Raw genomic sequence first — 111,522 nt, 5'->3', positions numbered from 1 at the left:
TCGATTGTGGCTTCGCAAACAAAAACGTTCGGATTTGAAATGAATTGCCGCCGTCCCGTCTCAGGTGCGCGGAAGCGGGACAAAAAGCAGCCCGACTGAACGGGCTGCTTCTTGGCTCCGGAGGCAAGGGGGGTAGCCTCCGGCACCGGGGGGAGGATTCCACCCAGCTATCAGCTGGGCTCGAAATCGTCGGCGGCGTTGTAGCCCTGATAGGTCCGCACGTTGCCGACATCGGACGGCGCGATCGCCGGCACGGTGTTGTCGAGCTGGAAGCGGGGAGCGGGCGAATTGTTCTCGTCGCTGGGGCCGAAGCCCTGCGCGGCGGAGAACCCAGCCCGGGTCTGGCCACCAATGCCGGAGGTCACGATCCGGTCGTCCGAGGACGGCTTGATCTGATGCTCCAGGTAGGAGTCCGGACCGCCGTTCTGATTGCTGACCTTGAAGTCCTGCGCCATGGCGCTGCCGCCCAGCAGGGCGAGGGCGGACGTGAGAAGAATTACCTTACGCATAATAGTCTCCAGTCTTGTCTTTGGCGAGGAGGGAGGTTCCTCGCTGCTCCACTTAAATGGACACTCAAATCCAAATTTCTAGCCATGACTGCTATCACAAATTAGTGAATTCCGGTAACCTTGCGTGAAGTGCGAGGTCGCCGGCTGCCGGAGCCGGCCGGCAACATCCCGCCGGCCGGGGCCAAGGAGCGTTACTCCGCCACTCTGGAAGAGCCAGGCCGGCAGCGTGACGCAGCGAGATCAGCCCAGAAAACGTCGCGTAAAGTTATTGGAATGGGTCTTCCGGCGTTCTGTCGAACGCCTTCGCCCAGGGGAGCGCGTCGCGCATCAGCGCGTCGGCCGGTCGGGCAATGTCCAGGGTAAGCGTGTGCGGCTCGCCCTGTGGCTCCTCCAGCGTGGCGAACTGGCTGTCGAGCAGGGAGACGGGCATGTAGTGGCCCGTCCGCTTTTCCATGCGCGACAGGATGAGGCCGCGCTCGCCCTTCAGGAAGATGAAGCCGAGCGGAATGCCGGCGCGGGTGCGCAGGCGCTGACGATAGGCGCGGCGCAGGGCCGAGCAGGCTGCGACGGCAAGGCCGGTTTCGCCGGCGGCCTTGCCGATCCCCTCGCCAAGGCGGTCGAGCCAGGGCCAGCGATCCTCATCCTCAAGGGCGATGCCGGCAGACATCTTGGCGATGTTTTCGGCCGGGTGAAACTGGTCGCCCTCCAGAAAGGGGCTGGCGAGGGCATCGGCGAGGAGCGCGCCGAGGGAGGATTTGCCGCTGCCGGCAACCCCCATGACCACGATCCCTCTCACCCTCATCGCCATCCTCGCCCTCTCAGATCGATGCGGTGATGCCGCCGTCGACATAAAGCGTGTGCCCGTTGATGAAGGACGAACCCTTGCCGGCGAGGAAGACCGCGGCGGCGACAAGTTCCTCCACCTCGCCCCAGCGGCCGGCGGGCGTGCGCTTCTCGAGCCATTCGGTGAAGGCGGGGTCGTCGACCAGGGCCTGATTGAGCGGCGTCTTGAAATAGCCCGGCGCAATGGCGTTGACCTGGATGTTGTGACGCGCCCAGTCCGTCGCCATACCCTTGGTCAGGTTGCGGATGGCGCCCTTGGTGGCGGTGTAGGGGGCGATGCCGGGCCGCGCCAGCTCGCTTTGCACCGAGGCGATGTTGATGATCTTGCCCGCACCACGCGCGATCATGCCGCGGGCAACGGCCTTTCCCACGAAATAGGCGCTGGTGACGTTGGTCTTCAGAAGCAGTTCCCACTTGTCGTCGGGAAAATCCTGAAGGGGCGTGCGGAACTGCATGCCGGCGTTGTTGACCAGGATATCGATAGGGCGCTGCGCCTCGATACCGGCGATGGCGGTGTTGACCGCCTCGGCATCGGTCACGTCGAAGCATGAGACGAGGACCTCCCCGCCCGATTCGCGGATGGCGCTGGCGGCGGCTTCGGCGCGCGCTTCCTCGCGCCCGTTGACGACGACGGCCGCGCCGTGGGCGGCAAGGCCCCTGGCGAGTGCGAAGCCGATGCCGAGGCTGGAGCCGGTGACAAGAGCCGTCCTGCCGGTAAGGTCGAACAATTCAAAATGCATGGGGCACGGCCCTCCCTGCTACGTGATCTTACTTGGGGTTCAGGCGGTTTTCAGCCGCTCGCCCACGTCGCCGCGATAGGTCTGAAGGTGGGTATGGATGGCGGACTGGCAGGCCGGGACGTCGCGCTCGACTGCGGCCTTCAGGATCGCAGCGTGCTCGGAGGTCGTTTCCGGGCGGAAGCCCGCATATTTCAGCTCTGCGACGACCTGCTGGCGGAACTGCTCGTAGATGTTGCGATGGGTGGCGCGCAGCACGTCGGACGGGCAGGCCGAAAGCAGGGTTTCGTGGAACTCCCAATCGATGCGCGTCCAGATCGGCACGAAGGGGGCGATGTCCGCGGCGGCCTTCATCTTCCGTTCGATGTGGACCAGCTTGTGATGGGCTGCCGTCAGCCGCGCCTCCCACTCCAGATCGCCGTTGAGGATCGCATCCTTCGCGCCCTCGCACTCAAGAAGAATGCGCAGATTCATCATGTCGGTGAGCTGCTTCTCACTGGCGAAGGGGACATGAAAGCCCCTCTGCTCCTCCTGCGTCAGCAGGTTTTCGTGGGCAAGGCGCAGGAAGATCTCGCGCATTGCGCTGGCGCTGATGCCGTAGGCCTCCTTGAGCATGTCGGGGCGCAGCTTCTCACCCGCCTTGAACTCGCCGGCCATGAGCCGCGCCTTGACGGCGCGGTAGATGGCTGACGGCCTCATGGCTGTTTCGGCATTCATCGGTGCTTCCCCCCAAGTGAGGGGCTCTCGGGTTGAGTCTTGCGCTCACTTTATTGCAAGTTTTGTAATCTGCAAGGAATTACAAAATTTTCTGTATTTTTAAAAGCTGGCTTGTATCGCATAGGACGGGTTGATAAGTTTCCCGACAGCCGTGGAGAGGAAGCGGCTTCACCTGGAGCGACGGGCCGAACAGAGGCCCGCGGAAAATGGGAGGAAGAATTTTATGAAACTTAAGAAGACGCTTTTTGCGACGACGGCGGCTGCGGTGCTTTTTGCCACCGGTGCGCTTGCCCAAACGACGACCCTGCGCATTCAGACGCACTACGCGCCGGAAACGATTTCCGGTACCAACGCCGCGCAGTTCGTCGATGACGTCCAGGCCATGTCCAATGGCGAGATTCAGATCGAGATGTTCTACTCGTCGTCGGTCGTCAAATCCGTGGAGACGTTCGATGCCGCGGCCACCGGCATTCTCGACTGCGACATGACGGGCGGCGCCTACCAGACCGGCAAGAACCCGGCCTTCCAGTTCGTCGGCGACATCATGGGCGGCTACGACACGCCGTATCAGCAGCTTTCCTGGCTCTATTACGGCGGCGGCCTTGAGGCGGCGCAGGAGCTTTACAACAAATACGACATGCAGCTGATCGGCTGGTGGGTCGTCGGACAGGAGTCGCTCGCCTCGACGAAGCAGATTGCCGGTGTCGACGATCTGAAGGACTGGAAGTTCCGCTCACCGCCCGGCCTGGAGACCGAGATCTTCGCCTCGCTGGGCGCCAAGCCCACGGTGATGGACTTCACCGAGGTCTTCACGGCGCTGGAGACGGGCATCATCGATGGTGCCGATGCCTCCATCCTGGCCAACAACAAGGGCATGGGCCTCTACGACATCGCCAAGCACGCCACCTATCCGGGCTTCCATTCGATGCCGTCCGACCATCTGGCCTGCAACAAGGCCAAGTGGGATGCCATGCCCGAGCACCATCGCCGCATCATGGAAGTGGCCATGGAGAAGCTGGCGCTGCGCCAGGCAATGGCCAGCGAAAAGGCCAACAACGAGGCCGTCGCCGAATTGAAGGCGGCCGGCGTTACGGTCCACAACTGGTCCGAGGAAGACCGCGCGGCTTTCCGCAAGGTCGCCCAGGATGCCTGGGAAGGGTGGGCTGAAAAGACCCCGGAGGCGCGCGCGCTGGTCGACAGCCACAAGGCCTACCTGAAGCAGCTCGGGCTGCTGTCCGAGTAAGCTGAACGACAGTGGAAGGCGGCTTCACGGCCGCCTTTCCTTTATCTGGGGCAGTTTTGCGTTTCTCCGAATCGCCAACCGCTCTAAGTTTTGTTTTATCGCGTTTCCTGGCGGCGGACCGGCTTCCGCTTTGCCGGGAAACGCTCCGCGCCGGAAACGGAGGGTGTCGTGGTCGAGCACGAGAAGACGGGCATCATCGACAAGGTCACCTGGTCCATAAGCCGGGTCAGCATGCTCCTGCCCGGCGCCATCGTGGTCATCATGTTCTACGAAGTGGTGCTACGGTACCTGTTCGCCAGACCCACGCTCTGGGCCAACGAGCTGTCGTTGTGGATCGCCGGGGCCGTCTATCTGCTGGCCGGCCTCTACGCCATGCAGCAGCGAAGCCACATCCGCATCACATTGCTTTATGACGCTTTCCCGCGTTGGGCCCGCAAGGCTTGCGACCTGGCGGCCCTTCTCTTCCTGCTGACTTTCGTCTTCGCGGTGATCTGGGGTGGGTTTGGAGAGGCCTGGGTCAAGCTCAACCGATGGGAGACGTTCGGCACGGCGTGGGATCCGCCGATCCCCGCGACGCTGAAGCCGCTCATCCTTGTCGTTCTCGTGCTCACCGCCATCCAGGGGATTTCCAATCTGGTCCACGACTGGAACCGGGACCCCGAGGAGCACACGCCGCTCGACGAGATCGGTATCGACGTCGAGGCGATCAAGGAAGAAGCGGACAAGCCGCGCGGCTGACGCACCATCTCAACCGTAGACACCAGATCACGATAACAGCGGGGACGGGGAACCATGGATATCGGCGTCATCTCCTTGACCGTGCTCTTGGGCATGCTCGGGCTTTTGGCCATCGGCATGCCGCTTGGCTTCGCCTCGGGTTTCCTGGCCGTCGTCGTGATGGTGATGAAGTTCGGGCCCGACCTGCTCTTTTCGAGTTTCGGCACCGGCCCGCTGAATATCCTGGCTCAGCGCATGTACGGGCTGTGCACGGACTATGTGCTGATCTCGGTGCCGCTGTTCATCCTGATGGCGACGCTTTTGGAGCGCTCGGGCATAGCACGGGATATGTATGACAGCCTCACCCGCTGGCTGAACCGTACGCGTGGCGGCATCGCCATCGTGACCTCGATCATGGCCGTGGTGATGGCGGCCATGTCCGGCATCATCGGCGGCGAGGTCGTGCTGCTTGGCCTGATCGCCCTGCCGCAGATGCTGCGCCTTGGCTACAACCAGAATCTTGCCATCGGCACGATCTGCGCTTCGGGTTCGCTTGGAACCATGATCCCGCCTTCGATCGTGCTCATCATGTACGGCCTGATCACGGAAACTTCGATCCAGGCTCTCTTCACCGGTGCCTTCGTGCCGGGGTTCATCCTGGCCTTTTGCTACATCGTCTACATCATCGTCCGCACGCGGCTGAACCCGTCCTTGGCGCCTTTGCCAGAGCCGGAGGCCGACGACCTGCCGCCGGCGGAGAAATACCGCGCCTTTGCCATCCTCATGGGCTGGTTCGTCGGGGTGTGGGGCGGCGGCGCGCTGGTGCATGCCGCGCTGATCGAGACCCAGAATGCTTTCGGCTTGCTGAGGCCCACCGACTACGCCCCCTACAGCGGCTCGCAATTGTTGTTCTACGGCGCGCTTGCGCTCGCCGGGCTCTTTGTTCCCACTTTGATGTTCGGGGCGGCGAGGGCAAGGAAAACATGGGCCATGTCGAAAGGCCTGGTCGCGCCGCTGGTTGTCGTTTTCGTGGTACTTGGCTCCATTTATGGCGGCGTGACCGGCATCACCGAGGCGGCCGGAATGGGCACGGTCGCGGTCCTGGCGCTCATCATCATCCGGAAAGAGTTTTCCCTTGCGCTGGTCCGCGACGCCCTGATGCGCACCTTCAGGTCGACCGGCACGATCATCTGGGTGACGTTCGGCGCGACGGCGCTGGCCGGCGCCTATACGATCGCCGGCGGGCCGACATACGTCGCCAACCTGATCGTCGGTGCGGAGATGCCGACACTCGGCATCCTGATGGTCATGATGGTCATCTTCCTGTTTCTCGGGGCATTCATGGACTGGGTCGGCATCGTGCTGCTCGTGATGCCGGTCTTCCTGCCTATCGTGCTGAAGCTGCCGCCGGAGGAGATCGGCCTGTTCGGCCCGCTTGCCGACGCGCGCTCCTATGTGCCGGTCTGGTTCGGTATCCTGTTCTGCGTGAACATGCAGGTGTCCTTCCTGTCGCCGCCTTTCGGGCCCGCTGCCTTCTACCTGAAATCCGTGGCGCCGCCCCACATCACGCTGCCCGACATTTTCCGAGGGTTCCTGCCCTTCATCGCTATCCAGCTTCTGATATTGATGCTGGTGCTGTTCTTTCCGGAATTGACCATGCTTTTCCGACAGTAGCGCCCGGAGAATCCCGCCCTTATGGCCGGCATAGCCGCACGCCCGATCGAAGACAGGCCGATGCTTGGCATCGTCCTGATGCTTTTCACCTATTTTCTCTTCTCCTGCGTGGATGTGTCGGCCAAATGGCTGGCGCTTGCGGGCCTGCCGGCGGCCCAGCTCGCCTTCATGCGCTATTTCTGGCATGTCGTGATCTCCGTCGGGCTGATCGCGCGGGAGGGCGTTTCGCTTTCCCGGTTCGGGACGGACCGGGTGGGGCTCGTCCTGTTGCGCTCGGTCCTTCTGGTGAGCTGCACCGTCCTCAACTTCATTGCTGTGCGCTACCTGCCGCTGACGCTCACATCGACCATCATGTTCTCCTCGCCGATCATCATCTGCGCGCTGTCCGGCCCTTTTCTGGGCGAGAGGGTGGGTGTGTGGCGGTGGTCGGCCATCGTCGCGGGCTTCGGCGGTATCCTGATCGCCATCCGGCCCTTCGACGCCGGTTTCCACTGGGCGGTGTTCCTGTCGCTCGGCAACGCGCTGGCCTTCGCCATCTATGCGCTCATCACGCGCAAGCTTTCGGGCAAAGTGTCCACGGACACGATGCAGCTTTACAGCGGGTTGGTGGGGGCGGCGCTGCTTGCACCCTTCGCGCTGGCCGCGTGGCAAAGCCCCGCCACACCGCTGGATTGGACGCTGATGGTTGGGCTCGGCGTTTTGGGGTGGCTCGGCCATGAGATGCTGACGCGCGCCCATGGCTTTGCCTCGGCCAGCGCGCTGACGCCGTTCTCCTATGTCTTCATCATCTATCTGGGGACCTGGAGCTATGTCGTCTTCGGCGATCTGCCGGACCGCTGGACCGTCCTCGGCGCACTCATCATCACCGCGGCCGGCATGACCATCTGGCTGCGCGAGCGCTGGTTGGTAAAAAGCGAGCCGGGCCGGCTGGTGCGGCACCCGGCTGCCGAGACCGGCCGTCCGGGCTGATGCTCTACCGGTAGCGGTTGCCCGAAAGAAAGGGCCGAGGCCCGCCGCGCCTCTTCATTGCTCCTGGGCGGCGAGGATCGCTTCAGAGCGGATTTCCTCGGTCAGCTGCGAGCGCAGGGCACTGAATTCCGGGCTCGACTTGATCGTATAGTGGCGCGGGTAGGGAAGATCGACCGGGACGATCGACTTCACCCGCCCCGGTCTTGCCGACATCGTCACCACGCGCGAGGCAACGAAGATCGCCTCTTCGATGTCGTGGGTGACGAACAGCACCATCTTGTGCTCGCGCTCCCAGATGCCGAGGAGCATCTCCTGCATCAGGCCGCGGGTCTGATTGTCGAGCGCACCGAAAGGTTCGTCGAGGAGCAGGATCTTCGGATTGTTGGCGAGCGCGCGGGCGATGGCGGTGCGCTGTTGCATGCCGCCGGAGAGCTGCTTCGGCCAGTGCCGCTCGAAGCCGTGCAGCCCCACGCGGTCGATATAGTCGGCGACGATCTCGCGCCTTTCGTTCTCCGGCACGCCCTTTTCGCGCAAGCCGAAGCCGATATTGTCCTCCACCGTCAGCCACGGGAAAAGCGTATAGGACTGGAATACCATTCCGCGGTCCGATCCGGGCCCCCTGATCTCCCGGCCGTCGAGCACCACCTTGCCGACGCTCGGATGGTCAAGCCCGGCGACGATGCGCAGCAGCGTCGACTTTCCGCAGCCGGAGGGGCCGAGGATGCTGACGAAGTCGTTTTCCGGCACGGTGAGGCTGGTCGGCTGCAGCGCGGTGGTCGGTTTGCCGCCCCGCACGCCGGGAAAGGTGCGGCCCACTCCGTCGATGACGAGCTCGCTCATGCGAGCCTCCACGAGAACAGCCACTGGTTGACCGCCTTGAAGAGAGCATCGGAGATCAGGCCGATGATGCCGATCACGATGATGCCGAAGATGATCTGGCCGGTCGCCATCAGCGCCTGCGAGTTGATGATCATGTAGCCGATGCCTGAGGAGGCGCCGATGAGTTCGGCGACGATCACATAGGTCCAGGCCCAGCCCAGGACCAGGCGAAGGCTCTCTGCGATGTCCGGTGCATTGGCCGGCATGAGCACGCGGCGGACGATGCCCCTGTCCGTGGCTCCGAGGGTGTAGGCGGCCTCGACGAGGTCCCGTCGTGTATTGCCGACCGAGCCGGCGACCATCAGGATGATCTGGAAGAAGGCGCCGATGAAGATGACGAGAAGCTTCTGTGTCTCGCCGATGCCCGCCCAAAGGATCAGCAGGGGTACGAAGGCCGAAGCGGGCAGGTATCGGGCGAAGGACACGAAAGGCTCGAGCATGGCCTCGATCGGCTTATAGGTGCCCATGGCGATGCCGATCGGCACGGCGATCAGGGCGGCAATCGCAAAGCCGCCGACGACCCGCCATACCGTCATGGCGATATCGTAGAGGAAGCCGCGCTGGCTGAGGAGATACCAGCCGTCTGCAACCATCGTCAGCGGGTCGGCCAGGAATGTCCGCGATACGAACCCTCCGAAGGTGGCAAGCGACCAGAAGGCGACGAAGAAGACGAAGAATCCTACTCCGAGCAGAACGCGGGTCCCGTAGCCGATGGGCTGGAAAGGACGAAACATGCGGGTGATGATCCTCGTTTGGGAGCGGCGGCGCGACCATGGCGCTGCCGCAAGGGGACGGATGCGCGGCCGCTCGAACACCTGCCGGCGGGAGGGCGGCGGGGAGGCCCAGGGCTTCCCCGCTGGAAAGCCGTTACTCGATGAAGCTGGTATCGACGATTGCCTTGATGTCGGGTTTGCTGCGGATCACGCCGATCTCGAGCAGCAGATCAGCCGCCGCCTCGGAAAAACTCCAGAACTCGTCGGAGAAGAAGGAATCGTTGGCCTCGCGGTCCTGCCAGCGCAAATATTGGGCGGAGGCGGCAAACTGCTCGGCCGTCTGGTTCACGTCGGCGCCCATCGTGGCGTAGGAGCCGTCCTGATCGGATTCGATCAGTTCCAGCGCCTCGAAATAGCTGTCTGCGAGCGCCTTGGCGGCCTCGGGATTTGCTTCGAGGAAGGCGGGCGTGCAGCCGAAGGTGTCCATGACGGCGGGATAATCCAGCGTCGTCGCCAGGATCTTGCCCGAATCGGGGGCCTCGCGGACCGTCGACAGATAGGGCTCATAGGTCATCGCCGCGTCGTTTTGGCCGGCGACGAAAGCTTGCGCGGCCGGCCCGGGTTCCATGTTGACGATGCTCACATCCGACATTGCCATGTCGTTCTCGTTCAGCATCCAGGCAAGCAGGAAATACGGCGACGTGCCAGGCGCCGAGGCGGCGACGGTTTTGCCCTTCAGGTCGGCGAAGCTTTCCACATCGCCGCGCACCGCGATCCCGTCGGCCCCAAAGGACTTGTCCATCTGGAATATCTGCTTGGTGTCGACGCCGTTGGCGTTCCAGACGATCCAGGTCTCGACCGTCGTGGCGGCGCACTGGATGTCACCCGAGGCGATCGCCAGATGGCGGCTTGCCTGCGGGATCTTCTCCAATGTGACATTGAGCCCGTTCTTCTCGAAGATGCCGGCTTCCTTTGCGAGCGTCAGGGGGGCAAATCCGGTCCACCCGGATAGACCGACGTTGACATCCGTCGTTTGAGAGAATGCTGGAGAAACACCGATAACCGCCGCCGCCAGAAACCCGACTTTTGCAATTCCACGCATGATCGTTCCCCGTTGCTGATTTTGTCTATACAAATCAACACAGCGTTGCTTGAAGCCTGTCAAGAGCGTTTTCGGCGGCTCGTTGCGGATTTTCCAGGCCTGCTCAATTTTTATGCAGGAACATTGCCGGGTTGTCGAAGCAGCGGGCACATCGTGGGGAGCCGGGGGGCGCCCGGCTTCACGTCTTACGCGCGCTTCCTCAGAGTTGCGTAGATAACGTTGCGGTTTGAGCCGAAGTGCACGGAAGCCTCGACGGTGTTGCGGTCGACACTCGCGTTGACGATGTTCCACATCTCGGCTTCCGAACGCAGCAGCAGCGCCCAGTTCATGAACGTTTCCATGTAGCCGTCGACGCTGATGTCATCGGCAAAATTGGCAAAGAGGAATGTGCCGTTCGGTTTCAGCATTCGCAGGCAAGCCTGCGTGAGCCGCACTGCGACCTTGTGGGAAAGGTAGTCGTAAAGTCCCGCCGCGTAGACGAAATCGAACCGGCCAAGATTGTAGGCATCGGCCAGCAGCCCCCGCACGGAGCCTTCGACGGCCTCCACTGATGTCGCCTCCCAGTCGCGGGCGATCGCGCCAACGCTCATCGGGTCCTGGTCGAGCGCCACCCAGCGATTGATACGCCCTTCCCGAAGGGAAGTTGAGTGCTCCGCCTCACGCAGGTGACCACAGGCGACCGCCAGGATCTCCGTTTCCTTGCCCCTGGCGGCTGCGATCTCGTCGACCTGTTTTGCCAGGAGGTCGCGACGTTCCCGCACGGCGACCGACGAGGAGGCGTTGTAGGTGTATCTATAGAGCGCCCGGCCAAGGGGAGAGGCCTTGGCGATCGCTCCGGCCACACTGGGATGGCCGTATATGAAGTCGAGCAACTGCGCGTCCCCGGAGTAGCCCCTCGGTTTTTCGAAGGACCAACGTGTAAACGGATCCTGCAGAAAGAACTCGGAGACAGGATGGCCCTGCACGATGGGGATCAGGGCTTGCCAAACCCCGTTTCGATAACTGCGGCGCATATGATGGAGTTCTATGGCCGTTCGATCGATCACCTGGGAGGGGTCTCGACCGTTTTCCAGCTGCTGCTTGGCGATGTTCAGCACCAGCGCCAGCCGCGCTTGCGCATGGGCAAACTGTTCGGCGGAAGGCTTGCCCACCGCCGAATCGACTTCGGTCGCAATCGCTTCGGGAGTGATGAGACTCTCCCCGTCGAAAGCCATCCCGCTCATATTTGGGCCCCCACTTGGTTAATGTGGATTAACCATACCGGTGGGTGAGGGCTTTTGCCAACCAAGGATGAGACAACCATGACGCGCGGCCGCTCATCTCACTTTTGTCAACCAGACCTCGATCATTTTAGGAAAAATCGAAGCTTCTCACCCAGAATTCCGTAAGCTGGCCGGGTTATTCTGTCTGTTCGGGCACGCGCAGAAGGCCCAATCGGTAGGGTGGGGGGTGTGGAATTTTCCGTATCTGAGCGTCATTTGATGGATGAGCGGGCGACCGATTCGCTCGACAAGCGCGCAGGGCAGCGGGAGAGCCTGCGCACGGGAGAACTGCGCGCGCTCTACCGAGAGCAAGATGAGAACGGGCGACGGGCGACGGCCAGGCATGGCCTCTGGCTGGGGGTCGGCGCCTACCTGCTTTATTCGATTACCGACATACTGCTCGTTCCCGATGTGGCGATCTACACGATCACTGGACGTGTTGCGGTTGCAGTCGTCGTGCTCGTCCTGATCGAAATCCTCGTTCGCGCGAAAGCCAGCCCCGATGCGCTTGACCTGGTCTGCGCCGCCGCCCTGCTAGCCGGCTATCTCGGGTGGCTTAGCCCTTCGATGATGACGGAGCATGTCCAAAGCTTTTCCCACTACATGGTGTTCGGCACCATCTTCATGATGGGAGCTAACCTGTTCTTCAGCTTCCGCTTCGTCCTTTCGGTGATCACCTCCGGTGCGATTCTCGCCGGCTCTTTGCTGGCCCTGACTCTGTTTCCGGCCGATGCCTCCTATCAGATTGCGCTCGGAACGTTTTACATTTCCTGCTTCATCTTCACGTCGTTCGTGAACTGGAAGCTCAACAAGGAGCGATACAACGTCTTCTTGAATGCCGTGGAAGCGAAGCTTCAGCACGAAGAGGCGACCGAACGGGGCGAGGCTCTCCTGCGGCTGTCGAGGACCGACCCCCTGACTGGTTTGGACAATCGCCGAGCCATCGAGGAGAAGCTGCGCCAACGCTGGTTTGAGTGGCGCGCCTTTGGGAGAGGATTTGCGGCAATCCTCATCGATATCGACTTCTTCAAGAAGTTCAACGACCACTACGGACATCAAGAAGGCGACCGCTGCCTGGCGGTGGTGGCGCAGGCTCTCGGCCGCACCGCAGCCCGACACAACGCCTCAATCGGACGATACGGCGGTGAAGAGTTCATCGTCCTGGCGGGCGTCGATGAACAAAAACAGGTCGTGCATCTTGCCGAGGAGATCCGTCGCACCGTCGAAACCTTGGCGTTGCCACATGAGAAAAGGCCGGACCGGCCCTTTGTCACCGCAAGCGTCGGCGCGTCCTTCACCAGAAACGGGGACGGCACGAAGCTGGAGAAGATCATCCACGAGGCCGACAGGGCTTTGTATCTGGCCAAAGGCAAGGGCCGCAACTGTGCCTGGCTGTTTGATCCGAACGATTCCGAGAGCGGCGAGGAAGGCGGAGACATAGCGGCTTTGCTGAAGGTCGCGATCGAACAGAACCTCATTTCACTCGTCTACCAACCCGTTCAGAACCTAGCGACCGGCCGAATCGAGGCTGTCGAGGCCCTCATGCGGCTTACAACCGTCGATGGGAAATCCGTTGCTCCGAGCTTGTTTATTCCCGTAGCGGAGCGGACCGGCGCCATTGCGAAACTCGGACAGTGGGCCATAAGCACTGCCTGCCGGAAACTCCTGGAGGAGCCTCAGGTACCGACCATCTGCATCAACGTCTCGCCGATCCAACTGAAAATGCCGGGCTTCGCCGCGTCCGTGGCGGCCATTCTCGAGGAGACCGGCGTGTCCGGCAGCAGGCTCACCTTCGAAATCACGGAAGGGGTGGAGATGGCGATCCACAACGATATCATCCGCTGCGTGAATGAGCTGAAGCGGCTGGGTATCCGGTTTTGGCTCGACGATTTCGGGACAGGTTTCGCGGGGCTTTCGTGGCTGCGGCTGATCGACTTCGATACGGTGAAAATCGATCGGTCGTTCCTTCACGATGCACGCGGGGAGGCAATGCTCCAGGATATCGCCGGCCTTGTTCGCAACCGCGGCTCAAGGGTGTTGGTGGAAGGCGTGGAAAGCGAGGACCAGTTGGCGCTCTTGCGCGCCTTGGGTATCGACCTTGCTCAGGGCTTCTATTTGGGGCGCCCGAGTTGCGAGATGCGCTACCGATCAAGCCCGGCGGTCACGTGGAAAGAGGCGCAGCCCTTCTTGCGTATCGTGTGAGCGAGGACCTCTCTGCGGCCGGCGCGCCGATGACGATCTGATCGGCCCCGATATCGTCGGCAACTTCGAGAATCTGTTCGTAGACCGTGCCGTGGCGGACGATCGTATCGACGGTCATGCCCTCGGGGTGTTCTCGCTGACGATCTGGTTCAGCCGAGGGGGGCGGCGCAGCTACGAGCGTCTGGATTCCATAAAAATTCCAGGATGTGAGTGTTCCTTTCAGCCGGTGCACCTAGTTTTGTAAACTGGGGGAGAAAGCGCTGATGCTCGATGACAACTGGCGCCGGCAATAAACCGCGGGCCGCTATGTCGGTCGGGGAGCCTCTTATACAAGCTCCCGCCGTCGATCCCGACCGGGCCGAATCCGGACAACGGCTGCGCCGTGAAGCCGGCGCAGCGCTGCAATTGCGCTGGGTTCGCGAATTTTGGAATGCGCGGTCCCTGGCCGTTCAGTTCCTGGTTGCGGGCGGGTTTGTTTCGGTTGCAGCCATGGTCATCATCGGCCTTCTTGTGACAAGTCTGATCCAGGACAGCGTCACCCGCAATTCTGCCGCGACAACCGCGCGTTACGTGGACAGCGTGATCGCCCCGCTGTTGCCGGACATGCAAAGGAACAAGGTGCTCGATGTCCCGGTCAAGCGTGCGCTCGACGAGACACTCGGACAGGGCGCGCTCGGCAATCGTCTTGCATCGTTCAACCTGTGGAGCCGCGACGGAACGATCCTTTATTCCAAGGACAAGACGCTTATCGGCAAGCGCTTCGAGCTCAGCGACGATCTCCAGGCCGCCTTCACGGGCAGGCTGGTCGCGGATTTCCATCGGCCCGCCGGCCTCACGGGCGAGACGGGGCCTGACGGCGGCAGCCCGCTGTTGGAGATCTACAATCCGGTGCTGCAGCCGTGGTCCGGCGATGTCGTCGCGGTTTCCGAATTCCAGGAGATCGCCACCGATTTCGAACGCGACCTGCGTCGGGCGCGCGCCTGGAGTTGGTTTGCCGTAGCTTCCGTCATATCGGGCTTCTTCCTCACGCTTTCAGCGATTGTCTTTCGAGGCAGCCGCCTGATCGACCGCCAAAGCAAGGCCCTCAGGGAGCGTGTTTCCGAGCTGTTGGATCTGCTTGCCCAGAACAAGGCACTCCGCTTGCGCGTCCAGCGCGCGTCACAGCGCACGGCCGCGCTCAACGAGCGCTATTTGAGGCGCATCGGCGCCGACCTGCACGATGGACCCTCGCAGCTCCTGGCGCTTGCAGCGCTCAAGCTGGACAGTGTAGCCCTGACCGACGCGTCCGCGGCAAGCGAGGCGCGCGAGCGCGAGGCCCTTGCCATCAAATCCGCTCTGGAAGAAGCCTTGCGCGAAATCAGAAGCATCTGCCACGGTCTCGTCCTGCCGCATGTCGAGGCGGCAGAGCTGCCGGAGATTCTCCGCCTGGCCGTCCGCACGCATGAACAGCGCACTGGCACGACCGCCGCGCTGTCGATGTCACAGACACCGTATTCCCTCTCGCCTTCGGAAAAGATTTGCATCTATCGATTTGTGCAGGAAGCGCTGAACAACAGCTACCGTCATGGCGGAGGCGTTGGGCAAGCGGTGAGGCAGACCGCGGACGCCGGCCGCATCGCCGTTGAGGTCTCCGACAGCGGCCCCGGTTTCGATCCAGCGAAGGTGCGCTCCGGGGGGCTCGGCCTTGCCGGCCTTCGCGAGCGGGTGGAAAGCCTTGGCGGCCGTTTCGAGGTTACCTCTTCCGGCAAGGGCACGAAGGTTCGGATGTCTCTCGATATAGAGGAAGTGGAGTCGTTGTGATGGCAGCAATTCGGATTGCGGTGATCGATGACCACCCGCTGTTCAGGGAGGGGGTGACACGCAGCCTGTCGGAAAGCGGCGGCTTTGAGATCGTCGGCGAAGGGGCCACGAAGGAGGACGCGTTGCGAATAACCGATGCGAAGCGTCCCGAAATCGTCTTGCTGGACATATCGATGCCCGGCGGAGGCTTGAACGCGATCGAGGCGATTCTCGCTCGCCACCCCGGCCAGAAGATCCTCCTGCTGACCGTCTCGGAAAGAACCGAGGATGTCGCAACGGCGTTGAACAGTGGCGCCAAGGGCTATGTGCTGAAAGGCGTCGGCTCTCGGGCGCTTGCAGAAATCCTGCGCGCGGTTGCGGCAGGCGAAAGTTATGTTTCGCCCAGTTTGTCGGCACGACTGCTCTCGGACCTCTCCGCGCGATCGGGTCTGCCGCCCATGACCAACCCGCTTGCCACCCTCACGATGCGGGAAAAGGAGATCCTGAGGCTGGTGGCAAGCGGGTTGAGCAATAAGCATGTCGCGCGACGGCTCGACCTTCAGGAAAAGACGGTCAAGCACCACATGACGCGCATTCTCGCCAAACTTGACGTGAGTAACCGTACCCAGGCCGCCATGGTGCTGCGCGATGCGATGGAAAGCGGCTATCCTCCGGCATGAACCGGAGCGCCGGAGGAGATCGGTTTCGCCATCATTTGCCCACGGCGCGCAGCCGCAGGTGATCGGATTGCGTTGCGGGGCGATTGATTATGATACGGCCATGCGCATCGGTCATCTCATAGCGGCCGTCCTGGATCTCCTCACGCATCCCGTTCGAATACTGCACTTCGAGGTTTACACCTTCAGTCGGCACATCGGCGGTTGTCCCGTCGGCGGGTTCCTGCTGGTCGGGCTCGACTTGTTCAGTGCCGTCGCTATCAACGGGCGCGGTGCTGTCAACGGGCGCGGTGCTGTCGATGGGCGCGGTGTTGTCCTGCTCCTCTTCGGGACTTTCTTGGGCAGCATCGCCCGCGTCCGCAGGGTCGCCGCTGCCGCCTGGCTCCTGGACGGTATCGCTTGGGCCGGGGGTTCCTTCGGTATCGGTTGCGCTGCCGGGCCCGTCGCTGCTCGGTGAATCCTCGCCCGAGCCGGAATCGCTCCCTTCGGAATCGTCCTGGGCGGCCGCCGTCTGCGGGAGAAGTCCTTTCGAGGGGCCGGTGAAGGTGAAGCGGTAGGGGGCCGCGACGAGTGCAGCCGCGAGGGACACACCGAGAAGTGCGGATGTGAGCTTTCTAGCTGAGAACATGGCTCCATTCCTCTACAGCCGCTTGGCGCTCTCACTCCACTCAAGAAGATAAGAATACCCGTGACTGTCGGCAACAATCGTGGAGACTTCATGCCAAGAAGCAGTCAGATCAGTGCCATCCTCATGAAGCGATGGTCTAATGGTCAGCCTGCCGAGACCGGCAGGCTGACCCACAGGCTTTGCGATGTAAGCGCGACGTGAACCGTCAGCCACACCGCCCCAAGGGACCCATTCTGTCGCAATCCTGCCCGTAGAGGATCAGTTGGTCTCCCTCGGCTCTCGCTCCAACGATCGAGGACACGCTCACGTTGTTGGCTTCGAGGGTCGCGCTGAGCGATCCATTCGATGCAATCGCGGCTTGCAGATTGGCGATGTCATCGGCGTGGATGCTGATGGCGTTCTCGATCGTGGTGTTGTTCTCGATATTGGTGATCGAGCCGATATTCACGACACTTACCGTCGCGCCTTCACCAACGTCATTGATCTGCGTGACGAACGTGTTGCTCGACTCTATCGCCGAAACGGCCTGGACGACCTCTTCGGACGAGGCGGTCGCGGTCGCGGTTACAGCGTCGGTTTCCTCAGGAGCCTCTGCCGTTGCGGCGGCTTCAGTGGTGCCGTCGTCCGGAACCTCGGCTTCCGCGTCAGCTTCCGGAGGCGTGGCGGCCATCTCTCCTTCGTCTTCCGCTCCGGTCAATGTGCCGGAAGCTTCAGCTTCCGCTTCCGTGCCGGCGGTGGCGGACGTGTCCGCTTCGGTCCCGTCGTCGCCGTTCAAGCTTCCCGAGGCCTCGGCGTCGGCTTCGGCTTCGGTGGACGCGCTGGCGCTGCCGGACAGATCACCGGAACCGTCCAGCGTTCCGGAGACGTCTGCCGTCCCGCTGGAAGTGGTGGAAGCGTCAGCCGTACCGGACACGCCCCCATCGTCGGCCGATACGCTGCTGGAGGCATCGGATGTGGAGGAAGCGCTGCTGGATGCGTCAACCGAGCTGCCGCCATCGTCGTCATCGTCGGCCAAGGCGGGGAAAGCCAGGATGGAGGTTGCCATCAAGGCAGCGGTCGTGAGTCCTAATACCCGTTTCATTGGTTTCTCCTCTTCGTAGGCGATTCACCGGCCGATGCCGCCGCTTCTCCGGCAGTGCAATGGCCGATGAATCTGCGCCTAAACGGGCCTTTCCCGGCGCTGTTCCGGGTATCGGACCTCTACGGCCGGCGGTTCGGACTTTAGACCGTGCCTGGTAAGACGGAAGTTTGCGGAAAGGCCTGACTTCCGGCGGTACCGGGCGTTCAAGAGGAGCATGCAGTGCTAGTGGCTGATCATCCACGGCCTTGCCGACGGAAAGGCCTTGGCGCCGTCTGGCTGGCTGACGGTTCTTGACGGACGTCTTCCCGCACAGCACGAGCACCCCGGCCCGTGTGCTTGGCCACCCCTGGTGCTCTTCGGGTTATGGGCGGAGCGCTCGTTGGTGGCGTGCGCGGCACGCATTCCCGGCTCCATGAGGGCAAAGTTGGGCGTGCGCAAGATGACACGCGGGGCGGACGCGCCGCATTCGGGGCAGTCGCAGGGCTCGGCCGCCTTGGCCATGGGGCGGAGCGCGGTGAAGACACCGCACTCCCCGCATTCGTAGTCGTAGAAGGGCATCGCAGAAGCCTCACAGATCCGGTGCGAGCGGTACGGAGACCGAGCCGTCGAGGTGCTTCACCGGCCCGGCGTTCCCCGGCATGATATCGAACTCGAAGATGTCGGTGGGCAGCCACAGCGTGGCGCAGGCGTTGGGGATGTCGACGACGCCGGAAATGTGCCCTTGCACCGGGGCGGTGCCGAGGATGGCGTAGGCCTGAGCCCTGGAGTAGCCGAACTTGGTGAGGTACTCGATGGCGTTGAGGCAGGCCTGGCGGTAGGCGATGTGCACATCGAGATAGTGCTGCTTGCCGGCCTCGTCGACCGAGATCCCCTCGAAGATCAGGTAGTCGTCGTATTTCGGCGTGATGGGGGAGGGGCGGAAGATCGGGTTCTTGATGCCGTACTTGGCCATGCCGCCTTTCAGGAGCGAAACCTTGATGTGCAGCCAGCCGGCCATCTCGATGGCGCCGCAGAAGGTGATTTCGCCGTCGCCCTGGGAGAAATGCAGGTCGCCCATGGAGAGGCCGGCGCCGTCCACATAGACGGGGAAGTAGATCTTCGAGCCGCGGCTCAGATCCTTAATGTCGCAGTTGCCGCCATGTTCGCGCGGCGGCACGGTGCGCGCGCCCTCTGCGGCTGCCTTGTCGCGCGCCTCGCCCTTGAGCATACCCATATGCGCCGTCTCGTCGCCGTTGGGGAGCGTGGCAAGCGCCGGCACGCGCTCCGGATCGGTATCGAACAGTGCCTGCTCGCGCGTGTTCCACATCTCCAGCATCTTCCTGTCCGGTAGGCAGCCGATGAGGCCCGGATGGATGAGGCCGGCATATTTCACCCCCGGCACGTGGCGGGAGGAGGTGAACATGCCGTGGAAATCCCAGATGGATTTCTGCGCCTCGGGGAAATGCTCGGTCAGGAAGCCGCCGCCGTTCTTCTTCGAAAAGAAGCCGTTGAAACCCCAGAGCGAATTGTCGAAGGCGCCGATGTCGAGGATGTCGACGACGAGGAGATCGCCCGGCTCGGCGCCCTTGACACCGATGGGGCCGGACAGGAAGTGCACCTGGTTCAGGTCGACATCGCGGACGTCTGCCGCATCGTCGTCGTTCTTGATCTGCCCGCCCGTCCAGTCATAGGTCTCGACCCGGAAATCGTCGCCCGGCTCTACCCAGCAGGCCATGGGGATGTCGGGATGCCAACGGTTGTGGATCTTCTCGTTCTCGTAGGGCGAGGTGGTGAGATCGACCTTGATCAGTGTGTCGGGCATGGATGGCTCCTCTTTGTGAATAGCTGGATTTGGTCAGACGGACAGGAAGGCGGCGACTTTCTTCTCGTCGATGCCTTCGCGCGGGCTCTCGTGGACGAATTCGCCGTTCTCGATGACGAGAACACGGTCGGCGATGTCGAGGGCGAAGCTTAAAACCTGCTCGGAGACGACGATGGAAAGGCCGCGCTCATCGCGGATGCGGCGGAGCGTGCGTGCCATCTCCTTGATGATGGAGGGCTGGATGCCCTCGGTCGGCTCGTCGAGCAGCAGCACCTTGGGCCGGGAGGCAAGCGCGCGGGCGATGGCGAGCTGCTGCTGCTGGCCGCCGGAAAGATTGCCGCCGCGCCGGCTCTTCATTTCGAGAAGCACGGGGAACAGCTCGTAGATGTCGCCCGGCACCGTGCTTTCGCCGGTCACGGTAAGGCCGGTCTCGATGTTCTCCTTCACCGTCATCGTGGAGAAGACCATCCGCCCCTGCGGCACATAGGCGAGGCCCTTTGCGACCCGCTCGTAGCTTTCCGAAGCTTCGATCGCATCGCCGTCGATGCTGATGCCGCCCGCCTGCGCCGGCAGCATGCCGATGAGCGACTTCATGAGCGTGGTCTTGCCCATGCCGTTGCGCCCCATGATGGCGACGATTTCACCGGGCTTCACGCCGAAGGAGACGGAGTGGATCACCTCGCTCTGGCCGTAGGAGACGCTGAGATTGTCGACGTTGAGCATGTCCGCCTCCTAGTGGCCCAGATAGACTTCGATGACCTTCGGGTCGTGCTGGACGTGGTCCATCGAGCCCTCGGAGAGGACCTTGCCCTGGTGCATCACGGTGACGCGGTGGGCGATGTCCTGGACGAATTTCATGTCGTGCTCGATCACGATCACCGAATGATCCTTGATGATCTGGTGCAGGAGTTCCGCCGTCTTCACGCGCTCCGACACGCTCATGCCGGCCACCGGCTCGTCGAGCATCAGGAGTTCCGGGCTCTGGATCAGGAGCATGCCGATCTCCAGCCACTGCTTCTGGCCGTGGCTCAGGATCGCCGCTTCCGTCTTGAGCTGGTCCCTGAGGAAGATCATCTCGGCGATCTCCTCGACGCGGTCGATCACTTCCTTGTCGCGCTTGAAGGCGAGCGCGCCGAAGACGCCGCGGCCGCGCGGGAAGGAGAGCTCGAGGTTCTCGAAGACGGTCAGATCCTCGTAGATCGACGGGTTCTGGAATTTCCGCCCCACGCCGGCGTGGACGATCTCGTGCTCCTTCATCCGCGTCAGCTCCTTGTCGCGGAAGCGGATCGAGCCTTCGGTTGCCGTCGTGCGTCCGCAGATCAAGTCGAGCACGGTGGTCTTGCCGGCGCCGTTCGGGCCGATGATGACGCGGATTTCGTTCTCGTCGACGTAGAAGGAAAGGTCGTTGACCGCCTTGAACCCGTCGAAGGAGACGGTGAGGCCTTCGACCGAGAGAAGGAAGTCCCTGGGTGTGGAGGCTGGATTGGCCTGTTGCATGGGTGAGCTTCCTATTCAGCGGCCAGTTTGACGGCTTCGGCCGGTGTGGCGTCGGGAGCGGGCGGCGGAGGCGACTTCCGCGTGAGCTTTGCCAAAAGCGGCTCCACATGGGAGCGGAAGAGCCCGGCTAGCCCGTTGGGGAAGGCCATCACGACGGCGATGAAAAGGCCGCCCATGGCGAACAGCCAGAGTTCCGGAAAGCTCTCGGAGAAGCTGGTCTTTGCCCAGTTGACGATGAGCGCGCCGTAGACCGCGCCGAAGAGCGACAAGCGTCCGCCGACGGCGGCGAAGATGACCATTTCGATGGACGGCACGATGCCAACGAAGGAGGGCGACATGAAGCCGACCTGGAGCGTGAACATCGCTCCGCCGATGGCGGAGAAGGCGGCCGCCAGGCAGAAGATGAAGATCTTGAAATCGGCCACGCTGTAGCCGGAGAAACGCACCCGGTCCTCCTTGTCGCGCATGGCGATCAAGAGCCGGCCGAACTTTGAGACCCGCACCGCCTGACCGAGGAGGAGCACTACGATGAGGAGGGCGGCGTTGACGAAGTAGAGGATGAACTTGGCACTGTCGGTGCGGATGTCCCAGCCGAGCAGGGTGCGCAGGTCGGTGATGCCGTTGACCCCGCCGGTGTAGCCCTGCTGACCGATGATGAGGATGGTGAGGATGGCGGCGATCGCCTGGGTGATAATGGCGAAATAGACGCCGCCTACCCGCCTTTTGAACATGGCCGCGCCGATGATGTAGGCGAAGACGACCGGCACGACGATGACGGCGGCGAGCGTGAAGGGGAAGGACTTGAAGGGGATCCACCAGAAGGGGAGTTCGGTCACCTGGTTCCAGTCCATGAAATCGGGAATGCCGGGCGTGGACTGGATGGCCGTGTTTTCCGGGCTGGAAGCCTCCAGCTTCAGGAACATGGCCATGCAGTAGCCGCCGAGGCCGAAGAAAATGCCCTGGCCGAGGCTAAGGATCCCCCCGTGCCCCCAGCACAGAACCAACCCCGCGGCAACGAAGGCATAGGTGAGATACTTGCCGACGAGGTTGAGGCGGAAGATGTCCATGGTGGCGGGGAAGACGATCAGGATGAGCGCGGCCAGGACGGCAAGGGCTATCCATTCGCGCCGGGTGTAGAGAGTAGCGTTCATCGCATGGTCCCCCTCAGCGGCGCATCTTGAGTGTGAAGAGGCCTTCGGGCCGCAGCATCAGGATGCCCACCACGGTCAGAAGCGTGAGCACCTTGGCCATCGAGCCCGACATGAAGAACTCCATGGTCGACTGGGCCTGGCTGATGGTGAAGGCGGAGGCGATGGTGCCGATGAGGCTGGCCGCGCCGCCGAAGACGACGACAAGGAAGGTGTCGACGATGTAGAGCTGCCCGGCCGTCGGCCCGGTGGAGCCGATCATGGTGAAGGCGGAGCCGGCAACGCCCGCCACCCCGCAGCCGAGGCCGAAGGTCACGCGGTCCACCTTCTTGGTGTTGATGCCGACGGCACCGGCCATCGCGCGGTTCTGCACAACCGCGCGCACGCGCCTGCCCCACGCGGAACGGAACATCAGGATGAAGACACCAAGGGAAATAAGCATCGTCAGCACCATGACGAAGATGCCGTTGATCGGCACCTCGATGATGTCGGTCAGCGCGATGGACCCCATCATCCAGTCGGGCAGGCTGACGCCGACTTCGCGTGCGCCGAAGACCGAGCGATAGAGCTGCTGCAGGATGAGGCTAAGGCCCCAGGTGGCGAGCAGCGTGTCGAGCGGGCGCTTGTAGAGATGCCGGATCATCGCCCATTCGACCAGCATGCCGAGCGCGCCCGAGGCGAGAAAGGCGAGCGCCATGGCGATGAAGAAGTAGATGGGAAACAACGCCGGCACATAGGCCGTCACGAAGTGCGAGCAGAGCCAGGTGACATAGGCGCCAAGGATCATGAACTCGCCATGGGCCATGTTGATGACGCCCATCTGGCCGAAGATGATGGCAAGCCCCAGGGCCATCAGCACGAAGACGGAGAAGAGGATAAGCCCGGCGAAACCCTGCATCGCCAGGATGGAGCTGAATTCGACAAGGGTGTAGTCGCCGATCATGGTTCGCCTCGTGCTGTTTGCGTTGACGCCGGCGCCCTTTCGCGCCGCGTCGTCATCCCGGAAGCCGGAGCCCGCAGGGCGGAGGCTGTCGGGGACCCATTCCGGAAGGTGGACGAGTCACGGAATGGATCCCGGCTCGCGGTCGCTTGCGCTCCCTTGGCCGGGATGACGCGTGGCGCGGGGAGCCTCCCCGGATGAGCGCCGGGGAGGCCGGAAGGCTTATTGGTAGCCTTCGGGGAAGGGGTCGGGCTCCACGAGATCCTCCGTCTCGAAGACCACCTCGTATTGCCCGTCGTCGAGCGCATGGCCGACGCGCGTCTTCGACCACAGATGGTGGTTCTCGTGGATACGGACGTAGCCTTCCGGCGCCTTGGTGAACTCGATTCCCGGCGAGGCCTCGCGCACCTTGTCGATGTCGAAACTGCCGGCCTTCTCCACCGCCATCTTCCACAGCCACGGCCCCAGATAGGCTGCCTGGGTGACATCGCCGATGACGATCTCGTCGCCCCACATCTCCTTGAAGGCTTTGACGAACTCGGCATTGTTGTCGTTCGGCAGGCTCTGGAAGTATTTCATGCAGGCATAGGCGCCGACGATGTTCTCGCCGCCGATGCCGAGGATCTCGTCCTCCGTCACCGAGATGGTGAGGAGCAGCGGCTTCTCCTTGGTCATGTCTATGCCGGCGGCCTTGAGCTGCTTGTAGAAGGCGACGTTGGAGCCGCCGACGACGATGGCGTAGATGACGTCGGGCTTCCTCAGCTTGATCTTGTTGATCACCGAGTTGAACTGGGTGTGGCCGAGTGGGTAGTACTCCTCGCCCACCACTTCCAGTCCCAGCTTATCGATGTGCTTGCGGGCGATCTTGTTGGAGGTGCGCGGCCAGATGTAATCGGAGCCCAGAAGATAGAAGCTCTTGGCGCCCTTGTTCTGCGCCACCCAGTCGATACCGGCGATGATCTGCTGTGTCGCTTCCTGGCCGGTGTAGATGACGTTCGGGCTCTCCTCGAGGCCTTCGTAGAAGGTCGGGTAGTAGAGCATGCCGTTATACTGCTCGAAGACCGGCAGCACCGCCTTGCGCGAGGCCGATGTCCAGCAGCCCATCACCGAGGCCACCTTGTCCTGCACGAGAAGCTTCTTGGCCTTCTCGGCGAAGGTCGGCCAGTCGGAGGCGCCGTCCTCCTGGATGAAGTCGATCTGCCTTCCGAGCACGCCGCCCATATCGTTGATCTGCTTGATGGCGAGCTTTTCCGCCTGTACCGAGCCGGTCTCCGAAATCGCCATGGTGCCGGTGACGGAGTGCAGGATGCCCACCGTCACCTTGTCGTCGGTGACGGCAAGCCCGGTGGTGTTCACCTCCGCCGTCGGATAGTCGGCCGCGTTCACTTTGCCGCCCAGCATGCCCATGAAGGGCAGTGCGCTGATGCCGGCAAGAACCTGCCGGCGCGTTGCGATGGGACTCTTCCGAGGGGTGTCGTCGCTCATGATGCTTGTGCCTCGCTTGCCTGATCTCAAACCTGCTGGCCTATCGCCAACTGCCGCAATTTTGGGCATTTAAGGCCGCTGCCTATCAACGGGGCATTTGACGTATTCCCGCGGTGCATTTTTCCCCCTAAGCTGCGGCAAATAACGAAGGGGAACTCCGCGCACCGGCTTCGGTACGGAAAATAACCCAGGCGCCGCAGTGTTGTGCTGCCGGCGCTCTAAGGAACGCGCGGGCGGGGCAGGGACGCTTGAGAGGGCATCGGTTGCGTGTGGAGTAGACCGATGCATGTGAAGCAAGTCGTTTGGGGGGCAAGGCGGACATGACCGCGGGTTTCAAGGTCACCCGCGTGCGCCGCACCTACAATGTCTGGGTGGCCAATCAGACGCTCGAAGACTTCGCCCTGCGCTTCACGGCCACCAGGGTCCGCCGCTGGCCGGCCTGGCGCATCGCCAACACGGCCATCGGCGCGGTTTCGTTCCTGGCGCTCGAGGCTATCGGCGGGACGCTCACCCTCAACTATGGGTTCGAGACGACCTTGTGGGCGGTTCTTTCGAGCTGCCTCGTCATGTTCCTCATGGGAATCCCGATCTGCTACAATTCGGCCAAATATGGCGTGGACATCGACCTTTTGACGCGCGGGGCTGGCTTCGGCTATCTCGGCTCCACCGTCACCTCGCTCATCTATGCGAGCTTCACCTTCATCTTCTTTTCCATCGAAGCGGCGATCATGGCGACGGCGCTGGAGCTATGCTTCGGCATCCCGCTCGCCGTGGGCTACCTCATCAGCGCACTCCTCGTCATCCCGCTGGTCATCCACGGCATCACCTTCATCAACCGCTTTCAGGCCTGGACGCAGCCCTTCTGGATCGTGCTGCAGCTCCTGCCCTTCCTCTATATCGCCACCCAAAGCGTGCCGGCGATGCGCGGGTGGACCGGGTACACGGGGCTTCGTGGGCCCGTGGACGGCACCTTCTCGCTTGCCATGTTCGGCGCCGCCTCGGCGGTCGTCTTCTCCGTTGTCGCGCAGATCGGCGAGCAGGTCGATTATCTCCGCTTCCTGCCGCGCAAGCTACACGCCAACCGTATCGCCTGGTGGAGTGCGCTCATCGCCGCCGGCCCCGGGTGGGTGGTGCTGGGCGCGATGAAGATGCTGGCCGGCTCCTTCCTCGCCTACTACGCGTTCCAGAGCGGCGTCGCCTTTTATGACGCGGCCGAGCCGACGCGCATGTACCTGTCGGTCTTCCAGCAGATGGTGGCGAGCCCCGAGCTCGCCCTGGGGCTGACGGGCATCTTCATTGTCCTGTGTCAGGTCAAGATCAACGTCACCAACACCTATGCTGGGTCCATCGCCTGGTCGAATTTCTTCTCCCGCCTCACCCACAGCCATCCCGGTCGCGTGGTCTGGGTGGTCTTCAACGTGGTGATCGGGCTGCTTCTCATGCAGTTCGGCATCTACAAGGCGCTGGAGCAGATCCTGGGCCTCTACGCGATGATCGCCGGCGCGTGGCTTGCCGCCATCGTCGCCGACCTCGCGGTCAACAAGCCGCTCGGCCTGTCGCCGCGCCACATCGAATTCAAGCGCGCTCACCTCTACGACATCAACCCCGTCGGCTTCGGCGCGGCCGCCATCGCCATCCTGCTGGCGTTGATGTCCTATCTCGGCCTGTTCGGCGCTGTCGCCGCAGCGCTTTACGCCCATGTCGCCATCGCCGCCGCTTTCCTGCTTGCGCCGGTCATCGCCATCGCCACGCGCGGGCGCTACTATCTGGCGCGCACCTCGCATCTGCCTTCCGGCCACGCCACTATCCAGTGCTGCATCTGCGAGCACAGCTTCGAGCCGGAGGACATGGCCGCTTGCCCAATCTACAGTGGCCCCATCTGCTCGCTGTGCTGTTCGCTCGATGCCCGCTGCGGCGACCGCTGCAAGGAGGGCGCAAGGCTGTCGGAGCAGATCGGCGGTTTCGCCCGCGCCGTCTTCCCGCCGCGTATCGCCGACCTCGTCGGCTCGCGCATCGGCAGCTATCTCGGCATCCTCACCATGGTCACGGCGCTGATCGCGCTGGTGCTCTCGGTGGTCTACTACCAGTCGACCGTGGGCGGCGGCCTGCCGCCCGACCTCGTCTTCCCCATGTTCCTGCGGCTTTTCGCCATCATCTTCGTCATTGCCGCGATCATGGTCTGGCTCTTCGTGCTCGCCCATGAAAGCCGGGTCTTCGCCGAGGACGAGGCACGGCGCCACACGACGCTCTTAATGGAGGAGATCGAGGCGCACGAGGAGACGGACCGGCAGCTTCAGAAGGCAAAGGAGGCGGCCGAATCGGCCAACCTTGCCAAGAGCAAATACATCGTGGGTCTGAGCCACGAGCTGCGCACGCCGCTCAACTCCATCCTCGGCTATGCGCAGCTCCTTGAGCGCCACGACCCCACGCCCCAGATCGTCGGCAACGCCGCCCGCACCATCAAGCGCTCCGGCGAGCATCTGGCGGGAATGATCGAGGGGCTTCTCGACATCTCCAAGATCGAGGCAGGCCGCCTGCAGATCTATCGGGACAAGACCGCACTTCGCCCCTATCTCGACCAGCTCGTCGACATGTTCTCGCTGCAGGCGCAGGAGAAGGGCATCGGCTTCGTCTTCGAGCCGGGATCCTACATTCCCGAATACGTCTACACGGACGAGAAGAGGTTGCGGCAGATCCTCATCAACCTCTTGTCCAACGCGGTGAAGTTCACCGAACGCGACAAGGTCTCCTTCCGCGTCACCTACCGCAGCCAGATCGCCACTTTCGAGATTGAGGATACGGGCGTCGGCATCGCGGCCGAAGACATCGACCGCATCTTCCTGCCCTTCGAGAGGATAGAGGGCACGGGCGGCGTCAGCCCGCCCGGTACCGGCCTCGGCCTCACGATCACCAAGCTTCTGGTGGAGATCATGGGCGGGGACCTAAGCGTGAAATCGGAACGGGGGCGGGGCACGACGTTCACCGTGCGGCTCATGCTCAGCGCCGCCACACGGCCCGACGAGCAGAAACCGCCGGCGGCGGCCATTGCCGGCATAAAGGGGAGGGCGCTCAAGGTGCTGATCGCTGACGACGATCCCGCCCAGCGCGCCCTCATCGGAGACGTCCTCGAGCCGCTAGGCTTTGCGGTCACCGCCGTGCCGGACGGCACCACCTGCCTTGCCGCGCTTGCCGAGGCGCGGCCGGACGTGCTCATTCTCGACGTCGCCATGCCCGGCGCCTCGGGTTGGCGGGTGGCGCAGGAGGTTCGCAGCCATCTCCATCCCAACCTGCCGATCATCATGATTTCCGCCGACGCGGGCAACGAGCGCAACCTGCCCGAATACCGCCGCGCGCATGACGGCTATCTCGTCAAGCCGTTCAGTGTCGACGACCTCATGGAACAGCTCGGCTCGGCGCTCGGCATCGAATGGACGTATCACGAGCGGCCGCTGGCCGAGAGCGGCGAGGGCATGTGATGGATGGAGACTTTCATGGCTATGCATATGCGAAGGGAGCAGCCGGAATGGGCGTGAACGCCGCCGCCTCGGCGCCACCTGTCGTGCTGGTGGTGGACGATTCGCCCGATGCGCTCGGCATGCTTACAGACGCGCTGGGGCTGGAGGGCATGAAGGTGGTGGTGGCGACAAGCGGGCGTGCGGCACTCAACATAGCCCAGGAGATCGGGCCGGACATCATCCTGATGGACGCCAAGATGCCCGGCATCGATGGCTTCGAGACCTGCCGCATCCTCAAGACGGAGATGGGCATGGCCGACATCCCCGTCATCTTCATGACCGGCTTCGGCGAAAGCGAGCACGTGGTCAACGCGCTCGCCTCCGGCGGGGTGGATTTCGTGGTCAAGCCGGTGCCGATCGTCGAGCTTCTGGCGCGCATGCGGGTGCATCTGGCGAATGCCCGCCGCGCCCGCTCCGCGCGCCAGGCGCTCGACAGCACCGGCCGGCGCATCGTCGTCACCGACAATCGGGGCACTGTCCTGTGGGCGACGCCGCAGGCTAGCGAGCTGCTCCTGAAATGCGGGGTCGCGGTGGAGGAGGGCGGCCGCCTGCCATGGGAGGTCACCGATTGGCTCCTCTCCCAGAAGCCGGGCCGGACCGAACCGTACATTCTCAGCCGCAACGGCAAAAAGGTGGAATGCCGCATCGTCGGCGGTGTCGGCGGGGCGGAACGCCTGATCCGCTTGATCGACCGCGAGGCAGGCACGGACGAGGAGCGGCTTGCGGCTGCCTTCGACCTGTCACTCCGCGCGGCCGAGGTGCTTCTGTGGATCACGCACGGAAAGTCGAACAAGGAGATCGCCGAGATCCTCGACCTCTCCCCGCGCACGGTGAACAAGCATCTGGAGCAGATCTTCAACAAGCTCGGCGTGGAAAACCGCACCGCGGCGGCCACCATGTCGGTACGCGTGCTATGGGACCGATAGGCGGGGCATGGCCCGCGCCGTTGCGGCCAGCCCGTCCCAGGCGGCCATGGCGCAAGCCGCGACGGAAAGCAGCGTCTCGTACGAGGCACCGTCACGCGCCTGGATCGACATGCCTTGCTGGACCGTTGCATAAAACGACGCGACGGCAAGGCAGTCCAAGCCTTCGGGCAATTCTCCCTCCCGCACGGCGCGCTCCAGCCGGTCGCGCAACGTCGCGACATTCGCCGCACGCTTGTCCCGCAGTTCCCGGCAGACATTCGCATTGGCGTCGGTTGCGTTGAGCGCACTGAGCACGATCAGGCAACCGGCGGGCTGTCCGGGCCGTGTGAAGGCTCTGGCGGTTGCGACAAGGAAGCGTTCGAATGCCTCGTACGCGGTCGAGGCCTCGGGGATCACGCTCCATATTTCGGTGCCTTCCGTCTCGAAGAGCGCGACAGCCTCCCGGAACAGAGCCTCCTTCGAACCGAAGGCGGCATAAAGGCTGGGCGAACCGATGCCCATCGCCGCCGTCAGATCGGACAGCGAGGCGCCGTCATAGCCTTTGGCCCAAAACACCTCCATGGCCTGCCGCAAGGCGGCGGCGCGGTCGAAGCTGCGTGGGCGACCTCTCTCGGCCATTAAACCTCTTTCTATGACGACCGATACATAAATCGCTTGACCGCGCTGCGCAAGATGGGCATCAAATATGTACCGATCGATACATAAAGGAGAAACAGTATGTCGCAACTTGAAGGCAAGGCAGCGCTGGTGACCGGCGGCAGCCGCGGCATCGGTGCCGCGATCGCACGGCGTCTTGCGAGCGAGGGCGCCGACGTCGCCGTCACCTATGCACGGTCGAGCGAGAAGGCGGAGGCGGTTGCGAACGAGATTCGGGCGCTGGGCAGCAAGGGCTTGGCGATCGCTGCCGACAACATGGACGCGGCCGCCGTCTCGGCCGCGGTGGACAAGGCAGCCGCAGACTTCGGGCGGCTCGACATCCTGGTCAACAATGCCGGTATCTTCACTTATGGGACGCTGGAGGAGATTTCGCTCGAGGACTTTGACGCGACAGTCGCCGTCAACACGCGCGCCGTCTTCGCCGCGTCAAAGGCGGCAGCCGGGCATATGAGGGAAGATGGCCGCATCATCTCCATCGGCAGCAATCTGGCTGAACGGGTTCCCTGGCCCGGCATCAGCCTCTACGCGCTCAGCAAGGCCGCCCTCATCGGATTGACCAAAGGCCTGGCGCGCGACCTTGGACCGCGCGGAATAACGGTCAACATCGTCCATCCTGGTTCCACCGAGACAGACATGAACCCCGCGGACGGCCCGCAGTCGGACCTGCAGCGTGGGGCGATGGCCATTTCCCGCTACGGGCGGCCGGAGGATGTCGCAAGCCTCGTTGCCTGGCTGACGGGGTCGGAAGCGCGCTCGGTAACCGGCGCGGCCTTGACGATCGACGGCGGTGCCAACGCATGAGAAACGTGCAAGGGCATCGGTGGTCATGCCGGCAACCGCTACATCACGGGCCAGCGCCACTTGGTCTTGATTTGTGACGGAGCGGATCTAGGTCTTGCCAACTTTGGAGGCTGAAACGGTGACCTGAACAAGGAGTTCCAGCCGATGACCGCTTATAAGTTCGATCAGCCCATTTCAGTATTCTTGGGCCTCGGTTTCCCCCGTGACGTCAATTCTGTGTTGGATGCCTACGACCTGCTCCTCGAATGGAACGGAATTCCCGACCTGGACTATCACGCTGCCGTGGATATCTGCAGCAAAGCCCTCAGTGGAGAGAGAACGGTTCAAGAAGCCCAGGAAGCGTTCAGGCGGTTTGCCAACAATCGGGGGATCCTGTCGGAGCGAGTCCTCGAGCGCACTGCCAAGAATGTCGCGCAGGATTGGTCGACGTTCCGCACCTGACGCAGAGCGGAGCGCCGGTTACCGGCTTTGCTCGCGGATCACCGCGCCAATCGGATCGATCGCCTCTGGCTGCGCGTTATAGGAAAGCGCGCTCGGTTGCGAGACAGTTTGCGGTGTGGGGGTAGCGGCGGCGGTCTGCTCGATCGGAGGAGGCGCCACCGGTTGCGTCACAAGGTGCCTGCTTCGCTTTTCGTAGAACGCGTTGCCGCCGGCAACGAGCACATAATGCATGTTCTTGTAGGGGAAGGTGAGCCCCGCGGTATGGAAGAACATGGATTTCTGCACTCCGGGATGCCGCTCACCCTTGAGCACCGCGTCGGCGGCACTTTGCACATCCGGCAGCGCCTTCGAATTCATCGGCCGGGAAAGCACGCCGGGCGCGAACTGGCCCTTCTGCCCGACGACGCCGCAGATCGTATCGGGATATTCGTCGGAATCGACCCGGTTCATGACCACTGTGCCGACAGCCACCAGCCCGTCACGGCTTGACCTGTTGGACTCGAAGAACATGGCGCGCTCCAAGCACTTCCTGTCCTTCTGCGTATAGGCGTGAGGCCTTGTGCCGACAGACGATGTGGCAGCGCCATCAATACTCTGCGCACACCCCGCAAGCACCAAGAGCGACGTGATAAGGCTTGGAACAAGCGCCTTCGATCCCCCGGCAATCATAAATTATATCTCATCGCTTCCCCGACGTCAGTTTGCGGCTGCGGCAAGAATGAGAAAATTAACGGCGAAAAGATGTCAACGAACGATCGCGTCTCTCCAAGACCGGAGAGGGATACCAATCAATAACGGCTACATTGGAGGGGAGGTGGAACAAAAAAGGGAGGGCCGAAGCCCTCCCCAAGTTCCACAATCGCCTGGGAGGAGGCGTGTTGGGTTCCTTCTTCTACATCACCGATTGGACGGAGACTGTGAGGATGTTCACACTTGCTGCGGTCATCTTGCCTCGCACGGCCCCTACTCCGCCGCCTGAGGAAGAGGGAGGGGCAGTGGATGCTGGACGTCTTCCTCGTCGGCGGGCGACAGAACGTCCGGTCGCCGAACCCGATAGAAGGCGGCATAGAGCGCTGGGACGAACAGGATCGTGAGCACCGTCGCCACCGCAAGCCCGCCCATGATGGCGAAGGCCATCGGCCCCCAGAACACGTTTTGCGACAGGGGCACCATGGCGAGAATTGCCGCGAGCGCAGTCAACACCACTGGCCGTGACCGCCGCACCGTCGCTTCGATGATGGCTTCCCACTCCGGCTTGCCTTCGTCGAGGTCGTGCTTGATCTGGTCGACGAGGATCACCGTGTTGCGCATGATCATGCCGGCGAGCGCGATGAGGCCGAGGAGCGCGACGAAGCCGAAGGGCTGGTTGAAGACCAGGAGGCCGAGGGTAGCGCCGATGAGGCCGAGCGGCGCGGTGGCGAAGACGAGCGCCAGTCGCGAGAAGCTCTGTAGCTGGATCATCAGGATCGTCAGCATGGCAAGCGCCATGAAGGGGAAGACCTCGAAGAGGGCCGCGTTCGCCTTGGCGCTTTCTTCGATGGAACCGCCCATCTCGATGCGATAGCCGACGGGCAACTCCTCGATCAACGGCTGCAGAGCCGGCCAGATCTCCGCCGAAACGTCGGGCGGCTGCACACCGGCCGGCACGTCGGCGCGCACGGTGATCAGCATGTCGCGGTTCTGCCGCCACAGGATCGGCTCCTCGTGGCCGTAGACGACGCGCGCAACTTGAGACAGCGGCACCGGCGCACCGCCGCGCGTGGCGATGGTGAGGTCGCCGAGATGTGCCACGTCGAGGCGTTCTTCCTCGACGGCGCGGGCAACCACGCCGACCACCTCGATACCGTCGCGCACCGATGTCACGGTGAAGCCGGAAAGCAGCGTCTGCAGTGTGCGGCCGATGTCCTGCCGCGTGAGGCCCAGCGCACGGGCACGGTCCTGGTCGACCTCCAGGCGGATCGACTTCGCCTGCTCGTTCCAGTCAAGATTGGGATCGAGCGCCCGCGGGTTCTCGGCTACGATGTCGCGCACCTGATAGGCGATGCGGCGCACCTCGAGCGGGTCCGGCCCGATGACACGGAACTGGACGGGGAAGCCCACCGGCGGGCCGAAAACGAGCTCGGTCACGCGCACGCGCGCTTGCGGCAGGCCGCCTTCGTCCACGAAGTTCTGCAGCCGCGCCTTCACCCGGTCGCGCGCTGCCGCATCCTCCGTATACATGACCAGGATCGCGTAGTTCGGCTTGGGCAGTTCAGGGTTCGAGGCGAGGAACCAGCGCGGCGCGCCGGCACCCGTATAGGAGGCGTAGGTCAGCACCTCCTCGTCCGTTGCGACAACCTTTTCCATCTCGCGCGCGGCGGCTTCCGTCGCCTTGAACGGGGCGCCCTCGGGCAGGCGGATCTCGACCATCAGCTCGGGCCGTGGCGAGGTTGGGAAGAACTGTTGCTGCACGAAGCCAAAGGCCCAGATCGAGGTGGCGAACAGGCCGATGACCGCGGCGATGACGAGCCAACGCCAGGAGATGCACCAGTCGATCATCGAGCGTAGCGCGTGATAGGGGCGCGTATCGTAGATGTCGTGATGCCCGCCTTCGCCGGCCGCCTTCACCTTGTGGAAGTTCGGCAGGAGCTTGACGCCGAGATAGGGCGTGAAGATCACCGCCACGAACCAGGACGCAACGAGCGCGATGGTCACCACCCAGAAGATGCCGCCGGCATATTCGCCGGCCGTCGACTGGGCAAAGCCGACCGGCAGGAAACCGGCAGCGGTTACCAGCGTGCCGGTGAGCATCGGGAAGGCCGTCGAGGTCCAAGCAAATGTCGCCGCCTTCAGCCGGTCGAACCCCTGCTCCATCTTCACCACCATCATCTCGACGGCGATGATGGCGTCGTCGACGAGCAGCCCGAGCGCGATGATGAGGGCGCCAAGCGTGATGCGCTCGAGGCTCATTCCAAGGAGATCGAGCGCGATCATGACGATCGCCAGCACCAGCGGCACGGTGAGCGCCACAACGATGCCCGTGCGCCAGCCGAGCGAAAGGAAGCTCACCGCCAGCACCACGGCGAGCGCTTCCATGAAGACCTTGACGAACTCGCCGACGGACTCCTCGACGACATGCGGCTGGTCCGCGACCAGCTCCACATCGAGCCCGACAGGCAGGTCGGTGCGCACCTCCTGCATTGCTTCCCTGAGGTTTTCGCCGAGCGTTAGGATATTGGCGCCTTCGGCCATGACGACACCGATGGCGATCGCCGGCTGGCCTTCGTGCCGCACCGTATAGGTCGGCGGGTCTTCATAGCCGCGCCGCACGTCGGCAATGTCGCCGAGCCGGAACACGGTGCCGCCCGCGGCGACGGGAACGGCCGCGACCGCCTCCACTCCCTTGAGCGCGCCTTCGACGCGCAGGAAGAGCCGGTCGGACGCCGTTTCGATCTCGCCGGCGGGTGTTACCGCGTTCTGCGCGGCGATGGAGTTGAAGATCGCCTGCGGGTCGATGCCGAGCGTGGCGAGCTTGGAATGGGAGAACTCGACGAAGATCCGTTCGTCCTGGTCGCCATAGAAGCGGACCTTCTCCACATCCGGCACCCGCAGGAGCCGCTGGCGGATTTCCTCCGCCGCATCCTTCAGGTCGCGCATCGAGGTGCCTTCGCCCGTGAGCATATAAAGGGCGCTGTCGACGTCGCCGAACTCGTCGTTGAAGAAGGGGCCGATGACATCGGAGGGAAGCGAGGAGCGGATGTCGCCCACGCGCTTCCTCACCTGGTACCAGATGTCAGCCACCTCGCCCGGTGGAGTGGTGTCTTTAAGCTGCACCTGCATGTAGGTGGAGCCGGGCTTGGAATAGGTGGTGACCTTGTCGAAATAGGGGATTTCCTGCAGCGTCTTCTCGATCGGGTCGGCGACCTGGCGCTGGATCTCGCCCGCCGTCGCGCCCGGCCACACGGCGGTGACCACCGCCACCTTGATGGTGAAGCTCGGGTCCTCCGCCCGCCCCAGACGAGCGTAGGAATAGACGCCGCCAAGCGATAGGACGATGATCAGGAAGAGGACCAGCGTCTGGTGGGTGACCGCCCACCGCGAAAGATTGAAGTTCTGCATCGTCCCTCTCCGTCACTCGGCGCTGGCGGTCCGGGTGCGCGCCACCCGCACGGTGGTGCCCTCTTCAAGCTTCTGCACACCGAGCGTGACGATCGCCTCGCCCTCCTCCAGCCCGTCGCTCACGATCGCCTCCTCCGACCTGTAGGCCTCGACGACGATCGGCCGGCGCTCGAGTTCGCTGGAGGTGGGGTCGACCACGAAGACCACCGGTCCCCGGCCGTCGTCGAGAAGGGCTGTCATGGGAACGCGCGCTATCGGAGCGGGATCGCCCTTGGTCAACGACAGTGTGGCCGTCATGCCGAGGCGCACGGTCTCGTCGGCATCGGGAATCGAAAAACGCGCGCGATAGGTGCGGCTTGTCGGGTCGGCCTCGGGCGCCACCTCACGCAGGCGCGCAGAAAAGCGCGCGCCGCCCGCCCACAGCTCGACCTCGGCAGTCGAGCCTTCGAGATTGGCAAGGCGGCTTTCGGGCAGCGCCACCTCAACCTCCTTCTCATCGAGGCGGGCGATGCTCACCACCGGCTGCCCCGCCGATATGACCTGGCCGGCCTCGACCGAGGTCGCGCTCACCGCGCCGTCGGCGGAGGCCTTCAGTTCCGCATATTCCATCTGGTTGGTCGCAAGCGAGACGGCGCGCTCGGCCTGTTCGAGGCGCGAACGCGCCTCATCCACGGCAAGCTGGCGGGCATCGAGCGCGGCCTGTGTGACATGGCCGCGCTTAAACAGCGCGCGGGCGCGCTCCGCATCGGCTTCAGCCGTGGCAAGGTTGGCGCGCGAGGCCCTTAGCTCCGCCTGCCGCTGCTCCAGTTGCAGGCCGAGATCGACCGTATCGAGACGCGCGAGCACTTGGCCAGCCTCCACGCGGTCGCCCACATCGACAAGCCGCGCGGCGACCTTGCCGCCGACCCGGAAAGCTTCGGCGACCTCGGTCCGCGGGACGATGGTGCCCGTGTAGCTGCGCGTTTCGGCGAGCGGCGCAAGCTCCACCGTGGCCACCCGCACCACCGGGTCTTGACGCTCCACCACCTCCGCCTCCTGGCACGAGGCGAGCGCCACCGTCGCCATCAGAACTGCAATCCACTTCGCCGCTGTCGGCCGCATGTCTCACCTCACTGGTGTGAATACTTACTAGTGATAACTCTCTACATTCATCAGCACTCGGGCGCGCAAAACCCTCGCGCCGGGCGGGCTTTGCTAGCCTGTCTTTCCGAGAGCCTTCAGGATGAAGCGGATCTGGTCACGCAGGTCCGCCTCGGTGTCTTCGCCGTGCCGGATGCAGTGTTCGATCAGGAGCGGATGGAAGAACGGGATGAACGAGATCTTGACCGCCCGCGCCGCTGCCGCCGGATCCTCGACCTGGAATTCACCCGCCTCGACGCCCTCGCGGATGATCGCTTCGAAGATCGTCGTCATCCGGTCGATATGCTCCTTGATGATCGGCCAATTCTCCTCCATGGCTACCGCGATCATGTCGTGGGTCTTCTTTTCCTTGATCAGCGTGGATTTGTTGTGCCGGTGGATCGCCGTCAGAAGCCGGTCGATCTTCTCGGAAGCCGTCGCCTTTGTCCGCGCGACGGCGAAAGCCAGGTCCACGATCTCCTGCGTGACGCGCCCGCAGATCGACTCGTTGATGGCGCCCTTGGAGGGAAAGAAACGGTAGATGTTGGCCGGGCTCATGCCGAGTTCGGCGGCGATGTCGGCCACCGACGTCTTCTGGTAGCCGATGCGGCGAAAGTGGTCCTCCGCCACTTCGAGAATGCGCACGCGCATCTCATCAGGATCGGTTCGCGTTCGGACCGGGCGACTCATCGGCATCTCCAAAAGAATGATGAATATTGATATTCGTCACAATTCATTTTGTCAAGCCCACCCGAAAGCTGCTTGCGTGTCGATGCCCACGCATGGGTCTTCGGGCTTGCCAAGGGCCGTCGGTCCTGGCCGCTGTGCAGGTGTGGCCGGCGAAGTGACGAGCGCTCCGCCGGCCATACCCTTAGGCGAATTCCCGGCTGATAATGAGATCTTCGACACGAACCGGGAAGCGCCGGACGCGCACGCCGGTTGCATGCCAGACCGCATTGGCGATTGCGCCCACCGTACCCGTGATGCCGATCTCGCCCACCCCCTTCACGCCGATCGGATTGACGTAAGGGTCGTCCTCCGGGATCAGGATCGCATCGAGCGAGGGCACGTCCGCGTTGACGGGAACATGATACTCGGCAAGGTCGGCATTCATGATCCGCCCTGTCCGGCGGTCGGCAATCGCTTCCTCGTGCAACGCGAAGGAGGCGCCCCAGATCATGCCGCCGAAATACTGGCTGCGTACGAGACGGGGATTGATGACCCGGCCGGCGGCAAAAGCTCCGACCAGCCGCGCCACCCGGATCTGGCCGAGGTCGGGATCTACCTTCACCTCGGCAAAGACCGCGCCGTGCGAATACATCGCGTGGGCCGACGCAACTGCCGGGTCGCGGGCGGCCTTGGCCGTGCCGACGACATCGCTGCGGCCGGCACGCGCCAGAATCTCCGCATAGCTCTCACTGCGGTTCTCGTCGTCGCGACGGTGAAGCCGGCCGGCGCGGGCGACAACGCCGATATTCCCGGCGCCGAAAAGCGGCGAGGCGGGATCGGTGGTGGCGAGCTCCGCGAGCCGGGCGATCGCATCCTCGCCGGCATTGTGCAGTGCCAGTCCTGCGCTGGCGGTATGGCCGGAGCCACCCGCGATGCCACCGTCGGGCAGGCTGGAGATGCCGGAATTGAGCTCGACCTGGTCGGGATCGAGGCCCAGCGCCTCTGCCGCGATCTGGGCAAGCGCCGTCCAGGCGCCTTGCCCCATATCGGCGCCTGCCGTTTCCACCAGCGCCGTGCCGTCGGCGCGCAAGGTGGCACGCGCCTCGGCCGGAAAGTGCGGACAATGGAAGACCGCCGTGCCCATGCCCCAGCCGACGAGAAAGCCGCTCTCGTCGCGCATCGTGCGCGGCTCATGCGGCCGTCCGGACCAGCCGAAGCGCTTGGCCCCCTCGGCATAGCACTCGCGCAATGCCTTGGAGGAAAAGGGCTTGCCGGTGGTCGGCTCCGTCTCGGCGTAGTTGGCAAGCCTGAAGTCGAGCGGGTCCATGCCGCAGGCTTCGGCCGCCTCGTCCATCGCGACTTCAAGCGCGGCTGAGCCGGACGCGAGGCCTGGCGCACGCATCGGCCCCGGCGTGCCGACATCGAGCCGCAGGCCTTCATGCTCAGCGAGAATGGCAGGGCTTGCATAGAGCGGCAGCGATGCGTTGGCCGCCGGCTCGAGGAATTCGTCGAAGCTGGAGGTGGTGCAAAGCGCCTGATGGTGAAGCGCGGTCAGGCGCCCCTCTTCATCCATGCCGAGGCGCAGCTTCTGCCAGGTGCGGCCGCGGTGGCCGACGGGGCCGTACATCTGCGCCCTAGTGAGCGCCAGCTTGACCGGGCGGTCGAGCATGCGCGCGGCAAGGATGGCGAGGATCTGCGGTCCGTTGAGGATCGCCTTCGAGCCGAAGCCTCCGCCGAGGAAGGGCGAACGGATCAGCACGTTCTCGGCCGGAATGCCGAAATAGGCCGCATGGGATGCGCAGCTCAGCGCCAGGGCCTGGTTCGGCATGTCGAGCGTCACGCGGTCGCCGTCCCACTGGGCGACGACCGCGTGCGGTTCCATCGCATTGTGATATTGCGGCGGAGTGACATAGTCGGCCTCCGTCACCCGGACGGCGGCGGCGAAACCCGCCTCGATGTCGCCATGGGCCGTGCGTGCCGGTGCGCCGATGCCGATCACTTCAGGATCGAAGCGCTCGCCGCTTTCCCGGCCCGTGCGCGCCGGCTCGACTTCATATTGGGGGTTGAGTAGCGCTGCACCTTCCGTCGCGGCCTCCGGTGTCTCGGCGATCACGATCGCGATCGGCTGGTTGACGTAGCGCACGGTATCGTCCTGCAGCACCTCCACGCGGAAGCCGAAGGGCGGCATCTTCTCGTCCGGGTCATGCGCCAGCGGCGGCCGGTTGGCCGGTGTGAGAACCTCGACGACGCCGGGATGCGCCTTGGCGGCCTCGACGTCGAGCGCGGTGACGCGCCCGCGCGCGATGCTGCTTACGGCCGTCACGGCGTAAAGCATGCCATCGGGGTGGTTATCGGCCGCATAGGTTGCGCGCCCGGTGACCTTGAGCACGCCGTCGCGGCGCGTCAGCGGCTGTCCGGCACTGGAACCGTGCCGGCGATGCTGGGGAAGGGGAGAAGTGGTCTCAAGCGGCATGGTTCGCTCCGGGAGTTGTCGAGAAGGGCGAGGCTGGCAGCGCAGGCATGGCTTCCGGCGTGCCGTCGAGCGCGAGGGTCAGGGCGCGCGCGACGATGCGGCGCGCCAGTTCGATTTTGAAGGCGTTGTCGCCGGAGGGGCGCGCCTCAGCGAGCGCCATTTCGGCTGCCTTGGCGAATGCCTCTGGGTTTGCCTCCGCGCCTTCCAGCGAAACCTCCGCCTCGCGTGCCCGCCAAGGCTTCGCCGCAATGCCGCCGAGCGCGATGCGCGCCTTGCGGATCGCGCCGGCCTCCATTTCCAGCGCGGCGGCCACCGATACGACGGCAAAGGCAAAGGAAGTGCGCTCGCGCAGTTTCAGGTAGCGCGCATTGCGTGCAAACGCTGCCGCTTCGGCTGGGATCCGGAGCGAAACGATCAGTTCGCCGGGCGCCAACGCCGTTTCCTGTTCCGGCGTGGCACCGGGCAGAACGTGCAGCGCGTCGACGGGAATCTCGCGGGCGCCATGCGCGCCTGCCACCTCGGCCACGGCATCGAGCGCTACAAGCGGCACGCAGAAATCGGAGGGGTGTGTGGCGATGCAGTGCTCGCTCCAGCCAAGCACGGCGTGGAGGCGATTTTCCCCTTCGCGGGCGTCGCAGCCCGATCCCGGCGCCCGCCGGTTGCAGGCGCTTGCCAGGTCGTGGAAATAGGCGCAGCGCGTGCGCTGCATCAGATTGCCGCCTACGGTCGCCGCATTGCGAAGCTGTGCCGAGGCTCCCGAAAGCAGCGCTTCGGCAACGGCCGGAAAGGTCCGCGCGAAGCGGTCGTCATAGGCAAGGTCCGAATTTCGAACCAGCGCACCGACCCGCACACTGCCGTCCGGCAGCCATTCGATGCGATCGAGACCGGGCAGCCGCGTGATGTCGATAACCCGCTCGGGCCGTGCTGCGCCGCCCTTCATCAGGTCGAGCAGGTTGGTGCCGGCTGCGAGATAGGTCGACCCTGGTACGGCCGCAGCTTCCACAGCCTCCGGCACGCTGGCCGGCCGGATATAGTCGAAGCGGTTCATGCCGCGTCCCTCCGGTTGCGCTCTGCGAGATCCTTCTGCGCCTCCAGCACCGCTTCGGTGATGCCCTGATAGGCACCGCAGCGGCAGATATTGCCGCTCATCAGTTCGCGGATGCGCTCGGGGTCGTCACCCGCGTTGCCCTCCGAGATGAGGCCGACGGCGCTCATGATCTGGCCCGGCGTGCAGTAGCCGCACTGGAAACCATCATGTGCGATGAAAGCGGCCTGGACCGGATGCAGGTCCTCGCCATCGGCAAGCCCCTCGATGGTGGTGATCTCCGCCCCGTCGAGGCTGGCAGCCAGCGAGAGACATGAGTTGATGCGCCGCCCATCGACCAGCACGGTGCAGGCGCCGCACTGGCCGCGGTCGCACCCCTTCTTGGTGCCTGTCAGGTGGAGCCGCTCGCGCAACAGGTCGAGCAGCGTCACGCGTGGGTCGTCCAGCGCGATCTCGCGCTTGAGACCATTGATCGTGAGTCTGATGGAGAGTGACATATGGTACCCCATTCAGTGATTGTGATGTATGGATCGGAGCCACCAAAGGGCGGCAGAGGATGCGGGCGCGGGAAGGAACTGACGCGAACGCCAGTCGGCCCTGGCCGGGAATGCGTGTTTTTGTGCGATCGCGCGGTGTGGAACTTATTTATACGGAGGATGCCTCCGTTTATCAAGAGGGAAAGAACCCTGTCTGGCGGAAATGAGACCTGAGAACGCAAAGACAAGGCGCAAGCCGCGCGCGGACTCGCTCCGCAACCGCGAGCGCCTGCTTGAGGCGGCGACGCAAATCTTCAGCGCCGGCGGCCCGCAGGCGAGCCTGGAAGCGGTCGCGCGCCAGGCCGGCGTCGGCATCGGCACGCTCTACCGGCATTTTCCGACGCGCGAGGCCTTGTTCGAGGCTGTCTACCGCCATGAAGTGGACCTCCTCGGCGAACTTGCCGAGGAACTTGCCCACGAAGACGACCCGGTGGAGGCGCTGCGAAAATGGCTGCAAGCCAACGTTCGCCTCGTGGCGACCAAGAAAGGCATGATCGAGGCGCTTCAACTCGTCGCGCACGGCTCTTCGGACCTGAAGGCCTATTCCTTCGAGCGGATGACCAATTCGATCGGCCTGCTGCTCGACCGCGCCGTCGCGGCGGGCGAAATCCGCTCCGACGTTCCGCCGGAAGATCTGCTGCGCACCCTCGTCGGCATCTTCTATTCCCAGGGCACGACCGATTGGCAGCCGACCGCCCTGCGCCTCGTCGACGTCTTCGTCGACGGGCTGCGCAAGCGCTAAGACCGATATGCGATCACGTTCGGCCTTTTTGCGTGAGCACGGGGGCACACTTCACAGTTGCTCCTGGATCAGGGTCTTGAACGCGCTGATTCGTTCCTCATCCCGCCTGTAGAAAATCCATTGCTTGATCCGTTTCGAACGCACGAGCCCTGCCTGGGAAAGCACCCGCATGTGCTCGCTGAGAGTGGCCGGGGAAATCCCCAGCTTCTCCGCTATCAGGACTGCGCAGACGCCATCCTCGACAAGGTCGCCATCGACCTGTGGCCGGAAATGGGACCGTGGCTCCTTGAGCCAGTCGAGAATCTGGAGCCGCCGCTCGTTGGCGATCGCCTTGATGACATCGACCTCTTGCATTTCGTTAATTTGCCAAGTTACTAATTGATGTCAATACTTTTGGAGCCTTTCATGACCATCGATACGTCCGTCACCCCAGAGCGCATCCGCGATGCAGAGGCGCTGATCCGTCCCCATGTCCGGCGCACGCCCGTCCTCCAGGCCGACATGGCGGATTTCGGCGGAACACCCATGCCGGTCGCGCTCAAGCTCGAGTGCCTGCAGCATACCGGATCGTTCAAGGTCCGTGGCGCCTTCACCAATCTTCTTGGGAAAGCCTTGCCCGACGCCGGGGTGGTTGCTGCTTCGGGCGGCAATCACGGGGCGGCGGTTGCCTATGCCGCAAGACGTGTGGGGGTGCCCGCAACAATCTACGTGCCAGGCGTTACCTCGCCCGCCAAGGCGGAGCGGATCAGCAGCTACGGCGCAAGGCTGGTGGTGGAGGGAGAGCGCTATGCCGACGCGCTCGTGGCAAGCGAGATCTTCAGCAGGGAGTCGGGCGCAATAGCGATCCACGCCTACGACCAGGCCGAGACACTGATCGGCCAGGGGACGCTCGGGCTTGAGATCGACGAGGACCTGCCGGCGTTCGACACCTTGCTTGTCGCAGTCGGCGGCGGGGGGTTGATCGGCGGCATCGCCGCCTGGTTCGCTGGTAGGAAGCGGATCGTCTCGGTCGAGCCGGAAGGCTCTCCGACGCTGCGCATGGCGCTGGATGCGGGCCAGCCTGTTGACGCGCCTGCTGAGGGAATTGCCGCCGACTCGCTTGCGCCCAGGCGGGTCGGCGAGTTGGTGTTCCCGATCGCACAAGCCTTTGTGGAGCGGTCTATCCTCGTCAGCGACGAGGAGATCAGGCTCGCGCAGGCCGCGCTGTGGGAAACAGCGCGGATTGTTGTGGAACCAGGTGGGGCGGCGGCATTTGCCGCTCTCCTCAGCGGAAGGTATGTGCCCGCCGCGGGCGAGCGCGTTGCGGTCCTGATCTGCGGCGCCAATACAATGGCGGTGCAGTTCCAGTGAAGTGTTCGAACGTCAGCAACTTCAGGCGAGGTGGAAGAGCAGGGGGGCGATTTCGTTACGCAAGACCGAGAGCTGCCATAAGTTCTCGCGCGGCGGCGGCGCCTGCCCGGTTCGCCCCAATGGTGGAGGCGGATGGGCCGTAGCCCACCAGATGCACCTCGGGGTTCTTCGCGACCTGTGTCGCCAGCCGCCCTGTCATGACGATGCCGTCGTCGGGCTCGCGCAGCATGAGTGGCGCGAGGTGATCGAGCGAGCTGCGGAAGCCGGTGCACCAGAGGATCACGTCGGTGCGAAGCGCGGTGCCGTCGGGCCAGCGCACTCCATCCTCGGTGACCTCGTTGAACATGGGGAACCGGTTCAACACGCCGCGTGCCCGCATCGCCTCGATGGCGGGCGTGAGCGGAATGCCGGTGACCGAGACGACGGACGCAGGCGGCAGGCCGCGGCGCACCCGGTCCTCCACCATCGCCACTGCCGCGCGGCCGGCCTGCTCGTCAAAAGGTCCCTGCCGGAACGCCGGCGGCCTTCGCGTCACCCAACTGGTGGAGGTGATGCGCGAGACCTCGTCGAGCAACTGGATCGCCGAGATGCCGCCCCCTACGACGACGACATGCTGTCCCCTGAACTCCTCGGCCGTATGGTAGTCCCTCGTGTGCAGTTGCCTGCCCTTGAACCGATCGCGCCCGGGGACATCGGGAATGTAGGGGCTCTCCCAAGTCCCCGTAGCGTTGATGAGCCCGCGTGCCGAGAACTGGATGCGGTCCGTTTCCACCCTGAAGCGGCCGTCCCTCTCGCAGACGATCTTCACCGCCACCGGGCGGTAGACCGGAAGCTCGAACCTCTTCTCGTATGCGGCGAAATACGCCGGCACGGCGGAATTGGCCGGCACCTCGGTGGCGCTGGTCTCGACCGCCTCGGAAAAGGGCATGCCCGGCAGATCGTGGATGCGGTTCACAGTGCTGAGCGTGAGCGAGGGCCAGCGATGTTGCCAGGCGCCGCCGGGCTCGTTCGATTGGTCGAGCACCACGAAACCCTTGTGCGGGGCCAAGCCCTGCCTCTTCAGGTGATATGCCGCCGAGAGACCCGCCTGGCCAGCCCCAATGACGACGATCTGCACCTTGACGGCGACACTCGGCGCCATGGGGCCTGGGTAGGTCTGAGACATCGAGGGCTATCCTCCGTATCGAGCCGCAGACCACGATCCGGGCTATCAAGCGGCGAGACCAAGGGAAAGCGCCTTTGGGCTGCCATTCACGCGCTCCGTTGACGTATGGTGGCCGGCGCGGATGCGCAACCCAGGTTCTACGGGCGTCCCGTCGCTGAAGCGATAAAGAAGGGACTTGTCGGCCGCCCTGCCTCAAAGCGCATTGGCGGGACGATGACATCGCGCTGCTGAGGACGGCGGCGGAAATCTTCGCAAACGCGATCGCGCGCGAGCGGGGCGAGGCCGAGCGCGAGGCGCTTCAGGCCCGCCTCAACCAGTCGCAGCGGCTTGAGGCGATCGGCACGCTCGCCGGCGGTATCGCGCATGAGTTCAACAACATCCTGGGCGCCATCCGCGGCTACAGCGAGATGGCGCTGGCCGTGCTCGTCAAGGAATCTCGCGCGCACGGCGTTATGTCGAGCAGATCATGAAAGCGGGCGAACGGGCGCAGGATGTCATCGAGCAGATCCTCGCCTTCGGACGCCGCCGCGAGCGGGAACTCCGGCCGGTCCGGGTGGAGCCGGTCGTCGCCGAAGCGGTCGATCTGGTCCGCGCTTCCCTTCCGGCAACGCTATCGGTGCACGGGCAACTCAAGGCGGGAAGTGCTTTTGTGCGGGGCGACCCAACCGAGATCCAGCAGGTGGTCATGAACCTGTGCACAAACGCGGCGCAGGCGATGGAGGGACGGGGCCTGCTGACGCTCTCGCTCGACGCGGTCGATACCGCCAAAGCCCTGAGGCTGTCGCACGGCAGCCTGCCCGCCGGCCGCTATCTGCGCTTCTGCGTCCGGGACACCGGCCCCGGGATCGACCGGGCGACGATGGAGCGCATCTTCGAACCCTTCTTCACGACCAAACCTGCCGGGCAGGGCACAGGGCTGGGGCTGTCCACCGTCCATGGGATCGTCGGTGGACACGGCGGTGCCCTCAACGTGCGGAACCGGCGGGGGAAAGGCGCCACCTTCGAGGTTTACCTCCCGCAAATGGAGGAGGTCGTCGCGGAGGAGAAGACCCTCGCGGCCGAAGAATGCAAAAGCGCCGAACTGCCGCGTCGGACCGGCCACGGCGAAACAGTCCTCATCGTCGACGACGAGAAGTCGCTCCTCCACCTCGGCGAGGAGATGCTCGCCGCCCTCGGCTGCGAACCGGTCGGCTTCGATGCGAGTGATGCCGCGTTTGCCGCGTTCCGCGCCGACCCGGAACGCTTCGACCTGGTGCTGACGGACGAGGTCATGCCACAGATGACGGGCACCGAGCTTGCCGGCGCCATGCATAAGGTGCGCCCGGACGTTCCGATCGTACTGATGACCGGCTACGCCCGCCCGCAGGAAAGCGTCGTCCCGCTGCCGCATCTGGACGGGCGCGAGGCGGCGTGAGAACGACGTTATGTCCAGCGGTCTTCAGATCAAATTCCGTCCCGACGGCTCGATCGATACCGAGCATCATGCCCGGCTCGCCCGCCAGCTTCGCAGCGAGAGCGTAAGGCGCGCACCTCGTTCCGAGGTTGCGCGCTACCGGCTTCGCCGCGATCCCTCACGAGGATCTGAGCAGCCCTTACCCGATGGTCGTTGGGGTGAGGTAGCCGGTGACGCCTGGTACCCGACCTACTCAAGAGACCGGCCGGGCTACTTGACGAGTGCGGGCGACATTCCCGAAGACCGATGGCTCGTGGGCGACTCTCTCGGATACAGCGGTCCGTGGGGTACGACCTATCCGACCAATCTCCGCCATCACCTCGGCACGATGGATGAGGACACATGGGTTGAACACGCGCGGACCCTAAAGACGCGCCCGCCTATGCCGTGGTTCAACTTGCGTGCCTTTTCCGAGGATGGACGCATTCCCGCATAGCCTGGAACCGGCAGGAGGAAACAATGTCCGACACATTCTCCCGCAAACACGGCGCCCGCAGCGCAATCTTTCTCGAAACGCGAAAGGTGAATGGCGCAGCCGGTGCCTTCTGTCGTCGGTCGTCCTATGGCTTTTTGGTCCCCGGTCGAATGATGACCGAGGAGGAGATTTGATGAGCGGCCGAAAACGGGCCTTGCGCTCGAATTTCGAGGTCGGAACGTCGCGTTGGGCGGTTCGGCGGGCGCAGTGGCGTGCTCTCGGCATCACCGACGAAGACATGCTCAAGCCGAAAATCGCGGTCGTGAACACGTCGTCGGATATAGCCATCTGTTTTTCTCATGTGGACGAAATCGCCAGGAGAGCGAAAGGATGGATTCGCGAGGCGGGCGGACTTCCTTTCGAGATACGCACCACGGCTCCGTCCGATTTCATCATTTCCGCTGGCCGTCGCGCCACCTTCATCCTGCCGAGCCGGGACCTGATCGCCAACGACATCGAGGTTCAGGTGGAAGGCCCGCAACTCGACGGGATGATCCTTCTGACCTCCTGCGACAAGACCGTGCCGGGGCAGTTGATGGCGGCTGCCCGGCTGAACATTCCCGCACTGGTCGTTATCTGCGGTTATCAGGCGAGTGGCGAGCTGGACGGCGAGCATGTGGATATCGAGGAGGTATTCCTGCATGCCGGCCACCATGCGCAGGGGGCGATCAGCCTCGAGCGGCTTACTGCGATGGCCGATGCCGCCATTCGCTCGCCGGGCGTGTGTTCCGGCATGGGAACGGCGAATTCGATGCATTCGGTGGTCGAGGCCTTGGGCATGGCGCTGCCGGGAAGCGCGCCTGTCGCGGCCAATTCGCCCCACATGTGGGAGATGGTGGAGCGCAGTTGCCGGCGGATTGTCGAGATGGTGTGGGAAGATCTCCTCCCAAGGCAGATCCTGACCGAAGGCGCCTTCCGCAATGCCGCGCGCGTGGTGCTGGCCGAGGCCGGTTCGATCAACTGCATCAAGCATCTGCAGGCCGTAGCGCTGGAGGCGGGCGTCGATATCGACATCTACGAGACCTTCGACAGGGAGTCGGATCGCACACCAGTGCTTGCCGCCGTGCGCCCCATCGGTGCCGACAGCATAGAAGCGTTCGAAGCGGCAGGCGGTGCCCGCGCCGTGATGAAGCGGCTGGAGCCGCTGCTCGATACGGATGTGCTGACGGCGACCGGCCGGAGCCTCGGCACCGAACTCGCGGACGTGGCGTTGGCCGGCGACACGGTCATCCGGCCGCTGGAGCAGCCCTGGTCGAAGGAGGCGGCGATCGTGCTCCTCAGCGGCAGCCTTGCGCCGGAAACAGCCATCGTGAAGGTCGGGCTGCGGACGCCGGACCGCAAGCTGGCATTTCGTGGTCGCGCCCGCATCTTCGAAGACGGCGCCAGTGCAGAGGCTGCCTTGTCGGCGGGGCGGATCGTGGCGGGCGATGTGGTCGTGCTGCGCGGGCAGGGGGTTCGCGGCGGGCCTGGCATGGGCGGCGCATCGCGGCTGGTCTTCGCGCTGGAAGGTGCTGGCCTGGGCGCCGAGGTGGCCGTGGTCACGGACGGGCAGCTTTCCGGCCTTGTGAACAAGGGGCTGGTGGTCGGCGAGGTGCAGCCGGAAGCCGCCGATGGCGGCCCGCTCGCGCTCGTTCGCGATGGAGACGTGATCGACATCGACGTGCGCGACAAGCGCATCGACCTCGAAGTGGATGCCGACGAACTCGCCACCCGCGCGGCAAGCTTCTCGCCCCCATCACCCCCGGACGACTCGGGCTGGCTGAAGATCTACCGGCAGAACGTCCAGCCGCTCCGCCGTGGGGGCTCACTCATCGAAACCGCCGTAAAGGAGAAGGAATGACCGCATCGCGTCCCATCAACCCGGAGACGACCATCGTCCGGTGGAACGGCGTCGATGAAAGCCGCGAGCTGGAGGTGGACCTGTGCGTCGTCGGGGCGGGAATCTCCGGCACCACCACCGCGCTGGAAGCGGCGCGGCTGGGCATGAAGGTCGCCATCGTCGATGCGTTCCCCGCGCTCGGCGGACAGGCGGTCAACTCGATCATCGGCACGTTCTGCGGGCTCTACAGCAACGGCACCCACGGCTACCGTTTCACTTATGGCGTGGTGGACGACATGCTTGCGGCGCTGGGGGCGGAGGGCGCGGTCCACTACCGGCATGGGCCGATGACGACGGTGGTGCACTATAACGAGATTGCCCTGTCGCGCTGGGTGGAGCGCTCCATCGATGCGGCCGGCATCACCCCCATCGTCGGTGCGACCCTGCGCACCGTGCATCGGGACGACCGACGTATCACCGGTCTCCACTTCATCACGCGATATGGCGATGTGACGATCCGCGCGCAAAGCTATGCCGATTGCTCGGGCGATGCGGCGCTGATGTATCGCGCGGGCTTCGCCTGCCGCGAGCCGGTGGAGAAGATCTATGGCAGCCAGCAGGCGGTGATCGAGGGCATCGGCGACGGCGAGCCGCCCTCGCGCGAGGAATTGGCGGCGCGCATCGAGAAGAAGGCGGGCGAATACGGCCTCATTCGCCACAACGGCCTGGTCTTCTATTTTCCGGGGAAGGATGTGGCCGTCCTCAACATGACGCATGTGGAGACGCCGCTCGACCCGATAGAAGCCTCCCGGACCGGCATCATCGGCAAGGATCAGGTGGACCGCGGCGTCCGGCTCTTGCGCGATGAGTTTCCCGATATCTTCGGTAATATCCGCGTGCGCAGCTACGGCTTTCCCGGCATTCGCCAGACCCGCTGGATCAAGGGCGTGCACCAGATCACGACGGAGGAGGTGAAATCGGGCCATCGCTATGCCGATGCCATCGCCCGCACCGCCTGGCCGATCGAACTGCACAACGCACCGGAAACCTTTGTGTGGGAAGTCTTCGGCGAGGACCACGTTCACTACGTTCCCCTGTCGGCGATGCTTTCGCCGGAAGCCGAAAACGTCGTCGCGGTCGGCCGCTGTATCGACGGCGATCCGGCTGCCCTTTCGTCGGTGCGGGTCATGGGCCCGTGCATGGCCATGGCCCGAGCCGCCGCAAACGCCCTCGATCTCGCGGGATCGGGAAGCGTGCACGACATCGATATCGCCGCACTGCAGAAGCGTGTGGCGGACAATCTCGAACGCTGCGACAGCGTGGCGCCGTGACAGGGAGGGAATAGACGCTGAGGTGAAGGAGAGGGGTGTTGGAATGCGTCTGAGCGACCGTGAGAAGGCGATGCTGGACGGGGCCGAAGGCCCAGCGCGCCAGCGCGCGATGGATTTGCTCGTCCGCTATGGCACCGCACTTGGGGCCGAGCGGCTGATCCCCGTCACCAATGTCGCGGGCACTTGGTCGTCGACCACCCCATGGGTGCAGGCGGACCTCGACGCGCCGGACGATTTCGACACGATCTTCTCCCGCTTCAACCTCGATTCCGACGACACGGTGGAGACGCCGCAGGCTGTAGTCTCCACCTGCCAGTTGATCCACGGCATCGACACGCGGAACCACGCGCTTCAGGGCTTCAGCCGGGAAAAGGCCGAGTTGCAGCGCAAATCGGAGGAGTTTTTCGGCCGCCGCGGCGTGCAATGGGCGTCCACCTGCACGCCCTATCAGGTGGGCAATGTCCCGGTGAAGGGGGAGCATCTTGCCTGGATGGAGAGTTCGGCGGTGGTCTATGCCAACGCCGTTCTCGGCGCGCGCACGAATGTCGAGGGGCGCGAATCCACCGGTGCTGCCTCCATCACCGGCCTCATCCCGGATTTCAGCCTCCACATCACGGAAAACAGGCTCGCGACGCATCGGGTCCGGGTCGAAGCGGCACCCGAGACCATGATGGATTGGGGCCTCTTGGGCTATGCCGCCGGCGAGATGGTGGTGGACGATATCCCCCTTCTCTCCGGGGCGATCCCGCAGCCGCGACCGATGCACCTGAAGCATTTCGGCGCCGCGGCGGCGAGCTCGGGCGGGGTGGAGATGTACCACATACCCGGTGTGACGGCGGAAGCCTCGAGCGAGGAAGAGGCGCTCGGCGGTCGCGCGCCGCGAGAGGAATTCGTCTATGACGAGGCGGCGCGGCGGCGGGCGTTCGAGCATATCAATGCCCAGGCGAGCAATCGCAGTGTCGATTTCGTCATGTTGGGCTGCCCGCACAATTCCATCGAGCAGATGTGGCAGATCGCGGCCTTGCTCGACGGGCGCCGGATCAGCTCCAATGTCGCTCTCTGGGTTCACACGCCGCGCCAGATCCGGGCCCTGTGCGACGATTGCGGCTACACGGCCGTCATCGAACGTGCCGGCGGCCACGTCATGTCCGACAGTTGCCCGGCGATCAACCGCGCCACCCCGCCCGGCACCGAAGTCATCGCCACCGATAGCTGCAAGCAGGCGCACTACCTGCCGGCCATCACCGGCAAAGAGACCTGGTTTGGCTCGCTCGAGCACTGCATCGACGCCGCCATGACCGGACGGTGGAGCGGGGAGCTGTGACCATGGCGGCGGAGACCGAAACAGTCGTGATCCGGGGGCGCTGCGTGGTGGGCGGTGTGGCCGAGGGTAGGGCCTTCGTGACCACCCAGACGATTTCCGGCTGGGGCGGTATCGATGCTGCAACCGGCGCCATCACCGAGATGCGGCATGAAAGGCGCGGCGAATCCTTTGCAGGGCGTGTGCTCGTCTTTCCCGGCGCCAAGGGGTCTTCCGGCTGGTCCCACTACTTCCACATGACCAGACGGCTCGGGACAGCGCCGGCGGCCATGCTGTTCACCATCATGACGACCAAGATCGCGCTCGGCGCGGTGGTGACCCGCGTGCCGGCGATGACCGATTTCGACCGCGATCCCTTCAAGGTGATTCGCGACGGAGACCTGGTTCGCGTGGATGCCGACGCGGGGAGGGTGGAGGTCACGCGCGTGCGGTTCTGATTTTCGAACGTCCGGGAGGGCGACGTGCTCAAGGAGGAGAAAGACATGAGATATCTTATAAAAGATACAAGACACCTGACTGGGGCGGCTGCAGCGGCAATCGCGCTCCAGCTCGCCGTCGCGAGCCCGCTCGCCGCGCAGGAACTTGTCTACGGTTCGTGGCTCGGGGCCAGCAACAACACCAACACGAAGGCCCTGGTGCCCTATTTCGACATGGTGCGGGAGGCGACGGGCGGCGAAGTCGATTGGAAGATGGTCGGCGGCGCGCAGCTCGCGACGGGTCCGGGCACGCCGGAGGCGGTGGGCAGCAACCTCATGGATGCCGGCCTCGTCATGGCGCCCTATCAGCCGCGCATGCTGCCAGCCACGAACCTGATCTTCAGCCAGTCCCTCATCGGCGACCATTATCTGGCCTCGGTCGGCGCCATGAACGAGGCACTGATGCTGGGCTGCGACGAGTGCCGCGAGGAGTTTGAAGCCAACAACGCAGTCGGCTTCGCGGGCTACGGCACATCGCCCTATCTCTTCATGTGCCGGGGCAAGCCTGAGGGCATAGAGGATTTGCAGGGCCTTGCCATCCGCAGCTCCGGCGGTGGGGTGAGCATCACCAATATCCTGGGCGGCACGCCGGTTTCCATGCCGCCGAGCGAGGCGACATCGGCGCTCGAGCGCGGCGCGCTCGACTGCGTGCTGGGCGCTGTCGCCTGGCTTACGAGCTACGGCTACATGGATGTCGTCAACACGGTGATCGACGCACCGATGGGCATGGGTGGCCCGCCGGTGATGATGTATGTCAACCGCGACATTTGGGAAGCCATGTCGCCCGAGGCGCGGAAGGCGCATATCGACCACGCGCCCGATCTGGTGACGATGACCACCTTCGATGCGCAAATCGCCGTGGACGAGAAGACGGAAGAGGAGGCGCGCTCGCGTGGCATCACCTTCATCGAGGGGGGAGAGCCCTTTGCCCAGGTGATGGAGAAGCGGGATGCGATCCAGTACGAGGAGAATGTCGCGGCCGCGCGCGATTCCGGTGTGAAGGATCCGGAAGCGATCCTCGATTTCTATCTCGCGGCCTTCGAGAAATGGAAGGGCATCATCGAGAACGAGGTCGGCGACGACCGCGAAGCCTTCCGCGAGGCGCTGTGGCGCGAGGTTTACGCGAAGGTGGATCCGGAAGCGCTTTGATGCCCGTTTTCTTGCGACTCCAAGGCAACGAGCCGGGGCCAACGGATGCCGCGTCGACCCCCACTCCGTCTCGGCCTTCGGCCGATCCACCTCTCCCCCGCTCGACGGGGGAGAGGAAGCGCCGGCCGGACCGCTTGGCGCCCTTCCTCTCCCCCGGCAGGGGGAGAGGTGGCTTGCGAAGCAAGACGGAGTGGGGGTGATTGGTGCCGCGTTAACCCGAGTTCGCGACGGGTCGCACCACCCTGCTGTCCGGCAGCCTTTTCCGGTCATGAGACAAGGAACTTGCCATGGCTCTGCTCGAGCGCCTTCTTTCCGGGCTCACCCGGTTCTTCGCCTGGGTTGCCGTCGCGGCAACCATCCTGATGATGCTCCACGTGACGGCGGACGCGATCGGCCGCACCTTCTTCAGCCGGCCGATCGCCGGGACGATCGAGATCGTTTCGGCCTACTACATGGCGGCTATCGTCTTCCTGCCGCTGGCACTGGTGACGCGCGAACGGGGCCACATCATCGTGGATCTGTTCACAGGCTGGATGAAGCCGCGCTCAAGGACGCTGCTCGATGGGCTCGTGGGTATCGTCACCCTTACCTATACCGCCACCTTTGCCTGGAAGGCCTTTGAGATCGCCGTAAGCAAGATGCGCATACGCGAGGCCCAGGAGACCGGCACCGGCGTCATCGAGATATGGCCCTCCCGCTGGACGGTGGTGGCGGGCTTCACGCTCATGGCGGTCTATCTCGCCATCTATCTCTTCCGCGATCTTCGCGCCGGCGTCACCGGACGCCTCGATCCCAATGCGGGCGCGGGCGGCTTCGGGAGCGAGAGCCCCCGGGATGGAGGTGCGAACCTATGAGCAACGAGCTTCTGGGCTTCGGCAGTCTCGGCCTCGTCCTCCTGCTGATCGCAATCCGCATCCCCATCGGCGTGGCGCTCGGCGTCGTCGCCTTTCTTGGCCTGACCCTTCTGCGCAATGAACGCGTCGCCTTCGCGGTGATGCAGAACACCCCTTTCGAAGTGGCCGCCAAGTGGGAGCTTTCGGCGGTGCCCATGTTCATCCTGATGGGAGCGGTGGCCCATGCGTCCGGCATCTCCACAGCGATCTTCAACGCCGCGCGCCTGTGGTTCAGTGCCTTGCCGGGCGGTCTCGCCGTGGCGACCAATTTCGCCTCGGCGGGCTTTGCCGCCGCTTCCGGCTCCTCGGTGGCCACGTCGGCGACCATGGGCCGGCTCGCCATTCCCGAGATGCTGAAGGCGGGCTATGCGCCAAGCCTGGCGGCCGGGGTGGTTGCATCCTCGGGCACGCTTGGCGCCCTGATCCCGCCGTCGATCCTCTTCGTCATCTATGGCGTTTTCGCCGAAGTCTCGATCACGCGGCTCCTCATCGCCGGCGTCATCCCCGGGCTGCTGACGGCCTTTATCTATGCCGCCATGATTATCGGCCGATGCTATTTCCAACCGGAGATCGCGCCCCGGCTCGACCATACGATGAAGGGACGCGCCTTGTGGCGTGCGCGCTGGGCCTCGCTCCTGCCGATCTGGCCGCTTCTGGTCCTCATCGTCGGCATCATCGGCGGCCTTTATGCGGGCGTCGTGACCCCCACGGAAGCCGGTGCGGCAGGCGCGTTCCTGGCCTGCGCGGTCGGTTTTATGCAGCGCCGGCTGACGATGGACATGCTGTTTTCGGCGGTCTTCGACACGATTAAGACCACGTCGCAACTGCTGTTCGTCGCTTTCGGCGCGGTGATGTATACGCGCTTCCTCGCGCTTGCCGGAGTGCCCGGCATGATGGCGGCGCTGATGGGCGACTGGGCGCTGGACCCGGTGCTGATGCTGGTCGCGGTGTCGATCATCTACATCATCCTCGGCATGTTTCTCGATCCGCTCGGCGTGCTCCTGCTCACACTGCCGATCGTGCAGCCGATGTTCGCCGCGCTTGGGCTCGACCCCATCTGGCTCGGCGTGATCGTCGTGAAATATATCGAGATCGGCCTCATTACGCCGCCCGTCGGGTTCAACGCCTATGTGGTGAAGAACGTTGTCGGCGACCGGATCTCCTTGGAGACGATCTTCCGTGGTATCGGCTGGTTCCTTGCCTGCGAGGCGGTCATCATGGTTCTGTTGCTGAGCTTTCCGGAACTGTCGCTGTTCCTTCCCAACATGATGCGCAATTGACCGTCATGCGGAAAAGCATTCATTCTTCATCCCTCAATTCCTGAGCGGGTGGACGTGAATGTTTCAGTTGGTCGATCTGGAGGCGTTTCTGGCTACGGCGCGCTTGGGAAGCTTTTCCGCTGCCGCGCGCGAGATGGGGACGGCCACATCGGTCGTCACCAAACGCGTTTCGCGGCTGGAAGATGTCGTCGGGACGAAGCTGTTCACGCGCTCCACGCGGAAGCTTGCCTTGACGCTCGACGGCGAGCGCCTGCGCCCGCGGTTGCAGGTGGTCCTCGCCGAGTTGCACGAAACCGTTCTCAACGGCGCAATCCGGGACAAATCCATCCGCGGCAGACTACGGGTCAAGTCTCCCACGACGGTCGGCACCATGTTTGTCGGCCAGTCGCTCGCGCGGTTCCAGAAGGCCAATCCGGGGGTCACGACCGAACTCTCGATGATGGACCGCTCGGTCAATCCCCTGGAAGAGAATTTCGACGTGGCGCTTGGCGCGCTGCCTTCCTCCTACAACAGCGTAGAGGACGTTCCTCTTTGCCAATATCACCGCGTGGTCGTGGCATCGCCGGATTTCATAAGACGCTACGGTGCGCCTCGCCGCCCGGCCGAGATCATCGGATACAATTGCCTCGCCTTCCTTCCTATCGGTATATCCTGGACCTTCAACAGTGAGGGAGGAACGCAGGTGGTGGATACCCGCTCGGTTTTCCTCGTCAACGACAGCCGCGTCCTGCTCACCGCCGCGCTTGAGGGGCTCGGCATCACGGTCCTGCCACGCTTTTTGGCGGATGCGGAAATCCAGGCCGGACGTCTTTGCCCGATCCTGGAGGATCATCCGATCACACCGCTGTGGTTCAAGGCGCTGGTGCCGCGAAACCGGCTGGAGCGTCCAGAGGTTGCCGCCTTGGTGCAGCACCTCAGGCAGGAATTCGTTTCTCTGCCTCCCTGCGGAAGCCATCCCACGGGGGAAGCGGCCGCGACGCAGTGACAAGGGCGTCGATGATCGCCTGGATCGTCGGGTTCGCCTGACGACCTTCGGGAACCAGAATCTTCATGTAGAGATCGGGCACGCGGAAGTCCGGGAAAATCTCGACCATCTCCCCGGCCTCCAGCGACGGCCGCGCCATGTATTCGGAGACGATCGCCACGCCCACGCCGCTTGCCGCCGCGTCGTGCAGAACGCGGCCGTCGGTCGCGCTGAATACGCTGTTGACCTCGACGGCCACCTCGCCGGAGGGGCCTTCGAAGGCCCACCGCGTTCCGCTCGCCGGAAAAGTGATGCAGTCATGGTGCGCCAGGTCGCGCGGATGCTGCGGGTTCCCGCGGCGCGAAAGGTAGGTGGGGGAAGCCACGATCACCCTGGGCAACGGGCAGAGGGGAATGTCGAACACATGCGGGAAGGTCGCCGGCAGCGCCCCGAGCGCAAGGTCGTAGCCTTCTTCCAGCGGGTTCACGGTTCGATCGACCATGGCGAGATCCATGCGCACGCCGGGATTGTCGATGCGGAACTGGATCAGCACATCGCTCAAATGCAGCGACGTGAGCGTGGACGGGCATTTGATGCGGACATGCTCCTGCGCTTTTGCAGCACCTTCCACGCCGTCGAGAGCCGCGTCGAGTTCGGCGAGGAGGGCGATGAAGCGCTGTTGATAGCCATGTCCCGCGGCGGTCAGCTCCAGGCCCCGGGTCGAGCGCATGAAGAGCTGCGTCTTCAATTGATACTCGAGCTGCGAGATGCGCTTGGAGACGACCGACGGGACCGTGTGCGATTCGCGCGCTGCGGCCGAGAAGCTGCCGGCCCGCGCGACGGTCAGGAATGCCCTTATGTTGGAGATGATATCCATTCGAGATTTCCGGCCTTGTTATCGGCCGCCTCTTCGGTTCGCTCCCCAAGGATCAGGTCCACGGCCCGCTCGGCGATCATGACGACCGGCGCGCAGGTGTTGCCGGAGGGGATGGTGGGCATGATCGAGGCGTCGACCACGCGCAGCCCCGCCATGCCGTGAACTTTCAGGCGGGCATCCACCACTGCCTCCGGCCCCGGCCCCATCTTGCAGGTGCCGACGGGATGGAAAGTGGTCGTGACGGTCCGGCGCGCATAGCCGAGGAGTTCGTCGCGGGTCCGAAGCCCGGCGCCGGGGGCGATCTCCTGCGGCTCGAAGCGCGCCATGGCGGGGGCGCAGGTGATCCGGCGGACGAGCTCGACCGAGCGCACAGCGATCTCGCAGTCATAGTCCGTGGCGAGGAAGTTGTGGAGGATTTCGGGCTGCGCCTTCGGCTCGGGGCCGGTGGCGTGGACGTGCCCCCGGCTTTCGGGGCGCAGAATGCAGACCGCCGACGTCATGCCGGGATAGTTGTGGATCGGCCCGCCCACGCGGTCGTAGCTGGCGGCCGAGGCGTGAATCTGCACGTCCGGGGCGGGTGCATCCTCCATCACTTTGGCGAAGACGGCAAGGAGTGCGGGCTGGGCGGATAGCGGTCCGCGCCGGCGCAGCACGTAATCCGCCCCCATGAGCGCCTTGCCGAACGGCGAGCTCACCCGGCTGTTGAGCGTCCTGGTATTGCGCACGCGGGTCTGCACGCGGATATGCCAGTGGTCCTGCAGGTTCTCGCCAACTCCCGGTAGCTCATGCACGGGGTCGACACCAAGCGCCTTTATCCGCTCGGCTGCACCGATGCCCGAACGCTCCAGGAGAATGGGCGTGCCGAATGCGCCCGCGCACAGGATCACCTCGCGCCGCGCCGTCGCAATGACCGTCTCTCCGTCCGCACGAAATGCCAACCCTGTGGCGCGTCTACCCTTACAGATAACCCGCTCGGCCATGGCGCCGGTGCGGACCGTCAGGTTCTCTCGGCCGGAGGCGGGGCGGAGGAACGCCTTTTCGGTGGATTGCCGGCGGCCGCGCATGACCTGCGCCTGGAAATACTGGACGCCCTCGTTTTCGCCGGAGTTGTAGTCGCGTGTCGCCGGGATGCCGATTTGCGTGGCGGCCTCGGCGTAGGCGTCGAGCACCGGCCAGCGCATTCCCGGATCGGTGATCTTCCACTCGCCCGTCTTGCCGCGCCCCTGCAGGTCCTCGCCGATGAAGTTTTCGGAGCGCATGAAGTAGGGCAGCACGTCGTCCCAGCTCCATCCCTCGTTCCCTTGTGCCGCCCAGTTGTCGTAGTCCCACCGGTGGCCGCGTACATAGACCATGCCGTTGATGCCGGACGAACCGCCCAGCATCCGGCCTCGCGGCAGGGGGATGGTGCGCCCGCCGCAGTGGGGCTCGGGCGCGCTTTTGTACATCCAGTCGAATTTTGGGTTGCCGAGAAGCTTCGGAAGCAACAGCGGCACCTCGATGTAAGGGTGCCGGCCGGAGCCGCCCGCTTCCACCATCAAAACGCGGATGTTCGGGTCCTTGCTGAGGCGGTTCGCAAGCAGGCAGCCGGCGGTGCCGCCGCCGGCGATGATGTAGTCATAGGTAAGGCCGCTCATCGATCCCTCTCAGTTCATCAACGCGGGCAGGAACAGCGCCAGCTGCGGAAAGGCGATCAGGAGCGTCACCACGATCAGGTCGCAGACCAGGAACCAGCCGACGCCGCGGAAGATGGTGGTCACCGGAATCTCACGGCCCGCGACGCCGCTGACCACGAAGACATTGAAGCCCAGCGGCGGGGTCAGCATGCCGATCTCGATGAACTTCACCACCAAGACGCCATACCAGACGAGGTCGAGGTCGAGCGCCGTCAGGAGCGGGATGAAGACCGGCATGGTGATCAGCATGATGCCGATCGGGTCGAGAAACATGCCGAGGACCAGGTAGACCGCCGTCATGGCGAGAACGACAGCCAAGGGATCGAGGCCGAGCGGGGCGACGAGGTCCGTCAGCATGGCCGAGGCGCCCGAGAAGCTCAAAAGGCGCGTGAACATCAACGCGCCCATGCCGACGAAGAAGATCTGCGCCGTCGTCATCACCGCCTCGCGCACAGCTTTCCAGAGCTTGGCAAGCGTCATGCGGCCTTGGACGACGGCGATGAAAAGTGCGAGGAGCGCGCCCGCCGCACCTGCCTCCGTCGGAGTGACGGTGCCGCTATAGAGCCCGCCGATCACGCCGAGAACGAGGACGAAGAGCGGCCAGATCTCGGCCAGCGCCCGCCAGCGCTCGCGGCTGAGGTTGCCGCCCGCGTGGGCGATACGCGGGGCAAGCGCAGGATTGCGCCAGCAGCGCAGGACGATCATGATCGTGTAGGCAATGGCGGTCATGAGGCCGGGGACGATACCGGCGATCAGGAGATTGACGATCGAGGTCTCGGCGAAGATGCCGTAAAGCACCATGAGGATCGAGGGCGGGATCAGCGCGGCGATGGTGCCGGCAGAGGCGACGACACCCGAGGCAAGGCCCTTGTCGTAGCCCGCCTTCAACATCTCGGGGATGGCGAGGCGCCCCATCGCGGCAGCGGCGGCGACCGACGAGCCGCAGCCCGCCGCAAACCCCGCGGAAGCGGCGTTGGCGGCGACGGCAAGGCCGCCGGGAAGGGCGGAGAGCCATAGGCGGGCGGCGTTGAAGAGTGCGGTGGCGATGCCCGAGACATAGACGATCGAGCCCATGAGCAGGAACATCGGGATCGCCGAAAGGTCCCAGTTGGCGGCGAAATAGTAGGGGATCTCGCGCAGCTGGCCGAGCGCGGCGTTGAAGTTGCGCAGCCACCAGAAGCCCGCGAAGCTGACGACGCCGAGCGCCACGCCGATCGGCGTGCGGACCGCAATCAGGGCCAGCACAGCGCCAAGGCAGACGAGGCTCAGGATCAGTCCATCCATCGGTTTCCGCTCATGCGTCGGGGATGCGGGCTTGATGGGGGCTCTCGCCGTCGTCCGGCAAGAGCAGGCGGGCGAGCCGCAGCGTCAGGCAGAGGAAGAGGCTCGCGCCCGCGATCGGCAAAAGCCAGCGCCCCGGCCAGACGATCATGTAACCGCCGGAGATCTCCAGCACTTCGCCTTGTTCCGTCCGTCGAGCGGCCGAAACCCAGCTCTCCCAGGTGAAGGCGAACATGTAGGCCATGCCGAGAAGCGTGGTGAAGATGGCGAGCGCGCGGCGCATCCACGGCCGCATGGCATCGGTGAACACACCGACCGAGATATGGTCGTCATACTTGCCAAGAAGGGCGATCGGCAGGAAGGCAACGGCGATCATGTAGTAGGCCGCGACCGTCTGGTTTGCCTGCCGCAGCGGCGCATTCAGCACCGTGCGCGCGAAGACGTCCACGCTGACATGGATCATCATCGTGAACCCGGCGAGGATCGCGAGCGCCAGAAGCGCCCGCGACCACAATTCCAGGAGCCGATCGATCCGGTCCAGCAATTAGAGGCTCCCCGGGTCGACCTTGGAGTAGACCTCTTCCCAGAGCGCCTTCTCGAAGGCCTCCACATCGGTCCCGATCTTGGCCGACAGGCCGCGCCACTTCACCAGCGCGGTGTCGTAGGCGTCGAGAAACGCTTCGGGGTGCTCGACGCCAAATCCCTTGGCAAAACCGATGGCGATGTTGCGCTGGTCCTTGATGAAATTGTCCATCAGCGCCTGCCATTCTTCGGGATTTTGCGGTTCGATCATCTTCACGCCGTTGTTGGCGATCTGGTCTTCCAGCACCTCGTTGGTGCGGATGATGAAATTGTTGATCGTGTGCGCCGCCGAAAGATGCACCACGGCCTTCAGGTGGGCGCGCTTCTGGTCCTCGGTGAAGCTGTCCCAAACGTCGTGGTTGATCATCAGGCCGATGATCGGGGCCGAAACGCCGAGCGAGAAGTCGGTCACGTTCTTGGCGAAATCGCCATAGCCGAAGGTCTTGAGCCAGTCGCCGATGCCTGTCGTACAGTCGATGCCGCCGCGCTGGAGCAGGGAGACCGTATCGATCAGCGAGACCTGGACCGTGTTGGCGCCTGCCATCTGCATGATGTTGAGCGGCGCGCCGGAGGAGCGCACCCGCAGGTTCTTAAGTTGGTCGACGGTTTCAATCGGATCGCGGCAGATCAGCATATAAGGCGCGCTGGCATAGCCCCCCATCGGCACCATGTTGAGCTTCTTGGTCTCCTCGATGCACGACGGGCAGTGCAGCATCACCACTTCGTTCGCCGCGCCAGCCGCCGCGACCGGGTCGTCGCCCGGTACGGCAAGTCCGTAGAGCGTGGCGGTGGAGGGGAGAAGGTTCGGGACGTAGTTGGTGGCCGCCACGCCGGCATCCATCAGCCCGTCCTGGATTGCGGCGAATGTCTCGACCCCTCCGGCGAGCTGGCCGCCGGCGATCAGGTTCCACTTGATCTCGCCGCCCGTATCCTCCTCGATCCGCCGGAAGACCTCCGGCAGGGCATCGGAATTTATATAGTCGGAGGCCGGGACCCAGGACCCGTAGGTGAATTCCGCCGCCGCCGCCGATGCCGTGGCCGTGGAAAGCGCCAGAGCAACGGTCGCGGTGAATACAGCCAGACGTCTCATCAAGTCTCTCCTCCCTTTGATGAGCAGTTCGTTCCGCGCCTTTGCCGCGCGGATTGGGATATTCCGGGATAGGGGGAAATGCTGCCTCGAACGGGGAGCGGTGCGAACGCGCCACCGCTTCGCCGGTAGCTGCACGCTGTGATATCGCTACCTTCCAGCTGCACTGGCATTCCTCCCGGTCAGGAGGCTATTCAATCGCGACTCGACAGGGAATGACTGATTTAGCGCTTACATCTTTCGCGAAACGCGAAGGCCGACCAGCAAACGATACCGGTATGCATCATTCCTTGGTGGAAGCATCCGCCCGCCTGGCGGCCGGCTCCGGAAGGTCCACCACCACATATTCGTCCTCGACCTCCACCGGCACGATGTCGGCAACGTAAGGCCCCTTGACGAGTTCCCCGCCGGCGACTGCCTCCACGGCATAGGCGCGGGTGCGGGTGGATTTCGGGTCACTCCAGGATTGCCCGGTACGCACGTCGTATTCCCAGCCGTGCCACGGGCATTTCAGCATCTCCGCTTTCCGGCACAGACGGTAGTCCCCCGGCCCGTCGCTCTCCACCGTTCCGGAGAGCCGGCCGCCCGACAGGCGGGCGCCGGCGTGCGGGCACCGATCGAGGAGGGCGAAGAACTCGTCGCCCACCCGTATCAGGCAGATTTCCCTGCCGGCGACCTCGATCCGGCGGATGCCCTTGTCCGGGAAGCCGTCCACACTTGCCACGACATGCCGGGTCATGCGTAGCCGTACAGCTTGCGAGCGTTGCCGCCGAGCACGCTCTCGCGCTGATGCGGCTCGACCGGGAAGCGGAAGATGCGGTAGGCGTCGTCGTAGTCCCAGTGTGGATAATCCGACGAATAGAGAATCCGGTCCCAGCCGATCCAGTCGATCACGTCGGCGATGTGGCGGCCGTTCTTCGGCTCTTCCATGGGCTGGGTCGCCCACCAGAAGTGCTCTTTCATATAGTCCGAAGGTTTGCGCTTCAGATGCGGAACCTCCTTGTGGAAGGTGTCGAAGTGCTTGTCCATTCGCCAGCCGAGCGCCGGCGCCCAGGAGAAGCCACCCTCGATGATCGCCACCTTCAGCTTTGGGAAGGCCTCCACAACACCCTCGATGATGAGACTGGTCACCAGTGCCTCGGAGCCTGGAACGAAGGTGTAGTGCTCCTGGAAATAGAAACTCGGCCAGCCGGTCCCGGTGGAGGGCTTGCCGGAGGAATAGCCGGCCGGATGCAGGCAGAGCGGCAAACCCGCCTCGGCCGCCGCCGCATAGATCGGCCAGTACTTGCGGGCGCCGAGCGTCTCGTTCGGGCGGGTGGACATGATCACCTGCGCGAACCGCCCGTCGCCGGCCCGCCGCTCGATCTCGGCGACGGCGGCTTCAGGGTTGTCCTGCGGCACCACGATCCCCGCCCTGAGACGCGGCTCGGGCTCCACCCATTCGGCAATCTGCCAGTCGTTCACCGCCCGGGCCATGGCCGCGGAGAGGTCGGGATTGCGTTCTTCCATGCCGCCGCGCCCCAACGCGATCAGGTGGCCCACCTCGATGTCGAGCAGGTCAAGATGCTGTTCGCGCAGCATCTCTAGGCTCGATCCGGGCGGTCCGTCCGCTGGACGCGCGTCCATGCGCATCCCGTTCGCGGTCATGCGTGGATAGGAGAGCTGTCCAACCAGTGCCTGGCGGATATGCGCGCCGAAGGTCTGCAAATGCTCGACCCAGCGCTTTTCCATATAGGGAAAGAGTGCCGCCGGCGATTTCTGGGTCGGATGGATATCGCAGTCGACGATGCGAAGCCGCGTCGTGCCCTCCGTTTCCACGAGCGGCCGGTTCATGTCGTCTCCTCCATGGCTTCGGCGGCCTGCCGCACCGCCGGATCGGCGGCAAGGCGCGGGTAGGCTTTGAGCGCGTTTCCGGCCAGGATGCCGGGAAGGGCTTCCTCGGGCAGGCCGGTCGGCAGGGGCTCGCCGCCGGTGAACTGCCTGTGCGGATAGTCGGTCGAATAAAGCAACATGTCGGTGCTGCCGATGTGCTTCAGGATCTGGCGGAGTTCCTCGGCACCCGGCGGATCGACCGGCTGCAGCGACAGGAACACACGTCCCGCCATGATCTCGGAGGGCTTGCGGTCCAGCCATGGTACCTCCTGGCGCACCCCGCGCCAGGTCTTGTCATTGCGCCAGATCGTCGTCGGCAGCCAGGCGAAGCCGCTTTCCAGGAAGACGACGCGCAGGTCGGGGAATTTCTGGAACACGCCTTCGCCGAGAAATCCCGTGAGGATGTTCTCGAAGGCCATGGACTGCATCACATAGTCCTCGAACTGGTAGGACGGCCAGCCGGACACGCTCGGCGGGATGCGATAGAGCCCGCCTGCATGGATCGCCAGCGTGAGGCCGTGTTTCTGGCAGGCCTCGTAGATCGGCCAGTAGTGGCGGTTTCCGTGATGGATCTCCTGCATGGCAAGCATCAGCACCTGCACGAACCGCCGGTCGCCCGAAAGCCGCTCGATCTCGGCGACCGAAGCCGCCGGGTCCTCGCCCGAGACGTAGATCGAGCCGCGCAGGCGCGGTTCGGCGTCGAGCCAGGCCGCCGCCACATAGTCGTTGACAGCGCTTAAGAGTGCCGCCCGCATGTCGGGATTGTGGAGCGCCACGACGCCGTGGAGCATCGAGGCAATCGCGATACCGGTCCCGAAGCGGTCGAGCGCCGCCGGCACGTCCAGCCCCTCGAAATCGGGATTGCGCGTAAGCGGCGCGTTCGCTGGATAGGAGGTCAGCCGGAACGGCATCGAGGGAAGTTCGCGGTCGACCACCTGCATTTGCCAGTATTCGTCGAGGAAGGGTAAAAGGTCGCCGACCTCCGCCTGCGGCAGATGAAAATCCGCATCGATGCGCAACGGTCTCCGTGACGGCACGTCGCTTCCTCCCGGCATTCGTCTCGAACGCGGATCATATTTCCAGCCTCTGCCTCGAGGAACTGAGCAATTCACGAAAGCACCTGTCGCGAAACGAGCGCCCCCGCGCGCGGGTTCATCGGCATGCTGTGGCCGCTCGCCCCGCGGGTTTTCGCGCTGGAGAAAAACAGGCGCGCCGAAATCCACTCTTCACGCGGGCCTCGGCACCCTGCAATAACGCACCCCAAGTCTCACGATCACGGCGTTTGCGGATGAGAGAAACGGCACACGGATAGGGCATGACAAGAACCGTCATCATCGGAGGAAGCCACGCGGCAGTCGCCGCGGCCAGCGCGCTGCGCCAATACGCGCCGGGGATGGAGATCGTCATCGTTTCCGAGGAAGAAGAGCTTCCCTACCAGCGGCCGCCCTTGTCGAAGGAGTATATGTCGGGCGCCATGAGCATCGAGCGGCTGCGGTTGCGCCCGCGCGAATGGTACGACGAACGGCGCATCGGCTTGCGCCTCGGCACTGCCGCGGCTTCGATAGACCGGCGCAAGAACGCGGTCCGGCTCGCCGACGGCGACACGCTCGCCTATGATGCGCTCTTGCTTGCCACGGGCGCCACCGCGCGCCGCCTGCCGGCTGAGATGGGCGGAGATCTTTCCAATGTGCGTGTCATGCGCACGCTGTCGGATGCCCGATGGCTGACGGCGGAAATGGCGGCCGGCAGGAAGGCGGTGGTGATCGGCGGCGGATATATCGGTCTGGAGGCGGCCGCGGAAGCGGCCAAGAAGGGGCTGAAGGTCACGGTGATCGAGGCCGCCGATCGGATCTTGAAGCGCGTGGCATGCAAGGAAACCGCCGCGGCCTTCCGCGCGCTGCACAAGGGGCACGGCGTCGATATTCTCGAGAATGCGCACGTCGAACGCATTCTCGAGAGGGACGGACTGGCCGGCGCGGTGCGGCTGAAGGATGGTCGGGAGCTGGCGCTCGACCTTGCAATTATCGGCATCGGCATCGACCCGAACGCGCAGTTGGCACAAGCGGCTGGGCTGGATGTGAGGGATGGGATCGTCGTCGACGACCATTGCCGCACAAGCGACCCAGCCATCTTCGCGGCCGGCGACTGCACCGTCTTGCCCTTTCAGGGGATGCCCACCCGCCTCGAATCCATGCAGAACGCACAGGACCAGGCCGCCATTGCCGCCGCCAACATCGCCGGGATGCCCACCGCCTACAAGCCGCATCCCTGGTTCTGGTCCGATCAGTATGATGTGAAGCTGCAGATCGCCGGGTTCAACCGGGGCTATGACGCCGTGCTTGCGCGGCCGGGCAAGCGCGGGGGCTCGGTCTCGTTCTTCTATTTCAGGCAAGGGCGGCTGATCGCGGTGGACAGCCTGAACGACGCGGCGACCTATGTCATGGCGCGCAAGCTCCTGGAAGCGGACGCGGTGATCACGCGCGCCGAGATCGCCGACGAAGCCTTCGATCTGCGGGAAAGGGTCAAGGCCCTTTCCATTGAACGTTCGGCCGCAGAGTAGGCAAAACGGATGGACGAAAAGATCCCACGAGTGAAGCTTCCCGAACTGCCGATCGAGGGGGGATGCCAGTGCGGCAACCTCGGCTATCGAATTATCGCGGCGCCACTCACCTACTACGTCTGCCACTGCACGGACTGTCAGAAGCAGTCCGGCAGTGCGTACGGCTCGTCTCTGATGGTTCCCGCGCAGGGCATCGAACTGCACGGCCCGTTCGAGACTTACGCCTGCAGGGGTGGCTCGGGCAGGATGTCGGACCGCGTCTTCTGCCCCACCTGTGGCGGACGCGTGACGCACCAAATCCAGGGTAGCGACGTCGTCGTGGTAAAGCCAGGCACGCTTGACGATACCTCCTGGCTGAAACCGGCCGGGCACATCTTCACCGCGAGCAAGCAACCCTGGGTCCCGTTGCCCGAAGCGGGTGCTCTCCTGTTCGATCACGGGCCGGACATGCAGGCGCTGCGGGATCGCTGGTGCCGGATGATCGGTGGAACAACGATATCATAGGGCTGGAGACCGCGTCGTATCAGCGCCGGGGTAAACCCTTGGGCCTGAGCGCCCGCTTCTGGGCCGCGATACGGAAAGGTGCGTTGGCTGCACCGTAGCCTTTGTAGTCGCCACGGCGCTCCACGATCTCAAAGAAGAAGCCTTCGGCGTAAGTAGTGCTGTAGAACTGGAGATACTCGCCCGTTTCGTCGCGATCATAGAGGATGTTGCCGGCACGAAGGCGGTCTGTCAGGCTGGGCTCGAGTCCGAACCGTGCTTCCAGATCCTCATAGTAGTTCGGTGAGATTTCGAGCGAGCGGAAACCGAGCGTTCGCATGCGTTCGGCCGTGGCGAAGATGTCAGCTGTCGCGAAAGCGAGATGCTGGACCGTGGAGCCGAAGCTCTCTGCCAGAAAATGACCGGCGAGCGTCTTGCGGTTTTCCGCTCCGTTGAGCGTCAGGCGCAGCGCTCCGTCTTCCCCCTCGATGACCTGGCTGCGGACCAGGCCGCCGGGATCCACGACGTCCACCATGGGCAGCTTCCGGGTCTTCAATATGGAGGTATAGAAAAGCACCCAGGTCAGCATTTCCTCGTAGTTCATGGTCTGCGCGATGTGGTCGATTGCCAGCAGACCGGCGTCCCCGATATCGGGAGATGGGAGCCACTCGAATTCGATGTCCCAAACTCTGGCCAGTTCGCCGCCGTCGATGAAATAGATAACGCCGCCGCCCACGCCGCGGATCGCCGGGATTGCGAGCTCGCCCGGCCCGTGCTTCTGCTCAAACGGTTCGGCGCCGAGCGCACGGGCGCGCGCCACGGTAGCGGCCGCATTCTCGACGCGGATGCCGATGGCGTAGGCGTTCGTCCCGTGAACGATGTAGGAGGTGTGTGCCAGGCCTTCGCGCTCGGTGTTGATGATGATGTTGATACCGCCGGCGTCCGGTCCCTGGCGCCACAGAACCACATCCTTGTTGCGATGCCGTGCGCGCGGCGTGAAGCCCATGGTGGAGAGCATCTCGCCGAGTTGCGACGCCTCTTCCTCGTTTGCGGCGAATTCGATGAACTCGACGCCCTCGACCCGCACGCGCTCCGGCATGGCCGGCACGGCGATGGAGATTCCGGGCTCTGCGTGGCGCACGTCGTCCATGAGGTTCACCAGCGAGCGGCGGCCATCCACCGCGATCGTCTTCGGTGAGCCGCCGCGGAACTGGTCGTTGAATATTTCCAGCGACAGCGGGCCGGCATATCCGGTCGCCGCCACGGCACGCATGAAATCGACGACGGGCAGGTCTCCTTCGCCGGGCATGTTGCGATAGTGGCGGCTCCACGAGAGCGTTTCCATCTCCATGCGCGGTGCGTCCGCTAGCTGGACAATGAAGATGCGGTCGCCGGGTATCGAACGGATCGTGTCGACGTCGATGCCACGCGCCAGCGTATGGAAGGAATCCAGGATCAGGCCGATATTGGGGTAGTCGGCCCGGCGCACGATCTCCCAGGCATCGCGATGATCGTTGATGTGGCGCCCCCAGGCGAGCGCCTCGTAGCCGACGCGCAAGCCGCGCCGCGCGGCGCGTTCCCCCAATTCGCGAAAGTCGGCGGCGGCCCGGTCGATGCCGCCCAATGCTGCTGGCGAAACGTTCGAGCAGACCAGCATGAGGTCCGTGCCGAGTTCCTGCATGAGATCGAACTTGCGCTCCGCCCGAGCGAAGGCACGGGCGCGCTGCGGCTCGGGCAGCCCTTCGAAATCCCGGAATGGCTGGAACAGCGTGATCTCCAGGCCATGGTCACGGATCATCTTGCCGACCTCGGCCGGGGTTCCGTCGAAGGCCAGGAAATCGTTCTCGAAGATCTCCACCCCGTCGAAACCGGCAGCGGCGATTGCCGCCAGTTTTTCCCGCAGATCTCCGCTTATGGAGACGGTGGCGATGGATGTCTTCATGCGTCCAGCTTTTCGAGCCCCACCGCGCCAAGTGCGTTGCGCAGTTCCGTGGCGTCGACCTCCTGCCCCGTGAAATGCCGAAAAGCGTCAATGCCTTGGTGAAAGAAAAGCTCGTAGCCGCTCATCACCGCGAGGCCGGCATCCAAGGCGAGGCGCAGAAAGCGCGTCTCAACGGGCGTATAGACCGCATCGAACGCCCAGGCCGCACCACGAAAGCTGTCGCCTTCCATCGCCGTTCCAGGATGGCCATCCATGCCCAGAGGTGTGCAGTTGACGAGCCCGTCCGCGCCGTTCGTCGCTGCCGATATCGAAGGCATGGACGCGACATTCATCGCCACTTGCGCCGCCACCAGCGCGCTTGCCAATTCATCGGCCTTTCTGGTGTCGGTGTCGAAGATGCGCAATTCGCGCGCGCCAAGGCGGGCCAGGGCAAAGGCAATGGCCTTACCGACGCCTCCCGCACCGGCCATGGCGACCACACCCGGTCCGGAATCGCCAAACGCCGCCCGGAAGGCGGAAACGAATCCCGTATAATCGGTATTATGCCCCTGCGGCTGCAGGCCATCGTAGAGAATGGTGTTGCAAGCGCCGATTTTCGCGGTCACCGGGTCCTGCATCGAAACCCGCGGCACAACCTCTTCCTTGTAGGGATAAGTGACGTTGATGCCGCGAAAGCCCGCGGACGCGCACCAATCGAACACAGCCTCGAATTCGAGCCCGAGATCGCGCGGTATCAGCCGCTCGTAAGTCACGTCGAGTCCACACAGCCTGCCAGCCTCGACATGAAGCCGGGGCGAACGTGAGCGAGCGATGTTGTCGCCGATAAGGCCGAGCCGTATGGCGGCCATGCACTGAACCTCTAGCTCTAGACCAGTTCATCGTTTCATAGAATCGATGAACTGGCCTAAGTTGTTGTTTTGTCGCAATTCCGGACGGAAAACCGGTTCTCACTTTTCCTGGAATTGCTCTAGGGCAGTTTGGAGGAGCTTATCCGGCGGACGCCGATTTTTCAACACACAATACGCATTTCGTATGGTGTTTTCTATTATCTCATATCTATGGTCTAGCGGATCGTGCCCGTCGCCAAGGCGTGTTCGACGCCGCCTTCGACATGTCGCACGAGCACCTCGCGCGCGCGCACCGAATCCCGCTCGAGCGCGCACTCGAGGAGAATTCTGTGCTCTTCGGCCGCTATGTCGCCTCGGAAGGAAAGGGCTATCATCTGGTAGCGGAGGTATTTATCGAACACGCCTGCGTGCGTATCCATCAGAACCGAGGAGCCGCAGGCCGAGATGAGCGCTTGATGGAATTCCCAGTCGTACCGCTTCCATAGCTCGGTCTCGCTGCGGTCTCCCTCACTCATGCGCCTCTCCAGTGTGGCGAGCTTGTGATGGGCGGCCACCACGCGCCCCTCCCATTCCATGTCTCCCGCCGCCAAGGACTGCTCAAGTGCGTGATTTTCGAGCAGCAGGCGCAGGGCGGCGATTTCGCGCAGGTTCTCCACCGAGACCGGCGCGACCTCGAAGCCGCGTTGGCCCTCCGCCAGGACAAGGCTCTCGGAGGCAAGCCTGTTCAGGATTTCGCGCAGCGTGCTGATGCTTGCGCCGTAGCTGTCCCGCAATTTCTCGAGCTTGAGCTTCTGGCGCGGTGCGAGCCGCCCGAACACGATATCCGCCCTTATCCGACGATAGGCGTTTTCTCCGACGGTCGGAATCTGACCGCTCTGACCCTGAGGCGCATCGTGTTTCATATGATTCTGATAATATCGGAGAGAAGGCCGTGCAACGGCATTCGCCAAATTATCCAGCGAGCAGGCCGGCACTGAGCGTATGCTCAACGCAGGAACGGATGTGGTGGCCTAGAACTTCCATTGCTGTGGCATGGTTGCGCTCGACCGCGCATGCGAGCAGTTGCCGGTGCTCATCGGATGCTGCCTGTCCCCGGTAGATCACGGCGATGATCTGATAGCGCAGATAGTGATCGAATATCTGTCTATGGGCCTCCATCAGCGCGCGGGAGCCGCAGGCGGATATCAGTGCGCCGTGAAACTCGCGGTCATAGCGCTTCCACAGTTCGGTCTCGCTGCGATCGCCCGCGCCCATGCGCGCTTCCATGCGCGCCAGCTTATGATGTGCGGCAACGACGCGCCCTTCCCATTCGACATCGCCACGCTCGAAAGACTCCTTCAATGCATGCCCTTCGAGAAGCTCGCGCATTACGGCCACCTCGCGGAAGTGCTGCTGCGAAACGGGCGCGACCTCAAAGCCCCGCTGCCCCTCGGCAACGACAAATCGCTCGGACGAAAGCCGGCTGAGAATCTCGCGCAGCGTGCTGATGCTCGCCAGATAGGCAGGTTTCAGCCCATCCAGGCGCAGTCGCGCGCCCGGCTGCAGCTTACCGAAAATGATGTCATGGCGAATCTGCCTGTAGGCATTCTCGCCTGCCGTATCAACGGCGGGAACCGACTTTGCCATATGCTGCCATCCTGATCTTCGAAGCTCATGGCAGGTTCGGCGGGGTTCGGCAAGATCGTGTCGGGATTTGAAATATGAATGATGTAAGCAATAATACCAGATATTATGAGAAATATATATTGATCGCCGATCTATCTAGTGGCGAGAGTCCGTTCTCGACGGTTTTCGGCTGCCGGCCACCGTCGCGAAATGGCCAGGGAGGAATGCCATGATCAATTTGACCAGACGAACGCTGGTGGCGGCAGGCGCTGCCCTGGCGCTTGCCGGCTTCGCCACCACGGCCGTGGCTCAGGACAAGATCCAGCTGCGGTTCTCGGCGGTCTTCTCCGAGCAGGACATCCGGGCGGAGATGATGAATAAATTCGCCGAGGCGATCGGTGACGAGTTCGACTACCAGGGCTACTACGGCGGCACGCTGTTCAAGCAGGGTACCGAACTGGTCGCGTTGCAGCGCGGCAATCTGGAGATGGGCAACATCGCGCCGCAGGATATCTCCAACCAGATTCCCGCATGGTCGGTGCTGACCTCGGCCTACCTCTTCCGCGATGCCGATCACCTGCGCACGTTTTTTGAAAGCGAGCCTGGCGCGGAAATGAAGCAGATGGTGGAAGATCAGCTTGGGGTGAAGATCCTCGGCCCCACCTATTTCGGCTCCCGCCAGGTCGGGCTCAATCTCGACAAGAAGATCGAAACGCCGGAGGACATGTCCGGGATCAAGTTGCGGATGCCCGGCGGCGATGCCTGGCAGTTTCTTGGCCGGGCGCTCGGCGCCAATCCGGTTCCGATGGCCTATGCGGAGGTCTATACCGGGTTGCAGACGGGAGCGATCGACGGGCAGGACAACCCGCTGCCGAACGTCCAGAACATGAAGTTCTACGAGGTGATGAAGCAGATCGTTCTGACGTCGCACCTCGTCGGCTACGACCTGCTTACCATCTCGCTGGACACATGGAATGAGCTGACGCCGGAGCAGCAGGAGAAGGTGCAGGCGGCCGCCGATTCCGCGATCGAGTGGAGCACCGAGGAGCACCTGAAGCAGGAGGACGAACTGGCAGCCTTCTTCCGCGAACAGGGATTGGATCTTTACAAGCCGGATGTTGATGCTTTCCGCGCCCACGCGCAGGAGATCTATCTGGGATCGGATCTCGCAAAGGACTGGCCGGAAGGCATGGTCGATCGCATCAACGCTCTTTGACTTCAGGGTTTGGAGGTGCCGTGGCCCGCCTTGCGGCGGGTCACATTATCTTGCCGCGCACGCGGCACGTTGGTCTTGCCTGGAGGTCTGCATGCGGCTGTCTAGCGTTGGACAATTCCTCTACCGGCGGGCGGAGAATATTCTCGCGCTGATGCTCGCCATCATGTTCCTGGCCTTTATCGCGCAGATCGTCTTTCGCTATCTCCTTAACCTGCCGATCGGCTGGGCTTCGGAACTTACGGTCATCATGTGGCTCTGGTTGGTGCTGTGGGGGGCGTCCCTGGTTCTGACGGAGGACGAGGAAATCCGCTTCGACCTCGTCTACGGAGGCGTCGGGCCGAGGGTGCGTCGCTTCATGACGGTCGCGGGATCGATCGCGCTGCTCGTCCTCTACTTGTTCTCGCTGCCGGCAGTCGTGGATTACGTGACCTTCATGAAGGTCCAGGCAACGGCCTATATGAAAATCCGCTTCGACTATCTCTTCTCCATCTATCTGATCTTCGTGAGCGCCGTCATCGTCCGCTACTGCTGGATTGTCTGGCGTGCGCTGCGTTGTAGCCCGAGCGCCGGTGAGACCGGGATCGCCATACGCCCCGGTTCCGGAACCTAGGCATGCCGGATCCCTTTCTGATCTGCATTCTCACGATCATTGCGCTCAGCCTGCTGGGGTTGCCGATCGGCCACGCCATGATCGCGGCGTCCATCCTCTATCTCTACCTCGCCGGGCTCGACATGGGCACCGCCGCCGAGCAGCTGCTGAACGGTATATACACCAGCTATATCCTGCTCGCCGTGCCGCTTTTCATCCTCTCGGCGGAGATCATGAACAGCGGCTCCATGACGGAAAGGCTGTTGCGCTTTTGCAATGCGCTGGTCGGGCGGTTCCGCGGCGGCCTGGCCCAGGTCAACGTGGTTCAGTCGATCATCTTCGCCGGAATGTCGGGATCGGCAATCGCCGACGCCGCCGGCATCGGCAAGATGATGCAGAAGATGATGACGGATGGGGGACGCTACCCCGCCAGTTTCGCCGCGGCCCTCACCGCCGCCACGGCCGTCATCGGCCCGATCATCCCGCCGTCGATCCCGATGGTGCTCTATGCGCTCGTCTCGGATGCCTCGATTGGGTACCTGTTTCTCGGCGGCATGATTCCGGGGCTGCTCATGGGCCTGCTGCAGATGACACTCGTCGTCTGGTCGGCCCGGCGACGCGATTTTCCGGTCGAGGAACCCGCCCCGCTGCGACAGATACCCCGTATCACGATCAGGGCGTTGCCCGCGCTTTTCATGCCGGTGGTGCTCCTCGGCGGCATCTATTCCGGGATCACGACACCGACGGAAGCGGCGGCGATCGCGGCGGCCTATGCATTCCTCATCTCGGCGCTGCTCTATCGGACCGTAACGCTGCGCGGCACCTACCAGACATTGCTGTCCAGCGCCCGCACCACGGCCTCGATCGGCATGCTCATCGCCGGTGCGTTGGTGTTCAACTATGTGGTGACCGTGGAGAACATCCCGCGCACGCTGACGGCGTTCATGCAGGGCCTCGATCTCTCCCCGACGGCATTTCTGATCATGGTCAACGTGCTGCTTCTTGCGCTGGGCTGTCTGCTGGAAGGCACGACCATCATCCTGATCGTCCTGCCGGTCCTCATCCCGACCGCCGAGGCGCTCGGCGTCGATCTGGTCCATTTCGGCGTCGTCTGCGTGGTGAACATCATGATCGGGCTGATCACGCCGCCGTACGGCCTGCTGCTCTTCATCATGACGAATATCGGCAAAGTCTCGTTGCGCGCGCTGGTGCGCAACATCCTTCCGTTCCTCTACGCGATGCTGGTGTCGCTGGCGCTGATCACCTTCTTCCCCGGTCTCGTCCTCTTTCTCCCGCGCCTTCTCGGCTATCAAGGATGACCCCATGACCGCGCCGATCTACGTCCTCAACGGCCCTAATCTCAATCGTCTCGGTAAGCGGGAGCCCGAGATTTACGGCCGAACAACGCTCGCCGAGGTTGAGGCAATGTGCAGGGAGGCGGCCGATGTGATCCAGCTGGAGTTCCGCCAGTCCAACCGCGAGTACGAGATCGTCGAGTGGGTGCATGAGGCAATTGACACACCGGCGGCGGGGATCATCATCAATCCGGCCGCCTTTACCTTCACCTCGATCGCCATTCTCGATGCGCTCAAGATGTTCCCCGGCCCGGTCATCGAGCTGCACATTTCCAACATCCACCGCCGCGAGGAAATCTATCACCGCTCGCTCGTGTCCAGGGTCGCCACCGCCGTGATCGCCGGTCTCGGCCCGAGCGGCTATCCAGCGGCAGTCAGGGCGATGAAGCAGTTGCTCTCCGAGCGCGCCCCGCCTCCATAGCGTGATATGCCGGCCGGCCGCTCGGGCTTCAGTCCTATCGGTACAGCACCACCGGTATCTTGCACGAGCGTATCATCTCGGTCGTCGTCGAACCGATGATGAGGTTGCGGATGCGGTTGTGCCCATAAGCGCCCATGATGAGCAAGTCGATGCCCTCCTCTTCAACGATCCCGCTGATGACCTTGTGAGGCTCACCCGGCAAAAGCCGGGACGTCACATCGTAGCCGCCGCCTTCGAGAAGGCGCCGGGCGTCATCGAGCTTCTTCGTGTTCTCGGGCGTGTCCGGACCGACGGTCACCAGATGGCAGTCGAGCCCCGCATAGAGCGGGCTGCGCGCTACATGGTCGAGCGCCATCATGCTGCTCGTCCCGCCATCGTAAGCGATCAGCAACTTCTGTATCGGTTTGAAGGCCCGTGAGGCGACGAAGACCTGCTTTTTCGCGGCGCGCACCACACGTTCAAGATTGGAGCCGAGATGCAGCTTGGCGAAGTCGGCCGCTTCGCCGCGCTTGCCGATGACCAGCATCTCCGACTGCGCCTCGAACTCGGTCGCTGTCTCGACCACGTCGCCGATGCGAAGCAGCAATGAAATGTCATCGACACCGGCCTCGACCAAACGCGCCTTCGCATCTTCGAGAATGGCCCGGCCACGCTTCTGCGCAAGCTTTGCGCGCGCTTCGTCGAGGGCGCTCAACTCTTCGAGAAGCGCCGAGCGCGCGCCGAGCGCAATGTTCCCGGAAAGGTTTGCCGGTTCGCTGGAGGTGTCGCGCCGGCCGATCACGTGAAGCAGCTCTATCCCGACTTGGGTACGGCCGGCGATCCAGGCTGCATGGTCACATACGCTCGATGCATAGACGGAGCCATCGATAAGGGCTGTGATTTTCGTCATGGTTTCCCCTCCTTGGCCTAGTGGCCCATCAGGCGTTCCATCGCGCCGGGCTTGTCATGGATCGCAAGCCGGTCGACGATGGTTTCGCTCGCTTCGTTGAGACCGATGATCTCGACATCCGCCCCCTCCCGGCGGAACTTGAGCACGATCATGTCGAGGGCCGCAACGCTGGAGATATCCCAGATATGCGCGCGACTGACGTCGATCGTGACCTTCTCCAGCGCCTCCTTGAAGTCGAAGGCAGCGGTGAAGTCCTCCGCCGAGGCGAAGAAGATTTGACCCTCGACGGTGTAGCGGCGCTCGCGGCCGTCTTCAAGGAGCGTGGAGGAGACGCGGAAGATCTGCGCGATCTTCCAGGCGAAGAAGAGACCGGACAGAAGCACGCCGGCGCCCACCCCGATCGCAAGGTTGTGCGTGACAACCACGCAGACGACGGTCGCCAGCATGACGATCGAGGACGATTTCGGGTGGGTCCGCAGGCTTTTGATCGACGACCAGGAGAAGGTGCCGATCGACACCATGATCATGATCGACACCAGCGCCGCCATGGGAATGGCACTCACGAGATCGCCGAGCACGACCACCATAAACAGCAGGAACGCGCCGGCGGCGAAGGCGGAGAGCCGCCCTCGGCCACCGGATTTCACGTTGATGATCGACTGGCCGATCATGGCACAACCGGCCATGCCGCCTATGAAGCCGGTGGCCGTATTGGCGATACCCTGACCGATGCATTCCTGGTTACGGTTCGACGGCGTATCGGTGAGGTCGTCGACGATCTGTGCCGTCATCAGCGATTCCAGAAGCCCGACAGCCGCGACCGCCGCCGAATAGGGCAGGATGATCATCAGCGTTTCGAGGTTGAGCGGGATGTCGGGGATCAGGAAGACCGGCAGCGTCGACGGCAGTTCGCCCATGTCGCCGACGGTACGCAGGTCGAAGCCGAAGATCATGGCGACGGATGTGAGCGCGATGATGCAGACAAGCGGCGAGGGGATCGCCTTGGTGAGATATGGAAAGAGGTAGATGATCGCCAGGCCCGCGGCGACCATGACATAGGTGAGCCATGGCACGCCGGTCAGTTCCGGGATTTGCGCCATGAAGATCAGGATCGCCAGGGCGTTGACGAAGCCGGTCATCACCGAGCGCGAGACGAAGCGCATGACATAGCCGAGCTTCAAGAGCCCGGCGGCAATCTGGAGAAGGCCGGCAAGCACCGTCGCGGCGAGAAGATATTCCAGACCGTAATCACGCACGAGCGTGACCATCAGCACGGCGGTTGCCGCGGTCGCCGCCGAAATCATGCCGGGCCGCCCGCCAACGAAGGCAATCAGGACGGCGATCGAAAAGGAGGCGTAAAGGCCGATCTTTGGATCGACGCCGGCGATAATGGAAAAGGCGATGGCCTCTGGAATGAGCGCGAGGGCGACGACGAGGCCGGAGAGCAGGTCTCCGCGCACATTGCCGAACCACTGCGCGCGATAGGCGGACAGAAAGGGCATGTCAGTGATGGTTCCGATCTTTGGAGGGTGCGCGGCCGAAGAGTGGGCCACACAGGGCAACGGCTTTGTTCAAACGGTAGTCCGGCGGATCGGCGGCCGGAAGAGCCACCCGGGATTTCACCGGGTCCTGATGGATGGCTACGCCATACTGAAGCGGTGCCGTTGCCGCAATGGCGCGTCTGCATGGCTGCTATGCGCCTGGCTTACGCGATTCATCTGGGCACTGTCGCCGTGTTGCGCTGCCCGCGTTTGAGCCAAGTCCGCGGCGGTTCGCCAATCATACGCCGAAACATGGTGATAAAGGCGGCGACGCTGTCATAGCCGAGATCGAGCGCGATGGTGGTGACCGGCTCACCATCGGCAAGGCGCGGCAGCGCGGCGAACAGGCATGCCTGCTGCCGCCACATGGAAAGGCTCAGCCCGGTTTCACGATGGAACGTGCGGGTGAAGCTGCGGCGGCTCATCCCCGCCGCCTTAGCCCATTCATCGATCGTGGTGTGCGGCGAGGGCGCCTCGAGGAAGCGCCGGCAGAGGAGGGCGAGCTGTCGGTTGGCGGGAAAGGGGAGTGCCAGCGGCCGCTCCGGCAGGTTCGGGATCTCGTGCAGGAGGAGATCCAGGATAAGTGTGCCGCGGCCGGCGGGCGGTTCCTCACGCGGCAGCGCCATCGCCTCGACGATGAGGTTCCGCATCAAACCGGTGATGGAGAATACGCGCAGGTCCTCCGGCAGTCCGGCGATCGCGCCCAGCCGCACGTAGACGGAGCGCATCTGGACGTCGCCCAGCATGTCCACCGCATGGTCGACGCCGGCCGGCAGCCAGATCGCGTGTTCCGGCGGCACCATCCAGCGCCCGTTGCCGGTGCTCACCATCACGACTCCGGAGAGCGCATAGAGAAGCTGCGATCGGTTGTGGCGGTGCGTTTCTACATGGTGCCCATCCGGATAGTCGGCCGGCAGTGCAACCACATTGGCTTCCGCTGCCTCAATCCATTGACGCCGCCACCGGTCGGCGCCGACCAGCGGCCCGTCGTCCGTCTCATGCGCGCGCAATTCCACCATTGCTTGGCCCACTTTCGAAACTTTTGGACCAAAACACGAAAGAAGAACACAAGCAATCGGCCTATGAGGAACCATCGCAACGTCATGGAACCGATCTTGAGCGACACGTCCGCAGTCACCGCCAGAAGCTCCGCCGAGACCACAGCCTTCGTTGTGATCGCTGCCGTCAGCGTCTGTCATCTCATCAACGATGTGATGCAGTCGCTGCTCGCGGCGATCTATCCGATGCTGAAGCAGGACTACGGGCTCGACTTCTGGCAGATCGGGCTGCTGACGATGACGTTCCAGGGAACGGCATCGCTGCTGCAGCCGATGATCGGGCTTTTCGCCGACAAGCGCCCGCTGCCCTATTCGTTGCCCGTCGGCATGGGCGCGACCTTCGTGGGACTGATGTTCCTCGCTTTCGCCGGCCAGTATGCCCTCCTCGTCCTCGGGGCTGCGCTGATCGGACTTGGCTCGGCGGTTTTCCATCCCGAATCATCACGCGTGGCGCGGCTTGCCTCCGGCGGGCGCTACGGGCTCGCGCAGTCCCTGTTCCAGGTGGGCGGCAATTTCGGCTCCGCCGTCGGGCCGCTGCTTGCCGCTTTCATCGTCGTGCCACGAGGCCAGGCCAGCGTTGCCTGGTTCTCCGTCGCCGCGCTCGTCGGGATGATGATCCTCTGGCAGGTCGGTAACTGGTACGCCCGCTATCAGGCCACCGCGGCACGGCGGCCCAAGGCTATCCCCACAGTAGCCGTTCCGCGGCGAAAGGTCGTGATCGCGCTTGTCGTGCTGACGATCCTCACTTTCTCGAAGAATATCTATGTCGCCAGCTTTTCAAGCTATTACACCTTCTATGTCATCGACAAGTTCGCCGTATCGGTACAGACCTCGCAGGTGCTCCTCTTCGTCTTTCTCGGGGCGGCCGCGGCCGGAACGATCCTCGGCGGGGCGGTCGGTGACCGTCTCGGCGCCAAGGTGGTGATCTGGGTTTCTATTCTGGGGGTGGTGCCGTTCACCCTCGCGCTGCCCTATGCCAACCTCGAATGGACCATCGTGCTCTCCGCCATTATCGGCTTGGTGCTCGCCTCGGCCTTCCCCGCCATCGTCGTGATGGCGCAGGAACTCGTTCCCGGGCGGGTTGGGATGGTGGCCGGTATTTTCTTCGGTTTCGCTTTCGGCATTGCCGGCGTCGCGGCGGCGCTGCTGGGCGTGGTGGCTGACGCGAAGGGTATCGGTTACGTGTATTGGCTCTGCTCGTTCCTGCCGCTGCTCGGGCTTCTGACCGTTCTGCTTCCGAACATCAGGCCGGCGGCGCGGGCCGAGGTCGCGGCGACTGCCGGCACGGATGTGTCGCGCACGTGACATAAAGGGGCGACATGGTCTGTCCTCTTGAGATGAGTGGAGGGCCTCCTTGCCTGTTTCCTACGATGCCGTCCTTGCCGACATGGTTTCCGCAGCCCGCGAGGCGGGGGCGCTGACGCTTGAGCATTTCGGACGGTTTCGTGATCTGGAAATCCAGGTCAAGGGACCGGCTGATTTCCTGTCCGAAGCGGATATGGAATCCGAGACGCTGATCCGCGAAAGGCTGCTCGGCAAATATCCCGAATGGAGCTTCACCGGCGAGGAATTCGCGGCAATCGAAGGCGCGGACACCCGCTATCGCTGGCTGGTCGATCCTATCGACGGCACCACCAATTTCATCAACGGCATGCATTACACCATTTCGATCGCCCTGCGCCGCGGGGACGAGACAGTATGCGGCGCGCTCTATAATCCGGTCGCCGACGAAATGTTTACCGCCATCAGGGGCGCCGGCGCCTATCTCAACGGGCGGCGTTTGTCGGTATCGCGGCAGGCGGATCCGCGCTTTTTTGCCGTGGGAACCGGACTGCCCACTAGCAACCTTGCCCTTTACCCGGGCGCCTATGAGCGGCTTGACCGAATTCGCAACCCCATCGGTGCGGTGCGGGTCGTGGGGTCGAGCGCCAACAGTTGCGCGCATGTGGCCTGTGGGCGTCTGAGCGGGTATTTCGAGGAGTCCGGCCTGCTCGACTGGGCCGTGGGCGTCCTACTGGTGCAGGAAGCAGGCGGGATCGTCACCGACTGGTGGGGACGCGGGCCGGAATTTTATGAAAAGACCGGCGCGGTGATCGTCGCCAACCCGGCTTGTCACGCCTATCTTCTCGAAAAACTCAAGGATGCCCCGCGCAGGGACCCGCGTTAGACCAGAACAGTTCATCGTTTCATGGAGGACGCCTCAAGGGCCATCGCGAGCCCCTCCGGATCGTCGGTGCTGATCTGGTCCGCCTTGAGCGCCAGCAGGCGCTCGGCTGCGGCGAGGCTCGTTGGGCTTGCGTCGGGAAGCGTCCAGGCATCGACGCGCCGGCCGCCATTATGGAAGGCGCCGATAAGGTCGAAGCCGGCTCGATCGGCCGCCAGCACCAGGCGGTAGTCGAGATAGATCATTTCCGCTTCGGGAGCAGCAGCGAGGGCTTCGGCGGCGAAGGCGGAGAAGTCACGCGAGGCTTCCAGGTGCTCGAAGATTGGGCCATAGCAGGGATCGTAGCCAACACGGAGCCCTTCTACGCCTTCGGCCAGCAGCCGGACGGCCTCCGCATCGCCCGAGGACAGGATCATGTGGTGGGCGACGGGCTTGACACTGGCCTTGAAGGCGGCAATGGCGGCAGCGTCCAGCGCCGCGGCATCTTCCTTGAAATCGAGCTGAAGCAGCGCATCGGGATGGATGGGGCCTTCGGTGAGCAGGGCGCCCAGATCCTCCAGCAACATCACGCGGTCCGGGATGGGCCGGCCGTCGTTACCGCGAAGATTGAGCGCGCGCAGGGTTTCGGCGCGGCAATCGGCGACGCGGCCGGCTCCTGTCGTCTCCCGCTCCAGCGTCAGGTCGTGCAGGATGGCATAGCCGCGGTCGGCGTGGATCACCAGGTCCACCTCGACGCTGGCGCCAAGGCGCATACCTTCGTGGATGCGGCGGCCGGTGAACACCGGATCGCTGGCCCGGCGCCGGCCGCGATGCCATTTGAGCCAGGTGCGGTGGCCATTGCGGATGATCACGCGAGGGTCAGCCATTGCTGCGGACCACGCGTCTTCCGGCGGGGCGCGATTGCTCCTCGACCTGGGCCCCGCGATAGATCAGCGCGTTGTCGCGGTAGGCAACGATGGTACCGACGTTGAAATCGACCGGTCGGCCTGCTGTCCAAGCTTCGCTCTGTGGCATCATGGATTTCACCCTGTATCCGTCGGGCAGTTCGACATCGATCATGACATGCGAACCATAATCGACTGCGCGATGAATCACACCCATCCCTTGTCCCCGGGCCGGCGAGAGGCCGAGAGCCTCGGGACGGACAGCAAGGGTCGCCGGGCCATCGGCAATGGGAATGCGGGCGGCAAGGCCGGGACATGCAAAGACCTGGGTGTCTACGACACCTTCGAGCAGGTTCATCTGGCCGATGAAGCCGGCGACGAACGGGGTAGCAGGTGCGCGATAGACCTCGGAGGGAGGACCCACCTGCTCGATGCGCCCGTCGCGCATCACCACGATCCGGTCAGCCATGGCCAGCGCTTCGTCCTGTCCGTGGGTGACAAACAAAGTGGTGATGCCTAGCCGTTGCTGGATATCGCGCACGTCCTCGCGCAGCCTTTCCCGCAGATGCTGGTCGAGGCTGGCGAAGGGTTCGTCAAGCAGCAGGATCTTGGGCTCCAGCACCAGCGAGCGGGCCAAGGCCACGCGCTGTTGCTGGCCGCCGGACAATTGGTGCGTGAGACGAGAGCCGTAGCCCGTAAGGCCGACCAGTTCGAGCACCGCTTCCACGCGGCGGCGGATTTCGTCGCGCGGAAGGTGGCGCAGCCTGAGCCCGAAGGCGATATTCTTGAAAACGTTCATATGGGTCCAGAGCGCGTGGCTCTGGAAGACCATGCCCGTGGGCCGCTTTTCGGGCGGCAGATGGATGATCTCCTCCCCGTCGATCCGTATCGAGCCGGCGGTGGGGCGCTCGAAGCCGCCCACCATGCGCAGAAGCGTCGATTTTCCCGATCCCGAGGGACCGAGCAGGCAGACGAGCTCACCGTTATCCACCTCAAGGGTGAAATCGGCGACGGCCGTCGTTGTATCGAACTGCTTGGAAACCCCTGTTATTTCCAAACGCGCCATGATCCGAACCTTCCCGTTCACGCTCCGAAGCCGCGCGCGAACGCGCTGCCACCTATGACCCTGCGGGCAAACATCAGGGCGATGAATGACGGCACCCAGAGCAGCACGGAGAGCACCGCTCCATATTGGATGACCATCTGGTTGTTGATGAAACTGATCATCAGTACCGGCATGGTGCGGATGCCGGGGGCGCCGATGAGCCATGCCCCCTCGGTCTCGTAGAAGGTGCCGACGAAGCTCAAAAGAAGCGCGGCGACGATAGTGGGGCCTGCCTGCGGCAAGGTGATGGACCAGAACACCCGCAAGGGACCGGCGCCCGCATCACGGGCTGCCTCCTCCATCCGCCGATCCACGCCCTGGAAGGTGGCGACCGGAATCCAGATCATGAACATCAGCGTGCCCACGAGCTGGATCAGAACCACGCCCCAGAACGTACCGATGAGGTTGAGCTGGAGGAAGATCGCCGCAATGGCGATGAGCAGACCGAATTTGGGGAAGGCGTGGCCGGCAAGGAACGAGAAGAACAAAATGTTGCGGCCGGGAAAGTTGAGGCGCGCGAAGGCATAGGCCGCCGGCAGGCAGATAAGCGCCGAGAGCAGCGTGACCACGGTGGAAAGCTGCAGGCTGAGCGTCAGCGCCCCCCATACGTCCGACCGGCTGAGCGTCTGGTTCCAGAACCGCAGCCCGAATTGCTGCGGCACCACGGCCGGATAGCGCCAGACCTCGGTGAAGGCCCATGTGCCCACCACCAAAAGCGGAAGGATGATTGCGGCCGACAGCAGCATGGCAAAGGCGATGCCGGGCCAGTCGATGCGCTGGCGGTCGGGGGAGAGCACCACCATGATCACCCACCCCGGTTGCGCGCGACCGAGCGCACGTAGAACAGGCCGAACACGATGCAGAAGCCGAAGGCGATCACCGCCTGGGTGATGGCGTTGAGCGGGTCGTTCACCTCGCGGAAGGTGCGCTGCATGAACGGGCCCATCATCTCCGGTGAGGCCGGGCCCAGAAGGTAAGGCAGAGTGAACGCGGAGAAGATGCCCAGAATGGAAAAGGAGAGCGCCACCAGAACGGAATTGGAGATGCGTGGCAGGATGATGTGCCAGAACACCTGCAGCCTGTTCGCGCCCACGTCGCGGGCCGCCTCGATCGACTGATTGGCGACGTTGCCGAGCCCCGCAAGGAGGATCAGCACGGTCAATGGGATATTGTCCCAGACGAGCCCGATGACCGGCCCCCAGGGCGTCAGGTAGGGCGTGCGGATCTTGGGCAGGCCCACCGCGTTGAACAAGATATCCACCATGCCATTCGGGCCGAGCACGCGGATGAAAGCGTAGGCCAGGATGATCGAGGGCACGAATAGAGGGAAGATCGCCAGGCCCTGCACATAGGCGGGCAGCCGGCCGCTGGAGAAGCGAAGATAAAGCGCGATGGGGAGGCAAATCACCAGAAGCAGCAAGGCGCACATGCCTGTGGTCCACAGCGTGATGGCGAGGTTGTTGAGGCTGTATTGGTCGGAAAAGAAGAAGACGTAGCTCGAAAGATTGAAGCCGTAATTGCCTTCGGCGTCGAGCCGCCAGACGGTGCGCGCGATGGCGCTGATGGTCGGCCAGATCACCAGCCACCCGACCAGGAACACCGGAACAGCAACGAGCAGGAGGCCCCACGGCCTCCTGTTGTGATTGGTATCGGTCAGCAGCCGGGAGGCGGCTGCCTGGGTCAGGTCGGTCACGAGTCGCGAGCGACGTTGGGTGCTACGTTCCGGTACCAGCCATCATTGATGGCCGCCTCCCACTGGCCACTCGGGAAGGTGGGGATGGTCGTGGGCACGATGTCTGAGAAGCGCTCGCGCAGCGCGGGCTCCACATAGTCCCAGGACACACCGGGGAAGCCGCCAAGCTCAGTGAGGATGGCGCTCTGGATGGCTTCGCTGAGGACGAAATCGGCCAGCTTGAGCGCGGCATCCTTGTTGGTGCCGTTCTCGATGATCACGGCGCGCGAGAAGTCGCCGCACAGCGCCAGGTCCTGAAGCTGCACGAGGCCGGTTTCCGGCGGCAGCACGCCTTGGTCGATTGCCTGGAGCACCTGATCGGACCACACCGGGGTCATGGTCACCACGCCCTGGGCGAGGAGCTGGATGGACTGGGTGTTGCCCGACGAATAGGCGCCGCTGTCATAGAGCGAGGGCGCGATGTCGGAAAGAATGGCCCAGGCCTTGCCGAGCGCCTCGTTGCCGAACTCCTCGGTGTAGTTGTCAACCGTGAACAGGGAGGGGTCGAGCCCATTGGCCTGATGGATGGCACGACGGACGAAATTGCCGCCCGATCCGCCCTTGTCGGGGCGGTTGTAGACGAACGCGCCTGGATTGGCCTTGATCCACTCGACCAGCGCATCCCAATCCTTGGGCGTATTGGCCGGGTCCAGCTTGGTGCTGTCATAGGCAAGCAGCACCTGCGAGCCGCGATATGGCAGGCTGTAGTCGCTGTCGATGGCCAGCGGATTGATCTTGGAATAGTTCGAAAGCCCGGCAGCCTTGACGTTGGTGTAGATGCCGGCCTCGATGGCACCCGCGGGCAGGCGCGGATTGGCGGTTTCGAAATAATCGGCCTGGGGATCGGTTCCGGTCTGCTTGGCGGCAATGGCGCGCTCGCCGATGGCGATGATGCCCGCGCCGTCGCCGGCGTCCACCAGATTGATGGTGATGCCCGGATTGGCCGCCTCGAAGGCAGGCTTCACGGTGTTGGCCCAGAAATCGTAGATGTTCGAGTCCGAGCTGGTGTACCAGTCGATGACCCCTTCGGCTGCCGAGGTCATGCGCGGCAGGATCAGCGTGCCTGCCGTGGCGGCCGTCGCAAGCATGAATTCACGTCTTTTCATGATTCCGTTCTCCCGTTTGCCTCGGCGCGATCGGCATCCCGCTGGTTCTTCGCCCGATGGATTGCACAGCAACACCCGCAGCCCGCCTGTCGGCAGGCAGCGAGATGTCAGACACCGTTCGAAGAGATCACTCTTTTGCAACAGTCGTATTACACTCGGCGGGCGGGAAAACTGGTGGGCACCCCATGCGCTGCACAGGCGTTTTGTCTCCGTCGTCGACTGCCGTCACGCATAGCATCGGCCGTTTCCCGGCTTGACTGGATCCCGAAGCGTAACGAGTATTCTCCTCAAAGGGCCGTCAAAGGCCCGGGAGGAAACGATGACCAGCTCCATTAAGCTGTTTGATGGCGCGTTCGGCCATGTCTCGATCCTGAACGTGGCGAACGACCTCGTGACCCACGCCCACGAGGAGGTTCACATCATCATCTGGCTGGCCGGCGCGGCTGGAGAGATGACGGTCGGCAACGAGCGCGTGCTGCCCGGCGAGCATGTCGCCGTGGGGGTCAATTCGCTGCAGCCGCATCGTCATGACTTTCCAGCCGGCGGCAAGGAAGGGCGATTTCTCGCCTTTTACATCGATCCGGACTGGATTGCCGGCCGCAGGGGCAGCCGTCGCGAGGAAAATGTCTTCGCCGCGAGCGCGATTTCCACCGACAAGCGCTTGAACGAATCCGCCTTCAGGCTCCTCGAAAGCCTGACGAGCGGCAACCTGCCTGCTCATCTGGTCGAATACGAGACCGAGCGCTTCATCGACTCGGTGTTCGACACCGCCGTCTCGCAGCAGCGGCGCAGGAGCGTGCGCGTCCGCGTGGCCGCGCGGGACCATCGCGTGCGCAAGGCTGCCGCGCTGATGAAAAGCCACGTCTGCGAACGGGCCTGCCTCGACCAGGTCGCGCGCAGTGTTGGCCTGTCACGTCCGCACTTCTTCGCGCTGTTCAAGGAGCAGATGGGGCTCACCCCCAACGTCTACTGGAACTCGATGCGCATGGCCGAGGCGGCGCGCCGGTTGCGGGCCTCGGAACAGTCGCTGATCGACATCGCCTGCGGGCTCGGTTTTTCAACACAGGGAAATTTCTCCCGCTTTTTCCGCGACCATTTCGGCGTGCCGCCAAACGCCTACCGTTCGGCCGCCCGCAGGCTTCGGCATTAGTGCGCGGCTCCGCTCCATTTTTTTCAGACTGTTTGATAGGCGTTCCAGACGCATTGATAAGCATCGTCCGCCTGGCTGGCTATGATCGCAGTGAGGGCTGGCAGCAAGGAGCGTTTTCTCATGGCGACCGTCACGGTCTCAAGCGTCATCGATGCACCTGCCTCCGATGTCTGGACGTGCATCCGTGACTTCAACGGCCTTCCTGACTGGCATCCGCGAATGGTCAAGAGTGAAATCGAGGGCGGCGGGCCATCGAGCGAGATCGGATGCGTGCGCAAGTTCGAGATCGCTAGCGGGGCGACGATCAGGGAGAAGCTGCTGGGCCTCTCCGATCGCGATTATAGCGTCACCTATTCCATTCTCGAGACGCCCCAGCCGATCTCGAACCATGTCGCTACGCTGAAGCTCATCCCGATCACCGACGGTGAGCGCACCTGCGCCATCTGGACGGCAAGTTTCGACGCGCCCGCCGAGGAAGCCGAAAAGATCGCCGAGGGGATGGGAGCGAATGTTTTCCAGGGCGGGTTCGACGCGCTGAAGAAGCGCTTCGCGGGAGGCTGAGCGGGAGGACCGGCGATGGGCATCAGCCTTCAGACCTTTTCAACTGCAAGCGAAGCGCAGGCGGCTCTTGGTGTGTCCGGCGCTCGTTATATGGGCGGCGGGACGCTCGTGGTCCGGGCTGTGAATGAAGGGGACCTCTTGTTTTCGACCATTGTCAGGACGACCGATCCTGCCCTGTCGGCGATTGGAACATCCGACGCCGGCGTGAGGATCGGTGCTTCCGTGACGATGAGCATGGTCCTCGCGCATCCCGGGCTGAGCTATCTCGCGCCGGCGGCGCGTGCGGTGGGCGGTCCCGCGGTTCGCAATATGGCGACGGTGGGCGGCAATCTGTTTGCGCCCGCGCCCTATGGGGATTTCACGGTCGCACTTCTCGCTCTCGACGCGAAAGTGTCCATCAGCGGCAGCGGCGAGATGGCGCTCGAAGCTTTCCTGCAGGAACGAGACAGCCTCGGCGCTTCAGCGCTCGTGACGTCCGTGACCTTCGCGGCGCCGACACCTGACAGCTTCCGGTTTCTGAAGGTCAGCCGGGTGCATCCCAAGGGTGCGGCCGTTCTCACGATCGCAGCCGATATCCGCGAAGAAGCCGGCTCGGTCGTTCAGGCAAGGATCGCCCTTGGCTGCATGGCTGACCGCGCAATCCGTGCGCACGCGGCCGAAGTGGCACTCGTTGGGCGTCCGCGCACGAAGGAAGGCATAGCGCCCGCGCTGACCGCTGCGCTCGAGGGCATCGCTCCGCCGACAGACGCGATCGCCAGCGCCTGGTACCGGCGCGAGGTCCTGCCCGTTCATCTGGGCAGACTGCTGCTCAGCTAGGGAGGCCTGGAAGAAGCCAGGCCACCACACCATCGACTGGGAGGAAGCGATGGCAAAGATTTCGGTTCAATTCACGCTGAACGGCAGCGAGCGGGCCGAGTTCGTGGAAAGCGGAACCACGCTGCTCGCCGCGCTGCGCGACAAGATGGACGACACCTCACCCAAGGGCGGGTGCCACCAAGGCGCCTGCGGCGCCTGCACCGTCATGATCGACGGGGAATTGCGACTGTCGTGTCTGACATTGGCGGAGACGTGCAACGGCGCGCAAATCCGAACCACGGCGGGGCTTGCAAACGGTGAGGTGCTACATCCTCTGCAGCGCGCTTTCGAGGACGCATTCGCGGCGCAATGCGGCTTCTGCACGCCGGGCATGATCATGGCCGCCGCGGCCTTGCTGGAACGCAATCCCAATCCGGACAGGGCCGATGTGGTGGAGGCGATCTCCGGCAACGTCTGCCGCTGCACGGGGTACGAGCCGATTATCCAGGCCGTGCTTCTTGCCGCACGCGCCAATTCCACGTCCGCTGCTTGAGGGAGACGGGAATGAAGCTGTCGAAAAACTATTTTGCCGACGAGCGCACAGACGATTTCACCGAGATCGGCCAGCCGCGCCCGCGTTCCGACATCAGGGGCCATGTCACCGGCAGGACCGCCTATTTCGCAGACCGCACCTTTCCGGGCCTCCTTCATCTGAAGATGGTGCGCAGCCCGCACCACCACGCACGCATCCGCGGCATCGACACGAGCGAGGCGGAGAAGCATCCGGGCGTCGCCAGGATCATTACGGCGAAGGACGTGCCGCAGAACCTCTACACCATACTGATCCTGATCCACGTGGGACCGGAGGACGAGCACGTGCTCGCCGAGGACAAGGTGCGCTGGAAGGGCGAGGCGGTGGTGGCCGTGCTCGCCGAGACCGCGCGCGCGGCGGAGGAGGCAGCCGCCAAGGTCAAGGTGGACTACGAGGTTCTGCCCGCCGTGCTCAGCATCGAGGACGCGCTGAAGCCCGATGCACCCATCGTCAACGAGCATCACGGCCGCAACTACTATCTCTACGACAGCGGCGAATGCCGGAAAGTCCGCTTCGGCGACGTCGAGAAAGGTTTTGCGCAGGCCGACCATATATTGGAGGAGAGCTACTCCTCCGGCCCGATCGAGCATGCGCCGCTCGAGACCAGCGGCTGCATCGTCACGCCCGAAGCGAACGGCCGTTTCACCTGCTATACCAACACACAGGCGATGTTCTTCACCCTCGACAACGCCTCGATCATCCTGCAGATGCCGGGCCACAAGCTGCACATGGTGGGCGGAACGGTCGGCGGCGGCTTTGGCGGCAAGGTGGATGTGACCATCGAGCCAGTCGCGATCCTCGCCGCCAAGCTCACGGGACGCCCGGTATCCTTCATCTACTCCAGAGAGGAGGAGATGCAGGTCTCCTCGCCGCGCGCGGCGGAGAGGATCGTCATCAAGGACGGGGTGATGAAGGACGGGCGCATCGTCGCGCGCCAGGTCACGGCCTACATCGACGCCGGCGCCTATTCCCGCCATTCCCCCTACGGCGCGCAGAAATCGGCGGCGCATTTTCCAGGGCCGTATACGATCTCGAACGTCGCGATCGACAGCTACTGCGTCTACACCAACCGCACGCCGTCGAGCGCCATGCGCGGCTTCGGCGTGACGATCGGCGACTTTGCGCTCGAGGTGCAGACGGACAAGTTGGCGCGGCTGATCGGCATGGATCCGCTGGAGTTCCGCTTCATCAACGCCTATCGCGACGGCGACATGAAAGCGCACCGCCAGCCGACGGAGGGTGCCGCGCTGATCGAATGCATGCAGGAGGCTTCCGTCATCGCCGGCTGGCCGGTGAGCGAGCGCTTCATGAAGATGTCCTCACGAACGAGGGAGGGCTGAGCGATGGCTGTAAAGCGCGGCCGCGGCGTGGCGGCGGTCAACTACCCGACCGGCATGAATCTGGGTGGTGATCCCACCCAGGCGCTCGTCCACTCCACCCCCACCGGCAGCTTCATGGTGACGCTGTCGAGCGTGGACCTCGGGCAGGGGCTGAAGCAGATCATGGCGCAGATCTGCGCCGAGACGATCGGCGTGCCGACCGAGAGCGTCACCGTCGACACGGCCGACACCGACACCGGGCCGCATTGCATGGGCACCTTCGCCTCGCGCGGCACGCACCGCGCCGGCAATGCCGTCATCCAGGCGGCGCGCGAGGCGCGGCAGGTGATGCTGGAGGTTGCAGCCGAGGAACTGGAGGTGAACGCTTCCGACCTCGATACCGACGGCAGCGGCAACATCCATGTGAAGGGCGCGCCGTCGCGCTCCATCTCGATCTTCGACACGGCACTTGCCGCGCACTTCAAGCATGGCCGTTCGATTTCGGGACGCGGCATGTTCCTCGTCCCGCGCTCCTATCCGGAGACGGAGACGGGCGCCATGAAGCCATCGACCTGCTATGCGCATGCCTGCACGGTGGCCGAGGTGGAGGTGGACGAGGAGACCGGCGAGGTCGTTGTGCTTTCGGTCAAGAACGTCTTTGAGATCGGCCGTGCGCTCAACCCGAAGATGGTCGAGCAGCAGCTCATAGGCGGGTCGTGGATGGGAATCAGCCACGCGCTCTACGAGACGACGGAGCCCTACTATCCGGATCGGGAGCACGGCGCGCGCGATTACAACGAATACCTGATGCCCGGGCCGGGAGACCTCGCGGAGACCGAGATCGCGGTCCTGGAGCGTCCGTCAGGAGACGGTCCGTTCGGGGCGAAGGGGCCTGGCGAGATGTGCGCCAACCCGCAGATACCGGCCGTCGCCAACGCCATCTTCGATGCTGTCGGCGTGCGCGTCGACACGCTCCCCATCACGCCTGAGCGCGTGTTGCGGGCCCTGAGACAGCGCGACGCCGGCGCGACGGCCTGAGCCATGGCGCGCAAGCCGGCCGCATCCCTCACGGCCTCTCCCGAGGCGATCGCCGCGGGCCTGGCGAGGGCGCGCTATGTGACGGATGACGGCTTGGCGACCGCGATTTTCCTGGCGATCCGCCTTGGCAAGCCGTTGCTTCTGGAAGGCGCGCCGGGCGTCGGCAAGACGGAAGCGGCGAAGGCGATCGCCGAGATCTTCGGCCGAAGCCTGATCCGTCTGCAATGCTATGAGGGCATAGACCCCGCGCATGCCATCTACGAGTGGAACTACCAGCGCCAGCTACTCGCCATCCGTCAGGCCGGCGAGGGCGAGGTCGACCTTTACGACGACCGTTTCCTGATCGCCCGTCCGCTCTTGCAGGTCCTGAAGGGGCCTGAAGAAAACATCCTGCTGGTCGATGAGATCGACCGGACGGACCACGAGTTCGAGGCGCTGCTCTTGGAGTTCCTGTCCGACTTCCAGATCTCCATCCCCGAACGCGGCACGATCTATGCCACGGCGCGGCCGGTCGTCGTTCTCACCTCCAACCGCACGCGCGAGCTCGCCGAGGCCTTGCGGCGGCGCTGCGTCTATCATTGGATCGGCTATCCGGATCCCGAGAGGGAGGCCGAAATCATCATGCTGCGCGCCGGAGACGTCGCCGAGCGGACGGCACGGGCGGCGGCAAAGGCGGTGCGCGAAATCCGCTCGCGGCCGCTGGCCAAGCCGCCGGGCATTTCCGAGGCCATCGAATGGGCCAACGCGGCGACGGTATTGGAGAAGGGCGGCAGCCCGTGGCCGGAAGCCTTCCGCAGGGCGGTCGGCGTTTTGATCAAGGACGAGGAGGACCTGACCTTCCTCGCGCCCGAACTCGGCCGCGTGGTCGAGGAGGCGCTGGAGTGATGCCGGCCCGCCCGCTCCCGAAAGGCGCGCAACCCTTTGTGGGGTTCGGCCGGCTGTTGCGCGGCTTCGGCCACAGTGCGGCGCCCGAGCAGATCGAGAGTTTCATGGCAGCGGTGTCGCTACTGGGTCCGAAATCCATGGAAGACATTCGCCGGGCGGCCATTGCGACGTTCGCGCCGCCGCCGGAGCGATTCACGGAGTTCGAGGCGCTTTTCCGCGGCCATTTTTATGGCGAGGCGGCTGTAACGGTTTCTGATGACGCCGACGAGGAGAAAACACAGGTCAAAGACGAGGGGAAATCCTGCGAAGAGCATATCGAGATTCGTGCGCATGAAGAGGGCGGAGCGCGCTCCTCCGCCGCCGAGCAACTGGCGGTACGCCGTTTCGCGCGGACGCCGGACACGGCGTCGGGCGCGTTTGGCCACCGCCTGGCAAAGGCGCTGCCGCAACGCCGGACGTTTCGGCATCTGCGCGTGCGCTCGCGTGGGCGGATCGATTTGCGCCGGTCGCTGCGGGAGATCGTGCGTTTCGACGGCGACATTCCCGAACCCATTCTGCGCCGTCGTCAGGTGATGCCGCGTCGGCTGCTCGTCCTGATCGACATATCCGGGTCGATGAAACTTCACACCGAGGCCTATCTGAAGGTCGCCCACGCCGCCGTTCAGGGCGTCAGGGCGGCCGAGGTATTCACCTTCGGCACGCGGCTGACGCGCATCACCCCGGCGCTCAGGATCCGCGACCGCGATCAGGCGCTGACGCGCGCGGCCGGGTGCGTGGAGGACTGGGACGGCGGCACGCGCATCGGGCCGACCTTGCTCGCCTTTCTGTCCGTCCCGCGCTTCGCCGCCTTCGCGCGCGGCGCGGCGGTGCTGGTCCTCTCCGACGGTCTCGAGCGGGGCGATCATGCGGAGATGGCGATTGCGATGCGTCGGCTCTCGGCCAAGGCGCACCGGCTCTCGCTGTGCACGCCGCTGGCCGGCGACCCGCATTTCCGGCCTGAAACGGCGGGGCTGCAGGCCATCCTTCCCGCGCTCGACGATCTTGTCGACGGCTCCTCCACGGCGGAGCTGACGCGCTTCATGCTTTCGCTCGGAAGGCCCGCCAGGCCGGCCGCCGAGATCTGGCAGAGGGCAACATAATGCAGAAAGCCATCGATACCCATTTCCACATCTGGCGGCAGGAAGACCTGCCCTGGCTTCTCGGCCCCATGGTGCCGCGCATCTTCGGCCCCTACGAGCCGATCCGGCGCGACTATACGATCGAGGAATTCCTCGACGACCAGAAGGATTCGGGCATCGAGAAGGCCGTCTACGTGCAGACCAACTGGGCTAAGGAGCGCTTCGAGGACGAGGCGGCCTGGGTGCAGGCGACGGCGGAGGAGACCGGATGGCCGCACGCCATCGTCGGCTACGCCGATATGACGGTGGAAGACGTCCGCCCGCAGCTCGACCGGCTGAAACGCTATCCGCTTATCCGCGGCGTGCGCATGCAGCTTCACTGGCACGAGGTGCCGGATTACCGGTTCGCCGCCTCGCCGCGCCAGGTCATCGACCCGACGGTCCGTGCCAACATCGCGCACTTGAAGGACTACGGCTTCTCCTTCGATCTCCAGCTCTTTCCAGGCCAGATGCGCGACGGCGCTACGATGGTTGCCGAAAATCCGGAAACGCAGTTCATCCTGACGCATACAGGTATGCTCACCGACATGTCGCCCGATACGGTCGCCGAATGGGAGGCGGGGCTGCGGATGCTGGCCGCCCAACCCAACGTTTCGGCGAAGCTTTCCGGTCTCGGCACCTTCGTTCACAGGAACGATCCGGAGCTGGTTTCCTTCGTCGTCACCAGGGCAGTGGACATCTTCGGCAGTAGCCGGCTGATGTTCGGTTCCAACTTCCCGATCGAGAAGCTGTGGACCGATCACCTGTCGATGATGAACGCATACCGCGCTGCCGCCGCACCGCTCTCCGCTGAAGATCGGGCCAACATCTTCCGGAACACCGCCGAACGCATCTATCGGCCGGTGTGAGATTCAGTTTCAGCGAAGCGCGCGGAGCACAGGGCCAGGAGATACGCGAGAGGCGGCCAGTCCGCCATCTCATCGCGAAAGATCGCGCCGGAGCGTGTCCGCTTCCGGCCGAGCTGGACCGGGACGGGGATGATCTGCGGACCGCGCGCTTCCGTGACTGCCGCGTCCGGCAGGATGCTCAGGCAGTCGCTCTTCTGAAGCAGGCCAATCGCGGAGATGAGGGATTCGCACGTGATGCGGATCTCGGGTGCGCGGCCCAACCGTTCGATCGAGGCATGCACCGTCGCGCTCTCGTACGCCGGATCGATGGAGTAAATCAGCCACGGATAGTCCAGCAGAACCTGCGGTTCCAGAGAACCGTTCGGTCTCAGTCGGCCGAAGAGAGGGTGATCCGCCCGCGCGACGACACGGTCATGAACGACCGTGAACTGCCTTCGGCTGAGCCGTTTGTCGATCTCGTCGGCGATTTGCAACCCGCCGAAAAACACATCGACCCGACCTTCCAGAAGGTCGGGAATCGCCGTCTCGAAATCAGCGTTCTGCAGCTCGATCACCAGGTTCGGAAATGCTCGCTGGAGTTCGCCGATCAGCCCGGGAAGAACGACGGCCCGCCACAGCGGTCCCGCCCGGATGCGCAAACGCATCTTCTTGCTGGTATCGCTGGACTGCAGCTCCTGCTCGGCCAGTTCCCAGTGGCGCGATAGCCGCAGCACCGACGACAGAACCTTCGCGCCAAAGGGTGTGGGCGTGACGCCGCGGGCGCCGCGTTCCAGGAGCGGCTGCCCGAACCGCTTTTCAAGCTTTGCCAGTGAGCGCGAGAGGGCCGGCTGGGTGATGCTCAATCTTTCCGCCGCACGCCGCAGGCTGCCCTCCTCGACGATGGCCTGCAGGCGGAAAAGATGGGTCATGAGATCGAGCATCTGGGCGATAACTTTATGACATCGCGGATGCGCTTTTTTGCATTATTCATGCATGGCTGCAATCGCTAGTGTGGCTGCCGGCGCTCAACGGCTCGCGGGAGGCGGGCAGCAGCGGTCCACGGAGGAAAATATGTCCACCAGACAAATCGACGGCCTTTCGCGCCGTGCCTTTCTGGCGTCGAGCAGCGCCTTCGCGCTTGCCGCGCTCGCGGGGCGGAGCCTCGCGCAGGAAGTCAAGAACATCGACCCGAGCATTGCCGAGAAGATAACGATCGCCGACCCGAGCCTCGACCTGCCGCCGGCCGACGGCCCGTTCCGATGGCTGGACAGCGGCGGCCAGAAGGGCGTGTTCTACCGGCAGTTCTTCCCGAAATACGCCGAGACGCGGGGAATAGAGGTCGTCTATGACGGGCTGCCCTGGAACGAGATCGCGACCGTGCTGCCGCTCGGCATCCGCAACGGCTCGGCGCCCGATGCCTTCAACCTGCCGAATGGAATGCCGCCGGCGGTCGCCGTGGCGGAGGGCTGGGTTCAGCCGCTCGACGATCTGATCCCCGACCTTGATGCCTGGAAGGCGGGTTTCCCGGCCGGTTCCTTCGTTGAAGGCGTCAACGTGATCGAAGGCAAGACCTACGGCTTGCCCTACACGTCCGAACGCCGCTGCTCGTCTCTGCTTTTGTTCAGCAGGAAAGCAATGGAACTGACCGAGTTTGACCCGGGTCCGGGCGCGCCGCTCACCTGGGACCAGTTCCGCACGGCGGCAGCGCAGATCACGAAGAATTCCGGCGGCTCCATGTTCGGCCTGATCATGGGCGGCAATCAAGGGAACCGCTGGTCCGCCAATCTGGTCCAGCTCGCCAACCGCGGGGGCGCCGCCTGCGCCAGCAGCGTTGCCGGATGTCTGAGCTGCGTCGACTACAGGACCGGCGAAATCGTCGTCGACAAGGACGAGTTCGTAGAGGCGATGGAGCTTCTGCTGGCCATCCGCGACGACGGCAGCATGTTCCCCGGCATCATGAGCCTCAACGCGCCGCAGGCACGTGCCTTCGTCGAACAGGGCGGCGCGGGCATGATCCTGCAAGGCCCGTGGAACGTGCCGATCTGGGAGGCCAACAATCCGGACTTCGACTTCGGCCTCGCCCCGACGCCGGCGCCCGAGGGCAAGGACGGCAAGACCATCGTCGACGCGCTGCCCTCGGCGGCCAACACCATGTATGTGAACGCCGCGGCAAAGAACCCCGCCTATGCGGCCGACGTCTTTCACTACATGGGCACGCTCGATGGCCAGGTCGCCTGGGGCAATGTCGTCGGCCCCTCGGACCCGCCGATCTTCCCGAAGGCAGCCGAGGAGGCCGAAATGTCGGAGCGCTCGAAGGCCGTCATCGCGCTGCAGGAAAAGCAGGTGCGCGTCAGCCCGGTGGTCTACGCGCGCAGCCCCGGCTTCACCAAGGTGGCGCAGCTCTACGAAGAGCCGACGCCGAACCTGGCGAACGTCGTGCAAGGTCTCTACACCGGCCAGCTCAGCGGCGTGAAGGAGAGCCTCTCGAAGCTCAAGGACGCCATGAATGCGGCGCTCGACAAGGCGATTACCGACGCCAATGCGGAAGGGGCGAATGTCCGTCGCGAGGACCTTGTCTACTCGGACTGGGATCCAAGCGTCGACTACGCTTCCTAGAGCATGATGAATTCCGGTCGGGTTAACCCTGTGCGCGTCATCCCGAAAGCCGGCTGGAGCGAAGCGAAAGGTGGCTGTCCGGGATCTATTCCGGAATATGGACGAGTCACGGAGTGGGTCCCGGACAACCTCCGCTTCGCTCCGGTTTCCGGGATGACGGGGAATGTCCCGGTTAAGGGGCCATGTGGCGATAGCTCCCGGGAAACACGAGGCAGCACAATCCGATGAGCGCCACAGAGTTGCATATCCCGCACACGCCGGCCGCGACGAGACAGGGCCTTGCGGCCCGCATCTGGAAATCGCGGATCGACTATTTGTTCCTCGTTCCGGGGCTCCTCATCTTCGGCGCTTTCATCGTCTGGCCGCTGATTGCCTCCGAATACTACTCGCTGCTCAATTGGACGGGCTTCGGCGCGGCCAAGAAATTCGTCGGCCTGCAGAACTACCGTGAGCTCCTGCAGGATGAGTTCTTCCTCAACGCCTTCAAGCGGTCCTTCCTCTTCACCCTGGCGACCGTGCCGCTGCAGATGTTCATAAGCCTGGTCTTCGCGATCCTGCTCAACAACAAGCTTCTCAAGCTCTCCACGCTCTTCCGCACGATGATCTTCCTGCCGGTGGTCACGCCGGTGGTCGTTATCGCCATTGTTATCGCGCTCATGCTGAGCCCCTTCAACGGGCCGATCAACGGCCTCCTGCTCGATGCCGGGCTCTTCGAACGTGCGGTCGACTTCCTCGGCAGCCCGCAACTCGTGCTCTGGACGCTTGCCGGCGTCTTCGTGTGGAAATGGACGGGCGTGACGCTGATCTACTGGCTTGCAGCGCTTCAGACGGTGCCGGAAGAGCTTTACGAGGCAGCCAAGCTCGATGGTGTGAAAACCTGGCAGGTGACGGTCTTTGTCGTCCTGCCGATCATCGCCCCCTTTGCGGTCGTGATCGGGCTGATCTCGGCCATTGCCGCGCTCAACGTCTTTCCGCTGATCCAGTCGACGACGCAGGGCGGCCCCTTCTTCGCCTCGGAGGTGATGGAGGTCTTCATCTTCCGCATCGCCTTCGCGCCGTCGGGTGGCATGGTCCCTCAACTGGGCTATGCAAGCGCCGCAGGCGTCTTGTTCGGCCTTGCCGTCATGATCCTCACCATCTTCCAGATCGTCGCGGTGCGCCGCGCCCGCAGGAAGGATCCGGCCAATGGCTGATGTCGCTCTGTCCCACAGTTCGGCGATCACGAGCCGGCAGTCTTTCCTCAATCCGCGCCGCCGGCGGCTTATCACCTCGGTCGTGCTTGCCGCGATCTGCATCGTCTGGGTCTATCCGCTCGTCTGGATGGTCTCGGCCTCGTTCAAGTCGAACAGCGAGATCTTCGCAGGTGGCGGACTGATCCCCGAGAACCCGACCTTCGAGAATTTCGTGCGGGCCTGGCATGAAGCCAACATTGGCGCGTATTTCTTCAATACGCTCTTCGTGACGGTCGGTTCGGTTCTCATCACGACCATCTCGGCGGCGCTGATGGGCTATGCGCTCGGCCGGCGGCCGTTTCCGGGGCGGGCGACGCTCTTCGGCCTGATGCTCTTCACGCTCTTCATCCCGCAGGGCTACACCATCATTCCGGTCTTCGAGCTATTGTCGAATTTAGGGCTCGGCCAGTCGCTGTGGGGCCTGATGCTCGCCACCTGCGGCCATTCCATCGTGATCTTCACGCTGCTCTTCGCCGGCTACTTCAGCCAGATGCCGAAGGAACTCGAGGAAGCCTCGCGCATGGACGGCGTCGGCCCGGTCAAGACCTTCTGGTACGTGATGCTGCCCCTGTCGAAGCCGATCATCGTGACGGTGGTCGTGATGCAGACGCTGCAGGCCTGGAACGACTTCCTGCTGCCGCTGGTCATCACGCTCGCCAACCCGGCGCTGCGCACGCTCTCGGTCGGCATCTACTCCTTCCGGGGCGAGCACTTCATCGATTGGGGCGGCATGACGGCCGGTTCGACCATCACCATCGTGCCGGTCATCATCCTGTTCCTGTTTCTTCAGCGCTACTTCATCGACGGCCTGGCTGGCGCGGTGAAGGGCTGACAAGGAGAAGAAAATGGCCGGTGTCAAGCTAACGGGCGTAGCCAAGAAGTTCGGTGCCGTCGAGGTGATCCGCGGTGTCGACATCGAGATCGGAGAAGGCGAATTCTGCGTCTTCGTCGGGCCTTCCGGCTGCGGCAAGTCAACCCTTCTGCGCATGATCGCCGGGCTCGAGGAGATCACCGCCGGCTCGGTGGAGATCGGCGGCCGCCGGGTGAACGATATCGACCCCTCCGAACGCGGCACGGCGATGGTCTTCCAGACCTATGCGCTCTATCCACACATGACCGTGTCGCAGAACATGGGCTTCGGCCTGCGCATGAACGGCGTGCCGAAACCGGAAATCGCCAAGCGCGTGGCCGAGGCCGCGCGCATCCTGCAGATCGAACCTCTGCTCGACCGCAAGCCAAAGCAGCTTTCCGGTGGGCAGCGCCAGCGCGTCGCCATCGGCCGCGCCATCGTCCGCGACCCGCAGGTATTCCTGTTCGACGAGCCCCTGTCGAACCTCGATGCCGAACTGCGCGTTGCGACCCGGCTCGAGATCGCCAAGCTGCACGGCCAGCTTCAGGGCTCGACCATGATCTACGTCACGCACGATCAGGTCGAGGCGATGACGCTGGCGGACCGGATCGTGGTGCTGCGCGACGGGCGGGTGGAGCAGATGGGCGAGCCGATGGAGCTTTACGAACGGCCGGCGAACCTCTTCGTCGCGGGCTTCATCGGCAGCCCGAAGATGAACTTCATCAAGCTCCGCGCTACAGGCGATGGCGGGCAGCCCGCAGCAGAACTGCCGGACGGCAGCCGGTTTGCGCTGTCGGGTCCGGAAGCAAACGGTGCCGCGACGCTCGGTGTGCGGGCGGACGGACTTAAGCCCGTCGACCGCGACGGCGTGTTCACCGGCGAGATCACCGTGGTCGAGCAACTCGGCGATGCGGTGTTCGTCTATGTCCGCACCCCCTGGGGTCAGGAGATCGTGGCGCGCTTCGAGCCGGGTGCGAAGGTCCGCGTCGGCGAGCGGATCAGCTTCGCCCTTGGCGGTCGTACCCATTTCTTCGATGCCGACGGCCGCGGGCTGACCGGTGTCACCCCTGGCAACACCATTTCAGAAGCAAGGCTCTCCGCATAATTTCCGCACATACGAGGACGAGGATGCGCCCCAACATCATTTTCATCATGTCGGACGACCACGCCGCCCGCGCGATTTCCGCATACGGGGCGGGGCTGAACCACACGCCGAACATCGACCGGCTCGCCAGGGAAGGCATGCGCCACGACGCGACCTATGTGACCAATTCGATCTGCACGCCGAGCCGGGCGGCGATCCTGACCGGCACCCACAACCATGTGAATTGCGTGACAACGCTCGCCACGCATATCGACAATCGGCTGCCCAATGTCGCCAAGCATCTGCGCAACGCCGGCTACCGCACCGCGATCTTCGGCAAATGGCATCTGGGCGAGGGCAAGGCGCACGAGCCGACCGGCTTCGATGAATGGGCTGTGGTCCCCGGCCAGGGCGACTACTGGGACCCCGCCTTCATCAGCCCCGAGGGGCGCAAGCGCATTTCCGGCTATGCGACCGATATCATCACCGACATGTCGCTCGACTTCATCGACCGCTGCGGCGAAGAGCCGTTCTTTCTGATGTGCCACCATAAGGCGCCGCACCGCAACTTCCAGCCGCACCCGAAGTACAATCATCTCTGGGCCGACGAGGATTTGCCGCTGCCGGAGACATTCAACGACGACTATGCGAACCGGGCGGCCGCGGCCGCGGCCGCGAAGATGCGTATTCGCTCGGACATGAATTGGGAGGATCTCGGCCTCGTGCAGCCTGAAGGTCCGGCCTTGCGGGCGGGCGAGCTGATGGTCGACGGCTGGTTCGCCCGCAAGGTGCCGGAGCTGAAGTCCGGCGAGACGATCACCGTGGTCTGCGCGGAGACGGGAGAAAACCACACTTTCGACGATCCGCAGAAATTCGCGGAGTTCAGATACCAGCGCTACATGAAGCGCTATCTTCGCACAGTCCAGTCGATCGACGAGAATGTCGGTCGCATCCTCGACGAGCTCGATGCAAAGGGCCTCGCGGGCAACACCATCGTTGTCTACACCTCTGATCAGGGCTTCTTCCTGGGCGAGCATGGCTGGTTCGACAAGCGGTTCATGTACGAAGAATCCCTGCGGATGCCGTTCCTCGTGCGCTATCCGCCCGAAATCGCGCCCGGCTCGACGAGCAAGGATATCGCCTGCAACGTAGACTTTGCGCCGACCTTCCTGGACTATGCCGGCGTGCCGGTGCCCAGCTATATGCAGGGCCGCTCGATGCGCCCGGTGCTGGAAGGCAATACGCCTGACGATTGGGAGCAAGTCGCCTATCACCGATACTGGATGCACAACGACGAGATCCACGAGGCGTGGGCGCATTACGGCGTTCGCGATCAGCGTTATAAGCTGATCTACTGGTATAATGATGATCTTGGGCAGTTGGGTGCCCGGCCGGGCGGCGGGCCGCCGGAATGGGAGCTGTTCGATTGCCAGGAGGACCCCTTCGAACTGAAGAACCTGGCCGACGATCAGGCCTACAACGAGGTCTTCGAGACGATGCTGGCGAAACTCGACGCGAAGATGGCCGAGATCGGCGACGTGCCGGAGCACGACAGCGCAGCCATACGCGCCGCGCGCCTGGATAGGGCAGCTGCCTGAGATGAGCTGCTGTGGCGCTTCCCGTACGGTGATTGGTTCGGCGGCACCTTCAACCGTGCAGGCGGACGCTTCGGAAGCGCTTGCGATCGCCGATGCCCGCCGGCCGGAGATCGTTCATTTCTCGGGCGGATCGAGCCATGTCGGCACCCGCCGGGCGGAGATACCGCAGGACGGGGAGGGGCTGTTGCGCACGGTGAAGCTCCGTCCCTTTGCGGTTGAGGCTTGCCTGGTCACCAATGCGCGCTTTGCCGCTTTCGTGGCCGAGACCGGATACGTGACCGAGGCCGAGACATTCGGCTGGGGGCTCGTCTTCCGCAGACTTTTGCCCGACCCCGAGGCGATCTCGCCTTCGGCATCCGCCACGCCCTGGTGGGTCATGTGCGACGGCGCTGCCTGGTTCGCCCCGGAGGGGCCCGGCAGCCATGTCCGCGACCGCGCGGACCACCCGGTCACACATATCTCCTGGGCCGATGCGCAGGCATTTGCGGCCTGGGCGGGCGGGCGCCTGCCGACCGAGGCAGAGTGGGAGCACGCGGCGCGCGGCGGGCTCGAGGACCCGCGCTTTCCCTGGGGTGACCGGGAACCCGACGAACGGGATTTCATGCCCTGCAACATCTGGCAAGGACGCTTTCCCTACGAAAACACCCGCGCCGACGGCTGGCTCGGCACGTCACCCGTCACCGCCTTCGCCCCCAACAGAGCCGGTCTCCACGACATGGCCGGCAATGTGTGGGAATGGACGTCGGAGCCCTTTATGGTGCGCTCGCAGACCCGTGCGGCGCGGCTCAGGAACGAGGAGGCGCGGGCGATGAAGCAGAAGCTGTTGAAGGGCGGTAGCTTCCTGTGCCACCGAAGCTATTGTTATCGTTACCGCATCGCCGCCCGCTCGGGCGTTCCGGCCGACAGCGGGGCCAGCAATTCCGGCCTCAGGGTCTTCTACGATGCCTGACCAAGCTCCTATCGACCCAACGGAACTCCCATGAGGCTGATCTTCGTCCTCTTCGATTCCCTCAACCGCCTGGCGCTCGGCCCCTATGGCGGGACGATCGGAACGCCGAATTTCGACCGCTTCGCCGAACGGGCGGTCACCTTCGATCGCCACTATGTTGGTAGCCTTCCGTGCATTCCGGCGCGGCGGGATATCCAGACGGGGCGCGCAGGCTTCTTCCACCGGAGCTGGGGTCCGATGGAGCCGTACGACAGGTCGTTTTGCGAGAGCCTGCGGAGGAAGGGCGTACACACGCATCTTGTTACCGACCATTTCCACTATTTCGAACCGGGCGGCTCGGGCTATCACACCCAGTACGACACCTGGGATTTCATCCGCGGCCAGGAATACGACCCGTGGAAGGCTATGTCCGAGCCGCCGCTTGAGAAATTCGCCGAGACCTACGACCCGCGCCACTATGACCCGGTGAAGAAGAGGCGGCGTCTGCGCCATCTCATCAACCGCGAGTATGAGAGAAGCGAGGCGGACCTGCCGATGCCGCGCTGCTACGCCTCGGCCTTCGAGTTCCTCGACGCCAACCGCGGCGCCGACAACTGGATGCTTCAGCTCGAGCTCTTCGACCCGCATGAGCCCTTCCATGCGCCGGCTAGGTTTCGGCGCGACGGCGACAGCGCCTACCGAGGCGCCATGCTCAACTGGCCCGATTACAGACGGGTGAGCGAGACCGAGGAGGAAGTTGCCGAAATCCGCGCCAACTATGCCGCGCTGATCCGCATGTGCGACGAGTACTTCGGCCATTTGCTGGATTATATGGACGAGCGCGACATGTGGAGGGACACCGCCATCGTGCTCTCCACGGACCATGGGTTCCTGCTTGGCGAGCATGGCTGGTGGGGCAAGAGCCGGATGCCCTACTACGAGGAAGTCGTCCACGTCCCCCTTATGGTCTATCACCCCGACCATGCAGGCGCCGGTGGCCGGCGGGGCAACGCCCTGACCCAGACACCCGACATCATGCCGACGATCCTCGACATCTTCGGCTGCGACGCCCCCGCCGAGGTCACCGGCCGGTCGCTGCTCTCACACATGCCGACGCTGGAGGCTGAAACCGACCGCATCGTCGCCTTCGGCCTTTTCGCCGGTCCCGTAGGCGTCACGGACGGACGATACGTGATGTTTCATTATCCGCCGGACGTGCTGGGCGAGGGGCTTCATGAGTATACGCTCATGCCGCAGCACATGGTGGATCCCTTCACCGCAGAGGAGCTCCGTACCGCTGAACTGAGCCCGCCTTTCGACTTCACGCAGAAAATGCCGCTTTTGAAGATTGCCGCCACCCGAGAGGCCGCAAGGCCGCCCAATCTCGGCGGCTCGTTCGAGGACCAGGGTTTCCGGCTCTACGACCTCGACACGGATCCCGGCCAGACGACGCCGATCCGTGATCCCGCGGTCGAGGCGCGGCTCTATGCGGGCCTTCGTGCCTATATGGCGGCCCATGACACTCCGGCCGAAAGCTATGCGTGGCTTGGGCTCGAACCCGGCGCCGACAGTCGCGCCAGTGCGTTGAATGACGAGTGAGATGATCGATTATCCCACGACTTGGGTATCGGCAAACTCCGCGTGACTGATGAGCCGAACGGCGCCCGCGGCTCGGGTTCACTCATAAGAGGCATGAAATCGGCTGCCTCCTGTAGCTGGCGGAAAGATCTCTCCATGGCTCATTTCTTGTACTGCGGGTAAATCGTCTCGCCGCGTGCGAGCATGTCGACGAAGGCCTCTATCTTCCTCTTCCGGCCCGCTTCGGTCTTCATATGCTGGGTGCGAAAGGCCAGCGCGTAGCGGTTCTGCGCGTTCAGTTTCTCTAGCATTTCCCGGGCCTTTGGGTCGGCATCGATCGCCGACTGGAGGTCATCGGGTATCCTCATGTCCTTGCCGCTTGCATAAGCGCGGCCCCAGCGGCCGTCGGCCTTCGCCGCATCGACCTGCTTGAGTCCGTGCTCGGTCATTCGGCCCTCCTTGATCAGCCGGGCGACATTGTCGACGTTGATCTGGCTCCAGATGCTCTTGCCCCGCCGCGGCGTATAGCGTTGCAGATAGCTCCTGTCGTCGAACCCCTTGCGTACCCCGTCGATCCAGCCCCAGCAGAGCACCACGTCGATAGCTTCTTTGGGCGTGATCGACTTGAGCCCCGAACCGACCTTGTGAATCTTGATCCAGACCTCATCTTCCTTGTTGTGGTGCGTGCCGAGCCACCGGTAAAAACTCTCCGAATCCTCGAACTCGCGGACCTTGTCGGGATTAACGTTGATTGGAGCCATCAGTCAGCACTCCGAGGAGGGTTGAAAGCCAAGAGGCGAAGGCCCGCAGAACTGCAAGCACGCTCTGCACCTCCTCATCGAACGTTCCACCCATACGGCGGTACACTGGCTTTGCCAACACTTTCTAGCTCTGATACTTTAGGCTTGAAATATCTCACCTCAGGTGCGATCCTGCCTCAAGCTTTCGCCGAGAGTGAGGATGTAGGATGAAGGTTGCGGTTCTGGGAGGCGGTCCAGCCGGCCTTTACTTTGCGATCTCGATGAAGCTGCGGGAGGCTGGCCACGAGGTCACCGTCTATGAGCGCAATCGGCCGGACGACACCTTCGGTTGGGGTGTCGTGCTGTCGGACGAGACGCTCACCAACCTTACGGCCAACGATCCCGTGAGCGCCGCCGCGATCCGTGAGCATTTCGCCTATTGGGACGATATCGCCGTCCTCTATCGCGGCACGCGGACGGTCTCGACCGGCCACGGCTTCTGCGGCATCGGCCGCAAGATGCTGCTCGTTCTCCTGCAGGAGCGGGCGCGCGAGCTTGGTGTCGATCTGCGTTTTGAGGCGGAGATCGACGATCCACGCCCCTTCATGGAAAGCCATGACGTCGTCATCGCCGCCGACGGCCTGAACTCCAAGTCGCGTACGGTCTTCGCCGATGTTTTCCAGCCTGACATCGACGTCCGCAAATGCAAGTTCGTCTGGCTCGGTACGCACCAGAAATTCGACGACGCCTTCACCTTCATCTTTGAAGAGACGGAACACGGCTGGGTCTGGGCACACGCCTACCAGTTCGATAACGACACGGCCACGTTCATCGTCGAATGCTCGCAGAAGACATGGGAAAAATTCGGCTTCGGCGAGATGTCCAAGGAAGAGTCCATCGCCACCTGCGAGAGGATCTTCGCCGCACATCTTGGCGGCCACGAGCTCATATCCAACGCCAGCCACATCCGCGGCTCCGCCTGGATCAGTTTCCCCCGTGTGCTCTGCGCGCGGTGGTCGCATAAGAACCTGGCGCTCATGGGCGATGCGGCGGCGAGCGCGCATTTCTCCATCGGCTCGGGCACCAAGCTCGCTCTCGAAAGCGCGGTGGCGTTGGCGGATTATCTCCATTCGGAGCCGACGCTTGAGGCTGCCTTCGTGAAGTACGAGGATGCCCGCCGCACGGAGGTGCTGCGGCTGCAGTCGGCGGCGCGCAACTCGCTCGAATGGTTCGAGGATGTGGAGCGCTACCTCCATCTCGATCCGGTTCAGTTCAACTATTCGCTCCTCACCCGCTCGCAGCGCATCAGCCACGAAAACCTGCGCCTGCGTGACCCCGAATGGCTGGGAAGCGCCGAGGCCTGGTTCCAGCACCGGGCGGGCAGCAATGTGAACGGCGCCCGCCCGCCAATGTTCGCGCCCTTCCGGCTGCGCGACATGCGGCTCGTCAACCGTATCGTGGTCTCGCCTATGGCCCAGTACAAGGCGGTCGACGGCTGCCCGACCGACTGGCATTTCGTCCACTATGCCGAGCGCGCCAAGGGCGGGGCGGGGCTCGTCTATATCGAAATGACCTGCGTGACGCCCGAGGGGCGGATATCGCCCGGATGCCCCGGCTTCTATAAGCCCGAGCACGAAACTGCCTGGAAGAGGATCGTCGATTTCGTCCATCGCGAGACAGAAGCAAAGATCTGCGCCCAGATCGGCCATTCCGGCCCGAAGGGTTCGACCCAGGTCCCGTGGGAGGATTCCGAAGCGCCGCTCGTCTCCGGCAACTGGCCGCTGCTGGCGCCCTCGGCGGTTCCTTGGAGCGACCTCCACCAGATCCCAAGGGAGATGACGCGCCAGGATATGGACGAGGCGCGCGACGCCTTCGTTGCCTCGGCCAAGATGGCCAATCGTGCCGGCTTCGACATGCTGGAGCTTCACATGGCGCACGGCTATCTCCTGTCGGCGTTCATCACGCCGCTTACCAACCGGCGCACCGACGAATATGGCGGCAGCCTGGAAAACCGCATGCGCTACCCGCTGGAGGTGTTCCACGCGGTACGCGCGGTGTGGCCGGATGAAAAACCGATCTCCGTGCGCATCTCGGCGAACGACTGGGTGGGCGAGGAGGGCATCCGTCCGGAGGACGCGGTGGAGATTGCCCGGATGCTGCAGGCGGCCGGTGTCGACATCTGCGACGTCTCGGCCGGTCAGACCTCGCTTCGGGCAGAGCCCGTCTATGGCCGCATGTTCCAGACCCCGTTCTCGGACCGCATCCGCAACGAGACCGGCATGGCCACCATGGCGGTCGGCAACATCTACGAGCCGGACCATGTGAACTCGATCCTGATGGCGGGCCGTGCCGACCTTGTGTGCCTCGCGCGGCCGCACCTTGCCGATCCCTATTGGACGCTGCATTCCGCCGTGGAATTAGGCGACCGCCACGTCAGATGGCCTGATCCCTACCTGCGCGGCCGCGAGCAGGCCTACCGGCTCGCGGAACGGCGGGATACCATGCCGGGGAAGGTGTGATGGCCGCTGTCGTCGGAACGCACGCGCTGGTGACTGGCGGCGGCTCGGGTGTCGGAAAGGCGATCGCGCTGGCGCTGGCCGACGCCGGCGCTAAGGTCACCATCTGCGGCCGGCGTATCGATCCGCTGCAGGCTGTTGCCGACGAGCACCCGCATATCCACGCGACAATCGGCGATGTGACCGACCAGTCCTCGATGGACTGGCTCTACCGGGGCGCCGAGGCCGCGCGCGGCCCGATCGACATCGTCATCGCCAACGCCGGCATTGCATCCAGCGCGCCTGCCGCGAAGACAACGCTTGAGGATTGGAGGAGGACGCTCGACATCAATCTCACCGGCGCCTTCCTCACCGTCCAACCGGCGCTTGAGGGAATGGCCACGCGGAAGAGGGGACGCATCATCTTTATCGCCTCCGTCGCGGGTCTCAAGGGCTATGGCTATGTCGCGCCCTACGTCGCTTCCAAGCACGGGGTGGTCGGCCTCATGCGTGCGCTCGCGGTGGAATTTGCCAAGACGGAGATCACGGTGAACGCCGTCTGCCCGAGTTTCGTCGAGACGGAGATGGTGGCCAGATCCATCGCCCGCATTGCGGAGAAGACGGGACGCACGGAGGAGGAGGCGCGCGCGAGCTTGATGGCCGCCAATCCGCAGGGCAGGTTCATTCAGCCGGAGGAGGTGGCCTCGGCGGTGCTCTGGCTCTGCAGTCCGGGGGCGGCCTCCATCACCGGCCAGGCCATATCGGTTTCGGGGGGTGAGACATGGTGAGCGTGCCGCTTTCGGTGATCGATGCACGGTCGGGCGACAAGGAGCGCCTGCGCCTCTGGATCAGGATGCTGCGCACCACGCGCATCGTTGAAGCCGAGTTGCGTGAACGGCTCAAACGCGACTTCAATTCTACTCTCCCACGCTTCGACGTGATGTCGGCGCTCTACCGTGAGAGCGAAGGTATGCTGATGAGCGACCTTTCGCGTTTCCTGTTGGTCTCCAACGGCAATGTCACGGGCATTATCGACCGGCTGGTGGCCGACGGCTATGTGGTGCGCGCCAAGCGCGACGGGGACAAGCGCACCTCCGTGGTGCGCCTGACGCCGTCAGGTGTGGAAGCCTTCGAGAGGATGGCGGCCGCGCATGAACGCTGGATCGCCGAGCTCCTCGGCGGCGTAGACACAGCCGAGGTGCACAGGCTTTCCGAAATGCTCCACGCATTCCGCAGCAACTGGGAGGGTGAGCATTGACCCCGATCGAGATGGCGGGCCTTGAGCCCGAACACTTCCTCTGGCGGATGGAGGGGCGGGTCGCGGTCGTGAAACTCGATCGGCCCGAGCGGAAGAACCCGCTCACCTTCGCTTCCTACGCGGAGCTGCGCGACACTTTCCGCAATGTCGCCTACGCCGAGGATGTCGATGCCGTTGTGTTTTTGCCGAACGGTGGCAATTTCTGCTCCGGCGGAGACGTGCACGACATCATCGGCCCGCTGGTCGGCATGGAAATGAAGGAGCTTTTGGCCTTCACCCGCATGACGGGCGATCTCGTCAAGGCGATGCTCAATTGCGGCAAGCCGATCATTGCCGCGGTAGACGGCGTCGCTGTGGGGGCCGGCGCCATCCTTGCCATGGCCTCTGATATCCGCCTCGCAACGCCCGAGGCCAAGACCGGCTTTCTTTTCACGCGGGTTGGCCTTGCCGGTTGCGACATGGGTGCCTGTGCGATCCTGCCGCGCATCATCGGCCAGGGGCGGGCGGCGGAACTTCTCTATACCGGCCGAACGATGAGTGCGGAGGAGGGGGAGCGCTGGGGCTTTTACAACCGGCTCGTCACCGCCGACAAATTGGAGGCGGAGGCCCTCGACCTGGCCGCGCGCATCGTCTCCGGCCCGACTTTCGCGCACGGCATCACCAAGACACAGCTCAATCAGGAATGGTCGATGAGCCTCGACCAGGCGATCGAGGCCGAAGCCCAGGCGCAGGCGATCTGCATGCAGACCCGCGACTTCGAACGCGCCTACCGCGCCTTCGTCGCCAAGCAAAAGCCGGTGTTCGAGGGCGATTGATGGCGGACAAAAGCTTTCTCACCTGGCCTTTTTTCGAGGACCGTCACCGCCAATACGCCGAGCGGCTTGAAGCCTGGTGCGCGGCGAACTTGCCAGTTGACCACACGGATGTGGACGCCGCATGCCGAGAGCTTGTGCAAATGCTCGGGCGCGACGGCTGGCTGAAGCCGACCGCGGTCGATCCTGCCGATCCCGCGCCCCTAGACGTGCGCACGCTCTGCATCACCCGTGAGGCCCTGGCGCGATACGACGGGCTCGCCGACTTCGCATTCGCCATGCAGGGGCTCGGCACCGGTGCCATCAGTTTCTACGGGACGCTGGAGCAGCAGCGCTGGCTCGACAAGACGCGGGCCGGCGAGGCGATCGCCGCCTTCGCCCTTTCCGAGCCGCGCTCGGGCTCCGATGTCGCGAATATGGACATGAGCGCGACACGCGACGGCGGCTCCTACGTTCTTACCGGCGAGAAGACCTGGATCTCCAATGGCGGCATCGCCGATCTCTACGTTCTCTTTGCCCGCACCGGCGAGGCGGCGGGTGCCAAGGGCATTTCCGCTTTCCTGGTGCCGGCAGATACGAAAGGCCTGAAAATCGCCGAGCGGCTGGAGGTGATCGCGCCGCATCCGCTTGCCCGCCTTTCCTTCGAGGGCGCGCGTGTTCCGGTCTCCGCGATGATCGGCAAGCCGGGCGAGGGGTTCCGCATCGCCATGTCGGTGCTCGACGTGTTCCGCTCGACGGTGGGTGCGGCCGCTCTCGGCTTCGCCCGCCGCGCGCTCGATGAGAGCGTGAAGCGGGCGGCCGAGCGGCAGCTCTTCGGTGCGCCGATGGCCGAGTTACAAATGGTGCAGGGGCATCTGGCGGATATGGCGCTGGATGTCGACGCTGCGGCCCTTCTCGTCTACCGCGCGGCCTGGACGAAGGACATGGGTGCTGCCCGCGTCACCCGCGAGGCGGCCATGGCGAAACTCTTCGCCACGGACCGTGCGCAAGAGGTGATCGACCGCGCCGTCCAGCTTCACGGCGGCGACGGCGTCCGCCGTGGGCATATCGTGGAAAGCCTTTACCGCGAGATCCGGGCGCTGCGTATCTACGAGGGCGCATCCGACGTGCAGAAGGTGGTGATCGCCAGGCAGCTATTGGGCGCGGTATGACGCCGCTCGTGCATTCTTGAGGTTTTCGCAAATTGAGGAGTTTCATGCATAGCGTTCTGCAACCCCGGGGATGGGCAAGGCCCAAAGGTTATGCAAACGGCATCGCCGCCCAAGGCAGGCTCGTTTTCGTCAGCGGTCAGATCGGTTGGAACGGGAAGGGCGAATTCGAGAGCGACGATCTGGTCGCGCAGGTGCGGCAGACGCTTCTCAATGTGGCGGCCGTGCTTGCTGAGGCCGATGCGCGGCCGGAACACGTCACCTCCATGACCTGGTATTTTACCGACAAGGCCGAGTATCTCGCCAATCTCAAAGGGATCGGTGTCGTCTACCGGGAGGTGATGGGCTGGTACTATCCCGCCATGACCGCCGTTCAGGTGGTCGCGCTGATGGAGGATCGCGCCAAGGTGGAGATCCAGGCGACGGCCGTCGTACCGGAGTGAGGTTTCCATGGGTGAGGTGACGCCGATTCGTTTTTCCGAGGCTGTTTCGGCAAGCCTGGAGGACGGCGTTCTGGTGGTCACTATCGATAATCCGCCGGTCAACGCCGCCTCGGCGGACATGCGTTCCGGCCTCCTGGCGGCGATCCGCCATGCCGGTACCGAGGATGCCATCAGCGCGGTGGTCATCACCGGCGCGGGCAAGACCTTTGTCGGCGGCGCCGATATCAAGGAGTTCGGCCAGCCGGCAACCGAGCCAATCTTGCCGGAGGTTGTCGAGGCGATCGAGAAGAGCAGTAAACCTGTTGTGGCCGCCATCAACGGTGCCGCCCTTGGCGGCGGTCTGGAGATCGCGCTTGCCTGCCATCATCGGATCGCCGGCGATAGGGCTATCCTCGGGTTACCCGAAGTAAAACTGGGCATTGTGCCGGGGGCGGGCGGCACCCAGCGCCTCCCACGCCTCGTCGGTATCGCCAAGGCGGTGGAACTGATTGCCGCCGGGCGCAGCGTGGCTGTCAGCGAAGCCCTCTCCCTTGGCATCATAGACCAGGTGGTGGCAGGAAATCCCGCCGCTGGCGCGGTCGCCGCCGCACGGGATCTCGCATCTCAACCGTTGCGCCGGACGGGCGAATTGGCCTTGCCGGTGGAAGACCCGCAAGTGATTGATGAAGCGGTCGACAAGGCTCTATCACGCGCGCGTAGAGGGGCGGCGCCGGCCGAAGCGGTGCAGCTTATCAGACGTGCCGGCGAACGTTCCCTTGCGGAGGGGCTCGCCGAGGAGCGCGCGACGTTTCTGCGGTTGCGCGATTCCGACCAGGCGAAGGCATTGCGTCATGTCTTCTTCGCTGAGCGCGCGGCAGCAAAAGTGCCCGGCCTCGAAGGCGTCGAACCGCGAACGGTGCGAACCATCGGCGTGATTGGAAGTGGGCTAATGGGCTCCGGCATCGCCGTCTCCGCGCTCAACGCGGGTTATCGTGTCATCGTCGTCGAGCAGGATGCGGAGGCGGCGGAGAAAGGCTTCGATCGGATCGCTGGGCTCTTGGATCGGGCAATAAAGTCGGGGCGTATCGATGCGGCGGGCCGGGCCGAGCGCCTTCTGCGCCTTTCTATCGGCAGTGTCCAAGACCTCTCCACCGCCGATCTCGTCATCGAGGCCGTCTTTGACGACCTGGATGTCAAGACGGAGCTTTTCGAGAAGCTGGATAAGATCGTCCGGCCGGACACCGTTCTCGCCACCAACACAAGCTACCTCGATCCCGACGCCATCGCAGCGGCGACATCGCGGCCGGAGCGCCTCTGCGGCCTCCACTTCTTCTCACCTGCGCATGTGATGCGGCTAGTCGAGGTCGTGCGCTGCGGCAAGACCGCCCCGGAGGTGCTTGCGACCGGAATCGCGGTCGCGCGCCGGCTCGGGAAACTGCCTGTCGTGTGCGGCGTCTGCGAAGGTTTCATCGGCAACCGCATCTTCTCCGCTTATCGCCGTGAGGCCGAGTTCCTGGTCGAGGACGGCGCCTGGCCACAGGAGATCGACGCGGCAATGGAGGATTACGGTTTCGCCATGGGCCCGTTTGCCGTCTTCGATCTGGCAGGCCTTGAGATCGCCTGGGCGCGGCGCAAGCGCCAGGCGGCCACCCGCAATCCTTCGGAGCGCTATATCGAGATCGCGGACCGGCTCTGCGAGATGGGCCGTTTCGGCCAGAAGACGGGCAGCGGCTGGTACGCCTATCCGGATGGAAAGCGCACCGTCGATCCGGAAGCAACCGCTGTGATCGAAGCGTGCCGGAAGGCCAAGGGCATCGCTCCGCGGCGGGTTTCTTCCGACGAAATCGTATCGCGCCTGCTTGCGGTCATGGCTGCCGAAGGCGATGCCCTCTTGGCCGAAGGCATTGCCGAAAGGGCGAGCGATGTCGATCTCGTCATGATCAACGGCTATGGCTTTCCCGCTCACAAGGGCGGGCCGATGTATGTTGCGAAGGAAGGGTTGCACCCATGAGCCAGCTTCCGGGTCTCCCCGCCATTGAAGCCATGGACGAGGCCGATCCCCTGCGCTCGATGCGCGGCCGGTTCAGCCTGCCCGAGGGCGTCGTCTATCTCGACGGCAACTCTCTCGGGCCGGCATCGCCCTCCGTCTTCGGCGAGCTGGAAAAGGCCGCGAGAAAGGAGTGGGGCGAAGGCTTGATCGGCAGCTGGAACAGCGCCGGCTGGTTCGATCTGCCGATCGAACTCGGCG

Annotated in this window: 105 protein-coding genes, 1 pseudogene and 1 other annotated feature (1 of these 107 cut by a window edge); of the genes and pseudogenes, 55 read left to right on the top strand and 51 right to left on the bottom strand. The window is 63.9% G+C overall.

The annotated features are described in order from the left end of the window. Positions 1-170: 170 nt before the first annotated feature. The 4 genes from GPJ75_RS02575 to GPJ75_RS02560 form a co-directional block, all read right to left on the bottom strand. Entirely contained in the window at positions 171-509 is a 339-nt protein-coding gene (locus GPJ75_RS02575) for a hypothetical protein (protein ID WP_163264768.1), read from the bottom strand. Positions 510-774: 265 nt separating this feature from the next. Then, positions 775-1,311, bottom strand: coding sequence for a gluconokinase (locus GPJ75_RS02570; protein WP_246248876.1), 537 nt, complete (start codon positions 1,309-1,311; stop codon positions 775-777). Between the two features lie 16 nt (positions 1,312-1,327). Further along, positions 1,328-2,092 carry an SDR family oxidoreductase gene (locus GPJ75_RS02565; RefSeq protein WP_163264764.1) on the bottom strand — a complete coding sequence of 255 codons (765 nt, stop codon included), beginning with the start codon at positions 2,090-2,092 and terminating at the stop codon, positions 1,328-1,330. Positions 2,093-2,131: 39 nt separating this feature from the next. Then, positions 2,132-2,806, bottom strand: coding sequence for a GntR family transcriptional regulator (locus GPJ75_RS02560; protein WP_163264762.1), 675 nt, complete (start codon positions 2,804-2,806; stop codon positions 2,132-2,134). A gap of 223 nt (positions 2,807-3,029) precedes the next feature. On the opposite strand from GPJ75_RS02560, the gene GPJ75_RS02555 reads away from it, so the two are divergent. The 4 genes from GPJ75_RS02555 (at position 3,030) to GPJ75_RS02540 (ending at position 7,409) form a co-directional block, all read left to right on the top strand. Further along, a complete protein-coding gene (locus GPJ75_RS02555) occupies positions 3,030-4,049 on the top strand; it encodes a TRAP transporter substrate-binding protein (RefSeq protein WP_163264760.1) in 1,020 nt (339 codons plus the stop codon). 168 nt (positions 4,050-4,217) lie between these two features. After that, a complete protein-coding gene (locus GPJ75_RS02550) occupies positions 4,218-4,787 on the top strand; it encodes a TRAP transporter small permease subunit (protein ID WP_246248875.1) in 570 nt (189 codons plus the stop codon). A 54-nt stretch (positions 4,788-4,841) separates the two neighbouring features. Next, complete coding sequence (locus GPJ75_RS02545; RefSeq protein ID WP_163264757.1) at positions 4,842-6,440, top strand: TRAP transporter large permease; 1,599 nt, start codon at positions 4,842-4,844, stop codon at positions 6,438-6,440. Between the two features lie 21 nt (positions 6,441-6,461). Further along, entirely contained in the window at positions 6,462-7,409 is a 948-nt protein-coding gene (locus GPJ75_RS02540; RefSeq protein WP_163264755.1) for a DMT family transporter, read from the top strand. A gap of 54 nt (positions 7,410-7,463) precedes the next feature. Here GPJ75_RS02540 and GPJ75_RS02535 read toward each other — a convergent pair whose 3' ends face one another. The 4 genes from GPJ75_RS02535 to GPJ75_RS02520 form a co-directional block, all read right to left on the bottom strand. Further along, entirely contained in the window at positions 7,464-8,249 is a 786-nt protein-coding gene (locus tag GPJ75_RS02535; protein WP_163264753.1) for an ABC transporter ATP-binding protein, read from the bottom strand. Continuing rightward, complete coding sequence (locus GPJ75_RS02530; RefSeq protein WP_163264751.1) at positions 8,246-9,022, bottom strand: ABC transporter permease; 777 nt, start codon at positions 9,020-9,022, stop codon at positions 8,246-8,248. The genes GPJ75_RS02535 and GPJ75_RS02530 overlap by 4 nt, the downstream gene beginning before the upstream one ends. A 133-nt stretch (positions 9,023-9,155) precedes the next feature. Continuing rightward, positions 9,156-10,094, bottom strand: a complete 939-nt coding sequence (locus GPJ75_RS02525; RefSeq protein WP_425483108.1) for an ABC transporter substrate-binding protein — start codon at positions 10,092-10,094, stop codon at positions 9,156-9,158. Between the two features lie 194 nt (positions 10,095-10,288). Further along, positions 10,289-11,326 carry a class I SAM-dependent methyltransferase gene (locus GPJ75_RS02520; RefSeq protein ID WP_163264749.1) on the bottom strand — a complete coding sequence of 346 codons (1,038 nt, stop codon included), beginning with the start codon at positions 11,324-11,326 and terminating at the stop codon, positions 10,289-10,291. Between the two features lie 258 nt (positions 11,327-11,584). Between GPJ75_RS02520 and GPJ75_RS02515 the strand changes: the two genes are divergently transcribed. Further along, positions 11,585-13,567, top strand: coding sequence for a putative bifunctional diguanylate cyclase/phosphodiesterase (locus tag GPJ75_RS02515; protein WP_163264904.1), 1,983 nt, complete (start codon positions 11,585-11,587; stop codon positions 13,565-13,567). On the opposite strand, the gene GPJ75_RS27700 is transcribed toward GPJ75_RS02515, so the two are convergent. Further along, entirely contained in the window at positions 13,527-13,685 is a 159-nt protein-coding gene (locus GPJ75_RS27700; protein ID WP_425483103.1) for a hypothetical protein, read from the bottom strand. The genes GPJ75_RS02515 and GPJ75_RS27700 overlap by 41 nt on opposite strands. A 281-nt stretch (positions 13,686-13,966) precedes the next feature. Between GPJ75_RS27700 and GPJ75_RS02505 the strand changes: the two genes are divergently transcribed. Together GPJ75_RS02505 and GPJ75_RS02500 are read left to right on the top strand one after the other, a co-directional pair. Continuing rightward, entirely contained in the window at positions 13,967-15,367 is a 1,401-nt protein-coding gene (locus GPJ75_RS02505) for a sensor histidine kinase (RefSeq protein ID WP_246248886.1), read from the top strand. Then, positions 15,364-16,026 (top strand): LuxR C-terminal-related transcriptional regulator, encoded by a 663-nt coding sequence (locus GPJ75_RS02500; RefSeq protein ID WP_163264743.1) that lies wholly within the window; start codon positions 15,364-15,366, stop codon positions 16,024-16,026. Before GPJ75_RS02505 ends, GPJ75_RS02500 begins: the two co-directional genes overlap by 4 nt. A gap of 31 nt (positions 16,027-16,057) precedes the next feature. Here the strand turns inward: GPJ75_RS02500 and GPJ75_RS02495 are convergent, their stop codons facing one another. From GPJ75_RS02495 to urtA, 9 genes are all read right to left on the bottom strand, one after another. Continuing rightward, a complete protein-coding gene (locus GPJ75_RS02495) occupies positions 16,058-16,651 on the bottom strand; it encodes a hypothetical protein (RefSeq protein WP_163264741.1) in 594 nt (197 codons plus the stop codon). A 205-nt stretch (positions 16,652-16,856) separates the two neighbouring features. After that, positions 16,857-17,732, bottom strand: a complete 876-nt coding sequence (locus GPJ75_RS02490; protein ID WP_163264739.1) for a prolipoprotein diacylglyceryl transferase — start codon at positions 17,730-17,732, stop codon at positions 16,857-16,859. 222 nt (positions 17,733-17,954) lie between these two features. After that, positions 17,955-18,290, bottom strand: a complete 336-nt coding sequence (locus GPJ75_RS02485) for an FmdB family zinc ribbon protein (RefSeq protein ID WP_163264737.1) — start codon at positions 18,288-18,290, stop codon at positions 17,955-17,957. Between the two features lie 10 nt (positions 18,291-18,300). Continuing rightward, positions 18,301-19,533 carry a formamidase gene (gene fmdA, locus GPJ75_RS02480; RefSeq protein ID WP_163264735.1) on the bottom strand — a complete coding sequence of 411 codons (1,233 nt, stop codon included), beginning with the start codon at positions 19,531-19,533 and terminating at the stop codon, positions 18,301-18,303. A 33-nt stretch (positions 19,534-19,566) separates the two neighbouring features. Beyond that, positions 19,567-20,256 carry an urea ABC transporter ATP-binding subunit UrtE gene (gene urtE, locus GPJ75_RS02475; RefSeq protein WP_163264733.1) on the bottom strand — a complete coding sequence of 230 codons (690 nt, stop codon included), beginning with the start codon at positions 20,254-20,256 and terminating at the stop codon, positions 19,567-19,569. 9 nt (positions 20,257-20,265) lie between these two features. Beyond that, positions 20,266-21,030 (bottom strand): urea ABC transporter ATP-binding protein UrtD, encoded by a 765-nt coding sequence (gene urtD, locus GPJ75_RS02470; RefSeq protein ID WP_163264731.1) that lies wholly within the window; start codon positions 21,028-21,030, stop codon positions 20,266-20,268. Between the two features lie 11 nt (positions 21,031-21,041). After that, on the bottom strand, positions 21,042-22,181 hold the full coding sequence (gene urtC, locus GPJ75_RS02465) for an urea ABC transporter permease subunit UrtC (RefSeq protein WP_163264729.1): 1,140 nt from the start codon (positions 22,179-22,181) through the stop codon (positions 21,042-21,044). Positions 22,182-22,194: 13 nt separating this feature from the next. Then, positions 22,195-23,121 (bottom strand): urea ABC transporter permease subunit UrtB, encoded by a 927-nt coding sequence (urtB, locus tag GPJ75_RS02460; RefSeq protein WP_163264727.1) that lies wholly within the window; start codon positions 23,119-23,121, stop codon positions 22,195-22,197. Positions 23,122-23,340: 219 nt separating this feature from the next. Beyond that, positions 23,341-24,603, bottom strand: coding sequence for an urea ABC transporter substrate-binding protein (gene urtA / locus GPJ75_RS02455; RefSeq protein ID WP_163264725.1), 1,263 nt, complete (start codon positions 24,601-24,603; stop codon positions 23,341-23,343). A gap of 320 nt (positions 24,604-24,923) precedes the next feature. Here urtA and GPJ75_RS02450 point away from each other — a divergent pair, with 320 nt between their 5' ends. Together GPJ75_RS02450 and GPJ75_RS02445 are read left to right on the top strand one after the other, a co-directional pair. Continuing rightward, complete coding sequence (locus GPJ75_RS02450) at positions 24,924-28,079, top strand: hybrid sensor histidine kinase/response regulator (RefSeq protein WP_163264723.1); 3,156 nt, start codon at positions 24,924-24,926, stop codon at positions 28,077-28,079. Between the two features lie 47 nt (positions 28,080-28,126). Beyond that, on the top strand, positions 28,127-29,044 hold the full coding sequence (locus GPJ75_RS02445) for a response regulator transcription factor (RefSeq protein ID WP_163264721.1): 918 nt from the start codon (positions 28,127-28,129) through the stop codon (positions 29,042-29,044). Here GPJ75_RS02445 and GPJ75_RS02440 read toward each other — a convergent pair. After that, the gene (locus GPJ75_RS02440; protein ID WP_163264719.1) at positions 29,030-29,662 is read right to left on the bottom strand and encodes a TetR/AcrR family transcriptional regulator; all 633 of its coding nucleotides are present in this window, start codon (positions 29,660-29,662) and stop codon (positions 29,030-29,032) included. The two genes, GPJ75_RS02445 and GPJ75_RS02440, sit on opposite strands and share 15 nt — an antisense overlap. Before the next feature lie 99 nt (positions 29,663-29,761). On the opposite strand from GPJ75_RS02440, the gene GPJ75_RS02435 reads away from it, so the two are divergent. Both GPJ75_RS02435 and GPJ75_RS02430 read left to right on the top strand, forming a co-directional pair. After that, entirely contained in the window at positions 29,762-30,502 is a 741-nt protein-coding gene (locus GPJ75_RS02435; protein ID WP_163264717.1) for an SDR family NAD(P)-dependent oxidoreductase, read from the top strand. A gap of 144 nt (positions 30,503-30,646) precedes the next feature. Beyond that, complete coding sequence (locus tag GPJ75_RS02430; RefSeq protein ID WP_163264715.1) at positions 30,647-30,943, top strand: DUF982 domain-containing protein; 297 nt, start codon at positions 30,647-30,649, stop codon at positions 30,941-30,943. A gap of 48 nt (positions 30,944-30,991) precedes the next feature. Here the strand turns inward: GPJ75_RS02430 and GPJ75_RS02425 are convergent. From GPJ75_RS02425 to GPJ75_RS02395, 7 genes and pseudogenes are all read right to left on the bottom strand, one after another. Continuing rightward, positions 30,992-31,612, bottom strand: a pseudogene (locus tag GPJ75_RS02425) (cell wall hydrolase); the annotation flags it as partial. A 294-nt stretch (positions 31,613-31,906) separates the two neighbouring features. Then, positions 31,907-35,041: an efflux RND transporter permease subunit gene (locus GPJ75_RS02420; RefSeq protein ID WP_163264711.1), complete on the bottom strand. Its 3,135-nt coding sequence runs from the start codon at positions 35,039-35,041 to the stop codon at positions 31,907-31,909. A gap of 12 nt (positions 35,042-35,053) precedes the next feature. Continuing rightward, positions 35,054-36,142: an efflux RND transporter periplasmic adaptor subunit gene (locus tag GPJ75_RS02415; protein ID WP_163264709.1), complete on the bottom strand. Its 1,089-nt coding sequence runs from the start codon at positions 36,140-36,142 to the stop codon at positions 35,054-35,056. A 93-nt stretch (positions 36,143-36,235) separates the two neighbouring features. Next, a complete protein-coding gene (locus GPJ75_RS02410; RefSeq protein WP_163264707.1) occupies positions 36,236-36,850 on the bottom strand; it encodes a TetR/AcrR family transcriptional regulator in 615 nt (204 codons plus the stop codon). A gap of 181 nt (positions 36,851-37,031) precedes the next feature. Next, a complete protein-coding gene (locus GPJ75_RS02405; protein ID WP_163264705.1) occupies positions 37,032-39,302 on the bottom strand; it encodes a xanthine dehydrogenase family protein molybdopterin-binding subunit in 2,271 nt (756 codons plus the stop codon). Beyond that, entirely contained in the window at positions 39,292-40,350 is a 1,059-nt protein-coding gene (locus GPJ75_RS02400) for an FAD binding domain-containing protein (protein ID WP_163264703.1), read from the bottom strand. The genes GPJ75_RS02405 and GPJ75_RS02400 overlap by 11 nt, the downstream gene beginning before the upstream one ends. Then, the gene (locus tag GPJ75_RS02395; RefSeq protein ID WP_163264701.1) at positions 40,347-40,844 is read right to left on the bottom strand and encodes a (2Fe-2S)-binding protein; all 498 of its coding nucleotides are present in this window, start codon (positions 40,842-40,844) and stop codon (positions 40,347-40,349) included. The genes GPJ75_RS02400 and GPJ75_RS02395 overlap by 4 nt, the downstream gene beginning before the upstream one ends. 202 nt (positions 40,845-41,046) lie before the next feature. On the opposite strand from GPJ75_RS02395, the gene GPJ75_RS02390 reads away from it, so the two are divergent. Beyond that, positions 41,047-41,625 carry a TetR/AcrR family transcriptional regulator gene (locus GPJ75_RS02390; protein ID WP_163264699.1) on the top strand — a complete coding sequence of 193 codons (579 nt, stop codon included), beginning with the start codon at positions 41,047-41,049 and terminating at the stop codon, positions 41,623-41,625. 51 nt (positions 41,626-41,676) lie between these two features. Here GPJ75_RS02390 and GPJ75_RS02385 read toward each other — a convergent pair whose 3' ends face one another. Next, complete coding sequence (locus tag GPJ75_RS02385) at positions 41,677-41,979, bottom strand: ArsR/SmtB family transcription factor (RefSeq protein WP_163264696.1); 303 nt, start codon at positions 41,977-41,979, stop codon at positions 41,677-41,679. 51 nt (positions 41,980-42,030) lie between these two features. On the opposite strand from GPJ75_RS02385, the gene GPJ75_RS02380 reads away from it, so the two are divergent. Continuing rightward, the gene (locus GPJ75_RS02380) at positions 42,031-42,975 is read left to right on the top strand and encodes a threonine/serine dehydratase (protein ID WP_163264694.1); all 945 of its coding nucleotides are present in this window, start codon (positions 42,031-42,033) and stop codon (positions 42,973-42,975) included. A gap of 55 nt (positions 42,976-43,030) precedes the next feature. Here GPJ75_RS02380 and GPJ75_RS02375 read toward each other — a convergent pair whose 3' ends face one another. Beyond that, a complete protein-coding gene (locus GPJ75_RS02375) occupies positions 43,031-44,140 on the bottom strand; it encodes an NAD(P)-binding domain-containing protein (RefSeq protein WP_205602446.1) in 1,110 nt (369 codons plus the stop codon). Positions 44,141-44,277: 137 nt separating this feature from the next. Then, on the bottom strand, positions 44,278-44,505 hold the full coding sequence (locus GPJ75_RS02370; protein WP_163264692.1) for a hypothetical protein: 228 nt from the start codon (positions 44,503-44,505) through the stop codon (positions 44,278-44,280). Between the two features lie 101 nt (positions 44,506-44,606). Here GPJ75_RS02370 and GPJ75_RS02365 point away from each other — a divergent pair, with 101 nt between their 5' ends. The 10 genes from GPJ75_RS02365 to GPJ75_RS02320 all read left to right on the top strand — a co-directional run bounded on the left by GPJ75_RS02365 (position 44,607) and on the right by GPJ75_RS02320 (position 55,322). Next, entirely contained in the window at positions 44,607-45,554 is a 948-nt protein-coding gene (locus GPJ75_RS02365) for an ATP-binding protein (RefSeq protein WP_163264690.1), read from the top strand. 498 nt (positions 45,555-46,052) lie between these two features. Beyond that, a complete protein-coding gene (locus GPJ75_RS02360) occupies positions 46,053-46,202 on the top strand; it encodes a hypothetical protein (protein ID WP_163264688.1) in 150 nt (49 codons plus the stop codon). Then, entirely contained in the window at positions 46,202-47,908 is a 1,707-nt protein-coding gene (ilvD, locus tag GPJ75_RS02355; protein WP_205602445.1) for a dihydroxy-acid dehydratase, read from the top strand. The genes GPJ75_RS02360 and ilvD overlap by 1 nt, the downstream gene beginning before the upstream one ends. Then, positions 47,905-49,218 carry an FAD-dependent oxidoreductase gene (locus tag GPJ75_RS02350; protein WP_163264684.1) on the top strand — a complete coding sequence of 438 codons (1,314 nt, stop codon included), beginning with the start codon at positions 47,905-47,907 and terminating at the stop codon, positions 49,216-49,218. The genes ilvD and GPJ75_RS02350 overlap by 4 nt, the downstream gene beginning before the upstream one ends. A 43-nt stretch (positions 49,219-49,261) precedes the next feature. Then, entirely contained in the window at positions 49,262-50,542 is a 1,281-nt protein-coding gene (locus GPJ75_RS02345; RefSeq protein WP_163264682.1) for an aconitase X, read from the top strand. A gap of 2 nt (positions 50,543-50,544) precedes the next feature. After that, entirely contained in the window at positions 50,545-50,976 is a 432-nt protein-coding gene (locus tag GPJ75_RS02340; protein WP_163264680.1) for an aconitase X swivel domain-containing protein, read from the top strand. A gap of 45 nt (positions 50,977-51,021) precedes the next feature. Next, the gene (locus GPJ75_RS02335; RefSeq protein ID WP_163264678.1) at positions 51,022-52,164 is read left to right on the top strand and encodes a type 2 periplasmic-binding domain-containing protein; all 1,143 of its coding nucleotides are present in this window, start codon (positions 51,022-51,024) and stop codon (positions 52,162-52,164) included. A 287-nt stretch (positions 52,165-52,451) separates the two neighbouring features. Then, entirely contained in the window at positions 52,452-53,018 is a 567-nt protein-coding gene (locus tag GPJ75_RS02330) for a TRAP transporter small permease (protein WP_163264676.1), read from the top strand. Next, positions 53,015-54,337 (top strand): TRAP transporter large permease, encoded by a 1,323-nt coding sequence (locus GPJ75_RS02325; RefSeq protein ID WP_163264674.1) that lies wholly within the window; start codon positions 53,015-53,017, stop codon positions 54,335-54,337. Before GPJ75_RS02330 ends, GPJ75_RS02325 begins: the two co-directional genes overlap by 4 nt. A 58-nt stretch (positions 54,338-54,395) precedes the next feature. Beyond that, on the top strand, positions 54,396-55,322 hold the full coding sequence (locus GPJ75_RS02320) for a LysR family transcriptional regulator (protein WP_163264672.1): 927 nt from the start codon (positions 54,396-54,398) through the stop codon (positions 55,320-55,322). On the opposite strand, the gene GPJ75_RS02315 is transcribed toward GPJ75_RS02320, so the two are convergent. The 8 genes from GPJ75_RS02315 to GPJ75_RS02280 form a co-directional block, all read right to left on the bottom strand. Beyond that, positions 55,252-56,178, bottom strand: a complete 927-nt coding sequence (locus tag GPJ75_RS02315; protein ID WP_163264670.1) for a LysR family transcriptional regulator — start codon at positions 56,176-56,178, stop codon at positions 55,252-55,254. The genes GPJ75_RS02320 and GPJ75_RS02315 overlap by 71 nt on opposite strands. Then, positions 56,157-57,812 (bottom strand): GMC family oxidoreductase, encoded by a 1,656-nt coding sequence (locus tag GPJ75_RS02310; protein WP_163264668.1) that lies wholly within the window; start codon positions 57,810-57,812, stop codon positions 56,157-56,159. The genes GPJ75_RS02315 and GPJ75_RS02310 overlap by 22 nt, the downstream gene beginning before the upstream one ends. Before the next feature lie 9 nt (positions 57,813-57,821). Beyond that, positions 57,822-59,135: a TRAP transporter large permease gene (locus tag GPJ75_RS02305; protein ID WP_163264666.1), complete on the bottom strand. Its 1,314-nt coding sequence runs from the start codon at positions 59,133-59,135 to the stop codon at positions 57,822-57,824. A 10-nt stretch (positions 59,136-59,145) separates the two neighbouring features. After that, positions 59,146-59,676, bottom strand: a complete 531-nt coding sequence (locus GPJ75_RS02300; RefSeq protein WP_163264664.1) for a TRAP transporter small permease — start codon at positions 59,674-59,676, stop codon at positions 59,146-59,148. Then, entirely contained in the window at positions 59,677-60,804 is a 1,128-nt protein-coding gene (locus GPJ75_RS02295; protein ID WP_163264662.1) for a C4-dicarboxylate TRAP transporter substrate-binding protein, read from the bottom strand. A 280-nt stretch (positions 60,805-61,084) separates the two neighbouring features. Continuing rightward, positions 61,085-61,540: a Rieske (2Fe-2S) protein gene (locus GPJ75_RS02290; RefSeq protein ID WP_163264660.1), complete on the bottom strand. Its 456-nt coding sequence runs from the start codon at positions 61,538-61,540 to the stop codon at positions 61,085-61,087. Beyond that, positions 61,537-62,634 (bottom strand): amidohydrolase family protein, encoded by a 1,098-nt coding sequence (locus GPJ75_RS02285; protein ID WP_163264658.1) that lies wholly within the window; start codon positions 62,632-62,634, stop codon positions 61,537-61,539. Before GPJ75_RS02285 ends, GPJ75_RS02290 begins: the two co-directional genes overlap by 4 nt. After that, the gene (locus GPJ75_RS02280; protein WP_246248874.1) at positions 62,631-63,710 is read right to left on the bottom strand and encodes an amidohydrolase family protein; all 1,080 of its coding nucleotides are present in this window, start codon (positions 63,708-63,710) and stop codon (positions 62,631-62,633) included. Before GPJ75_RS02280 ends, GPJ75_RS02285 begins: the two co-directional genes overlap by 4 nt. Before the next feature lie 278 nt (positions 63,711-63,988). On the opposite strand from GPJ75_RS02280, the gene GPJ75_RS02275 reads away from it, so the two are divergent. Together GPJ75_RS02275 and GPJ75_RS02270 are read left to right on the top strand one after the other, a co-directional pair. After that, a complete protein-coding gene (locus tag GPJ75_RS02275) occupies positions 63,989-65,233 on the top strand; it encodes an NAD(P)/FAD-dependent oxidoreductase (RefSeq protein WP_163264654.1) in 1,245 nt (414 codons plus the stop codon). Between the two features lie 9 nt (positions 65,234-65,242). Next, positions 65,243-65,737 (top strand): GFA family protein, encoded by a 495-nt coding sequence (locus GPJ75_RS02270; RefSeq protein ID WP_163264652.1) that lies wholly within the window; start codon positions 65,243-65,245, stop codon positions 65,735-65,737. Between the two features lie 19 nt (positions 65,738-65,756). Here the strand turns inward: GPJ75_RS02270 and GPJ75_RS02265 are convergent, their stop codons facing one another. The 4 genes from GPJ75_RS02265 to GPJ75_RS02250 all read right to left on the bottom strand — a co-directional run bounded on the left by GPJ75_RS02265 (position 65,757) and on the right by GPJ75_RS02250 (position 70,129). After that, entirely contained in the window at positions 65,757-67,655 is a 1,899-nt protein-coding gene (locus GPJ75_RS02265; protein ID WP_163264650.1) for a bifunctional sugar phosphate isomerase/epimerase/4-hydroxyphenylpyruvate dioxygenase family protein, read from the bottom strand. After that, entirely contained in the window at positions 67,652-68,503 is an 852-nt protein-coding gene (locus tag GPJ75_RS02260; protein WP_163264648.1) for a shikimate dehydrogenase family protein, read from the bottom strand. Before GPJ75_RS02260 ends, GPJ75_RS02265 begins: the two co-directional genes overlap by 4 nt. Positions 68,504-68,718: 215 nt before the next feature. Continuing rightward, a complete protein-coding gene (locus GPJ75_RS02255) occupies positions 68,719-69,405 on the bottom strand; it encodes a GntR family transcriptional regulator (protein WP_163264646.1) in 687 nt (228 codons plus the stop codon). 49 nt (positions 69,406-69,454) lie between these two features. Next, positions 69,455-70,129, bottom strand: a complete 675-nt coding sequence (locus GPJ75_RS02250) for a GntR family transcriptional regulator (protein WP_163264644.1) — start codon at positions 70,127-70,129, stop codon at positions 69,455-69,457. Positions 70,130-70,337: 208 nt separating this feature from the next. Between GPJ75_RS02250 and GPJ75_RS02245 the strand changes: the two genes are divergently transcribed. The 4 genes from GPJ75_RS02245 (at position 70,338) to GPJ75_RS02230 (ending at position 73,689) form a co-directional block, all read left to right on the top strand. After that, complete coding sequence (locus tag GPJ75_RS02245) at positions 70,338-71,324, top strand: sialic acid TRAP transporter substrate-binding protein SiaP (RefSeq protein ID WP_163264642.1); 987 nt, start codon at positions 70,338-70,340, stop codon at positions 71,322-71,324. A gap of 91 nt (positions 71,325-71,415) precedes the next feature. After that, positions 71,416-71,934, top strand: a complete 519-nt coding sequence (locus tag GPJ75_RS02240; protein ID WP_163264639.1) for a TRAP transporter small permease — start codon at positions 71,416-71,418, stop codon at positions 71,932-71,934. Between the two features lie 2 nt (positions 71,935-71,936). Then, complete coding sequence (locus tag GPJ75_RS02235) at positions 71,937-73,232, top strand: TRAP transporter large permease (RefSeq protein ID WP_163264637.1); 1,296 nt, start codon at positions 71,937-71,939, stop codon at positions 73,230-73,232. Between the two features lie 4 nt (positions 73,233-73,236). Continuing rightward, positions 73,237-73,689: a type II 3-dehydroquinate dehydratase gene (locus tag GPJ75_RS02230; protein ID WP_163264636.1), complete on the top strand. Its 453-nt coding sequence runs from the start codon at positions 73,237-73,239 to the stop codon at positions 73,687-73,689. 34 nt (positions 73,690-73,723) lie between these two features. On the opposite strand, the gene GPJ75_RS02225 is transcribed toward GPJ75_RS02230, so the two are convergent. From GPJ75_RS02225 to GPJ75_RS02215, 3 genes are all read right to left on the bottom strand, one after another. Beyond that, positions 73,724-74,578, bottom strand: a complete 855-nt coding sequence (locus tag GPJ75_RS02225; protein ID WP_163264634.1) for a universal stress protein — start codon at positions 74,576-74,578, stop codon at positions 73,724-73,726. 17 nt (positions 74,579-74,595) lie between these two features. After that, positions 74,596-76,080, bottom strand: a complete 1,485-nt coding sequence (locus tag GPJ75_RS02220) for a SulP family inorganic anion transporter (RefSeq protein WP_163264632.1) — start codon at positions 76,078-76,080, stop codon at positions 74,596-74,598. 75 nt (positions 76,081-76,155) lie between these two features. After that, positions 76,156-76,211: a sequence feature (sul1 is cis-regulatory element that is thought to sense ions involved in sulfur or methionine metabolism; They are found in Alphaproteobacteria), on the bottom strand. Between the two features lie 81 nt (positions 76,212-76,292). Further along, entirely contained in the window at positions 76,293-77,138 is an 846-nt protein-coding gene (locus tag GPJ75_RS02215) for an AraC family transcriptional regulator (protein WP_163264630.1), read from the bottom strand. Between the two features lie 96 nt (positions 77,139-77,234). Between GPJ75_RS02215 and GPJ75_RS02210 the strand changes: the two genes are divergently transcribed. Then, on the top strand, positions 77,235-78,482 hold the full coding sequence (locus tag GPJ75_RS02210) for an MFS transporter (RefSeq protein WP_246248873.1): 1,248 nt from the start codon (positions 77,235-77,237) through the stop codon (positions 78,480-78,482). 49 nt (positions 78,483-78,531) lie between these two features. Then, a complete protein-coding gene (locus GPJ75_RS02205; RefSeq protein ID WP_163264626.1) occupies positions 78,532-79,344 on the top strand; it encodes an inositol monophosphatase family protein in 813 nt (270 codons plus the stop codon). 11 nt (positions 79,345-79,355) lie between these two features. On the opposite strand, the gene GPJ75_RS02200 is transcribed toward GPJ75_RS02205, so the two are convergent. The 5 genes from GPJ75_RS02200 to GPJ75_RS02180 are packed head-to-tail and all read right to left on the bottom strand — an operon-like array spanning position 79,356 to position 84,168. Then, the gene (locus GPJ75_RS02200; RefSeq protein ID WP_163264624.1) at positions 79,356-80,207 is read right to left on the bottom strand and encodes a glycerophosphodiester phosphodiesterase; all 852 of its coding nucleotides are present in this window, start codon (positions 80,205-80,207) and stop codon (positions 79,356-79,358) included. Beyond that, positions 80,200-81,291 carry an ABC transporter ATP-binding protein gene (locus GPJ75_RS02195; protein ID WP_163264622.1) on the bottom strand — a complete coding sequence of 364 codons (1,092 nt, stop codon included), beginning with the start codon at positions 81,289-81,291 and terminating at the stop codon, positions 80,200-80,202. Before GPJ75_RS02195 ends, GPJ75_RS02200 begins: the two co-directional genes overlap by 8 nt. 17 nt (positions 81,292-81,308) lie before the next feature. After that, entirely contained in the window at positions 81,309-82,133 is an 825-nt protein-coding gene (locus tag GPJ75_RS02190) for an ABC transporter permease (RefSeq protein ID WP_163264620.1), read from the bottom strand. A 2-nt stretch (positions 82,134-82,135) separates the two neighbouring features. Next, positions 82,136-83,014: an ABC transporter permease gene (locus GPJ75_RS02185; protein WP_163264900.1), complete on the bottom strand. Its 879-nt coding sequence runs from the start codon at positions 83,012-83,014 to the stop codon at positions 82,136-82,138. A 5-nt stretch (positions 83,015-83,019) separates the two neighbouring features. After that, the gene (locus GPJ75_RS02180) at positions 83,020-84,168 is read right to left on the bottom strand and encodes an extracellular solute-binding protein (protein ID WP_163264618.1); all 1,149 of its coding nucleotides are present in this window, start codon (positions 84,166-84,168) and stop codon (positions 83,020-83,022) included. A gap of 319 nt (positions 84,169-84,487) precedes the next feature. Between GPJ75_RS02180 and GPJ75_RS02175 the strand changes: the two genes are divergently transcribed. From GPJ75_RS02175 to GPJ75_RS02135, 9 genes are all read left to right on the top strand, one after another. Then, positions 84,488-85,318 carry a helix-turn-helix transcriptional regulator gene (locus GPJ75_RS02175; protein WP_163264616.1) on the top strand — a complete coding sequence of 277 codons (831 nt, stop codon included), beginning with the start codon at positions 84,488-84,490 and terminating at the stop codon, positions 85,316-85,318. A 120-nt stretch (positions 85,319-85,438) separates the two neighbouring features. Further along, positions 85,439-85,879, top strand: a complete 441-nt coding sequence (locus GPJ75_RS02170; RefSeq protein ID WP_163264614.1) for an SRPBCC family protein — start codon at positions 85,439-85,441, stop codon at positions 85,877-85,879. A 15-nt stretch (positions 85,880-85,894) separates the two neighbouring features. Then, positions 85,895-86,695, top strand: a complete 801-nt coding sequence (locus tag GPJ75_RS02165) for an FAD binding domain-containing protein (protein WP_163264612.1) — start codon at positions 85,895-85,897, stop codon at positions 86,693-86,695. Positions 86,696-86,744: 49 nt separating this feature from the next. Next, positions 86,745-87,227, top strand: a complete 483-nt coding sequence (locus GPJ75_RS02160; RefSeq protein WP_163264610.1) for a (2Fe-2S)-binding protein — start codon at positions 86,745-86,747, stop codon at positions 87,225-87,227. Between the two features lie 11 nt (positions 87,228-87,238). After that, a complete protein-coding gene (locus GPJ75_RS27635; protein WP_163264607.1) occupies positions 87,239-88,606 on the top strand; it encodes a molybdopterin cofactor-binding domain-containing protein in 1,368 nt (455 codons plus the stop codon). Positions 88,607-88,609: 3 nt separating this feature from the next. After that, on the top strand, positions 88,610-89,623 hold the full coding sequence (locus GPJ75_RS27630) for a molybdopterin cofactor-binding domain-containing protein (protein WP_163264605.1): 1,014 nt from the start codon (positions 88,610-88,612) through the stop codon (positions 89,621-89,623). Positions 89,624-89,626: 3 nt separating this feature from the next. After that, positions 89,627-90,508 (top strand): AAA family ATPase, encoded by an 882-nt coding sequence (locus GPJ75_RS02145; RefSeq protein ID WP_163264603.1) that lies wholly within the window; start codon positions 89,627-89,629, stop codon positions 90,506-90,508. Continuing rightward, positions 90,508-91,647: a vWA domain-containing protein gene (locus GPJ75_RS02140; protein WP_163264601.1), complete on the top strand. Its 1,140-nt coding sequence runs from the start codon at positions 90,508-90,510 to the stop codon at positions 91,645-91,647. Before GPJ75_RS02145 ends, GPJ75_RS02140 begins: the two co-directional genes overlap by 1 nt. After that, positions 91,647-92,534: an amidohydrolase family protein gene (locus tag GPJ75_RS02135; protein WP_163264599.1), complete on the top strand. Its 888-nt coding sequence runs from the start codon at positions 91,647-91,649 to the stop codon at positions 92,532-92,534. The genes GPJ75_RS02140 and GPJ75_RS02135 overlap by 1 nt, the downstream gene beginning before the upstream one ends. On the opposite strand, the gene GPJ75_RS02130 is transcribed toward GPJ75_RS02135, so the two are convergent. Further along, positions 92,519-93,454, bottom strand: a complete 936-nt coding sequence (locus tag GPJ75_RS02130) for a LysR family transcriptional regulator (protein WP_163264597.1) — start codon at positions 93,452-93,454, stop codon at positions 92,519-92,521. The two genes, GPJ75_RS02135 and GPJ75_RS02130, sit on opposite strands and share 16 nt — an antisense overlap. 130 nt (positions 93,455-93,584) lie before the next feature. On the opposite strand from GPJ75_RS02130, the gene GPJ75_RS02125 reads away from it, so the two are divergent. From GPJ75_RS02125 to GPJ75_RS02095, 7 genes are all read left to right on the top strand, one after another. Further along, positions 93,585-95,129, top strand: coding sequence for an ABC transporter substrate-binding protein (locus tag GPJ75_RS02125; RefSeq protein ID WP_205602443.1), 1,545 nt, complete (start codon positions 93,585-93,587; stop codon positions 95,127-95,129). 224 nt (positions 95,130-95,353) lie between these two features. Continuing rightward, positions 95,354-96,322: a carbohydrate ABC transporter permease gene (locus tag GPJ75_RS02120; protein ID WP_163264595.1), complete on the top strand. Its 969-nt coding sequence runs from the start codon at positions 95,354-95,356 to the stop codon at positions 96,320-96,322. Then, the gene (locus GPJ75_RS02115) at positions 96,315-97,193 is read left to right on the top strand and encodes a carbohydrate ABC transporter permease (RefSeq protein WP_163264593.1); all 879 of its coding nucleotides are present in this window, start codon (positions 96,315-96,317) and stop codon (positions 97,191-97,193) included. The genes GPJ75_RS02120 and GPJ75_RS02115 overlap by 8 nt, the downstream gene beginning before the upstream one ends. A gap of 13 nt (positions 97,194-97,206) precedes the next feature. Then, entirely contained in the window at positions 97,207-98,316 is a 1,110-nt protein-coding gene (locus GPJ75_RS02110; protein WP_163264590.1) for an ABC transporter ATP-binding protein, read from the top strand. Positions 98,317-98,339: 23 nt separating this feature from the next. Further along, positions 98,340-99,893, top strand: coding sequence for a sulfatase family protein (locus tag GPJ75_RS02105; protein ID WP_163264588.1), 1,554 nt, complete (start codon positions 98,340-98,342; stop codon positions 99,891-99,893). Positions 99,894-99,948: 55 nt separating this feature from the next. Then, positions 99,949-100,842 carry an SUMF1/EgtB/PvdO family nonheme iron enzyme gene (locus GPJ75_RS02100; RefSeq protein WP_246248872.1) on the top strand — a complete coding sequence of 298 codons (894 nt, stop codon included), beginning with the start codon at positions 99,949-99,951 and terminating at the stop codon, positions 100,840-100,842. Positions 100,843-100,872: 30 nt separating this feature from the next. Beyond that, a complete protein-coding gene (locus GPJ75_RS02095) occupies positions 100,873-102,420 on the top strand; it encodes a sulfatase family protein (RefSeq protein WP_163264584.1) in 1,548 nt (515 codons plus the stop codon). A gap of 140 nt (positions 102,421-102,560) precedes the next feature. Here GPJ75_RS02095 and GPJ75_RS02090 read toward each other — a convergent pair whose 3' ends face one another. Beyond that, positions 102,561-103,160, bottom strand: coding sequence for a YdeI/OmpD-associated family protein (locus GPJ75_RS02090; RefSeq protein WP_163264582.1), 600 nt, complete (start codon positions 103,158-103,160; stop codon positions 102,561-102,563). A 206-nt stretch (positions 103,161-103,366) separates the two neighbouring features. Between GPJ75_RS02090 and GPJ75_RS02085 the strand changes: the two genes are divergently transcribed. The 8 genes in view from GPJ75_RS02085 to kynU are tightly spaced (at most 44 nt apart) and all read left to right on the top strand, a layout consistent with a single transcriptional unit that may run on beyond the window. Continuing rightward, positions 103,367-105,658 (top strand): bifunctional salicylyl-CoA 5-hydroxylase/oxidoreductase, encoded by a 2,292-nt coding sequence (locus GPJ75_RS02085; RefSeq protein ID WP_163264580.1) that lies wholly within the window; start codon positions 103,367-103,369, stop codon positions 105,656-105,658. Continuing rightward, positions 105,658-106,422 carry an SDR family NAD(P)-dependent oxidoreductase gene (locus tag GPJ75_RS02080; RefSeq protein ID WP_163264578.1) on the top strand — a complete coding sequence of 255 codons (765 nt, stop codon included), beginning with the start codon at positions 105,658-105,660 and terminating at the stop codon, positions 106,420-106,422. Before GPJ75_RS02085 ends, GPJ75_RS02080 begins: the two co-directional genes overlap by 1 nt. Beyond that, positions 106,416-106,892: a MarR family winged helix-turn-helix transcriptional regulator gene (locus GPJ75_RS02075; RefSeq protein WP_163264576.1), complete on the top strand. Its 477-nt coding sequence runs from the start codon at positions 106,416-106,418 to the stop codon at positions 106,890-106,892. Before GPJ75_RS02080 ends, GPJ75_RS02075 begins: the two co-directional genes overlap by 7 nt. An 11-nt stretch (positions 106,893-106,903) precedes the next feature. After that, positions 106,904-107,707, top strand: coding sequence for an enoyl-CoA hydratase family protein (locus GPJ75_RS02070; RefSeq protein ID WP_163264896.1), 804 nt, complete (start codon positions 106,904-106,906; stop codon positions 107,705-107,707). Further along, a complete protein-coding gene (locus GPJ75_RS02065) occupies positions 107,707-108,855 on the top strand; it encodes an acyl-CoA dehydrogenase family protein (RefSeq protein WP_163264574.1) in 1,149 nt (382 codons plus the stop codon). Before GPJ75_RS02070 ends, GPJ75_RS02065 begins: the two co-directional genes overlap by 1 nt. A gap of 44 nt (positions 108,856-108,899) precedes the next feature. Beyond that, positions 108,900-109,295, top strand: a complete 396-nt coding sequence (locus GPJ75_RS02060) for a RidA family protein (protein ID WP_163264572.1) — start codon at positions 108,900-108,902, stop codon at positions 109,293-109,295. Between the two features lie 7 nt (positions 109,296-109,302). Beyond that, on the top strand, positions 109,303-111,285 hold the full coding sequence (locus tag GPJ75_RS02055) for a 3-hydroxyacyl-CoA dehydrogenase NAD-binding domain-containing protein (protein WP_246248871.1): 1,983 nt from the start codon (positions 109,303-109,305) through the stop codon (positions 111,283-111,285). Beyond that, positions 111,282-111,522: the start of a kynureninase gene (gene kynU / locus GPJ75_RS02050; RefSeq protein WP_163264570.1), read on the top strand. Its footprint extends 1,007 nt past the window's final position; only the first 241 of its 1,248 coding nucleotides appear in the window; it begins with the start codon at positions 111,282-111,284; its stop codon lies beyond the right edge, outside the window. Before GPJ75_RS02055 ends, kynU begins: the two co-directional genes overlap by 4 nt.

Source organism: Chelativorans alearensis, from assembly GCF_010993735.1.
Taxonomy (GTDB): Bacteria; Pseudomonadota; Alphaproteobacteria; order Rhizobiales; family Rhizobiaceae; genus Chelativorans; species Chelativorans alearense.
This window is presented reverse-complemented; position numbering and strand designations above follow the sequence as displayed.

Excerpts from the sequence above, each read along its gene's own strand:
- GPJ75_RS02575 (WP_163264768.1), bottom strand. The coding sequence starts at position 509 with ATGCGTAAGGTAATTCTTCTCACGTCCGCCCTCGCCCTGCTGGGCGGC.
- GPJ75_RS02570 (WP_246248876.1), bottom strand. The coding sequence starts at position 1,311 with ATGAGGGTGAGAGGGATCGTGGTCATGGGGGTTGCCGGCAGCGGCAAA.
- GPJ75_RS02565 (WP_163264764.1), bottom strand. The coding sequence starts at position 2,092 with ATGCATTTTGAATTGTTCGACCTTACCGGCAGGACGGCTCTTGTCACC.
- GPJ75_RS02560 (WP_163264762.1), bottom strand. The coding sequence starts at position 2,806 with ATGAATGCCGAAACAGCCATGAGGCCGTCAGCCATCTACCGCGCCGTC.
- GPJ75_RS02555 (WP_163264760.1), top strand. The coding sequence starts at position 3,030 with ATGAAACTTAAGAAGACGCTTTTTGCGACGACGGCGGCTGCGGTGCTT.
- GPJ75_RS02545 (WP_163264757.1), top strand. The coding sequence starts at position 4,842 with ATGGATATCGGCGTCATCTCCTTGACCGTGCTCTTGGGCATGCTCGGG.
- GPJ75_RS02540 (WP_163264755.1), top strand. The coding sequence starts at position 6,462 with ATGGCCGGCATAGCCGCACGCCCGATCGAAGACAGGCCGATGCTTGGC.
- GPJ75_RS02535 (WP_163264753.1), bottom strand. The coding sequence starts at position 8,249 with ATGAGCGAGCTCGTCATCGACGGAGTGGGCCGCACCTTTCCCGGCGTG.
- GPJ75_RS02530 (WP_163264751.1), bottom strand. The coding sequence starts at position 9,022 with ATGTTTCGTCCTTTCCAGCCCATCGGCTACGGGACCCGCGTTCTGCTC.
- GPJ75_RS02520 (WP_163264749.1), bottom strand. The coding sequence starts at position 11,326 with ATGAGCGGGATGGCTTTCGACGGGGAGAGTCTCATCACTCCCGAAGCG.
- GPJ75_RS02515 (WP_163264904.1), top strand. The coding sequence starts at position 11,585 with ATGGATGAGCGGGCGACCGATTCGCTCGACAAGCGCGCAGGGCAGCGG.
- GPJ75_RS27700 (WP_425483103.1), bottom strand. The coding sequence starts at position 13,685 with ATGACCGTCGATACGATCGTCCGCCACGGCACGGTCTACGAACAGATT.
- GPJ75_RS02495 (WP_163264741.1), bottom strand. The coding sequence starts at position 16,651 with ATGTTCTCAGCTAGAAAGCTCACATCCGCACTTCTCGGTGTGTCCCTC.
- GPJ75_RS02490 (WP_163264739.1), bottom strand. The coding sequence starts at position 17,732 with ATGAAACGGGTATTAGGACTCACGACCGCTGCCTTGATGGCAACCTCC.
- GPJ75_RS02485 (WP_163264737.1), bottom strand. The coding sequence starts at position 18,290 with ATGCCCTTCTACGACTACGAATGCGGGGAGTGCGGTGTCTTCACCGCG.
- fmdA (WP_163264735.1), bottom strand. The coding sequence starts at position 19,533 with ATGCCCGACACACTGATCAAGGTCGATCTCACCACCTCGCCCTACGAG.
- urtE (WP_163264733.1), bottom strand. The coding sequence starts at position 20,256 with ATGCTCAACGTCGACAATCTCAGCGTCTCCTACGGCCAGAGCGAGGTG.
- urtD (WP_163264731.1), bottom strand. The coding sequence starts at position 21,030 with ATGCAACAGGCCAATCCAGCCTCCACACCCAGGGACTTCCTTCTCTCG.
- urtC (WP_163264729.1), bottom strand. The coding sequence starts at position 22,181 with ATGAACGCTACTCTCTACACCCGGCGCGAATGGATAGCCCTTGCCGTC.
- urtB (WP_163264727.1), bottom strand. The coding sequence starts at position 23,121 with ATGATCGGCGACTACACCCTTGTCGAATTCAGCTCCATCCTGGCGATG.
- urtA (WP_163264725.1), bottom strand. The coding sequence starts at position 24,603 with ATGAGCGACGACACCCCTCGGAAGAGTCCCATCGCAACGCGCCGGCAG.
- GPJ75_RS02450 (WP_163264723.1), top strand. The coding sequence starts at position 24,924 with ATGACCGCGGGTTTCAAGGTCACCCGCGTGCGCCGCACCTACAATGTC.
- GPJ75_RS02445 (WP_163264721.1), top strand. The coding sequence starts at position 28,127 with ATGGGCGTGAACGCCGCCGCCTCGGCGCCACCTGTCGTGCTGGTGGTG.
- GPJ75_RS02440 (WP_163264719.1), bottom strand. The coding sequence starts at position 29,662 with ATGGCCGAGAGAGGTCGCCCACGCAGCTTCGACCGCGCCGCCGCCTTG.
- GPJ75_RS02435 (WP_163264717.1), top strand. The coding sequence starts at position 29,762 with ATGTCGCAACTTGAAGGCAAGGCAGCGCTGGTGACCGGCGGCAGCCGC.
- GPJ75_RS02430 (WP_163264715.1), top strand. The coding sequence starts at position 30,647 with ATGACCGCTTATAAGTTCGATCAGCCCATTTCAGTATTCTTGGGCCTC.
- GPJ75_RS02420 (WP_163264711.1), bottom strand. The coding sequence starts at position 35,041 with ATGCAGAACTTCAATCTTTCGCGGTGGGCGGTCACCCACCAGACGCTG.
- GPJ75_RS02415 (WP_163264709.1), bottom strand. The coding sequence starts at position 36,142 with ATGCGGCCGACAGCGGCGAAGTGGATTGCAGTTCTGATGGCGACGGTG.
- GPJ75_RS02410 (WP_163264707.1), bottom strand. The coding sequence starts at position 36,850 with ATGAGTCGCCCGGTCCGAACGCGAACCGATCCTGATGAGATGCGCGTG.
- GPJ75_RS02405 (WP_163264705.1), bottom strand. The coding sequence starts at position 39,302 with ATGCCGCTTGAGACCACTTCTCCCCTTCCCCAGCATCGCCGGCACGGT.
- GPJ75_RS02400 (WP_163264703.1), bottom strand. The coding sequence starts at position 40,350 with ATGAACCGCTTCGACTATATCCGGCCGGCCAGCGTGCCGGAGGCTGTG.
- GPJ75_RS02395 (WP_163264701.1), bottom strand. The coding sequence starts at position 40,844 with ATGTCACTCTCCATCAGACTCACGATCAATGGTCTCAAGCGCGAGATC.
- GPJ75_RS02390 (WP_163264699.1), top strand. The coding sequence starts at position 41,047 with ATGAGACCTGAGAACGCAAAGACAAGGCGCAAGCCGCGCGCGGACTCG.
- GPJ75_RS02385 (WP_163264696.1), bottom strand. The coding sequence starts at position 41,979 with ATGCAAGAGGTCGATGTCATCAAGGCGATCGCCAACGAGCGGCGGCTC.
- GPJ75_RS02380 (WP_163264694.1), top strand. The coding sequence starts at position 42,031 with ATGACCATCGATACGTCCGTCACCCCAGAGCGCATCCGCGATGCAGAG.
- GPJ75_RS02375 (WP_205602446.1), bottom strand. The coding sequence starts at position 44,140 with ATGTCTCAGACCTACCCAGGCCCCATGGCGCCGAGTGTCGCCGTCAAG.
- GPJ75_RS02370 (WP_163264692.1), bottom strand. The coding sequence starts at position 44,505 with ATGCGCGATACCGCCGGCGAGCGTGCCGATCGCCTCAAGCCGCTGCGA.
- GPJ75_RS02365 (WP_163264690.1), top strand. The coding sequence starts at position 44,607 with ATGAAAGCGGGCGAACGGGCGCAGGATGTCATCGAGCAGATCCTCGCC.
- GPJ75_RS02360 (WP_163264688.1), top strand. The coding sequence starts at position 46,053 with ATGTCCGACACATTCTCCCGCAAACACGGCGCCCGCAGCGCAATCTTT.
- ilvD (WP_205602445.1), top strand. The coding sequence starts at position 46,202 with ATGAGCGGCCGAAAACGGGCCTTGCGCTCGAATTTCGAGGTCGGAACG.
- GPJ75_RS02350 (WP_163264684.1), top strand. The coding sequence starts at position 47,905 with ATGACCGCATCGCGTCCCATCAACCCGGAGACGACCATCGTCCGGTGG.
- GPJ75_RS02345 (WP_163264682.1), top strand. The coding sequence starts at position 49,262 with ATGCGTCTGAGCGACCGTGAGAAGGCGATGCTGGACGGGGCCGAAGGC.
- GPJ75_RS02340 (WP_163264680.1), top strand. The coding sequence starts at position 50,545 with ATGGCGGCGGAGACCGAAACAGTCGTGATCCGGGGGCGCTGCGTGGTG.
- GPJ75_RS02335 (WP_163264678.1), top strand. The coding sequence starts at position 51,022 with ATGAGATATCTTATAAAAGATACAAGACACCTGACTGGGGCGGCTGCA.
- GPJ75_RS02330 (WP_163264676.1), top strand. The coding sequence starts at position 52,452 with ATGGCTCTGCTCGAGCGCCTTCTTTCCGGGCTCACCCGGTTCTTCGCC.
- GPJ75_RS02325 (WP_163264674.1), top strand. The coding sequence starts at position 53,015 with ATGAGCAACGAGCTTCTGGGCTTCGGCAGTCTCGGCCTCGTCCTCCTG.
- GPJ75_RS02320 (WP_163264672.1), top strand. The coding sequence starts at position 54,396 with ATGTTTCAGTTGGTCGATCTGGAGGCGTTTCTGGCTACGGCGCGCTTG.
- GPJ75_RS02315 (WP_163264670.1), bottom strand. The coding sequence starts at position 56,178 with ATGGATATCATCTCCAACATAAGGGCATTCCTGACCGTCGCGCGGGCC.
- GPJ75_RS02310 (WP_163264668.1), bottom strand. The coding sequence starts at position 57,812 with ATGAGCGGCCTTACCTATGACTACATCATCGCCGGCGGCGGCACCGCC.
- GPJ75_RS02305 (WP_163264666.1), bottom strand. The coding sequence starts at position 59,135 with ATGGATGGACTGATCCTGAGCCTCGTCTGCCTTGGCGCTGTGCTGGCC.
- GPJ75_RS02295 (WP_163264662.1), bottom strand. The coding sequence starts at position 60,804 with ATGAGACGTCTGGCTGTATTCACCGCGACCGTTGCTCTGGCGCTTTCC.
- GPJ75_RS02290 (WP_163264660.1), bottom strand. The coding sequence starts at position 61,540 with ATGACCCGGCATGTCGTGGCAAGTGTGGACGGCTTCCCGGACAAGGGC.
- GPJ75_RS02285 (WP_163264658.1), bottom strand. The coding sequence starts at position 62,634 with ATGAACCGGCCGCTCGTGGAAACGGAGGGCACGACGCGGCTTCGCATC.
- GPJ75_RS02275 (WP_163264654.1), top strand. The coding sequence starts at position 63,989 with ATGACAAGAACCGTCATCATCGGAGGAAGCCACGCGGCAGTCGCCGCG.
- GPJ75_RS02270 (WP_163264652.1), top strand. The coding sequence starts at position 65,243 with ATGGACGAAAAGATCCCACGAGTGAAGCTTCCCGAACTGCCGATCGAG.
- GPJ75_RS02265 (WP_163264650.1), bottom strand. The coding sequence starts at position 67,655 with ATGAAGACATCCATCGCCACCGTCTCCATAAGCGGAGATCTGCGGGAA.
- GPJ75_RS02260 (WP_163264648.1), bottom strand. The coding sequence starts at position 68,503 with ATGGCCGCCATACGGCTCGGCCTTATCGGCGACAACATCGCTCGCTCA.
- GPJ75_RS02255 (WP_163264646.1), bottom strand. The coding sequence starts at position 69,405 with ATGAAACACGATGCGCCTCAGGGTCAGAGCGGTCAGATTCCGACCGTC.
- GPJ75_RS02250 (WP_163264644.1), bottom strand. The coding sequence starts at position 70,129 with ATGGCAAAGTCGGTTCCCGCCGTTGATACGGCAGGCGAGAATGCCTAC.
- GPJ75_RS02245 (WP_163264642.1), top strand. The coding sequence starts at position 70,338 with ATGATCAATTTGACCAGACGAACGCTGGTGGCGGCAGGCGCTGCCCTG.
- GPJ75_RS02240 (WP_163264639.1), top strand. The coding sequence starts at position 71,416 with ATGCGGCTGTCTAGCGTTGGACAATTCCTCTACCGGCGGGCGGAGAAT.
- GPJ75_RS02235 (WP_163264637.1), top strand. The coding sequence starts at position 71,937 with ATGCCGGATCCCTTTCTGATCTGCATTCTCACGATCATTGCGCTCAGC.
- GPJ75_RS02230 (WP_163264636.1), top strand. The coding sequence starts at position 73,237 with ATGACCGCGCCGATCTACGTCCTCAACGGCCCTAATCTCAATCGTCTC.
- GPJ75_RS02225 (WP_163264634.1), bottom strand. The coding sequence starts at position 74,578 with ATGACGAAAATCACAGCCCTTATCGATGGCTCCGTCTATGCATCGAGC.
- GPJ75_RS02220 (WP_163264632.1), bottom strand. The coding sequence starts at position 76,080 with ATGCCCTTTCTGTCCGCCTATCGCGCGCAGTGGTTCGGCAATGTGCGC.
- GPJ75_RS02215 (WP_163264630.1), bottom strand. The coding sequence starts at position 77,138 with ATGGTGGAATTGCGCGCGCATGAGACGGACGACGGGCCGCTGGTCGGC.
- GPJ75_RS02200 (WP_163264624.1), bottom strand. The coding sequence starts at position 80,207 with ATGGCTGACCCTCGCGTGATCATCCGCAATGGCCACCGCACCTGGCTC.
- GPJ75_RS02195 (WP_163264622.1), bottom strand. The coding sequence starts at position 81,291 with ATGGCGCGTTTGGAAATAACAGGGGTTTCCAAGCAGTTCGATACAACG.
- GPJ75_RS02190 (WP_163264620.1), bottom strand. The coding sequence starts at position 82,133 with ATGGTGGTGCTCTCCCCCGACCGCCAGCGCATCGACTGGCCCGGCATC.
- GPJ75_RS02180 (WP_163264618.1), bottom strand. The coding sequence starts at position 84,168 with ATGAAAAGACGTGAATTCATGCTTGCGACGGCCGCCACGGCAGGCACG.
- GPJ75_RS02175 (WP_163264616.1), top strand. The coding sequence starts at position 84,488 with ATGACCAGCTCCATTAAGCTGTTTGATGGCGCGTTCGGCCATGTCTCG.
- GPJ75_RS02170 (WP_163264614.1), top strand. The coding sequence starts at position 85,439 with ATGGCGACCGTCACGGTCTCAAGCGTCATCGATGCACCTGCCTCCGAT.
- GPJ75_RS02165 (WP_163264612.1), top strand. The coding sequence starts at position 85,895 with ATGGGCATCAGCCTTCAGACCTTTTCAACTGCAAGCGAAGCGCAGGCG.
- GPJ75_RS02160 (WP_163264610.1), top strand. The coding sequence starts at position 86,745 with ATGGCAAAGATTTCGGTTCAATTCACGCTGAACGGCAGCGAGCGGGCC.
- GPJ75_RS27635 (WP_163264607.1), top strand. The coding sequence starts at position 87,239 with ATGAAGCTGTCGAAAAACTATTTTGCCGACGAGCGCACAGACGATTTC.
- GPJ75_RS27630 (WP_163264605.1), top strand. The coding sequence starts at position 88,610 with ATGGCTGTAAAGCGCGGCCGCGGCGTGGCGGCGGTCAACTACCCGACC.
- GPJ75_RS02145 (WP_163264603.1), top strand. The coding sequence starts at position 89,627 with ATGGCGCGCAAGCCGGCCGCATCCCTCACGGCCTCTCCCGAGGCGATC.
- GPJ75_RS02140 (WP_163264601.1), top strand. The coding sequence starts at position 90,508 with ATGCCGGCCCGCCCGCTCCCGAAAGGCGCGCAACCCTTTGTGGGGTTC.
- GPJ75_RS02135 (WP_163264599.1), top strand. The coding sequence starts at position 91,647 with ATGCAGAAAGCCATCGATACCCATTTCCACATCTGGCGGCAGGAAGAC.
- GPJ75_RS02130 (WP_163264597.1), bottom strand. The coding sequence starts at position 93,454 with ATGCTCGATCTCATGACCCATCTTTTCCGCCTGCAGGCCATCGTCGAG.
- GPJ75_RS02125 (WP_205602443.1), top strand. The coding sequence starts at position 93,585 with ATGTCCACCAGACAAATCGACGGCCTTTCGCGCCGTGCCTTTCTGGCG.
- GPJ75_RS02120 (WP_163264595.1), top strand. The coding sequence starts at position 95,354 with ATGAGCGCCACAGAGTTGCATATCCCGCACACGCCGGCCGCGACGAGA.
- GPJ75_RS02115 (WP_163264593.1), top strand. The coding sequence starts at position 96,315 with ATGGCTGATGTCGCTCTGTCCCACAGTTCGGCGATCACGAGCCGGCAG.
- GPJ75_RS02110 (WP_163264590.1), top strand. The coding sequence starts at position 97,207 with ATGGCCGGTGTCAAGCTAACGGGCGTAGCCAAGAAGTTCGGTGCCGTC.
- GPJ75_RS02105 (WP_163264588.1), top strand. The coding sequence starts at position 98,340 with ATGCGCCCCAACATCATTTTCATCATGTCGGACGACCACGCCGCCCGC.
- GPJ75_RS02095 (WP_163264584.1), top strand. The coding sequence starts at position 100,873 with ATGAGGCTGATCTTCGTCCTCTTCGATTCCCTCAACCGCCTGGCGCTC.
- GPJ75_RS02090 (WP_163264582.1), bottom strand. The coding sequence starts at position 103,160 with ATGGCTCCAATCAACGTTAATCCCGACAAGGTCCGCGAGTTCGAGGAT.
- GPJ75_RS02085 (WP_163264580.1), top strand. The coding sequence starts at position 103,367 with ATGAAGGTTGCGGTTCTGGGAGGCGGTCCAGCCGGCCTTTACTTTGCG.
- GPJ75_RS02080 (WP_163264578.1), top strand. The coding sequence starts at position 105,658 with ATGGCCGCTGTCGTCGGAACGCACGCGCTGGTGACTGGCGGCGGCTCG.
- GPJ75_RS02075 (WP_163264576.1), top strand. The coding sequence starts at position 106,416 with ATGGTGAGCGTGCCGCTTTCGGTGATCGATGCACGGTCGGGCGACAAG.
- GPJ75_RS02070 (WP_163264896.1), top strand. The coding sequence starts at position 106,904 with ATGGCGGGCCTTGAGCCCGAACACTTCCTCTGGCGGATGGAGGGGCGG.
- GPJ75_RS02065 (WP_163264574.1), top strand. The coding sequence starts at position 107,707 with ATGGCGGACAAAAGCTTTCTCACCTGGCCTTTTTTCGAGGACCGTCAC.
- GPJ75_RS02060 (WP_163264572.1), top strand. The coding sequence starts at position 108,900 with ATGCATAGCGTTCTGCAACCCCGGGGATGGGCAAGGCCCAAAGGTTAT.
- GPJ75_RS02055 (WP_246248871.1), top strand. The coding sequence starts at position 109,303 with ATGGGTGAGGTGACGCCGATTCGTTTTTCCGAGGCTGTTTCGGCAAGC.